General features: G+C 72.7%; 105 protein-coding genes and 1 pseudogene (1 of these 106 cut by a window edge). 70 read left to right on the top strand and 36 right to left on the bottom strand.

Annotation, left to right across the window (positions count from 1 at the left end; genetic code table 11):
- Positions 1-23: 23 nt before the first annotated feature.
- Positions 24-200 (bottom strand): hypothetical protein, encoded by a 177-nt coding sequence (locus ABZS42_RS15660; RefSeq protein ID WP_355145694.1) that lies wholly within the window; start codon positions 198-200, stop codon positions 24-26.
- Between the two features lie 83 nt (positions 201-283).
- Here ABZS42_RS15660 and ABZS42_RS15665 point away from each other — a divergent pair, with 83 nt between their 5' ends.
- Genes ABZS42_RS15665 through ABZS42_RS15675 form a run of 3 tightly spaced genes read left to right on the top strand, consistent with a single transcriptional unit; the run spans position 284 to position 1697 of the window.
- Positions 284-874, top strand: coding sequence for a helix-turn-helix domain-containing protein (locus tag ABZS42_RS15665; RefSeq protein ID WP_355145696.1), 591 nt, complete (start codon positions 284-286; stop codon positions 872-874).
- Positions 871-1506 (top strand): DUF2637 domain-containing protein, encoded by a 636-nt coding sequence (locus ABZS42_RS15670; RefSeq protein ID WP_355145698.1) that lies wholly within the window; start codon positions 871-873, stop codon positions 1504-1506. The genes ABZS42_RS15665 and ABZS42_RS15670 overlap by 4 nt, the downstream gene beginning before the upstream one ends.
- 8 nt (positions 1507-1514) lie before the next feature.
- Positions 1515-1697: a hypothetical protein gene (locus ABZS42_RS15675; protein ID WP_355145700.1), complete on the top strand. Its 183-nt coding sequence runs from the start codon at positions 1515-1517 to the stop codon at positions 1695-1697.
- 37 nt (positions 1698-1734) lie between these two features.
- Here the strand turns inward: ABZS42_RS15675 and ABZS42_RS15680 are convergent, their stop codons facing one another.
- A complete protein-coding gene (locus ABZS42_RS15680) occupies positions 1735-1920 on the bottom strand; it encodes a hypothetical protein (protein ID WP_355145702.1) in 186 nt (61 codons plus the stop codon).
- Positions 1921-2036: 116 nt separating this feature from the next.
- On the opposite strand from ABZS42_RS15680, the gene ABZS42_RS15685 reads away from it, so the two are divergent.
- Complete coding sequence (locus ABZS42_RS15685) at positions 2037-2354, top strand: hypothetical protein (protein WP_355145878.1); 318 nt, start codon at positions 2037-2039, stop codon at positions 2352-2354.
- Positions 2355-2407: 53 nt separating this feature from the next.
- Here the strand turns inward: ABZS42_RS15685 and ABZS42_RS15690 are convergent, their stop codons facing one another.
- The 6 genes from ABZS42_RS15690 to ABZS42_RS15715 form a co-directional block, all read right to left on the bottom strand.
- Positions 2408-2563, bottom strand: a complete 156-nt coding sequence (locus ABZS42_RS15690; RefSeq protein ID WP_355145704.1) for a hypothetical protein — start codon at positions 2561-2563, stop codon at positions 2408-2410.
- A 391-nt stretch (positions 2564-2954) separates the two neighbouring features.
- A complete protein-coding gene (locus ABZS42_RS15695; protein WP_355145706.1) occupies positions 2955-4010 on the bottom strand; it encodes a phage portal protein in 1056 nt (351 codons plus the stop codon).
- A 155-nt stretch (positions 4011-4165) separates the two neighbouring features.
- Positions 4166-5359 (bottom strand): phage major capsid protein, encoded by a 1194-nt coding sequence (locus ABZS42_RS15700; RefSeq protein ID WP_355145708.1) that lies wholly within the window; start codon positions 5357-5359, stop codon positions 4166-4168.
- 1965 nt (positions 5360-7324) lie between these two features.
- Entirely contained in the window at positions 7325-7798 is a 474-nt protein-coding gene (locus ABZS42_RS15705) for a hypothetical protein (RefSeq protein WP_355145710.1), read from the bottom strand.
- A 268-nt stretch (positions 7799-8066) separates the two neighbouring features.
- Positions 8067-9584 (bottom strand): recombinase family protein, encoded by a 1518-nt coding sequence (locus tag ABZS42_RS15710; protein ID WP_355145712.1) that lies wholly within the window; start codon positions 9582-9584, stop codon positions 8067-8069.
- Positions 9585-9620: 36 nt separating this feature from the next.
- Positions 9621-9770 carry a hypothetical protein gene (locus tag ABZS42_RS15715; RefSeq protein ID WP_355145714.1) on the bottom strand — a complete coding sequence of 50 codons (150 nt, stop codon included), beginning with the start codon at positions 9768-9770 and terminating at the stop codon, positions 9621-9623.
- A 368-nt stretch (positions 9771-10138) separates the two neighbouring features.
- Between ABZS42_RS15715 and metF the strand changes: the two genes are divergently transcribed.
- Together metF and ABZS42_RS15725 are read left to right on the top strand one after the other, a co-directional pair.
- Positions 10139-11056 (top strand): methylenetetrahydrofolate reductase [NAD(P)H], encoded by a 918-nt coding sequence (gene metF, locus ABZS42_RS15720; protein WP_355145716.1) that lies wholly within the window; start codon positions 10139-10141, stop codon positions 11054-11056.
- Positions 11057-11095: 39 nt separating this feature from the next.
- Positions 11096-11788, top strand: a complete 693-nt coding sequence (locus ABZS42_RS15725; RefSeq protein WP_355145718.1) for a CDP-alcohol phosphatidyltransferase family protein — start codon at positions 11096-11098, stop codon at positions 11786-11788.
- A gap of 10 nt (positions 11789-11798) precedes the next feature.
- Here the strand turns inward: ABZS42_RS15725 and crtI are convergent, their stop codons facing one another.
- From crtI to ABZS42_RS15755, 6 genes are all read right to left on the bottom strand, one after another.
- Positions 11799-13283 (bottom strand): phytoene desaturase family protein, encoded by a 1485-nt coding sequence (gene crtI, locus ABZS42_RS15730; RefSeq protein ID WP_355145880.1) that lies wholly within the window; start codon positions 13281-13283, stop codon positions 11799-11801.
- 10 nt (positions 13284-13293) lie between these two features.
- Positions 13294-14421: a glycosyltransferase family 2 protein gene (locus tag ABZS42_RS15735; protein WP_355145720.1), complete on the bottom strand. Its 1128-nt coding sequence runs from the start codon at positions 14419-14421 to the stop codon at positions 13294-13296.
- Positions 14418-15287: a carotenoid biosynthesis protein gene (locus ABZS42_RS15740; protein WP_355145722.1), complete on the bottom strand. Its 870-nt coding sequence runs from the start codon at positions 15285-15287 to the stop codon at positions 14418-14420. The genes ABZS42_RS15735 and ABZS42_RS15740 overlap by 4 nt, the downstream gene beginning before the upstream one ends.
- Positions 15284-15835 (bottom strand): GNAT family N-acetyltransferase, encoded by a 552-nt coding sequence (locus ABZS42_RS15745; RefSeq protein ID WP_355145724.1) that lies wholly within the window; start codon positions 15833-15835, stop codon positions 15284-15286. Before ABZS42_RS15745 ends, ABZS42_RS15740 begins: the two co-directional genes overlap by 4 nt.
- On the bottom strand, positions 15832-16569 hold the full coding sequence (locus ABZS42_RS15750) for a monooxygenase (RefSeq protein ID WP_355145726.1): 738 nt from the start codon (positions 16567-16569) through the stop codon (positions 15832-15834). The genes ABZS42_RS15745 and ABZS42_RS15750 overlap by 4 nt, the downstream gene beginning before the upstream one ends.
- Positions 16570-16642: 73 nt before the next feature.
- On the bottom strand, positions 16643-17131 hold the full coding sequence (locus ABZS42_RS15755; protein ID WP_355145728.1) for a YbaK/EbsC family protein: 489 nt from the start codon (positions 17129-17131) through the stop codon (positions 16643-16645).
- 491 nt (positions 17132-17622) lie between these two features.
- Here ABZS42_RS15755 and ABZS42_RS15760 point away from each other — a divergent pair, with 491 nt between their 5' ends.
- From ABZS42_RS15760 to ABZS42_RS15775, 4 genes are all read left to right on the top strand, one after another.
- Complete coding sequence (locus tag ABZS42_RS15760; protein ID WP_355145730.1) at positions 17623-18072, top strand: SAV_6107 family HEPN domain-containing protein; 450 nt, start codon at positions 17623-17625, stop codon at positions 18070-18072.
- A 326-nt stretch (positions 18073-18398) separates the two neighbouring features.
- Complete coding sequence (locus ABZS42_RS15765) at positions 18399-19184, top strand: hypothetical protein (protein ID WP_355145732.1); 786 nt, start codon at positions 18399-18401, stop codon at positions 19182-19184.
- Positions 19181-20779 carry a DNA polymerase Y family protein gene (locus ABZS42_RS15770; protein WP_355145734.1) on the top strand — a complete coding sequence of 533 codons (1599 nt, stop codon included), beginning with the start codon at positions 19181-19183 and terminating at the stop codon, positions 20777-20779. Before ABZS42_RS15765 ends, ABZS42_RS15770 begins: the two co-directional genes overlap by 4 nt.
- Before the next feature lie 119 nt (positions 20780-20898).
- Complete coding sequence (locus tag ABZS42_RS15775; RefSeq protein ID WP_355145736.1) at positions 20899-24285, top strand: error-prone DNA polymerase; 3387 nt, start codon at positions 20899-20901, stop codon at positions 24283-24285.
- A gap of 114 nt (positions 24286-24399) precedes the next feature.
- Here ABZS42_RS15775 and ABZS42_RS15780 read toward each other — a convergent pair whose 3' ends face one another.
- Entirely contained in the window at positions 24400-25119 is a 720-nt protein-coding gene (locus tag ABZS42_RS15780) for a sulfite exporter TauE/SafE family protein (RefSeq protein WP_355145738.1), read from the bottom strand.
- 277 nt (positions 25120-25396) lie between these two features.
- Here ABZS42_RS15780 and ABZS42_RS15785 point away from each other — a divergent pair, with 277 nt between their 5' ends.
- The 5 genes from ABZS42_RS15785 to ABZS42_RS15805 all read left to right on the top strand — a co-directional run bounded on the left by ABZS42_RS15785 (position 25397) and on the right by ABZS42_RS15805 (position 29603).
- Positions 25397-25573 carry a hypothetical protein gene (locus tag ABZS42_RS15785; RefSeq protein ID WP_355145740.1) on the top strand — a complete coding sequence of 59 codons (177 nt, stop codon included), beginning with the start codon at positions 25397-25399 and terminating at the stop codon, positions 25571-25573.
- Positions 25574-25815: 242 nt separating this feature from the next.
- On the top strand, positions 25816-26583 hold the full coding sequence (locus tag ABZS42_RS15790; RefSeq protein ID WP_355145882.1) for a methyltransferase domain-containing protein: 768 nt from the start codon (positions 25816-25818) through the stop codon (positions 26581-26583).
- Positions 26580-27797, top strand: coding sequence for a nucleotide pyrophosphatase/phosphodiesterase family protein (locus ABZS42_RS15795; RefSeq protein WP_355145742.1), 1218 nt, complete (start codon positions 26580-26582; stop codon positions 27795-27797). Before ABZS42_RS15790 ends, ABZS42_RS15795 begins: the two co-directional genes overlap by 4 nt.
- Before the next feature lie 35 nt (positions 27798-27832).
- On the top strand, positions 27833-29092 hold the full coding sequence (locus ABZS42_RS15800) for a DNA polymerase IV (RefSeq protein WP_355145744.1): 1260 nt from the start codon (positions 27833-27835) through the stop codon (positions 29090-29092).
- Positions 29093-29207: 115 nt separating this feature from the next.
- A complete protein-coding gene (locus ABZS42_RS15805; protein WP_355145746.1) occupies positions 29208-29603 on the top strand; it encodes a DUF3040 domain-containing protein in 396 nt (131 codons plus the stop codon).
- A gap of 175 nt (positions 29604-29778) precedes the next feature.
- Here the strand turns inward: ABZS42_RS15805 and ABZS42_RS15810 are convergent, their stop codons facing one another.
- From ABZS42_RS15810 to ABZS42_RS15820, 3 genes are all read right to left on the bottom strand, one after another.
- The gene (locus tag ABZS42_RS15810) at positions 29779-32259 is read right to left on the bottom strand and encodes a DUF3488 and transglutaminase-like domain-containing protein (protein ID WP_355145748.1); all 2481 of its coding nucleotides are present in this window, start codon (positions 32257-32259) and stop codon (positions 29779-29781) included.
- Positions 32260-32346: 87 nt separating this feature from the next.
- Positions 32347-33645, bottom strand: coding sequence for a DUF58 domain-containing protein (locus ABZS42_RS15815; protein WP_355145750.1), 1299 nt, complete (start codon positions 33643-33645; stop codon positions 32347-32349).
- A 1-nt stretch (position 33646) separates the two neighbouring features.
- Positions 33647-34699, bottom strand: a complete 1053-nt coding sequence (locus ABZS42_RS15820; RefSeq protein WP_076467892.1) for a MoxR family ATPase — start codon at positions 34697-34699, stop codon at positions 33647-33649.
- A gap of 468 nt (positions 34700-35167) precedes the next feature.
- On the opposite strand from ABZS42_RS15820, the gene leuS reads away from it, so the two are divergent.
- Positions 35168-38032, top strand: coding sequence for a leucine--tRNA ligase (gene leuS, locus ABZS42_RS15825; protein WP_355145752.1), 2865 nt, complete (start codon positions 35168-35170; stop codon positions 38030-38032).
- A 284-nt stretch (positions 38033-38316) separates the two neighbouring features.
- Here the strand turns inward: leuS and ABZS42_RS15830 are convergent, their stop codons facing one another.
- The 3 genes from ABZS42_RS15830 to ABZS42_RS15840 are packed head-to-tail and all read right to left on the bottom strand — an operon-like array spanning position 38317 to position 40968.
- On the bottom strand, positions 38317-39015 hold the full coding sequence (locus ABZS42_RS15830) for a VTT domain-containing protein (RefSeq protein WP_355145754.1): 699 nt from the start codon (positions 39013-39015) through the stop codon (positions 38317-38319).
- Entirely contained in the window at positions 39012-39731 is a 720-nt protein-coding gene (locus ABZS42_RS15835; protein WP_355145756.1) for a glutamine amidotransferase, read from the bottom strand. Before ABZS42_RS15835 ends, ABZS42_RS15830 begins: the two co-directional genes overlap by 4 nt.
- Positions 39721-40968: a MurT ligase domain-containing protein gene (locus ABZS42_RS15840; protein ID WP_355145884.1), complete on the bottom strand. Its 1248-nt coding sequence runs from the start codon at positions 40966-40968 to the stop codon at positions 39721-39723. The genes ABZS42_RS15835 and ABZS42_RS15840 overlap by 11 nt, the downstream gene beginning before the upstream one ends.
- Before the next feature lie 354 nt (positions 40969-41322).
- On the opposite strand from ABZS42_RS15840, the gene mraZ reads away from it, so the two are divergent.
- From mraZ to ABZS42_RS15965, 25 genes are all read left to right on the top strand, one after another.
- Positions 41323-41754, top strand: a complete 432-nt coding sequence (gene mraZ, locus ABZS42_RS15845) for a division/cell wall cluster transcriptional repressor MraZ (protein ID WP_132349281.1) — start codon at positions 41323-41325, stop codon at positions 41752-41754.
- A gap of 204 nt (positions 41755-41958) precedes the next feature.
- Entirely contained in the window at positions 41959-43068 is a 1110-nt protein-coding gene (gene rsmH / locus ABZS42_RS15850; RefSeq protein ID WP_355145886.1) for a 16S rRNA (cytosine(1402)-N(4))-methyltransferase RsmH, read from the top strand.
- Positions 43065-43670: a septum formation initiator family protein gene (locus ABZS42_RS15855; protein ID WP_355145758.1), complete on the top strand. Its 606-nt coding sequence runs from the start codon at positions 43065-43067 to the stop codon at positions 43668-43670. Before rsmH ends, ABZS42_RS15855 begins: the two co-directional genes overlap by 4 nt.
- A 3-nt stretch (positions 43671-43673) precedes the next feature.
- A complete protein-coding gene (locus ABZS42_RS15860) occupies positions 43674-45848 on the top strand; it encodes a penicillin-binding protein 2 (RefSeq protein WP_355145760.1) in 2175 nt (724 codons plus the stop codon).
- A 91-nt stretch (positions 45849-45939) separates the two neighbouring features.
- A complete protein-coding gene (locus ABZS42_RS15865) occupies positions 45940-47466 on the top strand; it encodes a UDP-N-acetylmuramoyl-L-alanyl-D-glutamate--2,6-diaminopimelate ligase (RefSeq protein ID WP_355145762.1) in 1527 nt (508 codons plus the stop codon).
- Positions 47463-48860 carry a UDP-N-acetylmuramoyl-tripeptide--D-alanyl-D-alanine ligase gene (gene murF / locus ABZS42_RS15870; protein WP_355145764.1) on the top strand — a complete coding sequence of 466 codons (1398 nt, stop codon included), beginning with the start codon at positions 47463-47465 and terminating at the stop codon, positions 48858-48860. Before ABZS42_RS15865 ends, murF begins: the two co-directional genes overlap by 4 nt.
- On the top strand, positions 48857-49981 hold the full coding sequence (mraY, locus tag ABZS42_RS15875) for a phospho-N-acetylmuramoyl-pentapeptide-transferase (RefSeq protein ID WP_076467874.1): 1125 nt from the start codon (positions 48857-48859) through the stop codon (positions 49979-49981). The genes murF and mraY overlap by 4 nt, the downstream gene beginning before the upstream one ends.
- Before the next feature lie 337 nt (positions 49982-50318).
- A complete protein-coding gene (locus ABZS42_RS15880) occupies positions 50319-51698 on the top strand; it encodes a putative peptidoglycan glycosyltransferase FtsW (RefSeq protein ID WP_355145888.1) in 1380 nt (459 codons plus the stop codon).
- Positions 51698-52804 (top strand): undecaprenyldiphospho-muramoylpentapeptide beta-N-acetylglucosaminyltransferase, encoded by a 1107-nt coding sequence (murG, locus tag ABZS42_RS15885; RefSeq protein ID WP_355145766.1) that lies wholly within the window; start codon positions 51698-51700, stop codon positions 52802-52804. Before ABZS42_RS15880 ends, murG begins: the two co-directional genes overlap by 1 nt.
- A complete protein-coding gene (gene murC / locus ABZS42_RS15890) occupies positions 52801-54372 on the top strand; it encodes a UDP-N-acetylmuramate--L-alanine ligase (RefSeq protein WP_355145768.1) in 1572 nt (523 codons plus the stop codon). Before murG ends, murC begins: the two co-directional genes overlap by 4 nt.
- Positions 54369-55184, top strand: coding sequence for an FtsQ-type POTRA domain-containing protein (locus ABZS42_RS15895; RefSeq protein ID WP_355145770.1), 816 nt, complete (start codon positions 54369-54371; stop codon positions 55182-55184). Before murC ends, ABZS42_RS15895 begins: the two co-directional genes overlap by 4 nt.
- 245 nt (positions 55185-55429) lie before the next feature.
- Positions 55430-56545 (top strand): cell division protein FtsZ, encoded by a 1116-nt coding sequence (gene ftsZ, locus ABZS42_RS15900; RefSeq protein ID WP_355145772.1) that lies wholly within the window; start codon positions 55430-55432, stop codon positions 56543-56545.
- Between the two features lie 9 nt (positions 56546-56554).
- On the top strand, positions 56555-57298 hold the full coding sequence (locus tag ABZS42_RS15905) for a YggS family pyridoxal phosphate-dependent enzyme (protein WP_355145774.1): 744 nt from the start codon (positions 56555-56557) through the stop codon (positions 57296-57298).
- A 193-nt stretch (positions 57299-57491) separates the two neighbouring features.
- Positions 57492-58181 (top strand): cell division protein SepF, encoded by a 690-nt coding sequence (sepF, locus tag ABZS42_RS15910; protein WP_355145776.1) that lies wholly within the window; start codon positions 57492-57494, stop codon positions 58179-58181.
- Between the two features lie 32 nt (positions 58182-58213).
- Positions 58214-58519, top strand: coding sequence for a YggT family protein (locus ABZS42_RS15915; protein WP_076467860.1), 306 nt, complete (start codon positions 58214-58216; stop codon positions 58517-58519).
- A gap of 44 nt (positions 58520-58563) precedes the next feature.
- Entirely contained in the window at positions 58564-59376 is an 813-nt protein-coding gene (locus ABZS42_RS15920) for a DivIVA domain-containing protein (protein WP_355145778.1), read from the top strand.
- Positions 59377-59446: 70 nt separating this feature from the next.
- A complete protein-coding gene (locus ABZS42_RS15925) occupies positions 59447-60061 on the top strand; it encodes a hypothetical protein (RefSeq protein ID WP_355145780.1) in 615 nt (204 codons plus the stop codon).
- Between the two features lie 6 nt (positions 60062-60067).
- Positions 60068-60379 (top strand): DUF167 domain-containing protein, encoded by a 312-nt coding sequence (locus tag ABZS42_RS15930; protein ID WP_355145782.1) that lies wholly within the window; start codon positions 60068-60070, stop codon positions 60377-60379.
- Between the two features lie 22 nt (positions 60380-60401).
- Positions 60402-61901, top strand: coding sequence for a potassium/proton antiporter (locus ABZS42_RS15935; protein WP_355145784.1), 1500 nt, complete (start codon positions 60402-60404; stop codon positions 61899-61901).
- Positions 61902-62125: 224 nt separating this feature from the next.
- Positions 62126-62545 (top strand): TraR/DksA C4-type zinc finger protein, encoded by a 420-nt coding sequence (locus tag ABZS42_RS15940; protein ID WP_355145786.1) that lies wholly within the window; start codon positions 62126-62128, stop codon positions 62543-62545.
- 61 nt (positions 62546-62606) lie between these two features.
- Entirely contained in the window at positions 62607-63218 is a 612-nt protein-coding gene (gene lspA, locus ABZS42_RS15945) for a signal peptidase II (RefSeq protein WP_355145788.1), read from the top strand.
- The gene (locus ABZS42_RS15950) at positions 63215-64159 is read left to right on the top strand and encodes an RluA family pseudouridine synthase (protein ID WP_355145790.1); all 945 of its coding nucleotides are present in this window, start codon (positions 63215-63217) and stop codon (positions 64157-64159) included. Before lspA ends, ABZS42_RS15950 begins: the two co-directional genes overlap by 4 nt.
- A gap of 42 nt (positions 64160-64201) precedes the next feature.
- A complete protein-coding gene (locus tag ABZS42_RS15955) occupies positions 64202-65251 on the top strand; it encodes a hypothetical protein (protein ID WP_355145792.1) in 1050 nt (349 codons plus the stop codon).
- Positions 65252-65325: 74 nt separating this feature from the next.
- Entirely contained in the window at positions 65326-66927 is a 1602-nt protein-coding gene (locus ABZS42_RS15960) for an AAA family ATPase (protein WP_355145889.1), read from the top strand.
- A gap of 56 nt (positions 66928-66983) precedes the next feature.
- Positions 66984-67946 carry a DUF2567 domain-containing protein gene (locus ABZS42_RS15965; RefSeq protein WP_355145794.1) on the top strand — a complete coding sequence of 321 codons (963 nt, stop codon included), beginning with the start codon at positions 66984-66986 and terminating at the stop codon, positions 67944-67946.
- Here ABZS42_RS15965 and ABZS42_RS15970 read toward each other — a convergent pair.
- Positions 67861-68565 (bottom strand): LON peptidase substrate-binding domain-containing protein, encoded by a 705-nt coding sequence (locus ABZS42_RS15970; protein WP_355145796.1) that lies wholly within the window; start codon positions 68563-68565, stop codon positions 67861-67863. The genes ABZS42_RS15965 and ABZS42_RS15970 overlap by 86 nt on opposite strands.
- A 107-nt stretch (positions 68566-68672) precedes the next feature.
- Here ABZS42_RS15970 and hisD point away from each other — a divergent pair, with 107 nt between their 5' ends.
- From hisD to hisF, 14 genes are all read left to right on the top strand, one after another.
- Positions 68673-69995: a histidinol dehydrogenase gene (hisD, locus tag ABZS42_RS15975; protein ID WP_355145798.1), complete on the top strand. Its 1323-nt coding sequence runs from the start codon at positions 68673-68675 to the stop codon at positions 69993-69995.
- A gap of 52 nt (positions 69996-70047) precedes the next feature.
- The gene (locus ABZS42_RS15980; protein WP_355145800.1) at positions 70048-71118 is read left to right on the top strand and encodes a histidinol-phosphate transaminase; all 1071 of its coding nucleotides are present in this window, start codon (positions 70048-70050) and stop codon (positions 71116-71118) included.
- 34 nt (positions 71119-71152) lie between these two features.
- Positions 71153-71764 carry an imidazoleglycerol-phosphate dehydratase HisB gene (gene hisB / locus ABZS42_RS15985; RefSeq protein ID WP_355145802.1) on the top strand — a complete coding sequence of 204 codons (612 nt, stop codon included), beginning with the start codon at positions 71153-71155 and terminating at the stop codon, positions 71762-71764.
- Between the two features lie 46 nt (positions 71765-71810).
- Positions 71811-71984 (top strand): hypothetical protein, encoded by a 174-nt coding sequence (locus ABZS42_RS15990; RefSeq protein WP_355145804.1) that lies wholly within the window; start codon positions 71811-71813, stop codon positions 71982-71984.
- Positions 71981-72607, top strand: a complete 627-nt coding sequence (gene hisH, locus ABZS42_RS15995) for an imidazole glycerol phosphate synthase subunit HisH (protein ID WP_355145806.1) — start codon at positions 71981-71983, stop codon at positions 72605-72607. Before ABZS42_RS15990 ends, hisH begins: the two co-directional genes overlap by 4 nt.
- A gap of 43 nt (positions 72608-72650) precedes the next feature.
- Positions 72651-72974 (top strand): hypothetical protein, encoded by a 324-nt coding sequence (locus tag ABZS42_RS16000; protein ID WP_355145808.1) that lies wholly within the window; start codon positions 72651-72653, stop codon positions 72972-72974.
- A gap of 15 nt (positions 72975-72989) precedes the next feature.
- Complete coding sequence (gene priA, locus ABZS42_RS16005) at positions 72990-73715, top strand: bifunctional 1-(5-phosphoribosyl)-5-((5-phosphoribosylamino)methylideneamino)imidazole-4-carboxamide isomerase/phosphoribosylanthranilate isomerase PriA (protein WP_355145810.1); 726 nt, start codon at positions 72990-72992, stop codon at positions 73713-73715.
- A gap of 140 nt (positions 73716-73855) precedes the next feature.
- Positions 73856-76609, top strand: coding sequence for a LuxR C-terminal-related transcriptional regulator (locus ABZS42_RS16010; protein ID WP_355145812.1), 2754 nt, complete (start codon positions 73856-73858; stop codon positions 76607-76609).
- Positions 76610-76748: 139 nt separating this feature from the next.
- Positions 76749-77021: a hypothetical protein gene (locus ABZS42_RS16015; protein ID WP_355145814.1), complete on the top strand. Its 273-nt coding sequence runs from the start codon at positions 76749-76751 to the stop codon at positions 77019-77021.
- A gap of 52 nt (positions 77022-77073) precedes the next feature.
- A complete protein-coding gene (locus ABZS42_RS16020; RefSeq protein WP_355145816.1) occupies positions 77074-77619 on the top strand; it encodes a hypothetical protein in 546 nt (181 codons plus the stop codon).
- A gap of 120 nt (positions 77620-77739) precedes the next feature.
- The gene (locus tag ABZS42_RS16025) at positions 77740-78186 is read left to right on the top strand and encodes a MarR family transcriptional regulator (protein WP_355145818.1); all 447 of its coding nucleotides are present in this window, start codon (positions 77740-77742) and stop codon (positions 78184-78186) included.
- Between the two features lie 6 nt (positions 78187-78192).
- The gene (locus ABZS42_RS16030; protein ID WP_355145820.1) at positions 78193-78618 is read left to right on the top strand and encodes an organic hydroperoxide resistance protein; all 426 of its coding nucleotides are present in this window, start codon (positions 78193-78195) and stop codon (positions 78616-78618) included.
- Positions 78615-79619, top strand: a complete 1005-nt coding sequence (locus ABZS42_RS16035; RefSeq protein ID WP_355145822.1) for an NADP-dependent oxidoreductase — start codon at positions 78615-78617, stop codon at positions 79617-79619. Before ABZS42_RS16030 ends, ABZS42_RS16035 begins: the two co-directional genes overlap by 4 nt.
- 138 nt (positions 79620-79757) lie before the next feature.
- Positions 79758-80525, top strand: coding sequence for an imidazole glycerol phosphate synthase subunit HisF (gene hisF / locus ABZS42_RS16040; protein WP_355145824.1), 768 nt, complete (start codon positions 79758-79760; stop codon positions 80523-80525).
- 30 nt (positions 80526-80555) lie between these two features.
- Here hisF and ABZS42_RS16045 read toward each other — a convergent pair whose 3' ends face one another.
- The gene (locus tag ABZS42_RS16045; protein WP_355145826.1) at positions 80556-81017 is read right to left on the bottom strand and encodes a hypothetical protein; all 462 of its coding nucleotides are present in this window, start codon (positions 81015-81017) and stop codon (positions 80556-80558) included.
- Between the two features lie 107 nt (positions 81018-81124).
- Positions 81125-81778 carry a hypothetical protein gene (locus ABZS42_RS16050; protein ID WP_355145828.1) on the bottom strand — a complete coding sequence of 218 codons (654 nt, stop codon included), beginning with the start codon at positions 81776-81778 and terminating at the stop codon, positions 81125-81127.
- 58 nt (positions 81779-81836) lie between these two features.
- On the opposite strand from ABZS42_RS16050, the gene ABZS42_RS16055 reads away from it, so the two are divergent.
- On the top strand, positions 81837-83294 hold the full coding sequence (locus ABZS42_RS16055) for a PLP-dependent aminotransferase family protein (RefSeq protein ID WP_355145830.1): 1458 nt from the start codon (positions 81837-81839) through the stop codon (positions 83292-83294).
- Between the two features lie 53 nt (positions 83295-83347).
- Here ABZS42_RS16055 and ABZS42_RS16060 read toward each other — a convergent pair whose 3' ends face one another.
- From ABZS42_RS16060 to ABZS42_RS16070, 3 genes are all read right to left on the bottom strand, one after another.
- Positions 83348-85174 (bottom strand): long-chain fatty acid--CoA ligase, encoded by a 1827-nt coding sequence (locus ABZS42_RS16060; RefSeq protein ID WP_355145832.1) that lies wholly within the window; start codon positions 85172-85174, stop codon positions 83348-83350.
- Positions 85175-85300: 126 nt separating this feature from the next.
- Positions 85301-86242, bottom strand: a complete 942-nt coding sequence (locus ABZS42_RS16065; RefSeq protein WP_355145834.1) for a terpene synthase — start codon at positions 86240-86242, stop codon at positions 85301-85303.
- Between the two features lie 126 nt (positions 86243-86368).
- Positions 86369-86998 carry a TIGR03085 family metal-binding protein gene (locus ABZS42_RS16070; RefSeq protein ID WP_355145836.1) on the bottom strand — a complete coding sequence of 210 codons (630 nt, stop codon included), beginning with the start codon at positions 86996-86998 and terminating at the stop codon, positions 86369-86371.
- Between the two features lie 218 nt (positions 86999-87216).
- On the opposite strand from ABZS42_RS16070, the gene ABZS42_RS16075 reads away from it, so the two are divergent.
- Both ABZS42_RS16075 and ABZS42_RS16080 read left to right on the top strand, forming a co-directional pair.
- Positions 87217-89097: an ABC transporter ATP-binding protein gene (locus tag ABZS42_RS16075; RefSeq protein ID WP_355145838.1), complete on the top strand. Its 1881-nt coding sequence runs from the start codon at positions 87217-87219 to the stop codon at positions 89095-89097.
- 114 nt (positions 89098-89211) lie between these two features.
- Complete coding sequence (locus ABZS42_RS16080) at positions 89212-91008, top strand: ABC transporter ATP-binding protein (RefSeq protein ID WP_355145840.1); 1797 nt, start codon at positions 89212-89214, stop codon at positions 91006-91008.
- A 37-nt stretch (positions 91009-91045) separates the two neighbouring features.
- Here ABZS42_RS16080 and rpsD read toward each other — a convergent pair whose 3' ends face one another.
- Positions 91046-91657, bottom strand: a complete 612-nt coding sequence (gene rpsD / locus ABZS42_RS16085; protein ID WP_355145842.1) for a 30S ribosomal protein S4 — start codon at positions 91655-91657, stop codon at positions 91046-91048.
- Between the two features lie 69 nt (positions 91658-91726).
- Between rpsD and ABZS42_RS16090 the strand changes: the two genes are divergently transcribed.
- Positions 91727-92470 (top strand): DUF2470 domain-containing protein, encoded by a 744-nt coding sequence (locus tag ABZS42_RS16090; protein WP_355145844.1) that lies wholly within the window; start codon positions 91727-91729, stop codon positions 92468-92470.
- 75 nt (positions 92471-92545) lie between these two features.
- On the opposite strand, the gene ABZS42_RS16095 is transcribed toward ABZS42_RS16090, so the two are convergent.
- From ABZS42_RS16095 to ABZS42_RS16110, 4 genes are all read right to left on the bottom strand, one after another.
- On the bottom strand, positions 92546-93520 hold the full coding sequence (locus ABZS42_RS16095; RefSeq protein WP_355145891.1) for a LacI family DNA-binding transcriptional regulator: 975 nt from the start codon (positions 93518-93520) through the stop codon (positions 92546-92548).
- A 262-nt stretch (positions 93521-93782) separates the two neighbouring features.
- A complete protein-coding gene (locus ABZS42_RS16100) occupies positions 93783-94382 on the bottom strand; it encodes a TetR family transcriptional regulator (protein WP_355145846.1) in 600 nt (199 codons plus the stop codon).
- Positions 94383-94462: 80 nt separating this feature from the next.
- Positions 94463-95218: an ABC transporter permease gene (locus ABZS42_RS16105; protein ID WP_355145848.1), complete on the bottom strand. Its 756-nt coding sequence runs from the start codon at positions 95216-95218 to the stop codon at positions 94463-94465.
- Positions 95215-95976, bottom strand: coding sequence for an ABC transporter ATP-binding protein (locus ABZS42_RS16110; RefSeq protein WP_355145850.1), 762 nt, complete (start codon positions 95974-95976; stop codon positions 95215-95217). Before ABZS42_RS16110 ends, ABZS42_RS16105 begins: the two co-directional genes overlap by 4 nt.
- Before the next feature lie 292 nt (positions 95977-96268).
- Here ABZS42_RS16110 and ABZS42_RS16115 point away from each other — a divergent pair.
- From ABZS42_RS16115 to ABZS42_RS16130, 4 genes and pseudogenes are all read left to right on the top strand, one after another.
- A pseudogene (locus ABZS42_RS16115) lies at positions 96269-96865 on the top strand (phosphoribosyl-AMP cyclohydrolase); the annotation flags it as partial.
- A gap of 180 nt (positions 96866-97045) precedes the next feature.
- The gene (hisI, locus tag ABZS42_RS16120; protein ID WP_355145893.1) at positions 97046-97477 is read left to right on the top strand and encodes a phosphoribosyl-AMP cyclohydrolase; all 432 of its coding nucleotides are present in this window, start codon (positions 97046-97048) and stop codon (positions 97475-97477) included.
- 43 nt (positions 97478-97520) lie between these two features.
- On the top strand, positions 97521-99074 hold the full coding sequence (locus ABZS42_RS16125) for an anthranilate synthase component I (RefSeq protein WP_355145852.1): 1554 nt from the start codon (positions 97521-97523) through the stop codon (positions 99072-99074).
- A 115-nt stretch (positions 99075-99189) separates the two neighbouring features.
- Positions 99190-99771 (top strand): Trp biosynthesis-associated membrane protein, encoded by a 582-nt coding sequence (locus ABZS42_RS16130; protein ID WP_355145854.1) that lies wholly within the window; start codon positions 99190-99192, stop codon positions 99769-99771.
- Here ABZS42_RS16130 and ABZS42_RS16135 read toward each other — a convergent pair.
- Entirely contained in the window at positions 99764-100030 is a 267-nt protein-coding gene (locus tag ABZS42_RS16135; protein WP_355145895.1) for a hypothetical protein, read from the bottom strand. The two genes, ABZS42_RS16130 and ABZS42_RS16135, sit on opposite strands and share 8 nt — an antisense overlap.
- A 474-nt stretch (positions 100031-100504) precedes the next feature.
- Here ABZS42_RS16135 and trpC point away from each other — a divergent pair, with 474 nt between their 5' ends.
- The 3 genes from trpC to trpA are packed head-to-tail and all read left to right on the top strand — an operon-like array spanning position 100505 to position 103384.
- Complete coding sequence (trpC, locus tag ABZS42_RS16140) at positions 100505-101308, top strand: indole-3-glycerol phosphate synthase TrpC (protein WP_355145897.1); 804 nt, start codon at positions 100505-100507, stop codon at positions 101306-101308.
- Between the two features lie 37 nt (positions 101309-101345).
- The gene (gene trpB / locus ABZS42_RS16145) at positions 101346-102581 is read left to right on the top strand and encodes a tryptophan synthase subunit beta (protein WP_355145856.1); all 1236 of its coding nucleotides are present in this window, start codon (positions 101346-101348) and stop codon (positions 102579-102581) included.
- Positions 102581-103384: a tryptophan synthase subunit alpha gene (gene trpA / locus ABZS42_RS16150; RefSeq protein WP_355145858.1), complete on the top strand. Its 804-nt coding sequence runs from the start codon at positions 102581-102583 to the stop codon at positions 103382-103384. Before trpB ends, trpA begins: the two co-directional genes overlap by 1 nt.
- A gap of 99 nt (positions 103385-103483) precedes the next feature.
- Here the strand turns inward: trpA and ABZS42_RS16155 are convergent, their stop codons facing one another.
- Positions 103484-104827: an NAD(P)/FAD-dependent oxidoreductase gene (locus ABZS42_RS16155; protein WP_355145860.1), complete on the bottom strand. Its 1344-nt coding sequence runs from the start codon at positions 104825-104827 to the stop codon at positions 103484-103486.
- 109 nt (positions 104828-104936) lie between these two features.
- On the opposite strand from ABZS42_RS16155, the gene ABZS42_RS16160 reads away from it, so the two are divergent.
- Positions 104937-105419, top strand: coding sequence for an Rrf2 family transcriptional regulator (locus ABZS42_RS16160; RefSeq protein ID WP_355145862.1), 483 nt, complete (start codon positions 104937-104939; stop codon positions 105417-105419).
- A 142-nt stretch (positions 105420-105561) separates the two neighbouring features.
- On the opposite strand, the gene ABZS42_RS16165 is transcribed toward ABZS42_RS16160, so the two are convergent.
- Positions 105562-106062, bottom strand: coding sequence for an NUDIX domain-containing protein (locus ABZS42_RS16165; RefSeq protein WP_355145864.1), 501 nt, complete (start codon positions 106060-106062; stop codon positions 105562-105564).
- Positions 106063-106164: 102 nt separating this feature from the next.
- On the opposite strand from ABZS42_RS16165, the gene lgt reads away from it, so the two are divergent.
- Together lgt and ABZS42_RS16175 are read left to right on the top strand one after the other, a co-directional pair.
- Positions 106165-107322: a prolipoprotein diacylglyceryl transferase gene (gene lgt, locus ABZS42_RS16170; protein ID WP_355145866.1), complete on the top strand. Its 1158-nt coding sequence runs from the start codon at positions 106165-106167 to the stop codon at positions 107320-107322.
- A 16-nt stretch (positions 107323-107338) separates the two neighbouring features.
- Complete coding sequence (locus ABZS42_RS16175; RefSeq protein WP_355145868.1) at positions 107339-108526, top strand: NAD(P)/FAD-dependent oxidoreductase; 1188 nt, start codon at positions 107339-107341, stop codon at positions 108524-108526.
- Positions 108527-108569: 43 nt separating this feature from the next.
- Here the strand turns inward: ABZS42_RS16175 and ABZS42_RS16180 are convergent, their stop codons facing one another.
- Positions 108570-109415, bottom strand: coding sequence for a GNAT family N-acetyltransferase (locus ABZS42_RS16180; RefSeq protein WP_355145870.1), 846 nt, complete (start codon positions 109413-109415; stop codon positions 108570-108572).
- A 146-nt stretch (positions 109416-109561) separates the two neighbouring features.
- Between ABZS42_RS16180 and gltB the strand changes: the two genes are divergently transcribed.
- Positions 109562-114007, top strand: partial view of a glutamate synthase large subunit gene (gene gltB, locus ABZS42_RS16185; RefSeq protein ID WP_355145872.1) — the 5' portion only. Its footprint extends 261 nt past the window's final position; 4446 of the gene's 4707 nt are visible here — the first part of the coding sequence; its start codon is at positions 109562-109564; the stop codon falls past the right edge of the window.

The following is a 114007-nucleotide window of genomic DNA, read 5'->3' on the forward strand; positions in this document are numbered from 1 at the left end:
GTTGGCGTGTTAACCAACCGGGTCTAACGTCTCGATCCGTTCCATCGGCCGGCGCCGCTCGGCCCGGTCGCCGACGGGGCGAGCCGGCGGGCGCGGGTCGCCGCGTCGGCCAGCAGTTCGACCGGCACGGCCAGGACGACGGCGAGCCAGCGCAGCCAGAAGTCGCCGGGCACCCGCACCTGCCGCTCCCACCTGGACACCTCGTGTCGGGCAGGTTTACAGCCTGCATAGATCGCCCCGGCGGCGCTGGAACGCCCCGGGGCTGGCCCGGAGGTACCCGGACATGCACGACTTTACCCATACCCCTGCTGGCGGCGCTGCCGCCGTGAAAGTGGCCCTACTGGCGTCCCGCGACCTCCGCGCCAATGAGCGGCTGATCCTGGTTGCGATCGCTGCCCACACCAACCGCGACGGGGACGCCTGGCCGTCCGTCGCCACCATCGCTGAGTACGCCGGGGTGAGCACTCGCACTGTGCAACGGTGCCTCGTCAAGCTGGTGCAGCTCGGCCGCCTGGTCGTGCGCCAGGTCGCCAACGTCACCACCCGGGTTTACCGGCTGGTGACCGGACAGCCTGCCGGGGGTGACAGTGAGCGCCAGGGGGTGACGAACGGCGGCCCTGGGGGTGACAGCCCCAAGGTGTCGCCCGAAGTTGGGGAAGATCAAACGAAGTTGAAGGGCCGCGCTGCCGCGCGGGACTGGCGTCGATTCCTCCCCAAGAACAAAACCCCGCAGCAGCAGCCGTGCGGATACCCGGAGCGGCGTGGTGCCGCTCTGCCGCCGGACCGTCGGACGGACCGTTGCCCCCGGCACATCGGGGAGCGTGCCGACAACTGCCGTTGCTGCCGCTCGGAAGCTCTGGCGGTTGGCCGATGAACGGCCGCCGCCTGGCGTCGATCGCCGGAACCGTTGCCGTCACTGTGATTGCCGCTGTCGGCTCTTACGATCACATGCGGGAACTTGCCCTAGATGCCGGTCAACCGGCGTTCCTGGCGGCCCTGCTGCCGCTGTCCGTTGACGGAATGATCCTGGTTGCCACCCTGGCTCTCGGGGACGGCCGACGGTCCCGGTGGTCCGCCTGGTTGGCGTTCCTGGTAGGCGTGGCCGCTTCCCTGGCGGCCAACGTCCTAGTAGCGGAACCTGACGCGGTGTCCCGGGTTGTGTCCGCCTGGCCCGCCGTGGCCCTGCTGCTCACCGTGGAAGTGCTCGCCCGTTCCGGGAAGGGTGCCGCTGTTGTTCCGGCGGAAGTAGCAGGAGCTGTTGTGGCGCAGCGGGAAACGGACCCGGAGGAATCGACGCCTGACGACTCCGCGGTGACCCCCACGGACGGCCCCGGCGGGCCCGTGGCCCCGGAACCTGAGCCGCCCCGGCGGAAGCGTCGCCCGACCGCTGAAACTCGTCGCCTGGCAGTCGCCATGCTGGCGGAACCTGGCACCACGCGGGAGGCTGTAGCCGTCGCCCTCGGCATCTCTGACCGCCGTCTCCGCACCGTCCTCAACGCCGCTTAGGAGCAGTGATGATCACCGAAATGACCCCGGGCCAGTGGATCGCCGTTGTTGACGGCCCGGTGACCCTGGCGGAACTGATCCACCTTGCGGCGGAACTTCCCGAGGGAGCCGTCATGACGGACAGCGAGGTTGACGGGGACGGCCGCCTGTACGCGACGTTCGAGGTTCACCGGGTGGTCTCGCTCGACTGAAGGAGCAACAGGAAGGGCCCCGGGACGCCGGGGCCCTTCACTGTGCCAAGTCTGGCCGGTGCTCCCTGATCCACGCCTCAACGTCGGACTTCCGCCACACCTTGCCCTGCACCAGGTCCGCCACCGGCTCAGGGAAATTCCGGTGCGACGTGATCACGTACACCCGCTGCTTGCTGATGCCACCGAGCATTACGCGAATCTCCGCCGCACCAACCAGCTCCATACATTGGACGGTAAAGAGTTGTCCCGGGTACTTGACCCGGGTCAACGCTCCCGGTCACCGTATTAGGTATGGAACAGGCCGCCAACGAAAGCCCCGTGTACGCCCGCCCCCACGTGATGCCGCCCCGGCCCGATGCGCAACGCCACCCGGGACAGCTCGACCCCCACCGGCCCCATCTGCCACGGCGGCCCCTATGGAAATGCAGGGTGTGCCCGGACATGGATTGGCCGTGCCCTCCGGCCCGGCTGCTGCTGGGTGTCGAGTACCGGCGCAATCTTGCCGGGCTCGCCGTGTACATGGGGCAACAGTTGGCGGCAGCGATGGAGGATTTCGGGCGGCTCGACACGGGCACCCCGCCGAACCCGAACGTCTTGTACGAACGGTTCATCACGTGGATTGAACGCAAGCGGGAGGTACCGCTCACGCGGCCGTGAACGATCACCGGCGGCGGAGCGGGCCGGGCGCCATAACACCCGGCCCCGACGAGCTACCGCAGGAATGCCGTCAGCAACCCAGTGGCGGCTACCAGCAGGGCAGCCGCGCTACTCAGTACGCCCGGCAACGTCTTGAGGTAGTCCAGGATCACGGAGTGCGGATTCCGTGTCCCGTTGTCGTCCTGCTCGTTTGTTGGTACGGTCGCCACGCTGACTCCTTGTCGAAACCGAGGCACGGTGGAGTAACAACGAGTCGCCAGCGACGCCCGGTCTAGGCCCCGGGCGTTCGCTCTTTCCATCCCCCCGTGTGTGGGGGACTTGTTGCGACTACGTCGTTACCGCGATCAATTGCAGCCGCCGGGCGGACCCGGGTCAAGTCGGGCCTGCGCGTCGGCGCGTCGGTGCTTGCGTCCGGCCCATCGTAAGGCCAAACCGGGCACCCGCTAACCCAACGTGCGAACGCACCTCGGGTTATTGCGTGCCTTCCGCGTTCGAGCCTAAGGCTTCGAAGTTCCCGGTTCCAAGCAGCCGCACGCGAACGACTCGGGAGGAAAGCCACTTTCACCACAGAAGGTAGCGGGAGTTCGCCGCGAATGTGTCCTAAGCGGACTTGTCCTCAGGAGTGACCGGTGTTCCAAAGTTGCCGGCCCCGCCGGCCAGCGGCTCGCGGTCCTCAAGGGCCCGCACCTCGTCAACCGACATGAAACCCGACTCAATGGCGGTCCGGTAAGCGGCGTAACGCTCAGACGTCTTAACACGCATCCTCGCGTTCACGTTGAACCGCAGCGACTGACCCTCGGGCAGAATGGCGGAGAACGCCTGCTCGATACGGATAAGCCACGGCATCAACGTCTGCTGCACAAACCAATTGTGCTGTTCCTCAACACCCGTACCCCACGAGCTACTAACCGTTGGGTCGAGCATGTAAGCGGGCACCCGGAAGATCCCGGCGATATTCAGCCGGTTGAACCGCTGAGTATCCAAAAACTGTGCCTGCTCAGGGGTTACCGAAATGCTCGTCCACTTGGCACCACCCGTGAGGACGCCTACCGCGTGAGAGTTCTTAAGCCCGGCGTGACTCTTCTTGAGCAGCCGGCCCATGAGGGCAATCTCTTCAGGGTTAGCCTTTCCCGGATGCTCAATCACACCGGAAAGGGTGGTGCCCTGGCTAAAGAAGCGCGAGCCGAATTCCTCCGTAGCCAACCCGGCCCCAATGGTCTGCCGGGCGTTCTCAAGAGGCGACAGACCACGCAGGCTGTTCGCCTGTGCGAACCCCTTAACGTGGATTACATCCCGGGCGGTAAAGGTCTTATCCGCAATCTTGTAAACCACCGAGGAACGGTCCTCGGTCAGCTCAACGCGCACAGTGCGAGGGTCAATCGGCATCAGCGCAACGACCCTGCCATTGCCGCCACGAACTACCTGCACAAAGGCGTTGCCGTCTGACAGAAGGGAAGTCATCACCTTCTGCCAAAAGTCGAACGGCGTATCAAACGGGTTGGGCTTACTCAGCCACACCGGACCCGGGGCAGGCTTGCGGGAGTCACCAACAGACCGCACAACATCAACGGGAAGACTCGCCACGGCGTCAGCAACAAGAGAAACGCACGTGTAGACAGCCGACAGGTTAAGCGCCGAATCCTGGTTTACGTTCACCCCGGACCATGTGGGACCGTGAGCCGTGAAAGCCTCGGCCAAACCGCTAGCAGGGCTGATAGCCCGCTGTTCCCTCTTCCGATTCCAAAAAGCCATTAGGTCACCTCCTACAGAAAAAAGCCCCGGGCCCAATGAGGGCCCGGGGCAATCGGGGATCAGAGAACGCCAGCGATCCGCACAACAGCGGCCGGGTTCGGAACCAGAATGTCCGCGCGCATCTTCGCGGCAACAAACGTCTCATCCGTGGTGCCAAAGATGTACGGGTTAACGTCAAACACCGCGTCCTCACGGACGACCGCGTACACCTCGGAAGGCACGTAAACGTAAATCGAGCTAGCGCCCGTGCCGGTGCCCTGAGTTTCGCTGGTGCTCAGATTGCCGGACAGAAACACCGGCCGACCAAACAGCCGCTTACTCACACCGTCCGACGCGCTACCGGCGCTGTTCTGAATCAGCGACTTGTTAGAACCCGTCGCCTCCTTCAACTTGAGGATCGAGCGCCAGACCTTAGGCGGCATCACGATCACGGCCGACTCATCATCGGCGTTCGCCTCGGCCAGCATTCCCAGCGCGTCCGCAATCGGGTCAAGCGACGCGAGAGCGGCGCCGTTCGTGCCCATCGAAACCGAGCCGATACCGGCAACGTTCTTGAGGCCACGGACATTCGGCGCAGTGCCGTTGCCCTCAAACGCGGAAAGGTCGAAAGCCAAACCAACCGAACGGATCAGCGACTTACCGAGAGCGTCCAAGGCGGACGGCTTAGCGTCCGCCAGAACCTCATTCGCAACCCGGGAACCCTGAGCAAACTTGCGCGGAACAGCGGTAAGGCTCTCAGCATTCGGGTCCGACAGCGGAATAGCGGCAGCCTCAGCGATCGCACCGGCCGAACCATCCGCCGTCAGGTGCGGAATGACGATGCTGTCACCCGTGGTGCGAATGACGTTCACGCCGGAACGGAAAATCACCGACTGCTTAGCCAGGAAATCGACCACAAACGTGGCGTTCTCAGCCGGGGTGAAAGCCGCACCCATACCGGCAGCGCCAGAAATGGCGCGAACCTCAGACGCCAGCAGATCACCGGCACGCACCTCGGTACGGGTACCGGGGACACCAACCGGGTTAGCGGCAATAGCGGAACGCTGCTCAGCCTCAACGGCCGCGCGAGTCTCCACCGGGGCAACCTCGGTTCGCTGCTCAACCTCGGCCGGGGCAGAAACCTCCGGGGCCATGGTGTCGATAGCAGCGTTACGCGACTCAACCGGAAGGGCCGGGTTGTCGGCGATCTCAATCAGGTTGTTAACCAGGGCGGCACGCCGGGCGTGCAGGGAAACATTGTCAAGTGCAGACAAGACAGTCTCTCCAATTCAACAAAAAAAGCCGCCCCGACCGGGACGGCTTAAAGGTCTTTTGCGTTTTCAATTGTTGTGGAGTTGTCTATTCAGTTGTCCCGCTAGTCAGCGGTCCGCGTTCACTTTGCCGCTCGGGCGTCAATAGCGGCGCACGCAATCAGGCGATCAATGTTCGCCCACCTGTCCTTGCCCTCTACCATGTGCCGGTTCATTCGGCGGTAAAACTCAACCGCCATGACGTCAAGGTCGGAAGCGTCAAGCTCCCGGAATGCCGAAACAAGGCTTTCCATCCGTTCCACTCCCTCCATACAAAGAAGGGGCCCGGCTGGTTTCCCAGCCGAGCCCCTAACCCCTATCCCGAATTGGGTTCACCCACCACCCTTACCGCTTTAAGCGGCGGGCCGGCCCTCATATGACCAGGCGTCCGGGAAAGCCGCCAGAAAGTCGAGCAGTTCGGGGGTGGCCCGCAATACCCCTCGCGTCCGCAAACCGTGCTTAGGCTTACTCAGCCGGGTATTGATACCGGCATGCCGCAGCTTCCGAAGCTCGTTATCCCGGGTCTCCTGACAGGCAGCGGAACACAACTCCTTAGGCCGTCCCCGCCTAGGCTGCCCGGCATCAAACCGCCGATTACACACAAGGCAATTGCGGTAGCGTCCGGCCCGATTCTGGGCCCGCTGCCAATCCTGCCGACGCTGAATAATCAGAGCCTCACGGGCGCGCAACGCATCCAGCCATTCCGGACACACGTCGCCGTCGAGCGGGTGGCCGTCATTGTGCGTGCTGCACCAACGGTAATCCTTCACTAGCACTTCTCCCCCCACTCCGCGAAAAAGTCCTCAAGCGTGTAAACGTCCTCCTGGGCCTGCTCGACCACGGCAGGCTCAGCCGCCTTCCGTATCTTCCCGGCACGGCTACGTGCCTTCCGGTCCGCAGCGGCCCGCCGCTGACATTCCGTACGGTCGCAGAAAAACCGATTGCCCCTAACCGGGTTGCCGCAGACGCGGCACTTCTTGAAATTGTGAATGACTAGCCTCCTTCCGAAAACGTGACAGCAGATGTCACGAAGTGTCACGGGGGAATGTCACGGCGTTTCGCGCGTTTCCGCAGGTCAAGCCGCGGATTCGACTGTTTGTGACCAAGGAATGTCACGAAGTCACGCACAAAAAAATCCCCCTAGGAACCGGGGTCCAGAGGATGGAGCCGGGAAGTTCTGACCGCCCCCTGCACCTGATTGCGCGCGTCCGTCATGCTCAGGTGGTGACTACGCGCATTCAGCACCGCATGAGGGAGGCTCGCCGCCGTCCGCAGACGCCCCCGCCTGCCAGGCCACGTCGCGAACTCGCCCGTGACGTCCTGGTTAACGTGCTAGCGAACCTCATTGCGGCTGGCGTGCTCTATCTGCTGGCAGTAGCCGCCGGTTACCTCACGGCCAATCGTGTGTTGGTGGCGGTTGCTAGTGCTTCGACTCTAGTGGCATGTGCCACGCTCGCACGTTCTATTAGGCTCGTCTGGGTGAATCGGCACGCACGACGGCTGTACACAGTAACCAACCTGGTGTTGTTTGTCTCGCAAATTGGTTTCTACGTAATTGCCCTTGTCGCCCTCATGTTTGCATTGCGGTAGCGCACCCCCGGGCAGTTGAGCATGACCACGGGACGGTGGTGCTGTCAGTCTTTCCCCACCCCTGCGACATCAACCAGAACACTCTTGCTGTTTGCCTTTGCTGGTTGAAGAAGGGTCTATCTACCCAGACAGCCCCACGGGACTGTCCTTACCTTGGCGGGTTGAACCTTGCGTAGCCCTAGGCGAAGCAAGGTTGTTAGCCGGTGTGTCGTTTCGCTCCACCCCGGCACACGACAGTGACAGTGACAGTTCATAGGGACAGTCATAGGAAAAGGGACAGAGACAGAATAGGTAGTCAGCAAGTCAGTCACGGACCGGAGTCGCCGGCCGTACGCTCTGTCAGTAGGGCGGGGCTTCCACGGCGCTCCACGGATCGCTGACAGCGGGGCTCACAGGTGCCCCGGCGATCACGTCGAAGTCGTCGTCTTCCTCGACGTAAGGGATGCTCACACGAAGGGTCGCAGCGGTTCCGCCACCGTTCGGACCACCACGGGAACCAGCGTTTTTGACCTTCTGCAACCAGCCGAGCTGACGCGCGGCCGTCACCAAATCCTGAGCCTTCCGGGAACTACCCGCGCCCATCACGTCGGCAACCTTGCCGTAGCCGACGCGGATATTCTCTCCCCACGTGCCGTAAAGCGACATGCGTAGGATGAAAAGCTTGAACCCCTGCCACGTTTCCTCCGTGGCAATGTGGTGTTTGCGGGCAACCTCAGCGGCTACACCCTCAGAGGGCAACGGTTCTTCCATCAGCGCCCGCTGCCAGTCGAGATACGCGCTAGCCTGCGCGCTCCGATCCTTTGAATACGCCATGTGTGGGCAGACTCCTCCCCGGACGATGATTGGTGAATGCGTGTAAACGGCGTGCTGCCGTGTCGCAGACAGAGAACGGGCCCAATCGTGGGGCCCGTCTACGTGGCTGATTCCCCGTATCGCCGGGGTTGCTGGGTAACTTTATCAGCGACCAACACCCCGGGCCGGGTTGTCAGTGTCCCACGGCTTGTAACGCACCTTAGGCGCAGCAGAAAAGCCCCGGCGGGCAACACGCTTAGCCGGGGCTTTTAGGGGCTTACAGGGGCTCTCACGCCGTTCTAGCGACACGATCCAACACTCGCCGCTGTAGGTCGTGGGGAATCTCCACCGACACCCGGCCGCCAGACTCACCGGACGGCAGGCCAGGCAGCAGGGACCGCGTACGTACCGGATCAGCGTGCAGCGTCACCCGCAACCCCGACGACAGCAGAAACGCCCGCTGATCCTCCGCCGACGCCAGGCCGTCCCACACCTCGCGGAACGTTCGCCCGGTAGGTACTTCCTCCCAGCGGTCAGGAATAGAAGGAGTAGCCTCCAGTTCCCGCTTGCGCTGGCGTAGCGCCAGATAACGAGACTGAAATTCGGCGTCCTCGCCCTCAAACAACCCGGCGTCCCGGTCCGTCCTGAGTTCCTGCAACCGGCGCTCAATCTGTTCTAGCTTTGCCGCGCTGTCCTCACCCGGAATGAGCCGCTTCTCCGTCATCTCCAGACCGCCTGCCAGCAATAGCAGGGACTCGACGGCATGCCGCTCTAGTTCGTCAGCACGCATCGTCTTCGCAGAACAAGTCTGAGGCGAAAGGTTCCTGCCCTTGCAGCGGTAATACTGATGCTGCCGGGGGCCCTTGTTGCCACTTGCGTAAACCCGATAGAGCGGCAACCCGCACTCGCAAAAGGCAATGTGCAGCAGCGGTGCGGTCGAAGCGGTGCGAGTTTTTCTTTTCGACAGCTTCTCTAGCGCATCCTGTATTTGCTTCCACTCCGCGTACGTCAACAAGGGGTCCGCACGCCTAACCGGCAGGTCATCGCTAGACGTGACAGGCTTGCCCGCAATCTCCATCTCGCCCAACAGGGCGCGAGACCTGAGCATTGGAATGAGTGCCGTCGTTTTCCACTTGTAGCCCTTCATGGGCTTACCGACGGACTGCCGGTAGTGGTCCGATGGAGTGGGTATGCCGCGAGAGTTGAAGTCAGAACAGATGGCATTCATGGAGCTGCCGCCCAGGATACGCCGCACAATCTCGCGGACGTTTTCGGAAGACACAGGATCGTGAATGAGCGTCCAACCGGCATCCGGAAGCCGTTCCGGCTTGTATCCGTACGGGGGCGTACCGCCGTGCCAGCGACCGACCTCGCGCGCCTTCCGCTGAGAATCCCCGGCCCGCTCCTTGATCGCGTCACGCTCAAACTCGGCGAACATGGCGAGCATTTGCGAGATCATCCGCCCGAAGCGGTCTGACGTGTTGATCGGCTCCGTGGCCGACGCAACTACCTTCCCCCGCGTCTCCGCCCACTCGATCAACTGCACGAAGTGCAACAGCCGGCGTGACAGACGGTCAACTTTTGCGCCAACGATCCCGTCGAACTCATCCGCCTGGCCCCGCAGCCACGGGCCCAGATCGGGCCGGTCCCACGGGTTCTTATCTCCCGACACGTCTAGGTCTTCCGCCCAGCCAACGATGGTGTGCCCGTGTAGCTCAGCCCACTTGGTCACCGCGTCACGCTGCCGCTCAGGCGAAGTGGATTCGTCCGTCTCCCGGCTGAGCCGGATCACCCCGAGTATGCGCACGTCAGGCAGTGTAGAGGGTTGCTGTAAATCTGTTTGCTACGCTACCTCGTGGCGGCTCAGCGTCGGGATGCCGGCCGCGGCGCAGAGTTCGGCGGCGATGCGCCGCTGACTCCAGCCACGGGCCAGCCGCAGCTGAGTGAGCAGCGGCCCGAACAGCAGCGGGTCGTCGGGCGGGGACGAGGCCATCGGTCCTCCGGATCGGTCGCGGGTACGGCGTCACGGCCCGCCCTTCGGTCGACCGCACCGCCGCTGACAACGGCGACCCCCGCACGGCCCCCCCGTGGCGTCCGGCCGCGGCCGGCTCCACCCGCGCTGCCTACTGGATACCCCCGGGGTACGACGCTTTCTGCGCCGTCGCCGGGTTCCACCACGCCCCGGTCGCCGTGCGCCGGGCCCGCCGGGACGGCAGCCGTCATGTGCCGGGCCGCCGCCGGCGCGGGCGGCCGTCGTGTCGCCGGCCGCCGACGGGCCGGTACGTCCGCCGGGGTTCCGCTCAGGTGCCCGCGGGTGGGAAGGTCACGGATCCGGCGGGTACCGCCCGCTAGAGTCGGGGCGTGGCGCTCGGTCTCCCCTCTGTCCTCCCCAACCCGCAGCCGGCGATCGGGGAGCTGATCCGTGAGCGGCAGCCGACCTTCTCGTTCGAGTTCTTCCCGCCGAAGACAGTCGAGGGCGAGCGGCTGCTCTGGCAGGCGATCCGTGAGCTGGAGTCGCTGCGGCCCTCCTTCGTCTCCATCACCTACGGAGCCGGTGGGTCGACCCGGGACACCACGGTCGCGGTGACCGAGCGGATCGCCACCGAGACCACCCTGCTGCCGATGGCCCACCTCACCGCGGTCGACCACTCCATCGCCGAGCTACGGCACGTGATCGGCCGGCTGGCCGGCGTCGGGGTGCGCAACATGCTCGCGGTGCGCGGTGACCCGCCGGGCAACCCCGGTGGCGAATGGGTCCCCCACCCTGAGGGCGTGCTCTACGCCGAGGAACTGGTCCAGCTGATCCGTGCGGCCGGTGACTTCAGCGTCGGCGTCGCCGCCTTCCCGTACAAGCACCCGCGCTCGCCCGACGTGGCCAGTGACACCGAGCACTTCGTCCGCAAGTGCCGGGCCGGCGCCGAGTTCGCGATCACGCAGATGTTCTTCGACGCCGACGACTATCTGCGGCTGCGGGACCGGGTGGCCGCCGCCGGTTGCGACACACCGATCCTCGCCGGCGTGATGCCGGTGACCCGGATGGCCACCATCGAGCGGTCCGTCCAGCTCTCCGGGGCGCCCTTCCCGCTCGCGTTGGCCGCGCGGTTCGAGAAGGTCGCCGACGACCCCGAAGCGGTGCGCCGGCTCGGCATCGAGCAGGCCAGCGAGATGTGCGGCCGGCTGCTCGACCAGGGTGTGCCGGGCATCCACTTCATCACTCTCAACCGGTCCACCGCCACCCGGGAGGTCTGGCAGAACCTCCGGGTGGGGGCGCGGCCCTGACACCTCCCGACACCTGATCCCGGCTGGGACGGTTGGTCAGTGGTGGGCACACAGCTGATGAACTGGGACCAGTACGCCACGGTGTGGGCGCGGCTGCACGGAGGCTTCGACCCCCGCCGGGCCGCCCCCGTGGTGCGCGGCTGGCTGCGCTTCGCCTACCACGTCGGGTACGTGCTGGGCCGGCTCCGGGTCGGTCCCACCGCGGTGACCGTGGCCGGTGTGCTGCTCTGCGTCTGTGTGCCGGTGTTCGCCGTACGACCGGTGGACGGGCCCTTCCTCGGGGCGCTGTTCGTGCTGCTTGCCGGGGTGGCGGACAGCGTCGACGGTGCGGTGGCGGTGGTGACCGGCCGCACCACCCGGCTCGGCTACGTCTACGACTCGGTGGCCGACCGGATCGGTGAGGCCACCTGGTTGGTGGCGTTCTGGCTGGTCGGCGCGCCGGGCGCGCTGGCGGCGGCGGGTGGTGCGCTCTCCTGGCTGCACGAGTACGTGCGGGCCCGCGCGGTCTCCGCCGGGATGCGGGAGATCGGCGCGGTGACGGTGGGGGAGCGGCCCACCCGGGTCCTGGTCGCACTGGGTGGGTTGCTGGTGGCCGGGCTGGCCGGGCTGATCGAGCCGGATCTCGCGGCCGGCACCATCACCATGGCGTCCGCGGTCTGGGTGCTGCTCGCCGGCTTCGGTCTGGGTCAGCTTCTCGCCGCCGTCCGCCGCGCCCTGATCGAGGCCGGCTGAACTACGCCGGCTACGCGGCGGCGCCGATGTCGGTGGCGACGATCTGGGCGGAGAGGGTGACCATCGGCAGACCGCCTCCCGGATGGCTGGAGCCGCCGACGAGCCACAGCCCGTGCACCGGGCCACGGTTGGCCGGCCGGAGCAGGCCCCCGGCGGTGCCGTAGATCGCCCCACCCGGCGCGCCGGTCGACGCGTCCAGGTCGGCCGGGGTACGGATCTCCCGGAACAGCAACCGGTCCCGCACGTCGACGCCGCGCGCCGCGAGCACCTCCAGGACCCGGTCGGCGTACGCCTCGGCGAGGCCGGGCCGGCGCCAGTCCACCGCGCCCGTCGAGGTGCCCTGGCGGGCCGCGTTGACCAGCACGAACCACGCCTCGTGGCCGTCCGGCCGTACCAGCGGGTCGTCGGAGACGGTGACGAAGACCGTCGGGTCCGGCGCCGGGCGGGCCCGCACCCCCCGTCCCGGGTCGCCGAAGACCGCGTCGAATTCGGCGTCGTGGTCGCCGGGGAAGAACACGTTGTGGTGGGCCAGCCCGCTGGAGCCGGTCACCCCGAGCAGCAGCACGAATCCGGCCAGGCTGCGGTCGGTGAGCCCGGCCAGCCGGCGTGGGCTGGGTAGCAGGTCCCGGTAGAGGGTGAGCGCGTCGCAGTTGGCCACGACCACGTCGGCGGGGACCGGCTTGGCGACGCCGTCCAGGCGTACGCCGTGCACCCGGCCACCCGCCGCGTCGATCCGCGTCACCGCGGTGCCGGTCTGCACGACCACGCCGAGGTCCAGGCAGCGCGACAGCAGCGCGTCGGCGAGCGTGCCCAGCCCACCCCGCAGGTACCAGCCGCCGTACGTCAGCTCGGCGTACGGGACGGCGACCAGCGCGGCCGGCGCACGACGCGGGTCGGCGCCGGTGTACGTGGCGTAGCGGTCGAGCAGCATCCGCAGCCGCGGGTCGGTGAGGTGGCGGCGGCTCAGACCGCGCAGCGTCCGGCCCGGCGCGATGGCGGCCAGGTCGCCGAGCCGCCAGGCCAGCGCGGCCAGGTCCCGGGGCGAGTCGATCGGGCGGCGCAGCACGTCCCGGGAGGAGGCGGCCCACACCCGGGCGGCCCGCCGCCAGAGCTGCTGCCAGTCGGCCGCCGCCCGGTCGCCGAAGGCGGCGCCGATCCGGGCGGCGAACTCGGTCGGGTCGGCGCAGGAGTCCAACGTCGACCCGTCCGGGAAGACATGGCGGACGATCGGCTCCAGCGGCACCAGGTCGAGGTATTCGTCGAGCTTCGCCCCGGTCGCCTCGAACAGGTCGGCGAAGACCTCGGGGAGGGTGAGCAGGCTCGGCCCGGTGTCGAAGTGGAACGGGCCGGCCGAGGTGTCGTGCACGTGGCGGCCCAGTTTGCCGCCGACCGTGTCGGCCCGCTCGAAGACGGTCACCTCGTGCCCGGTGGCGGCCAGCCGGGCGGCGGTGGCCAGCCCGCCGACCCCGGCGCCGACGACCACGATTCGCGCCATCATGCGCCTCCTAGCTGACCGGGCGGCCCCGCCAGGACAGCCGCCGCCGCTTCCGCAGATGGTACGACCGCAGGGTCAGCCAACCGAGGAACACGACCGACACGGGGTGTGCCAGCGCGTCGGGCCACCACCGGCCGCCGGTCGCCCGAGCGGTCACCACCCGACCGGCCACCCCGAGCAGGTACGCCGCCGCGGCCACCAGCGCCGCCGGCACCGACCCGGTGATGAGCGCGGCCACCACCAGCAGCGGTGGCGCGGTGTAGAGCAGGAGCAGCAGGGCCAGCACGGCGGCCGCCGCGCCCGGATGCCCGAACGTGGCCCAGAGCGACTTCGAGTAGCCGTCGCGCAGCTGCCGCCAGTCCGAGTACATCCGGCAGGCGGCCAACCGCGAGGCGTCGGCGAGCGCGATCCGGCCACCCGCGCGTTTGACCGTCCGGGCCAGCTCGATGTCCTCCAGGACCCGGCCGGCGACCGCGGCGTGCCCGCCCGCCCGCAGGTAACCGGCCCGGTCGACGGCCAGGAACTGCCCGCCCGCCGCGGCCAGCGACGGCCGTGGCGAACGCTCCATGGCCCGCAGCGGCAGGAAGGTCAGCCACAGCCACTGCAGCAGCGGCTGGACCAGCCGGTCGGTCGCCGTCGCCACCACGATCCTGGGGTACGCCGACAGCAGCGTCACGTCGGCCGAGCGTAGTTCGGTGACCGCCGCCGCCACGGCGTACGGGGTGAGCACCACGTCGGCGTCGACGAAGACCAGCACGGTGGCCGCCGGGTCGGCCCGGGTGGCCAACTGCCAGCAGGCGTACGGCTTGCCCAGCCAGCCCGGCGGCGGAGCCGCCCCGGTGAGCAGTGTGACCCGCGGATCGTCGCCGACGATCGCGCGGACCACGTCGGGCGTGCCGTCGGTGGAACCGTCGTCGAGCACCACGATCCGCAGGCCCGGCACCGCCCGCTGGCCGAGCAGCGCCCGCAGGCACGGGCCCACCCGCTCGGCCTCGTCACGTAGCGGCAGGAGCACCGCCACCGGCTCGGTCACCTCGCCCGGGGGCGCTGCCGGGCGGCGTAGCCAGCGGGCGGCGTTGACCAGGGTGTGGCCGGTCAGCACGGCCACGCCGAGAGCGAGCGCGATCAGAGCGGTCATGCCGGCGCGTCGACCCCGGAGGGCTGCGGCCGCCAGGGCCGGGGCCGGCCGCCGGGTCGTCGGGTCAGCAGCAGCGACACCGCCAGCGGCACGGCGGTCACCCCCATGCCGGCCGCGCCCCAGAGCGCCGAGGCGGGCAGGTCCAGGAAGACCGCGTGGGCCAGCACGCTGGAGGCGTACGTCCAGAGGTAGAGCGCGAACATCGGCGCGTCCCGGCCGTCGGTGGTCGTCATCCCCGGCCCGGCCAGCGGACGCAGCGCGCTCATCAGCAGCACCGCGAACAGCAGCCAGCCGAGGTAGTTGCTGAGCGGGACGCCGGGCAGGCCGGGCAGCGCCGGAACGGCATCCCGCCACCGCCAGTAGCCCTCGGCCACCATCTGCGGGTCGAGGAAGAGGTCCCAGGTGGCCAGCCCCAGCGCGGCCAGCGCGACCCGCCGCAGCGCGAGCCGGCCGGCAGCCGGGCCGCGGGTCGTGTGCCCGGCCGGTGGGCCGCCGGGCACAGCGCTGAGCCGGACCGCCGCCAGCCAGGCCGGCCAGGCCATCCAGGTCCAGGCCAGCGGGATGATCAGCGGTACGCCGGCCACCTTCGGCCCCAGCTCGCCCGAGTAGTCGTAACTGCCGAACGGCACCCCCGTGGCGACCCCGACCGCCTCGACGGCGAACCCGCCGCCGGTGGCCGCCGCGACCAGCGCCGCCGCGGTGCGTGGACCCCGGCTGAGCAGGGCGTGGCCGACCGAGAGCAGGTAGCCGAGGCCGACGGTGGCCACGGTCAGCCGCGCCCGGGTCGTCCCGGCGGTCAGCGGGTAGCAGATCTGGGCGAGCACCAGCAGGGCCAGCAGCGCCCAGGGCAGCCGCCGCCGGATCATGTCGCGGGAGGTTCGAGCGGCAGGTCCCGCCCCAGCACGCCGAACGGCCGCTCGTCGCCGGGGAAGTGGAAATCGCGCAGGATGTCCACGAAACCGAACCGGCGGTACAGTCGCCAGGCCCGCGACTTCTGCTCGTCGGCCTCCGGAGTGGAGAGCAGGGTGGTGGTCCCCTCGGCCATGGTGAGCAGCGCGCGCAGCTGGCCGGCGCCCAGGCCGTGCCCCTGCGCCGGCGGACGGACGTGCAGCTCGACCACCTCGAAGCAGTTGGTCAGCCAGCGTTGCCGGGCCGGCGGCTCCAACGCCCGCTGCACCTGGTCGTGCCACCACTGTCCGGACGAGCCGAGGTAGCCGTACCCGAAGCCGGCGAGGTGGCCCTCGCTGGTCAGGCTGGCCACGGCGCGGAATCCGGGCCGGCGGACATGGGTGGCGATGTAGCCGCGCCGGGCCTCCAACAGGTCGATCCGGTAGCCCATCGCCTCGCCGTAGACGGCCACCACGTCGTCCAGCCGTCGGACGAGATCGTCCGGGGTCCACCGCACCAACCTCATGCCCACCCACCTCTCGTGTCCTGGTCGTTCGCGACCCAGCCCAGCACCGTGCGGTCACCGACCACGTCGCGTATCTCGAACCGCGCGAAGAGTTCCTCGGCGTACCACCCCTCGACGGGGGTACGCGTGATCGCCGCGCGGTGCTCCGGGTGACGGTACGCGAATGCCACCAGGTCCGCCGGGTCGCGCCACACGCTGACCGTGCCCTGCCAGCCCAGCGGGGCCTCGCCGACGCCGAACCGGGCCAGCAGCCCGGGCGCGGTGCGCAGGGCCGCGGCCACCGGCGGGACCGCCCGCCAGAAGGTGACCGCCCGTCGGGCCCGCAGCCGGGCCCGGGTCAGGGCGAGCACCGGGCCGCCGACCGGGCCGCCGGCCGGTTCGCCGAACGGACGGCGGCGCGACCACTCGCCCCGGCTGGCCAGCGGCCGCAGGTCGAGCCGGACGGCGGCGCGGGCGATCCGTGCCCAGGCCCGGCCCACGGGTGTGTCGTCGAAGCCGGCCGCCGCGGCGGGGGAGTCCCAGACGGTCAGCGCCGCCCACCGGGTCGGGTCGGCGTCGCCCGGCCCGAAGCCGGTGCCGGTCCCGGTGCCGAGCAGCTTGCCGAACCGCACGCCGGCGGTGGCGCGCAGCCGGCGCGGGTCGAGCGCCATCCGGGTCAGCGCCCGGGGCAGCTTCGCCGGGGCGGTCCGCCACACGTGCAGCGTGACCAGCTCCGGGACGTGCAGCTCGTTCACGCCACCGCTTTCCGCTGCGCGGTGGCGCGAGGCGCCACGCTGCTGCGCCCGGCGGTTCGCTCGCTCGGCTCGTTCACGCCACCTCGGCGGGGGTGCCGGCGGTGATCCGGAGCAGTTCGTCGTAGGTGCTCGGGAAGACCGCCTGGGGCACGCCGCCGGCGGCCCAGATCTCGCCGTACGCGGCCAGCGCGGTGTCCACGAGGGTGCGTAGTGGCCGCGGGTGTCCGAGCGGGGCGACACCGCCGATCGGCTGACCGGTGTGCGTGCGGACGAATTCCGGGGTGGCCCGTCGCAGCCGGGTGACTCCGATCGACGCGGCCAGGCCGGCGGCGTCCACGCGGTGCGCGCCGGAGGTCAGTACGAGCAGCGGCTCGCCGTCGGCCTCGAAGAGGAGCGAGTTGGCGATCTGGCCGACATCGACGCCGAGCGCCTCGGCGGCCGCCGAGGCGGTGGGCACCGCCGCGGGCAGTAGGCGTACGGCGCTGGGTGTGCCGGAGGCGTCGCGGGCGTTCGCGTCGGTCAGTGCGTCCTGCACCGCCCGTACGTTGGGGTGTGGCTGCATGGGGTCATTCTTCCCGGTGTTCTCCGCGCCGGCCCGACCGGCCACGCCGTGTCCCGGCCCGGGTCGCCCGCCCTGCTGGCACCCCCGGCGGTCCGGCGCGTCACACGTTGCATTTTCGTCGGCGCAGGGGTGTACTGTCAGCAGCAGTTAGAACGAGTGTTCGATTGCCTCGAACATTCGTTCCAACCCTCCGGGGCGCGGTGTTTCGCGGCGCCGCCTCCGGACGGTGCGGCTCCGCGGGCCGCACCTGGGTTCCGGGCAGTCGCGAGCCCGGTCCCGTCAGGCAGGAGCGTCGTCCGCCGCCCACGACCCCCGGGCGGCGGACGACGAACCCGCCGGTACGCCGGCCGGGTGTGGTGTGGGGAAGCATCCACACCCGGCCGGCCACCACACCGGTGCGTCTTCCTCCGCACCACTCGACCCGGCGTCCGCCGGCCGGAACGAACGTTCGTCGCCGGCCGGCTGCCTCGGCCCTGTGGAGGAGACAGTCCATGCCGTCCAACTCGGCTCAGCCACCGACGGTGCCGGCGCACGTGCTGCCGCACCGCACCCCCGCCCAGCTCCTCGCGGTGGCCCGGCACGGGCTGACCGAGGCCGGCCAGACCCGTCCCGACGGCCTCCGTTACGCGGCCGCCCACCTGGCCGCGCTGCGCGCGGCAGCGGCTCTGCTCGCCGCCCGCGCCCGGCCCGCCCCCATCCGCCGCAACCAGATCACCAGTGTCTGGGTCCTGCTCTCCGCCGTCGCCCCCGAGCTCGACGAATGGGCCGGTTACTTCGCGGCCGGGGCCGGAAAACGGGCCGCCGCCGAGGCCGGCATTCCCCGGGTGGTCAGCGCCCGGGAGGCCGACGACCTGCTCCGCGCGGCCGGGCAGTTCGTCTCGGTGGTGGAGACCGCGCTCGGTGCGGCCCACCAACCAGCACTCGACGGGCTCGCCGCCTGATCCGATGGCGAGGTGACCGCCGGCCCCGGCCGGACCGGCGGGCGTGCCGGCGCTCCCACCCGGTCCGGGCATGGCGCCGCCGTGCCGTACGTGGCCGGCGACGGGCCGTCCAGGCCCGCGCCGGGCACGGTGCCGGCCGCCCGGCGGGGGGAGCCGGGCGGCCGGCATCGAGCCCGGCACCCTCGGCCGACGAGGGGTTCGTGCGCCACGTCCTCGTGCCCGGAGCCGGGTGACCGGCCGCGTGCCCGGAGAAGCGCCGGCACGGCCCGGCCGGGGCACTGACCGCAACACCTGATCCAACAGCAACACGACGGGGGGTTGGTCCGATGACGGGCCACATGGTGGTCGGTTCCGCCGCGCTGGCCGGACTGGTCCGTCCGGCGAGCGCGCCGGACCCGGCGGGCGGCCACCGGGTGCTGCCGGTGGCCCCCGAGCTGACCGGGCTGCTGCCCAGCCGGGGGCTGCGGCGTGGCAGCACGATCGCGGTCGCCGCCGGTCAACCGCGGCACAGCGGCGGCGCCTCGCTGGTGCTCGCACTGCTCGCCGAGGCGTCCCGGGGCGGCTCGTGGTGCGCCGTGGTGGGGGTGCCGACGTTCGGGGCGGGCGCGGCCGCCGAGCTGGGGATCGCCCTGGACCGGCTCGCCCTGGTGCCGAACCCGGGCCCCGAATGGGCCACCGTCATCGCCGCGCTGCTCGACGGGGTGGACGTCGTGGTCACCGCGGTGCCCGCCTCGGTCTCCGCCTCGGTCGCCAACCGGCTGGCCGCCCGGGCCCGGCAGCGGGGCAGCGTGCTCGTGCCGTACGGCCGGTGGGAGGGCGCGGACGTGACGTTGCAGGTGGTCCGGGGCGCCTGGGAGGGGCTCGGGCCGGGCCGGGGCCGGCTGCGCCGCCGGGAGGTCACCGTTTCGGCGCGCGGTCGCGGGGCGGCAGCCCGGCCCAAGGAGATCAAGGTCTGGCTGCCGGGTGACGAGCTGACCCGGGTGATCCCTCGTACCGCGGCGTCCGCCGTCGACCGGCCGGCCGCCGCGCCGCTCCGCCCGGTGGCCTCGCCCGGCCGTACCGTCGTCGGGGTCTCCCGGCGCGGCGCGCTCACCCTGGTCGGGCCGGCATGAGCGACGCGCCGGTACGCACCCTGCTGCTCTGGTGTCCGGACTGGCCGGTGCTTGCCGCCGAGATCGTCGACGGGGTGCCCGCCACCGGCCCGGTCGCCGTCCTGCACGCCAACCGGGTGGTCGCCTGCTCCGAGCAGGCCCGGGCCGAGGGGGTGCGGCGGGGCCTGCGCAAACGGGAGGCGCAGGGGCGCTGCCCCCAGCTGACCGTCGTCGAGTACGACCCGGGACGCGACGCCCGGGCGTTCGAGCCGGTGGTCGCCGCGGTGGAGGAGCTGGTCGCCGGCGTGGAGGTGGTCCGTCCCGGCGCCTGCGCGGTGGCCGCCCGGGGGCCGAGCCGCTACCTCGGCGGCGAGGAGGCGGCCGCCGAACGGATCATCGAGCACGTCGCCCAGAGCTGCGCGGTGGAGAGCCAGGTCGGGATCGCCGACGGGGTCTTCGCCGCCGGGCTGGCCGCCCGCACCGGGCGGGTCGTACCGCCGGGCGGCACCCCGGCTTTCCTCGCCGGTCTGCCGGTCGAGGCGTTGGGCCGGCCGGCCCTGGCCGACCTGCTGCGCCGGCTCGGGGTACGCGCCCTCGGCGACTTCGCCGCGCTACCCGCCGGCGACGTGCTGGCCCGGTTCGGGTTCGACGGCGCGCTCGCCCACCGGTTGGCCGCCGGACGGGACCACCGCCCGCTCGCCGTTCGCCAGCCTCCGGCCGACCTGACGGTGACCGCCGAGTACGACGAGCCGGTGGACCGGGTGGACGCGGCCGCGTTCGCCGCCCGGGCGCTGGCCGAACAGCTGCACGACCGGCTCGCCGGGTACGCGCTTGCCTGCACCCGGCTCGGCATCGAGGCGGTCACCGCGCACGGCCAGGAACTGCACCGGGTCTGGCGGCATGACGGCCTGCTCACCGCCGCGGCCATCGCCGACCGGGTCCGCTGGCAGCTCGACGGTTGGCTCACCGGCAGCAGCGGCCGTGGTGGGGCCGGTCGGACCCGCCCGACGGCCGGGATCATCCGGCTGCGGCTCATCCCCGACGGGGTGATCGCCCAGGCCGGCCTGCAACCCGGCCTGTGGGGGGAGACCGGTGAGGAGCGGGAACGGGCGCATCGGGCGTTGAGCCGGGTGCAGGGCATCCTCGGCCCGGAGGCGGTGCTCACCGCGGTGCTCGGCGGCGGACGTTCCCCGGCCGACCAGGTGCGCCTGGTGCCGTGGGGGGACGAGCGGCTGCCGGGCCGCCCCGGTGAACCGCCGAGCCCCGGCGAGGCGGCGCGACCGGGGGAGCCGCCGTGGCCTGGCCGGCTGCCGCCGCCCGCGCCGGCCGTGGTGCCGCCCACGCCGCTCGCCGCGGTCGTGCACGACGTCGATGGCGAGCCGGTGGTGGTCAGCGCGCGGCTGCAGCTGAGCGCCCCTCCAGCCCGGTTGACCGTCGGCACCGCCCGCCCGATGGAGATCACCGGGTGGGCCGGTCCGTGGCCGGTCGACGAGCGCTGGTGGGCGCCGGCCGAGGCCCGGCGTCGGGCCCGGTTCCAGGTCGTTCTCGCCGACGGCACCGCCCTGCTGTTGGTGGTCGAGGCCGGGCAGTGGCTGGTGGAGGCGATCTATGACTGAGCGCTGCGCCGACGCGCGCCGGTCGGGGTTGCCCGCCCGGGTCGGGCGTGGGATTCCGGTGGCGTGGGTGTGCGGGTCGGATGCCGGCCGGGCGTCGCGTCCGGGGTGGAGGTGACCGGATGAGCTTCCATAACCCGGAGATGCCCTGGTCGGAGCTGGAACGGGTGCTTTCCGGCCGACCCGGTGGCGGCGCCGGCTCGGCCGGGCGTGGGCGTTCCCGGGACGAGCGGCACCTGCACGTGGTCGACCCGCTCGCGGTGGACGCCGACGGTGGGGACAGCCCCGCCTGGAGCCGGAAGCGGGAGCAGTACCAGCCGCCGGCGATGACCCGTACCGAGGGCGCGGTCCCGTACGCGGAGCTGCACGCCCACACCAACTTCAGCTTCCTCGACGGGGCCAGCCATCCGGAGGAGCTGGCCGAGGAGGCGGCCCGGCTGGGGCTCACCGCGCTCGCCGTCACCGACCACGACGGCTTCTACGGCGTGGTGCGCTTCGCCGAGGCGGCCCGGACGCTGGGCCTGCCCACCATCTTCGGCGCCGAACTCTCGCTCGGGCTGCCCGGCCCGCAGAACGGCGAACCGGATCCACTCGGGCGGCATCTGCTGGTGCTGGCCCACGGTCACGAGGGGTACGCCCGACTCGCCTCGACCATCTCGCGAGCCCAGCTGCGCGGCGGTGAGAAGGGCCGCCCGGTCTACGGCGAGTTGGAGGAGGTCGCCGAGGAGCTGCGTGACCACGTGCTGGTGCTCACCGGCTGCCGCAAGGGGCACGTTCCGGCGGCGCTGCTCACCGAGGGCGTCGAAGCGGCGGCCCGCGAGCTGGACCGGTTGACCGCGCTCTTCGGCGCGGAGACGGTCGCGGTGGAGCTCACCGACCACGGGAACCCCGTCGACGTCGACCGCAACGACGCGCTCGCGGAGCTGGCCGCCACGGCCGGCCTGCCCACGGTGGCCGCCAACAACGTGCACTACGCGACCCCGGGGCGGCGCCGGCTGGCCACCACGGTCGCCGCCGTACGCGCCCGGCGCAGCCTGGACGAGATCGACGGCTGGCTGCCCGCCGCCGCCACCGCCCACCTGCGCAGCGGCGCAGAGATGGCGGCCCGGTTCGCCGCGTACCCGGGTGCGGTGGCCCGGGCCGCCGAGTTCGGCGCCGAACTGGCCTTCGACCTCCAGCTCGTCGCGCCGCAGCTGCCGGCGTACCCGGTCCCGTCGGGGCACACCGAGATGAGCTGGCTGCGGCAGCTGACCTACGAGGGGGCCCGGGAGCGCTACGGCCCCCGGGCGGCGCACCCGACGGCGTACGCGCAGCTCGACCACGAGCTGAACATGATCGAGACGTTGGGTTTCCCCGGCTACTTCCTGGTGGTCTACGACATCGTCACGTTCTGCCGCGAGCAGGACATCTACTGCCAGGGGCGGGGCTCGGCCGCGAACTCGGCGGTCTGCTACGCGCTGCGGATCACCAACGTCGACGCGGTGCGGCACCGGCTGCTCTTCGAACGGTTCCTCGCGCCGGAGCGGGACGGCCCGCCCGACATCGACGTGGACATCGAGTCCGACCGCCGGGAGGAGGTGATCCAGCACGTCTACGCCCGCTACGGCCGGGAGCACACCGCCCAGGTGGCCAACGTCATCTCCTACCGGCCGCGTTCGGCGGTGCGGGACGTGGCCAAGGCGTTCGGCTTCTCCCCCGGGCAGCAGGACGCCTGGAGCAAGCAGATCGACCGGTGGGGCGAGATCGCCTCCGTCGACGTGGCGGACATTCCCGAGCAGGTGGTCGAGTACGCCAACGAGTTGCAGACGTTCCCCCGGCACCTGGGCATCCACTCCGGCGGGATGGTGATCTGCGACCGGCCGGTCATCGAGGTCTGCCCGGTGGAGTGGGGGCGGATGCCCGGCCGCAGCGTGCTCCAGTGGGACAAGGACGACTGCGCCTCCGTCGGTCTGGTCAAGTTCGACCTGCTCGGCCTCGGCATGCTCTCCGCCCTGCACTACGGCTACGACATGATCGGGATGAGTCTGGATCTCGGCGACATGACGCTGGACGACCCGGAGGTCTACGACATGCTCTGCCGGGCCGACTCGGTGGGGGTGTTCCAGGTGGAGAGCCGGGCGCAGATGGCCACCCTGCCCCGGCTCAAGCCCCGTGAGTTCTACGACCTGGTGGTCGAGGTGGCGCTGATCCGGCCCGGCCCGATCCAGGGCGGTTCGGTGCACCCGTACATCCGGCGCAAGAACGGCCACGAGCCGGTGGAGTTCGCCCACCCGCTGATGCGCAACGCGCTGGAGAAGACCCTCGGCGTGCCGTTGTTCCAGGAGCAGCTGATGCAGCTCGCCATCGACCTGGCCGGTTTCGACGCGGCCGGGGCGGACCAGCTGCGCCGGGCAATGGGGGCGAAACGTTCGGTCGAGCGGATGGCGCAGATCGCCGACCGGCTCTACGCCGGCATGGCGGAGCGGGGCATCACCGGCGAGCTGGCCGAAGACGTCTACCGGAAGCTCACCGCGTTCGCCAGTTACGGCTTCCCGGAGAGCCACGCGATGAGCTTCGCCTACCTGGTCTACGCCAGCTCCTGGCTCAAGCGCTACCACCCGGGGCCGTTCCTGGCGGCGCTGCTCAACGCCCAGCCGATGGGCTTCTACTCACCGCAGAGCCTGGTGGACGACGCCCGCCGGCACGGTGTGGAGGTGCGCCGGCCGGACATCAACGCCAGCGGTGCCCTGGCGGTGCTGGAGTCCACACCCGAGAGCCGGTGGGGCAGCGAGCCGGGGGAGCCGCCGCACGCCTGGGGGCTGGGCGGCCCGGCCGTCCGGCTCGGCCTGTCCAGCGTGCGTACCCTCGGCGACGGGGTGGCGGAGCGGATCGAGGCCGAGCGGGTCGCGAACGGGCCGTACCGTGACATGCCGGACGTGGCCCGGCGGGTCGGTCTCACCGCCGCGCAGCTGGAGGCGCTGGCCACCGCGGACGCGTTCGCCTGTTTCGGGCTCAGCCGGCGGCAGGCGCTCTGGGCCGCCGGCGCGGCGGCGCAGGACCGGCCGGGTCGGCTGCCCGGCACGGTGACCGGCACTGCCGCGCCGACCCTGCCCGGCATGGAGGCGGTCGACCGGCTGGTCGCGGACGTCTGGGCCACCGGGCTGTCGCCGGAGAACCATCCGGCCACGTTCATCCGCCCCCGCCTCGACGAACTGGGCGCGGTGCCGATCGCCCGGCTCGGCCGGGTGGAGCCCGGCCAGCGGATTCGGGTCGGCGGCATCGTCACCCACCGGCAGCGGCCGGCGACCGCCGGCGGGGTGACCTTCCTCAACCTGGAGGACGAGACCGGCATGCTCAACGTGACCTGCTCGCCGGGATTGTGGCAGCGCTACCGGCGGGTGGCCCGGACCAGCGCGGGGCTGGTGGTGCGGGGCCGGCTGCAACGGTACGAGGGGGTGGTCAACCTGGTCGCCGACCGGCTGGACCCGATCCAGCCGCCGGTCAGCCCGGCCTCCCGCGACTTCCGCTGACCCGCCCGTGCCCGGCGCCGACGTCGGCGAGGCGATGCCGGAGCCCGGCCGGCTGAGCCGTCGGCACCCGGCGCGCCGATCCGGCGACGGACGCCGGCACGCAGGCCGGGTGCGTCAGCCGGCCAGGCCGATGAGTGCCGTGCCGGCGCTGCCGAGCAGCCCGATCAGCACGATGCGGCGGAACAGCCGCGGGTCGATCCGGTGGAAGAGCCGGTTGCCCAGCCACCAGCCCAGGGGGACGGCCGGGAGCGCCGCGAGGGCGATCCGCGCCACGTGGGTGTCCACCTGACCGGTCAGCAGGAACCCGGCCAGCCCGATCAGGCCGGTCCCGGCGAACGTCGCCGCCACCGTCGCCCGGAAGGTACGTGGGTCGTAGCCGAGGGAGTGGAACGCGGCGACCAGCGGTGGCCCGTTGGTGCCGGTGGCGGCGGTGAGCACGCCGACGAGCACCCCGATCGCGCCGAGCCCCAGGCGGCCGGTGCGCATCCGGGCGCCGCTGGCCACCAGCACGACGCAGCCGAGCACCACCACCGCGATCAGCGCGCTGAGCAGCCGCGGCGGGGCGTACATGAGCACCAGCAGGCCGACCGGCACCCCGAGCAGGGCGGTGGCGGTGAGCGTCACCGCCACCCGCCACCGGGCGTACGCGCGCTCCCGGACGGCCGCGGTGAGGGTCAGCCCGATGCTGGTCAGCGCCGCCACCACTACCGCGCTGCGCGGGTCGATCGCGGCGGCGAGCAGTGGGACGGTCAGCAGGGCGTACCCGAAGCCGCTGACCGCCTGGGCGAACGCCCCGAGCAGCACGATGCCGAACGCACTGAGCAGGACGACCATCCGACGAGCGTGACCCCGGTCGGTGGCGGCCCGGAGACCGGCCCGGCCCCGCGAGACGCGGGACACAGCCGCTCCCGTTGAGCTGCGCCGGCGACCGGGGAGACGCGGGACACGTTGGGCAGCGACGCGGGAACGTTTAACCTTATCCATTTGTTCCAGAAACGTGGCAGTTCCCGCACATGGGTTACGCCTCAGCGTTGATCCCGATCATCGTGGTGATAACCCTGATGCAGGTGAAGCTCAGCAACAGGCTCGTGTAGTACGAAGGAGAAGAGCAGTGACGGGGAACAACGGTCACAACGGAGTGGCCAACGCGCGTCGTACTCGCCTCGCCGCCGGATGGGTGCCGGAGCACCACATGGAGCCGCGCGAGTACGAGGTGAACGAAGGCCCCGTGGCGAATGCCCGGCGCTCTCGCGTCGAGCGGGACCCGGCGGCGGGAGGGGAGTCGTAGCAACCACCGCCGAGCGGAGCGCCGTCGCACCGGTCTGCGTCGTCGAGCCGGCCCGGACGTCGCTCCGCCGTCCGGCGGCCGGGCGGACGCGGCGACCGCTGTGGCAGGCGGTGCGCCTGGTCCGCCCTCGCCGGGACAGCGCTGCTCTCGTTGCCGCCGTCCGCCTGATCACCTGCTGCTCACCCGGGGAATCCCATTGATGGGTCCGGTAGCGGAGGGGCCCCCTGTCGGCACGTCCGAACCTGACTAGGCTCGACCGGGTGGAGCAGACCCGAGGCCGGTTCACCGGGCCGCCGCTGACCCCCCGTACCGCCGTGATCTGGTCGGTGCTCCGTGCCGAACTCGACCGGCGGGGCGATGCCGAACTGACCGTGCTCGACGTGGGCGGCGGCACCGGCGGGTTCGCCGTCCCGCTCGCCCAGGCCGGGCACCACGTCACGGTGGTGGACGCGAGCCCCGACGCGCTCGCCGCGCTGACCCGGCGGGCCGCCGAGGCGGGCGCGGCCGACCGGGTACGCGCCGTGCAGGGCGACGGCGACGCGTTGGCCGGCCTCGTCGAACCGGCCGGAGTCGACCTGGTTCTCTGTCACGCCGTGCTCGAGGTGGTCGACGACCCCGCGTCGGTGGTGGCCGCGCTGGCCACCGCGCTGCGTCCCGGCGGTGCGGCGAGCGTGCTGCTCGCCGGTCGCGCCGCCGCGGTGCTCGGCCGTGCCATGAACGGCCACCTGGACGTCGCGGCCACGCTGGCGACGGACCCGGCCGGCACCGCCGGAGCTCGGGACACCCTGCGGCGGCGGTACGACGCCGCCACCGCCACCGCCCTGCTGCGCGGCGCCGGGCTCGTGGTCGAGGAGATCCACGGCGTACGCGTCCTCGCCGACCTGCTGCCGGCCGCGGTCGCCGACGGTCAGCCCGGGGCCCTGGTCGAGCTGGAGCGGGCGCTCGCCGGCCGGCCACCGTACCGGGATCTCGCCGCCCAGCTGCACCTGTTCGCTCGCCGGCCGGCATGACCGGGCCTGCCCTGTCGCGGCCGTCCGGTCCGCCGGACCCGAACAGTCCCGGGTCCGCGGCGGCATCCGATCCGCTGTCCCCGGTCGCGCCCCGCTACGGCGACGGCAGCCTCGCCGATGTGCTTCCCAGCGCGCTCGCGGTGCTCGGGGTGCCGGGTTCCGTCGACCGGCTGGGTCTGACGGACCGGCTGGCCGGGGTACGCCGCATCGCCGTGCTGCTCGTCGACGGGCTCGGCTGGTACCAGATCCCCACCGCCACCCCGTACGCCCCGACACTGGCCGGGCTCGCCGCGACAGCCGGCCGGCCGCTCACCTCCGGCTTCCCGTCGACCACCCCCACCAGCCTGGTGACCATGGGCACCGGCGCAGCCCCCGGCGCGCACGGAGTGCTCGGCTTCACCGTCCGGGTGCCCGGTACGGAGCGTGTGCTCAGTCACATCGAGTGGGCCGGGGATCCGGATCCGCTGCGCTGGCAACCGGTCCCGACCCAACTGGAGCGGGCCCGTGCGGCCGGCGTCGCCGTCACCGTGGTGAGCCGTCCCGAGTTCGGTGGCAGCGGGCTGACCATGGCCGCCAACCGGGGCGGGGACTTCCGCGGCGCCACCGGCGTCGACGAGCTCGCCGCGACGATGCTGGCCGCGTTGAGCGCGGGGACCGGACCGACCCTGGTCTCCGGCTACCACCCCGACCTGGACCGGCACGGCCACCTCACCGGGGTCGACTCACCGCCGTGGCGGGTCGCCGCGGCGGAGGTGGACACTCTGGTCGCCCGCCTGGTGGACGGCCTGCCGGCCGACGCCGCGCTGCTGGTGACCGCCGACCACGGCCAGCTCGACGTGCCCGCCGCGCACCGGTTCGACCTGGACACCGACCCCCGGCTGCGCGCCGGGATCGAGGTCGTCGCCGGGGAGGCCCGGGTGCGCTACCTGCACGTCACGCCCGGCGCGGTGGACGACGTGGTGGCCGCCTGGTCGGCGGTGCTCGGCGACGCGGCCCGGGTGCGTACCCGCGACGAGGCGGTCGCGGCCGGCTGGTTCGGGCCGGTGCCGGCCGAACACCTGGCCCGGATCGGCGACGTCGTGGTGATCTGCAACGACACGTACGCCGTACTGGCCACCCGCTCGGAGAGCCCGCTCGCGTCGCGGCTGGTGGCTTACCACGGGTCGGACACGGCGGCCGAGATGACCATCCCACTGCTGGTGGTCCGGGGCTGACCGGTTCCGTCGTACCCGGGGGCTAACCTGCGGACATGGGTCGCAGCCAGTCGTTGCCACGGGGCGGTGATCCGCGTTTCGGTCCCGACGCCGACGACTCGGGCAGCCCGATCCTGCACGTGGACATGGACGCCTTCTTCGCCTCGGTGGAGGTGCGCAGCCGCCCCGAGCTGCGGGGCCGGCCGGTGGTGGTCGGTGGCCTCGGTCCGCGTGGTGTCGTCAGCTCGGCCAGCTACGAGGCCCGCCGCTACGGCGTACGCAGCGCCATGCCGATGATGCGGGCGCGTGCGCTCTGCCCGCACGCGGTCTACCTGCCGCCGGACTTCACCGCCTACACCGACGCCTCGCGGGCGGTGATGCAGGTCTTCCGGGACGTCACCCCGTTGGTCGAGCCGCTCTCCCTCGACGAGGCGTTCCTCGACGTGACCGGTGCGCGACGGCTCTTCGGCTCACCGGCTGAGATCGCCCGCAAGATCCGCGCCCGGGTCGCGCGCGAGCAGGGGTTGACCTGCTCGGTCGGGGTGGCGCCGAGCAAGTTCGTGGCGAAGCTCGGCTCGACCCGGGCCAAGCCCGACGGCATGCTGGTCGTGCCCGCGTCCCGGGTGCTCGAGTTCCTCCACCCGCTGCCGGTCGACGCGCTCTGGGGGGTGGGTGAGCGCTCCGCGCAGGCGTTGCGCCGGCTCGGGCTGGCCACGATCGGCGACCTCGCCGAGGCGCCGTACGGCATGTTGCGCAAGGCCGTCGGTGAGGCGTCCGCCGGCCACCTGCACGCTCTCGCCCGGGGGCGTGATCCGCGCGCGGTGAGCCCGGAGCACGTGGAGAAGTCGATCGGGGCGGAGGTCACCTTCGACGTCGACGTGACCGACCCGCTGGAGATCCGGCGTGCCCTGCTCGCGCTCGCCGACAAGGTCGGTGGCCGGCTGCGCCGGGCCGGTCAGGTCGGTCGGACGATCTCGCTCAAGGTGCGACTCGCCGACTTCCGCACGGTCACCCGCTCGCGCACCCTGCCGGTCGCCACCGACACGGCCAGGGAGATGTTCGACACTGTCTGGGCGCTCTGGACCGTGCTGGCCCCGGGTGAGCCGGTCCGGCTCGTCGGCGTACGGGCCGAGGGGCTCGCCGCGGCGCAGGAAACGCCTCGCCAGCTCACCCTCGGCGCGCCCGAGCGTGGGTGGCGCGAGGCGGAAGCCGCCGCGGACGCCGCCGCTGCCCGATTCGGGCGGTCCGTCATAGGTCCGGCCAGTCTGCTCGGCAACCGTGATCCTCGTCGGAACGAAAATCAGCCCGGGCCATAGGTCGTCCCGCTTTCCGACGCGCGACCCCCCTCGTAGACTTGCGGGTAAGCAGCCGGTTGGCTGCCACGGTCTGTCGGTCCGAACGGGCCGACCAACGTGACCGGGGAGGAGTGCCGTGCCGCTCTCGGAGCACGAGCAGCGGCTGTTCGAGCAGATCGAGCGGTCGCTTGCCGAGGACCCCAAATTCGCCTCGGCCGTGCGCGCCAGCGATCCGCGTTTCCACACGCGGCGTCGCCTGCTCGTCGCTGCCGGCGTCATCATCGCTGGGCTGGCCCTACTGGTCTATGGCGCGGTGATCAAGACCCCGCCCCTGGCTGTGGCGGGTTTCGTCGTCATGTTGGCCTCGGCCGCGTTCGCGGTGCAGTCGCATCGTCGGGCGCAGTCACCCGATCTCCACGTGGTGGGCGGGACGACCAGTCGACGCCGCACCCGCGTTCGGTCCGGTCGACGTCCCTCGTTCATCGACCGGATGGAGGACAGGTGGCGTCAGCGCCCGGAGGGGCACCGCTGAGTCCGACCGGCCGCTGACCTTCGTCGGGCGCGGCCGCGCCGTGACGATCGTCGGGCGTGCCGAGCGTCGATCGGCTCGCTGTTTAGGAAGTCGGGGTGTTCCCGTGACCGGGACACCCCGACTTCACTGAGCAGGAGTGGATCAAGCAGCCGTGGTCTGACGCGCTGCCGGCCGGTCAGCGGGCCGTGCGGCCGGCGAGCAGCCGGCGCGGGTTCCACCGCAGCAGCCGGTGACGGGCCTGGCCGGTCACCGCGACCATCCGGCCCGAGATGTCCGCCACGGCGAGCCGCCAACGCAGCAACACTGACGGCGGCAGCACCGCCGCGAGCAACCGGGTACGCCGATCGGCATCCGTGGCGAGCCTGCCCCGGACCACGCGCAGCGCGGGTGCCAGCGGGTCACCGGTGAGCGGATCACGCGCGTAGCGGGCCCGCTCCTCAGCCCGGCCGAGCAACCGGATCGCGGTGACGGCGTCGGCGTCCGCGTTGAGCGCGTCCCGGACGAGCCGGTCGGCGGTCGCCCGTGGGGTTTCGGTCCGGTCGACCGGCACTCGGTAGTCGATCAGCGTGTCGAGCAGCTCGTCCCACGCGGCGTGCGCATCGGCCCGTGCCTGGTCGGCGTCGGCGCCGACCACCACCATCCGGTCGCCGGTCGTGGCCTGGACACCCACGTCCGGCACGGCCGCGGTGACCGGCGTCGGTGCCCGGCCACCCCGGCTGCGGCGCAACGTGAGCCGGCGGAGCGCCGGCATGGCCAGCAGCAACAGGAGCACCAGCGAAACGGCCGCCCACCAGGGCCAGACGGGCGCCTGCTCGGTGGAGGTCTCCGCACCGAGGGAGAGTCCGGCGTCGGTGTCGCGGTCCTCCCGCTCCGAACCCACCGCCCCGGCGGACTCTTCCGGGTTCGGAGCGGCGTTCGGCGCGCCCGGCTGATTGGGCAGCGGATCCGGAGCGTCGGTGTCCGGGGCCCAGGCCGACCGGGTGGAGCCGGCGACGCCGTACGCCGGGGTGGCGTCGAACGGCACCCAGCCGATCCCGTCGAAGTAGACCTCCGTCCAGGCGTGCAGGTTGCGATTGGTGAGCGTGTACGTGTTGCCGCTGCGGTTGCTTCCACTGGTGAAACCGAACGCGACCCGGGCCGGGATACCGGCCGCCCGGACCAACCAACCCATCGCGGCCGCGTACTGCTGGCAGTAGCCCACCTTGTTGGTGAGGAAGTCGACGATGTCCTCGCCGCTGGTCCCGCCCTCGGTGCGCAGCTGGTAACTGAAGCCGTTGTCCGAGGAGAAGTAGTCGTAGATCGACCGGACCTTGTCGTACTCGGTCTGCTTGCCCCGGACGAGCCGCGTCACCAGCTCCGTCACCTCGGGCACCGGCGGCGTCCTGGTCTGCTGTCGCCGTACCAACGGGTGGTCGGCCGGCAGCTTCCGCGCGCTGCGCAACGCGGCCACGGTGTACGTGGACCGCACGTACTCGAACGAGTAGCGCTTGCCGCGGGAGTTCTCCCGGTTGGAGAAGACGATCTGACGATCGTCGTCGTAGAGCCAGGTCGAGTTCAGGTCCTTGGTGCGGACCGGCTCGGAGTAGACCGGCAGCAGTGGCATGTCGAGATCCCGGGCGATCTCGACGCTGGCCTCGTACTGGCGCTGTTCGACGCCGCTGACCTCTCGGATCGGGTCGGGCAGCTCCCGGTTGACCGGCCGCCCGCTCGGGTTGGTCACCTCGAAGCCACTCGACTTCAGCTCGTCGGCGACGCCGAAGCGTAGATAGAACGGGTTCGGTTCGTTGGTGGTCACCTTGATCAGGTCGGCCACCTCGGACTGGTTCAACTGGCCGCTGAGCGCGGCGAACAGGTTGATCTTTCCGGGGGCGCCGCCATGGCCGGGCCGGCCGTTGCCGCTGCCGCTGCCGTTGCTGGAGCTCAGGGAGTCGAGCAGGCTGCCGTTCATGCCCGGCACGGGGACGAGCGGCAGGAGTACCGCCACCGCCACGCCGAGCACCGCGAGCCGGCGGCCGGCGGCCGCCAGCGGGGAGCTCTCCCAGACGTCGACGTCCCGCCCGTCGCCGGTGAACCGGCGGCCGAACCGGCGGACCCGGTCGACGTTGTCGGCGCCCAGCAACCAGAGATAGCCGGCGGCGCCGATCACGAACGGAACCGGCGAGACGTCGTCCACGTAGACGGCGACGGGGACCGAGTAGATGGCGAGCATCGGCAGGCCCGCCAGAGCCGGTCGGCGCAGCCCGACGGTGAGCAGGTCGACCACGACGGCCACGGCGCCGACGCCCAGCACCGTGATGAACAGCAGCGCGGGGGTGTCGGGCACCTCCACGCCGTACGAGCGCATGTCCTGCGCCGAGCCGCGCAGCAGCTCGCCGAAGTGGGCGAAGGTGGCCGGCGTGGGCAGGACCGCGAGAAGCTCGCTGCCGCCCGGGAAGAGCCAGGTGAGCGACAGCGTGAGCCCCGCCAGCATGCCGAGCACCTGACCCCAGAGGGGCGCGCGCAGCGCCCGGGCCAGCGCGGCCGCTCCGGCCACCACGGCGACCGCGACGGCCGACTCGATCAGCCAGGTCCAGCGTTCGAAGATGGCCGACAGCGGCGCCGCGGCGAGCAGCGTCGCGCCCGCGGCCACCAGGCCGAGATTTCGATGGCCGGTCATGACCGCTTCCCTCCGCTCATGCCGCTGCTGCGCCGTGCTGCCCGGCGGAGCGGGGCTCCAGTGCGCCAAGCTGGCTGTTTCGCTCGCTCATCGCACGCCGCCGGCCACCGTCTCGGCCAGCGCGGCGCGCACCGCGAACCCCTGCGAGCCGCGGCCGGCCTGCGGCCAGATCGCCGGCAGCCGGGTGCCGTGGTCGACGCCGATCACCCGCCAACCGCTGCGCACCAGCGACAGTGCGGCAGCGGCGTGCGTCTGCTCGGCCTCGGCGCGCGCCTTCTCGGGCAGGTTCAGCCAGGTGGAGCTGTTGACCAGGAACGCGACGCAGGTCGCGCCGTTGCCGCGCAACCCGGACAGCAGCTCCGCCTCGGCGGTGCTCAGGGAGCCGAAGACGCCGATGATCAAACCGCCGTCGGACCGCTGCCGGACCCGCTGCACCAGTTCGGTCACCTCGGTGCGCTGGTCGAGGCGTACCTCGGCGAGCTGGTCGAGCAGGAGCCCGTCGCCGCCGCCCTCGGAGGCGTCGACGTCCGCGCCGGCCCCGGTGACCAGGCGGAGCTTGTAGCCGGCCTGGCGCAGGTGCATGGCGATGCTCGCGGTCGCGGAGACCGCCCACTCGAAGCTCGCCGTCGGACCGTCGCCCCGGTGGCCGTACGCGCGGGTGTCGAGCACCACCGTCGCCCGGCTCTCCCAGGGTTGCTCCTCCCGGCGAACCATCAGCTCGCCGGTGCGGGCGGTCGACTTCCAGTGCACCCGGCGCAGGTCGTCGCCCACCCGGTACTCCCGGGTCGCCGCGTCGTCCTCGCCGTGCACCGCCACCGACCGGGCCCGGCTGTCGCCGCTGCCGGCGTACTCACCGGGCAGCCGGACCGAGGGCAGCGGCGTGACCTGCGGGATCACCGTCAGGTGGTCGACGCTGGGGAAGGCGCGGCTGAGTTCGCAGAGCCCGAACGGGTCGGTCAACCGCACCACCAGCGGGCCCACCTCGTAGCGGCCGCGCACGTCGGCCCGGACGGTGTACGCCACCGAACTCGCCTGGTGCGCGCCGAGCCGCTCCAGCACCACCCGGGGCCGGCTGCCCAACGCGTACGGCAGCCGGTCCTCCAGGAGCAGAGTGCCGGTGGGCAGGCGGGACATGTTCTGCAGTCGCAGCACCACCCGTGAACTCGCCCCGACCGGCACCCGGTGCGGGTCCAGCGACCGGTTGCAGGCCAGCTTGTAGCGGCTGCGGCCGACGTAGGCCGCGGCGAGCAGGGGCAGTACGGCGAGCAGCACGGCCACCCGGAGCAGGTCCTTCTCACCGAGGATGCCCGCCGAGACGGCCGCGGCCACCGCGGCTGCCAGGAACGAGCGGCCCCGGGTGGTCAGCCCGCGCAGCCCTTCACGCACGTCACGGCCTCCGCGGCTCGTACGGCCCGCGGCCGTTGCCGCTCGCCGGTCTGGTGTCGTAGGGGGAGCGCTTGCGGTCGTTCGGCAGGGGCAGCCGGTGCACCAGGTCGGAGACGATCGCGTCCGTGGTGCGCCGGGCCAGCTGCGCGTCGGCGGTGGGGATGATCCGGTGCGCCAGCACGGGCACGGCCAGCGCCTGGAGGTCGTCGGGGAGGACGTAGTCGCGGCCCTCCAGGGCGGCCACCGCGCGGGCGGTGCGCAGCAGTTGGAGGGTGGCCCGGGGGGAAGCTCCCAGCCGCAGGTCAGGAGCCTCACGCGTGGCGGTGACCAGGTCGATCGCGTACTGCTTGACCGCGTCGGCGACGTGCACCTGGCGGACCGTGGCGATCAGCTGCCGGACGGTGACCGCGTCGGAGACCGGGCGCAGCTCGTCGAGCGGGTCGGTGGCGCCGTGGCCGTCGAGCATCGCCAGCTCCGCGCCGACGTCCGGGTAGCCCATCGCGATCCGGGCGGTGAACCGGTCGCGCTGCGCCTCGGGCAGCGGGTAGGTGCCCTCCATCTCGATCGGGTTCTGGGTGGCGATCACCATGAAGGGTGTCTGGAGCTGGTAGGTCACGCCGTCGACGGTGACCTGCCGTTCCTCCATGCACTCCAGCAACGCCGACTGGGTCTTCGGCGACGCCCGGTTGATCTCGTCGCCGACCACCAGGTTGGCGAAGACCGCGCCGGGCCGGAACTCGAAGTCGTGCGTTTCCTGGTTGTAGACGCTGACCCCGGTGACGTCGCTGGGCAGCAGGTCCGGGGTGAACTGGATCCGGCGTACCGAGCAGTCGATGGAGCGCGCGAGAGCCTTGGCGAGCTTGGTCTTGCCGACCCCGGGCACGTCCTCGATGAGGAGGTGCCCCTCGGCGAGCAGGACCGCCAGAGCGAGGCGCACGGTCGCCGTCTTACCCTCGATGACCTGCTCGATGTTGGCCACGATGGCCTCGCTCGCGGCGCGGAACTCGTCGTGCGGCAGCAGGCCGCCGACCTCGTCCCAGGTCTGTTGTGTCACGGGCCTCCTCCTCGTCGCCGGAACGGCAGCTCTGTTAAGAGCAGCTGGACCCGCCGTTGGGTTCGCGACGCCGAGCCTCGTCTGCCGCAGAAAACTCACTGGCCTCTCAGGCTAACCATGTTTGTCGTTATCGCCGACCCCTGCGGCCAGACCGTCGGTTACGCCCCGAATATTCGTCAGGTTGGGGGAACCGTACGGCAGCCGGTTCGGGGTATCCCAGTAGGCTGGCCGTCCGGCGTCCCGAGGCGTGGTAGCGGGCCACCAGGCGGCGCGGACCTGGGGGTACACTGCGGGCATGGCCGGAGTCTTCCTGCTTCTTACCGAGCCGTGCTGATGCGCTGAGCGCGCGACAGCACGGCGGCCCCTCCTGCGTGAGGGGCTTTTTTGTGCCCGTCGTCCGCCTCGGGCGGGCGGGCAGCATCAGCAGACCGCACGAGACGACCGCGCCGAGCGACGCGAGGAGACGCGATGAGTGAGGCAGCCGCACCGGCGGGCGACATCCCCCCGTTCCGGTACACCGCGGCCCTGGCCAACGATATCGAGCACCGTTGGCAGGACCACTGGGAGCGGAAGGGAACCTTCCACGCCCCCAACCCGACCGGGCCGCTGGCCGACCCCGGCCACCCGCGGGCGGGCGCGGAGAAGCTCTACGTGCTGGACATGTTCCCCTACCCGTCCGGGGCGGGCCTGCACGTCGGCCACCCGCTGGGCTACATCGGCACCGACAGCTTCGCCCGCTACCAGCGGATGGCCGGCCGGAACGTGCTGCACGCGATGGGCTTCGACGCGTTCGGCCTGCCCGCCGAGCAGTACGCGGTGCAGACCGGCACCCACCCACGTACCACCACGGTGGCGAACATCGAGCGGTACAAGGCGCAGCTGCGCCGGCTGGGGCTGGCCCACGACGAGCGCCGCTCGGTCGCCACCATCGACGTCGACTTCTACCGCTGGACCCAGTGGATCTTCCTGCAGATCTTCAACGCCTGGTACGACCAGGACGCGAAGAAGGCCCGGCCGATCGCCGAACTGGTCGCGGAGTTCGAGGGCGGCAACCGGCCGACGCCGGACGGCCGCCCCTGGGCGGAGCTGTCCGTGGCCGATCGCCGGAGCATCGTCGACGACCACCGGCTGGCGTACGTCTCGGAGGCGCCGGTGAACTGGTGCCCGGGTCTGGGCACCGTGCTGGCCAACGAGGAGGTCACCGCCGACGGCCGTTCGGAGCGGGGCAACTTCCCGGTCTTCAAGCGGAACCTGAAGCAGTGGATGATGCGGATCACCGTGTACGGTGACCGGCTGCTGGAGGACCTGGACAAGCTGGACTGGCCCGAGGCGATCAAGCTGATGCAGCGCAACTGGATCGGACGGTCCCAGGGCGCGCACATCTTCTTCCCCACCGCGACCGGTGATTCCGATGCCGCGGGCGAAGCCCGCATCACCGTCTTCACCACCCGGCCGGACACCCTCTTCGGGGCCACCTACATGGTGCTGGCGCCGGAGCACGAACTGGTCGACCCGCTGGTGCCCGCGGCCTGGCCGGAGGGCACCCGGGAGGTCTGGACGGGCGGGCACGCCAGCCCGCGGGCCGCCGTCGAGGCGTACCGCAAGGCGGCCGCGGCCAAGACCGACGTCGAGCGGCAGGCCGAGACGAAGGAGAAGACCGGCGTCTTCACCGGGGCGTACGCCACCAACCCGGTCACCGGTGCGCAGATCCCGATCTTCATCGCGGACTACGTGCTGGCGGGCTACGGCACCGGCGCGATCATGGCGGTGCCGGCCCAGGACGAGCGGGACTACGCCTTCGCCGAGGTCTTCGACCTGCCCATCGTCCGCACGGTGCAGCCGTCCGAGGGCTTCGACGGCAAGGCGTACACCGGGGACGGGCCGGCGATCAACAGCGCCGCGCCCGAGCGTGGCCTGGACCTGAACGGCCTGGGGGTCGCCGACGCCAAGGCCCGGATGATCGAGTGGCTGGAGGCGAACGGCCACGGCCGTGGCGCGGTCACCTACCGGCTGCGGGACTGGCTGTTCAGCCGGCAGCGCTACTGGGGTGAGCCGTTCCCGATCGTGTACGACGAGACCGGCGCGGCGATCGCGCTGCCGGAGGAGATGCTGCCGGTCGAGCTGCCCGAGGTGGACGACTTCTCGCCGAAGACGTTCGACCCGGACGACGCGAACTCGAACCCGGAGACCCCGCTGTCCCGGCGCCGGGACTGGGTCGAGGTCGAGCTGGACCTGGGTGACGGCCCGAAGCGGTACACCCGGGAGACCAACGTGATGCCGCAGTGGGCCGGCTCGTGCTGGTACGAGCTGCGCTACCTGGACCCGACCAACGCCGGCCGGTTCGTCGACGCGGAGAACGAGCGGTACTGGATGGGCCCGCGCGGCGAGGGCGACACCGGCGGCACCGACCTGTACGTGGGCGGCGCCGAGCACGCCGTGCTGCACCTGCTGTACGCCCGGTTCTGGCACAAGGTGCTGTTCGACCTGGGCCACGTCTCCAGCGTCGAGCCGTTCCGCCGGCTGTTCAACCAGGGCATGATCCAGGCGTACGCCTACACCGACTCGCGGGGCAGCTACGTGCAGGCCGCCGAGGTCATCGAGCGCGACGGCGGCTACTTCCTGGGTGACGCCCAGGTCAACCGCGAGTACGGCAAGATGGGCAAGTCGCTGCGGAACGTCGTCACGCCGGACGAGATGTGCGCGACGTACGGCGCGGACACGTTCCGGGTCTACGAGATGTCGATGGGCCCGCTGGAGGTGTCCCGCCCGTGGGAGACCCGGGCGGTGATCGGCTCGTTCCGCTTCCTGCAGCGGGTGTGGCGGGCGGTGGTCGACGAGCAGACCGGTGCGCTGCGGGTCACCGATGACCCGGCTGACGAGGGCACCCGGCGGCTGCTGCACAAGGTGATCGACGGCGTACGCGGCGACATGGAGGGGATCCGGTTCAACACCGCGATCGCCAAACTGATCGAGCTGACCAACGCGTTGACCCGGCTGCCGGCCACTCCTCGTGAGGTGGCCGAGCCGCTGGTGCTGATGCTGGCGCCGTTCGCGCCGCACGTCGCCGAGGAACTGTGGCAGCGGATGGGGCACGACGGCTCGCTCGCGTACGTGGACTTCCCGGTGGCCGACCCGGCGCTGCTGGTCGCCGAGACGGCGACCTACCCGGTGCAGGTCAACGGCAAGGTGCGCGGCCGGGTCGAGGTGCCCGCCGACGCGTCGGAGGAGACGGTCCGCGCGGCCGCCCTGGAGGCGGTGGCCGGCAGCCTGGCCGGCAAGGAGCCGCGCAAGGTCATCGTGGTGAAGGGCCGGATGGTCTCGGTCGTGCTCTGAACCTGCTCGTGGGCGCGTCCTCGTCGGGCGCGCCCACGGCAGGTTCGTGGTGGTCGGCCGGCGCCCTTACGCGGAGCGCAGCGGTCTGCGGCACCGCCGTCGAGGCCGGTGGCTCTGCCCGGTCGCCGCGCCTATGGAACTGACGTCACCAACGACTCAATCCGCCCGCGAGTCGGCGTCGGCCTCTTGAGTCGGCGTCGGCGTGCGAGTCGTTTCCGACATCAGCTCCAAAGGCTCTGCGAGGCGAAGGGCCGAGCCGGGGTTCCGGGCTACCGGTCGCCGGGCTAACGCTCACCGGCGCCGCCCGGCATGCTCCGCCGGCGCCGCTCCGCCCGCCACAGCCGGCGGACCAGTACCGCGCCGGCGATCAGGCCGAGGCCCGCGGGGGCCACGGCGAACCACTGGACGTCACCCGGCGAGGTGACCGCGGCACCGACGGCGGCGTAGCCGAACGCGCTGGGCACGGCGGCGATCACGCTGCCGGCGAGGAACGGCAGCAGACGTGCCCCGGTGGTGCCGTAGCCGTAACTGACCAGCCCGAACCCGGCGATCGGCAGCAGCCGTACGGTGATCACCCCGAGCACGTTCTGCCGGGCGAACCAGCCGTCGAGGCGGGCCAGTCGACCGCGCACCCGGGCGGCGACGAACTCCCGCCCCAGCAGCCGGCCGACCGTGAACCCGATGGCGGCCGCCACCAACGCCGCGGTCAGCGCGTACCCGGCGCCCTCGAACGGGCCGAAGATCGCCCCCGAGGCGAGGGTGATGAACGTGCGCGGAACGAGCGCGACCAGTAGCAGCGCGCCACCGAGGACCGCCGCGACCGGCGTGAAGTCACCGAGCCGGTCGGCCAGCCCGGGCAGCTCGGACGGGTCCGGCCGGGGCACCACGAGCAGCAGCACACCGCAGGTCGCGACGACGAGCACCAGCAGCGCGAACCGGACGGCCGACGGTTGCCGCAGCAGCCGCCGGACGGCGGGGATCATGCTCGGGCGGCGGCCACCGCGGCGCGGCGCTCGGACCGGAGCCGGTCGGGCCAGGAGTCGTCCAGCGGCGGCAGCTGGTGGATGCCGGTGGCCCAGCGCAGCAGCAGATCGGCGAGGGCCGGGTTACGGGCCAGCGCGGGTCCGTGCGAGTACGTCCCGAGCAGCTTGCCGCGCCACGCGCCCTCGCTGGCGCCGTCGTTGCCGACGCCGGCGGTGACCCGGGCCAACGGGGAGACGCTCGGCCCGAGGAGGGTACGACCGCCGTGGTTCTCGAAGCCGCTCAGCGGCGGCAAGCCCAACCGGGCGTCGATGTCACCGGTCAGCTCGCCGACGGCCCGCGCCTCGCCTCGGTCGGAGGTGATGTCGAGCAGCTCCAGCCCGGCGCACTTGGTGCCCTTGGCGAAGAACGAGTTGCCGAGCAGCTGGTAGCCGGCGCAGACCCCGAACACGACCGAGCCCTGTGCGACGGCGCGGTGCAGCGAGCCGTCGGCGATCAGCCGTTGCGCGCCCAACGCCTGCGGGCCGTCCTCGCCGCCGCCGACGAGGTAGATGTCGGCGGTCGCGGGCAGCCGCTGGTCGGAGCGGACCTCCAGCACCTCGACCGGCAGGCCGCGCTGGCGCGCCCGCCGGGCGAGGATCAGGGCGTTGCCCCGGTCGCCGTAGGTGGAGAGCAGGTCGGGGTAGACCCAGACGATGCGCAGGCTTTCAGTTGACACGATCCAACTCCGCTCGGATGTCCTGGAACGCGGTGTAGTTGGCGATCACCTCGAGGCGCCCTGGGGACACCGCGCGGATCGCCTCGTCGAAGCTGCGTACATGCTGGAACGGCACGTCGTTGACGTCGAGCCGGACGGCCAGGTCGTACGCCCGGTCGCCGGTGATCAGCACCTGCCGTCCGCGCAGCGGGGCGAAGTCGACGTCGAAGAGCCACGAGGTGTCCAGCCCGTCGGGGTCCCGTGCGTTGATCGACAGCAGGGTGGGCGCCAGGTCGGCCATGTCGAACGCCTCCAGCCAGCTGGCCGGGTTCTTGGCGAGCAGCAGCCGGATGAGGCGGCCGTCCTTCTCCACCTGGGCGTAGCGGCCGGCGACCGAGGTGACGCTGGACAGCCGGGACACCGCGTCGACCGGTCGTACGCCGAACTCCGCGGCCACCGCGAGGGCGGTCGCCGCGTTGCCGACGTTGACCTTGCCGGGCAGTTGGAGGGCGACCTTGTGCCATGCGCCCGTCGGGTCGAGCACGCCGTCGTCCTCCACCGTCCACTGCGGCTCGGGGCGGCGTAGCGGGCAGCCGGTGCACCACCACTGCTCGCCGGAGCGCTGGATGGTGGAGCCGCACTCGGGGCAGACCCACGAGTCCTCGTGCCAGCGTTGCCCGGCGCTGAACCAGGTCACCTGGGGCGGGTTGATCCGGTGGTCGTGGTTGGGCGGCGGGGTGGCCGCCCAGACGACCATCGGGTCGTCGGCGTTGGCCACCACCCGCACGTCCTGGTGCCGGACCAGCGCGGCACGCCAGAGCTGCGCCATCATGGCGACCTCCTTGGCGCGGTCGAGCTGGTCGCGGGAGAGGTTGAGCAGCGCCACCACGTGCGGTTCGGTGGCCTCCAGCACCTGGGCCAGGTAGTGCTCGTCGACCTCGAGCACCGCGTAGGGGGTGCTGCCCGCCTTGGCGAGCGCGGAGGTGTGGCCGGTGGGCATGTTGGCGCCGAAGGAGTTGGTGGCGACCTTGCCCAGTACGCCGACCGCGGCCGCGGCGAGCCGGGTGGTGGTCGTCTTGCCGTTGGTACCGGAGATGAGGGCGATCGTGCGACCGGCGGCGAGGTGCGCGAGCAGGTCTGGGTCGATCTTGAGTCCGATCCATCCGCCGATCACCGAGCCGTCACCCCGGCCCGCGGCCCGGGACAGCGCCGCGGCGGTCCGGGACACGGAGCTGGCCACCTTCGCCCGTAGGGGCATCTTCGCGTCCGTCACGCGAGCGAGGTTACCGGACCATCGGTCCCACCAGATTGGCACCGACGGCGAACCGTTCGGCCGGGGAGCTGTCGCGGCCGGATGATTCTGCCTCCACCGGACGGAGTCGATCAATGTCGGAAAGCGGACGCGGCCGGTGGGCCGCTCCGGCCCTCCACTCCGCCCCACCCGTTGTGACGTGCGGTTTTAGGCGCGGATCGGCCGCGCCACGCGGGCGATTCTGGTTGCAGGTGGAGGGAAGTGGAGTAGAGTGGGGCCCAATGGTGAGGCCGGGAGGGCCTACCGGCCCGGGGGGTCAGCGGCGCCGCGAACGCCGCTCAGGGGCGAGGGGGTTGGGCCGTGTTTCTCGGCACCCACACTCCGCGCCTGGACGACAAAGGCCGGTTGATCCTTCCGGCGAAGTTCCGGGATGAGCTGGCAGGGGGTGTCGTGATCACCAAAGGGCAGGAGCGCTGTCTCTATGTGTTCCCGATGCCTGAGTTCCAGCGGATCGCGGAGCAGTTGCGCGCGCAACCGATGACGAGCAAGGCGGCCCGGGCCTACAGCCGGGTCTTCTTCGCCAGCGCGCACGACGAGGTTCCGGACAAGCAGGGCCGGGTGACCATCCCGTCCCACCTACGGGGGTACGCGGCGCTCGACCGGGATCTGGTCGTGATTGGCGCGAGCACCAGGGTGGAGATCTGGGACAAGGCCGCCTGGGAGAGCTACCTCGCTGAGAGCGAAGACGAGTTCGCCGACATCGAGGAGGGGGTGCTGCCCGGCGGTCTGTAGGGCGGACGGCGCCCGGCGTACTGCGAGATCTCCAGCCGCTTTCGAGTTCCTGGCACCCCTTCCCCGGTGCCAGGCGCACGATCTCTCGGGGGCCTGCGGCCTCGCGACGGGCGGGGAGCGGATGGGGATCTGGCGGTACGACGGCAAGGCGCCGGCCGACGCGGGCGCGAGAAGAAAGCACGGTAACCAGCGGTGGGGGTCAACATGGGGGAGCTACGCGGCACGCACGTGCCGGTGCTGCTCGAGAGGTGTCTCGAGCTGCTGGCCCCCGCGCTGGGTCGGGGTGACCGGACGGTTCACGTCGACGCCACTCTGGGGCTGGGCGGGCACGCCGAGGCGGTACTCGAGGCGCATCCGCAGACGATTCTGATCGGACTGGACCGGGACACCGAGGCGCTGGCTCACGCACGCGTACGGCTGGCCCGCTTCGCCGACCGGATCCACCTCGAGCACGCGGTCTACGACGAGTTGCCCGATGTGCTCGACCGGCTGGGCTATCCGGGGGTCGACGGGGTCCTGTTCGACCTGGGGGTCTCGTCGCTGCAACTGGACGCGCCCGACCGCGGGTTCGCGTACGCGCAGGACGCGCCGTTGGACATGCGGATGGACCAGACCCGCGGGGTGACCGCCGAAGAGGTGGTCAACACGTACGGCCACCCCGAACTGGCGCGGGTGCTGCGGGTGTACGGCGAGGAGAAGTTCGCCGGGCGGATCGCGTCGGCGATCATCCGGGAACGGGAACGCGCCCGGATCACCTCGTCGGCCCGGCTCGCGGAACTGATCCGGGATGCCATTCCGGCACCAGCCCGACGAACCGGTGGACACCCGGCAAAGAGAACGTTTCAGGCTTTGAGGATCGAGGTAAACAGGGAACTGGCGGCGCTGGAGACGGCGCTGCCGGCCGCACTCGACGCGCTCAACGTGGGCGGTCGCATGGTGGTCCTGTCCTACCACTCGCTGGAGGACCGGCTCGCCAAGGCGGCGCTCGCCGATCGGGTCCGCAGCACCGGCCCGATCGACCTCCCGGTCGAGCTGCCGGGGACCGGCCCGACGTTCCGGCTGCTGAGCCGGGGCGCCGAGCTGCCCGGGGAGCTCGAGGTCGCCGCGAACCCGCGCGCCGCCTCGGTGCGGCTGCGGGCCGCGGAGCGCATCGACCCGGACGCGCAGGAGCGGGAGCGGACCGACCGCGAACGGTCCCGCCGGCGCGTGAAGGCGATGAACCAACCGGGAACTGGGTCCGTGCGATCCGTGGGGGATCGCCGGCGGACGCCGGGGGACGGGACAGGGACGGACGTAGAGGGGGAGGGGACATGAACGTTGACGGGCGCGAGCGCCGGGACTTCACCGGCGTCGGACAGCGCGCACCGCGGTCGGGGGGCCGGATCGCGGCGGAGCGGGTCGGCCGCGTCGGAAACGGTACGTCTCGCACGGACCGGGTGAACCGGCAGGGGGAGTCTCGGGCGCGGGGGGCGCGCGAGTTCCCGACCCAGGGCAGTGCCGCGCTGCGGCCGGCGGAGGGCAGTGACGCGACCGCCGCTCGCCCGCCGCGGCTACGGGTGGCGCCGCCACCGCCGATGTCGGTGCCGCGCGCGCCGTTCGCGGCGCTGATCGTGGTGCTGGTGGTCGGTGGGGTGCTCGGCATCCTGCTGGTCAACACCAAGATCAATGAGAATGCGTTCAGATTGGAGAAGCTGCAGCAGCAGCAGGCCCGGCTGGACCTGGAGCAGGAGCAGCTCAAGAAGCAGATCGCCGACGCCGAGGCGCCGGGCAGCCTGGTCGCACAGGCCCGCAAGCTCGGGCTGGTCGAGTCGGGGGAGCCGGCGTACATCCGCCTGCCGGACGGTCGGACCATCGGCGTGCCGCAGCCGGCCACCGGCTCGCCGTCGGTGACCAGCCAGCAGGGCGCGGAGCGCTGACCGGTGCCGCCGAGGTCGGACGACCCGCGCCGCGGCGACCGGCGCGGATCGTCCCGGGAGGGCGTGGGCCGCGGCGCCGGTGAGCCGGGCGGGGGGATCTCCGGGGCTCGGGCGTACACCCCTCGGGGGCGCACCATCCGGGAGGAGCACGACCGGGCACCGCGCGGTGGCGCGGCAGAACAGCGCCGCACCCCGCGCGGCACCCGGTCGGGCGACCCGTTCCGGCCGGCGCTGCAGGTGCTCGACGGCGGCCGTGCCGGAGCCGCCCGGGCGGCCCGGCGCGACGCGGCGGCCGCCGGTCGCTCCGGCGTGGTCCGCACCGTGCAGGCCCGCATTCCGGGCAACCCGCCCCACGAGCCGTCCGCGCCACGCCGCCGGACCGCGCGCCGGCCGGACCGGCCCGCCGGGCGCCGGCCGGCCCGCAAACCGCCCCGGCCGCCGAAGCTCGCCGACCCGCGGCTGCGGCTGCGCCTCGGCACCGTGCTCACCCTCGCCCTCTTCGTGGTCATCGGAATCCGGCTGGTCGTCCTGCAGGCGGTGGACGCGCCCGCGTACGCCGGCGGCGGCGTCGCGGACCGGACCCGGACGGTGGACCTGCCGGCGCCACGCGGGGCGATCTACGACCGCGACGGCGCCCTGCTCGCGCACAGCGTGGAGGCCCGGTACGTGTTCGCCGACCCGACGATGATCGAGGACCCGGCCGGTACCGCGAAGACCCTCTCGCCGCTGCTGGGCATCTCCGTGTCCAAGCTGACCAAGCTCATGCAGCCGCGCAATCTGGAGAACGGCAACCCGTCGCGCTTCGAGTACCTGGCCCGGGGAGTCGAGATCGGCGTCGCCAAGCAGGTGCAGGAGCTGGAACTGCCCGGTATCGGCGTGCACCGTGACGAGCGGCGTGAGGTGCCCGGCGACGACCTGGCCGCCAACCTGATCGGCTTCACCAGCCAGGACATGGTCGGCCTGGAGGGGCTGGAAGCCCGCTACGACGACCTGCTGCGGGGCGAGGACGGCAAGCGCGTCTACGAGGCCGGCCGTCGCGACCTGGCCGCCCCGATCCCCGGTGGTTACAGCGAGACGACGCCACCCAAGCCGGGCAGTTCCCTGCAGCTCACGCTGGACCGCGACCTGCAGTACATGACGCAGGTGATCCTCAGCCGGCACATGGCGCAGACGCGCAACGCCACCGGCGCGGCCGTGGTGATCGACGTGGCCACCGGCGACGTGCTGGCCCAGGCGAGCGACCCCACGTACAACGCGGCCAAGCCGGAGGCGAGCAGCCCGGTCGCCCGTGAGGACGTGGCGAGCAGCTTCGTGGTCGAACCCGGCTCGGTGCACAAGGCCATCACGTTCGGCGCGGCGCTCCAGGAGGGTGTGATCACCCCGGACACCACGCTGCCGATCGAGAACAGCATCGAGAAGGGCGACACCCCCTTCTCCGACACCCATCCGGCGAACGGCCGGCGGATGAGCATCGCCGGGATGCTCGCGTACTCGTCAAACGTCGGCACCATCAAGATCGCCGACAAGCTGGGCCAGGAGCGGCTCATCGACTACCAGCGCCGGTTCGGCCTGGGACAGCCGACCGGAGAGGGCATGCCGGGAGAGGCGAGCGGCCGGCTGCTGCCCGCGGACGAGTGGAGCGAGTCGTCGTACGGCTCGGTGCCGATCGGGCACAGCGTGGACGCCACCCCGTTGCAGATGGCCGCCGCGTACGCCGCCATCGCCAACGACGGGACGTACATCCAGCCGCACCTCATCAAGGAGGTCATCGGGCCCGACGGCGAGCGGACGCCGGCCGAGGCGCCGGTCACCCGCCCGGTGCTGAGCCCGAAGAACGCGCAGGCGCTGCGCACGCTGCTGGAGGCGGTCACCACTGTCGACAACGCCACCGGCCTGGCGGCCGCGGTGCCGGGATTCCGGGTGGCCGGCAAGACCGGCACCGGCTGGCGGCTGGTGGACGGGAAGAAGCAGCCCGGCGAGGTCTCCTCGTTCATCGGCATGGCGCCGGCCGAGAAGCCCCGCTACGTGATCGCGGTGTTCGCGTACGTCCCGGCCGGCGGGGGCGCCGCGATCGCCGGGCCGGCGTTCAAGGAGATGATGCAATTCACTCTCCGTCACTACAAGGTGCCACCCTCGACGACGAGCAAGTCGCCCGAGTTCGTGGTCTATCCGCGCTGAGCAGGCATGGCGGGACATCATCGGTGAGTGGGGACGAACCACCGGGGCGGCTGTGCGGCCGGCGCCGGACGACCGGGTAGGGTCTGACGCCGTGTCCGGCAATCCTCGCCCTCGTACGGTCACCGGCACCCGGCTCGGCGACCTCGCATCCCGGCTCACAGTCGAGCCGCCCGCCGAGGCCACCGACGTGGTGGTGACCGGTATCACACACGCCAGCCAGGAGGTCCGCCCCGGCGACCTGTACGCGGCCCTGCCCGGTGCCCGCCGGCACGGCGCCGAGTTCGCCGCCGGTGCGGCCGCCGCCGGCGCGGTGGCCGCGCTGACCGACCCGGCCGGCGCGGCCGCGGTCACGGCGGCCGGCCTGCCGGCGCTCGTGGTGCCCGACCCCCGCGCGGTACTCGGCGCGCTAGCCGCTGCCGTCTACGGCGACCCGACCGCCGGGCTGGTCGTGATCGGGGTGACCGGCACCGCCGGCAAGACCTCGACGGCCTACCTGATCGAGTCCGGGCTGCGCGCCGCGGGGCACACCACCGGATTGATCGGGACGGTGGAGACCCGCCTCGGCGACCTGGTCATCGACAGCGTGCGGACCACCCCGGAGGCGACCGACCTGCACGCCATGCTGGCCGCCGCGCGCGAGCGCGGGGTGACCGCAGTGGTGATGGAGGTGTCCAGCCACGCGCTGGCCATGGGCCGGGTCGGCGGGGTCAGCTTCGCCGTCGGCGGCTACACCAACTTCGGCTCCGACCACCTCGACTTCCACGCCGACTCGGCGGACTACTTCGCCGCCAAGGCGCAGCTGTTCGACGGGCGCTGCGGGATCGAGGTGCTCAACCACGACGACCCGGCGCTGCGATCGCTGTTCAAGCCCGCCACGGTCAGCTACTCGGCCGCCGGTGACCGGGACGCGACCTGGTGGGCCGACGGCATCGGTGGCGAGGGCTACGCCCAGCGCTTCACCGTGCACGGCCCCGACGGGCTCACCCTGCCCGGAAACGTGGCGCTGCCGGGCCGGCACAACGTGGCCAACGCCCTGCTCGCCATCGCCGCGCTGACGGCGGTCGGAGTGGAGGCGGGCACGGCGATCGCCGGGGTGGCCGCCTGCGGCGGCGTACCGGGCCGGCTGGAACTGGTCACCCCCGCTGACGCGCCCGTACGCGGGGTTGTCGACTACGCACACAAACCGGACGCGATCGTGGCCGCCCTGGCCGCGCTGCGTGAACTGAGCTCCGGCCGGCTGATCTGCGTGATCGGCGCCGGTGGGGACCGGGATCGGGGTAAGCGGCCGGTGATGGGCGCCGCCGCCGCGGAGGGGGCCGACGTGGTGCTGGTGACCGATGACAACCCGAGGACCGAGGATCCGGCGGCCATCCGCGCCGAGGTCCTCGCCGGTGCCCGGCAGGCCGGCACCACGGCCCGGATCGCCGAGGTGGCCGGCCGCCGGGCGGCGATCGACGAGGCGGTACGGCTGGCCGGCCCGGGCGACGTGATCGCGCTGCTCGGCAAGGGTCACGAGCGCGGCCAGGAGGTGGCCGGCGAGGTGCTGCCGTTCGTCGACCACACGGAGCTGGCCGACGCGCTGCGCGCCCGCTTCGGCGACCTGGCGGGTCACCGGTGATCCCGCTGACGCTGGCCGAGGTGGCCGCCGCGGTCGACGGCCGGCTCGTCGGCGCCGACCCGGACGTCCGGGTCACCGGCTCGGTCGAGTTCGACTCGCGCAAGGTGAACGCCGGAGGGATCTTCGTCGCCTTCCCCGGGGAGAAGGTCGACGGGCACGACTTCGCCGAGGGGGCCGTCGAGGCCGGTGTGGTGGCCGTTCTCGGCACCCGGGAGGTGCCCGGTGTGCCGATGGTGCTGGTCGACGACGCGCGGGACGCGATGGGCCGGCTGGCGCGCGCGGTGGTCGACCGGCTGCCGCAACTGACCGTGGTCGGGCTGACCGGTTCCTCCGGCAAGACCACCACCAAGGACCTCATCGCCCAGCTCACCGCCCGGCTCGGTGCGACGGTCGCGCCTCCCGGCTCGTTCAACAACGAGCTGGGGCACCCGTACACGGCGCTGAAGGCCGGGCCGGAGACCCGTTACCTGGTGATGGAGAAGGGCGCCCGCGGCATCGGGCACGTGCGTTACCTCTGCGAGCTGGTGCCGCCCCGGATCTCCGTGGTGCTCAACGTCGGGACGTCGCACATCGGCGGGTTCGGCTCGCAGGAGAACATCGCCCTGGCCAAGGGGGAACTGGTCGAGGCGCTGCCGGCCGACGGTCTCGCGGTGCTCAACGCCGACGATCCGCTGGTGGCCGCGATGGCGTCCCGCACCGACGCCCGGGTGGTCTTCTACGGTGAGGCGGCGGACGCCGACGTGCGGGCCGAGGACGTCGTGCTGGACGAGCGGGGACGCGGGTCGTACACCCTGGTCACCCCGGAGGGGCGCGCGCCGGTGCGGCTCGGCCTGACCGGCCGCCACCAGGTCTCCAACACGCTCGCCGCCGCGGCGGTGGCCCGGGAGCTGGGCATGCCGCTCACCGAGCTGGCGCAGGCGCTGGGTGAGCTGGGGTTGGTGTCGACCCGGCGGATGGACGTCTTCGACCGCCCCGACGGGGTGACCGTCATCGACGACTCGTACAACGCCAATCCGGCGTCGATGTCGGCGGCGCTCAAGGCGCTGGCCGCCCTGGGCGGCGGGCGGCGTACCGTCGCGGTGCTCGGATACATGGCCGAGCTCGGCCCCTACGAGTACGACGGCCACGCGGAGGTCGGCCGGCTCGCGGCCGAGCTGGGCGTCGACCGGCTGCTCGTGGTGGGCGAGTCGGCCGCGCCGATCCTCGAAGGCGCGACAGCGGTAGGCAACTGGGGAGGAGAGTCGGTGCTGCTCACCGATCAGGCGGCAGCCGTCGAGGTGCTGCGGCGGGAGCTACGGCCGGGCGACGTCGTCCTGGTCAAGGGCTCCCGGTACCGCACCTGGGAGGTGGCTGACGCGCTACGCGCGCAGGCCAGTGGGGAGACCACCGCATGAGGGCGGTAATCGTCGCCGTCGGCGTGGCGTTCCTGATCTCGCTCTTCTGCACCCCGATCGCGATCAAGGTCTTCACGCGGCTCAAGGCCGGTCAGCCGATCCGGGCCGAGGGCCCGGCCATGCACCAGGGCAAGAAGGGCACGCCGACGATGGGCGGCGTGGTCTTCATCCTGGCCACGGTCATCGCGTACGTCGCGGGGCACCTCGCCCTGACCACGCTGCCCGACCTGCAGATCGCCCAGGTCGAGCCGACCATCACGGCGCTGGTGCTGCTGGGGCTGATGGTGTTCTCCGGCGCGGTCGGCTTCATCGACGACTTCCTCAAGGTGCGCAAGCGGCACAGCGGCGGCCTCAACAAGCGCGGCAAGCTGCTGGGCCAGATCCTGGTCGGCGCGGTCTTCGGCGTCGTGGCGCTCTACTTCCCGAGCACCATGACCGACGCGAAGGGCACGGCGACCAACACCGAGACGGTCGGCAGTACGACGCTGAGCTTCATCCGGGACATCCCGGCGCTGGAGCTCACGAAGGTCGGCGCGGTCATCCTCTTCATCTTCGTGGTGATGGCGGCGACCAACGGGGTGAACCTCACCGACGGCCTGGACGGTCTCGCCACCGGCGCCTCGGTGATGGTCCTCGCCGCGTACGCGCTGATCGCGTTCTGGCAGTACCGGCACTGGTGTGCCGACCCGAGCTACACCCGGGACTACTGCTACACGGTCCGTGACCCGCTGGAGATCGCGCTGATCGCCGGGGCGGCGGCCGGGGCCTGCGTCGGCTTCCTGTGGTGGAACACCTCGCCGGCCCGGATCTTCATGGGCGACACGGGTGCGTTGGGCCTCGGCGGTCTGATCGCCGGCATGGCGATGTCCACCCGGACCATCATGCTGCTGCCGATCATCGGTGGCCTCTTCGTGATCATCACGATGTCCGTCGTGATCCAGATCATCTCGTTCAAGACCACGGGCAAGCGTGTTTTCCGGATGTCGCCCCTGCAACACCACTTCGAACTGGCGGGGTGGAGCGAGGTCAACATCGTGGTCCGGTTCTGGATCATCGCGGGCATCTGCGTGGCCATCGCGCTGGGGCTCTTCTACAGCGAGTACCTGGCCAACGTCACCTGAGCCGGGCCGTCCGGCGGTCCCGCGGTCCGACGCGTCGACGGGCCCCCTGCTGTGCGGAACACGCCGGCCGGGGGCCCGACGTCCATCCCGACACGCCGAGGGGACGGTTGCGGGGGCAGGCGGCCGCCGCAGCCGCCATGATGTCCGGGTGGGGGAGGGACGAGGTACCGACGGCACCAGCCAGGCCCGGCCCCGGCGGGAGCCGGGTGGCGGGCGTACACCGGAGGCGGGCGTGACGGCCCGGGGGTCGGACGCGGGCACGCCACCGGCGGCCCCCCTGCGCGGGCTGGACGCGGCCGGCGGGCTCGCCGCGCTGCGCGGCCTGCTGGACCGCCCGATGGCTTCCTACTACCTGCTGATCTCCAGCGCCGGCCTGCTGCTGCTGATCGGTCTGACCATGGTCTTCTCCGCGACCAGCGTGAAGGACTACGCCGAGGAGGGCAGCGCCACGACCTCGGTGGTCAAGCAGGCGATCTTCGCGGTGATCGGTGTGGTCGCGTTCTGGGCCTGCCAGCGGCTGCCCGCGACGACGTACCGGGCGCTCGGCCGGCCGCTGCTGTTCACCGCGATCGGGCTGCTGCTCGTGCTCAACCTGCTGGTCGCCTGGGCGCGCCTGAGCAATACGGATTCGGCCTCGATCGGCCCGATCGAGGCGTACCTGAACTGGCTGTTCATCGGCGGCGTGCAGGTGCAGCCCTCCGAGCTGGCCAAGTTCGCGCTGGTGCTCTGGGGCGCGCACGTGGTCGCCCGCAAGGGCGCCGCGCTCGGCTGGTGGCGCGAGCTGGCCACACCGCTCGTACCGATGGTCGGCCTGCTCTTCGTACTGGTCGGCTACAACGACCTGGGCACCATGATCTGCCTGCTGGCGCTGGTCGTCGGGCTGCTCTGGGCGGCCGGGGTCCGGCTGCGGGTGTTCGGCGCGCTCTCGCTCGCCGGTCTGGTCGGGGTCGGCCTGCTGATCGCGGTCGCCTCGCTCGGCGCCGGCTCCGGCGAGCGGGGCGCGGAGAACTACCGCTTCGCCCGGTTGATGTCCTTCTTCAACCCGCCGGACCCGGAGGAGTGCAAGCTGACCGACTGCTACCAGCTCTTCCAGGGACGACTGGCGATCGAGCACGGTGGCTGGTTCGGGGTCGGGCTCGGCAAGGGCAGCCTGAAGTGGGACTGGCTGCCCGAGGCGCACAACGACTTCATCTTCGCCGTCGTCGCCGAGGAGCTGGGGGTGGTCGGCTGCGCGGTGATCCTCAGCCTCTTCGCGGTGCTCGCCTACACCGGGCTGCGGATCGCCCGGCGCGTCGACGACCCGTTCCGCCGGCTCGCCGCGGCCGCGGTGACGACGTGGCTGGTCAGTCAGGCCGTGATCAATGTGGGTGGCGTGGTCGGCCTGATGCCGATCACGGGTCTGCCGCTGCCGTTCATCTCCGACGGTGGAAGCGCCCTGGTCGTCACGCTCGCGGCGATCGGCATGCTCGCCTCCTTCGCCCGGGCCGAACCCGATGCGGCCAGAGCCCTCCATGCCCGTCCGCCGGCCCGGTGGGTCCGACTACTCTGGGCCCCGTTGCCGCCGCTTCCCGGACGGCGTCGCCGGACGGCGTCGCCCCCGGCTGCCCGTGGGCCGGTGCCTCGGGCGCGGCAGCGGCGGTCCGACGAACAGGCCGTACCCCGCGGTGCCCGACAGACCCGGGCGCGGAGCGGGACGGCGAGCGAGAGGAGACGCTGATGGGTCCGCTGCGTTCGGTGGTGCTCGCGGGAGGTGGCACCGGGGGGCACGTCTACCCGTTGCTCGCCTTCGCCGACTGCCTGCGCCGACACGACCCCGGCGTCCGGATCACCTGCCTGGGCACACCCCGGGGGATGGAGAACGACCTGATCCCGCCGCAGGGCTACGACCTGCGGCCGATCCCCGCCTACCAGCTGCCCCGGTCGATCAACATGAACCTGGTCCGCACGCCGGGCCGGATGTGGACCGCGGCCCGCGCCGCGGGCAAGGTGATCGACGAGGTCCAGGCCGACGCGGTGGTCGGCTTCGGCGGGTACGTCTCGGTGCCGGCCTACCTCGCCGCGTGGCGCCGGGAGATGCCCATCGTCATCCACGAGGTGAACGTGCCGCCGGGCGTGGCGAACCGGCTGGGCATGAAGTTCACCAAGAACGTCGCGGTCGGCTTCCCGCACCAGCCCCAGCAGGCCGAGTCGTTGCGGGACGCCCGGGTGGTCGGTGTGCCGCTGCGCCGCAGCATCGCGGGGCTCGACCGGGCCGCCCTGCGCGACGCTGCCCGGGCCCGGCTCGGGCTCCGCCCGGACCTGCCGGTGCTCTTCGTCGCCGGCGGCTCGTCGGGCGCCCGCTCGATCAACCTCGCTGTCGCCGGCGCGGCCAAGGAGCTCGCCCGCAACGGCGTGCAGGTGCTGCACGTGATGGGCGCCCGCAACGAGCCGGTGCCGATCCCCACCGACCTGCCGGTGCCGTACGTGACCCTGCCCTACCTGTCCGAGATGGAGCTGGGCTACGCCGCCGCCGACCTCATGCTCGCCCGGGGCGGGGCGATGACCGTCGCAGAGGTCGCGGCCATCGGCCTGCCCACGATCTTCGTGCCGTACCCGCACAGCAACCAGGAGCAGAAGCGCAACGCGCTGCCCGTGGTGGAGGCCGGCGGCGGGCTGCTCGTCGACGACAGCGAGATGATCCCGGCCTGGCTGGAGCGGACGGTGATCCCGTTGATCCGCGACCCGCACCGGCTCGCCGCGATGGGTACGGCCGCGGCGGCGTACGGGCGGCGCGACGGCGACTTCGCCCTGCTGAACTTCGTCTACGAGGCGGTGGCCCGATGACTGCGCAGTTCACCCCGGCCGGCACGCTCACCGCCGAGGACCTCGGCGCCATCCACCTCATCGGGGTGGGCGGCGTCGGGATGAGCGGGTTGGCCCGGCTCTTCCTCACCCGGGGCCTGCCGGTCTCCGGCAGCGAGCTGCGGGAGTGGCCGTCGCTGGCCGGGATGCGCGCGCTGGGCGGCACGATCCACATGAGCCACGAGCCGACCAACCTCGACGGCGTGGACACCGTCATCTACTCGTCGGCGATCCCGCAGGACCACCTGGAGCTGGTGGAGGCACGCCGGCGTGGCCTGCGGGTGCTGCACCGCTCGGAGGCGCTCGCCGCGGCGATGACCGGCCGTCGCGCGGTCGCGGTCGCCGGCACGCACGGCAAGACCACCACGACCTCGATGGTCACCATGGTGCTCCAGCAGGCCGGCACGGATCCGTCCTTCGTGATCGGCGGGGAGATCTCCGAGGTCGGTTCGGGCGCGCACCACGGCACGGGCGAGTACTTCGTGGTGGAGGCCGACGAGAGCGACCGGTCCTTCCTCATCTACCGGCCGTACGTCTCGATCATCACCAACATCGAGGCCGACCACCTGAACACCTACGGCGACCTGGCGAACCTGGAGGCCGCCTTCGCCGAGTTCGCCCGGCTCACCGATCCGGAGGGGTTCGTCATCACCTGCGCGGACGATCCGGGCGGGCGGCGGCTGGCGGCGACGTTGCGGGCCGAGGGGCGCCGCGTGTACACGTACGGCGAGTCGCCGGACGCGGATCTGCGGCTGACCGCGATGGCCTCCTCGGCGCAGGGGGTGCGTTACCTCGCCGCGATCGACGGCCGGTCGCTCGGCGAGTTCCGGCTGCCGGTGCCGGGGCGGCACATGGGCCTCAACAGCGCCTCGGCGGTGCTCGCCGCGTACCTGCTCGAGCTGCCGCTGGAGGCGGCGGAGGCCGCGCTGGCGGCGTTTCCCGGTGTGCGCCGGCGCTTCGAGCGCAAGGGCGTCGCCGACGACGTGCTGGTCTACGACGAGTACGCCTACCACCCCACCTCGATGACCCTCGCGTTGCAGACGCTGCGCGAGGTGGCGGGGGACGGTCGCCTGATCGTCGTCTTCCAGCCCTACCGGCTCTACCGCACCCGGGACCTGCAGGCGGAGATCGCCCAGGCGCTGGCGATCGCCGACGAGCTGGTGCTGCTGGAGGTTTTCGGCCCCGGTGAGCTGCGCCAGCCCGGGGAGGGTTCGGCCGCGCTGATCGAGGCGGTGCAGCTGCCGGCCGAGCGGAAGGTCTTCGTCGACTCGTGGGAGGCGGCGCCGGTGGAGGTAGCCCGCCGGGCCCGCGTCGGCGACGTGGTGGTGACCATGGGCGCTCCGCCGATTTCGCTGATGGGCGACCAGCTGCTGGACGCCCTGCTGAACCGTACGGCGGGAGCCTCCGGCACCGGCGCGCAGACGCCGGGGGGTGCGTCCGGAGGCGGCGTGGCCATCGGGGGCACGGTTCCGGGGGTGCCGGCCGGCAGCGGCGGTCCGGCGGCCGGTGACGCCGTCACCCCGGACGGCGCGGCGCCCGCCGCCGGATGAGTCCCGGGCCCGCTCGCGGGCGGACCACCGGTGAGACGGCCGGCCGGCGTGGCCAGGTCGTGCGGCGTTGGCAGCTGGTCCGGGCGGGCAGCGACGCGGTCCCGCCCTCGGCCCGGCGTTTCATGCGCCGGGCCCGGCAGCGTCGGATGCGCGCCGCGCTGCCCTGGGCGGTGGCCGCGGCGGTGCTCGTGCTGGCGGGGCTGATCGCCTGGATCGTCCTGGGCACCGGCCTGTTCGGGGTGCGCGCGGTGCGGGTGGAGGGTGCCGAGCTCGTGACGCCGGTGCAGGTGCGCGAGGCCGCCGGCGTGCCGGACGGGGTCCCGCTGGCCAGGGTGGACCTGTCCGCCGCGGCCCGGCGGATCGGCGAGTTGGCGCCGGTGGAACGGGCGACGGTGACCCGGGACTGGCCGGGCGCGCTGGTGGTACGCGTGGTGGAGCGCACCCCGGTGGCGGCGGTGCCGCAGGGGGAGCGGTTCGTCCTGATCGACCGCAGCGGCACGGTCTTCCGCAACCTGGACGAGCGCCCCGGCGACGTGCCGCTGGTGCGGGTCTCCCGGCCGGGTGCGGACGATCCGGGTACCCGGGCCGCGGTGCAGGTGCTCGGCGCGCTCTCTCCGGAGCTACGGGACTCCCTGCTGGACGTGACCGTGGAGAGTCTCGCGCTGATCAAGCTCCGCCTGGAGGGCGGTCGGACGGTGGTCTGGGGCGACGCGTCCCGGAACGAGGACAAGGCGCGGGTGGCCACCGCGCTGCTGGACCAGCGGGCGAAGACGCTCGACGTGAGCGCGCCGGACGTGGTCACCTTCCGGTGACGGCACGTCACCGGACGTGAGCCGTCCCGCTCCGGGCGGCGACACGCCGGTCAGGTCCTTGGTTCACGGGGCGACGGCGCTTACGTTGCCCCGAAGAGGATCAGTGGTTGACATAACTGTAAGCCTCTAGTAGAGGGTGAGGGTTCGCCCCTGGTCCTCACGAGGAACTGCCGACGTCGACTGCTGGCCTGGCCAAGCCGTGTGGGGCCGGCCCATGCCAATCTCGAGGGGGAAAGGACCTTCAGATGACACCTCCGCACAACTACCTGGCGGTCATCAAGGTCGTCGGCATCGGTGGCGGCGGCGTGAACGCCGTCAACCGAATGATCGAGGTTGGGCTCAAGGGCGTCGAGTTCATCGCGATCAACACCGATGCGCAGGCGCTGCTGATGAGCGACGCCGACGTGAAGCTCGACGTCGGCCGGGAGCTGACCCGTGGGCTCGGCGCGGGTGCCAACCCGGACGTCGGCAAGAACGCCGCCGAGGACCACCGTGACGAGATCGAGGAGGTGCTCAAGGGCGCCGACATGGTCTTCGTGACCTGCGGCGAGGGTGGTGGCACCGGTACCGGCGGCGCGCCCGTGGTGGCGAACATCGCCCGCAAGCTCGGCGCCCTGACCATCGGCGTCGTGACCCGGCCGTTCTCGTTCGAGGGCAAGCGCCGCCAGGTGCAGGCCGAGGCCGGGATCGATGAGCTGCGCAACCAGTGCGACACGCTGATCGTCATCCCGAACGACCGACTGCTGGCGCTCGGGGACCGCAACATCAGCATGATGGACGCGTTCCGCACCGCCGACCAGGTGCTCCTGTCCGGTGTCCAGGGCATCACCGACTTGATCACCACGCCGGGTCTGATCAACCTGGACTTCGCCGACGTGAAGAGCGTTATGAGCGGCGCCGGTAGCGCGCTGATGGGCATCGGCAGCGCCCGTGGCGAGAACCGCGCGGTGGAGGCCGCCGAGGCGGCGATCTCCAGCCCGCTGCTGGAGCAGAGCATGGACGGCGCGCGCGGCGTGCTGCTCTCCATCGCCGGCGGCTCCGATCTCGGCCTGTTCGAGATCAACGACGCGGCGCAGCTGGTCACCGACGCGGCTCACCCGGACGCGAACATCATCTTCGGTGCGGTCATCGACGACGCGCTCGGCGACGAGGTGCGGGTGACCGTGATCGCGGCGGGCTTCGACGGTGGGGCGCCGGCGTACAAGGCGGCCGAGCCGGGGCGGAAGACCAACCAGAACCAGCCGGCGCCGCAGAACCCGCCGGTGGCGCCGCCACCGACCATGCCGGCGCCGCAGCAGTCGCCTCGCCGCGTGCTCTTCGACGACGTCGACGTGCCCGACTTCCTCAAGAACGGATCCTGAGCGCCACCCATGACCGACAGCTCGACCAGGGTACGGCCCGACCGCCGTGCCGAACTGGCGGCCGCGCTGGCCTCGGTGCGGTCCCGGATCGCGGACGCCTGCGCGGCCGCCGGACGGGACCGCGCCGAGGTCACGATGATCGCGGTGACCAAGACCTACCCGGCCGCCGACGTGCTGGCGCTCGCCGAACTCGGGGTGACCGACGTCGGTGAGAATCGCGACCAGGAGGCGGCCGGCAAGGCCGCCGAGGTGGCGGCGGCCGGGGCTGCGCCGCGTTGGCACTTCATCGGACGGTTGCAGCGCAACAAGGCCCGCTCGGTGGTCCGCTACGCCGACGCGGTGCACTCGGTGGACAGTGTCCGGCTGGCCCGGGCGCTGGACGTGGCGGCGACCGGCCGGGATCGGCCGCTGACGGCGCTGGTGCAGGTGAGTGTCGACGGTGACCTGTCGCGTGGCGGGGCGCTGCCGGACTCCGCCGATCCGGACGTCGGGCTGGGCGCGGTCGCCGAGGCCGTCGCGTCGGCGCCGGCGTTGCGGCTGGCGGGGCTGATGGCGGTGGCCCCGCTGGGCTGGGAGCCGGAGCGGGCCTTCGCCCGGCTGGCCGAGGTGGCCGAGTGGATGCGTTCGGTCCACCCGGAGGCGACGGCGCTCTCCGCCGGCATGAGTGGCGACCTGGAAATCGCGATCAGATACGGCGCGACACATGTCCGCGTCGGCAGTGCGTTGCTCGGAATGCGCCCCACGCTGCGGTAGCCTGACCGCGAAAGAAGCAAATTACATCGGTGTTGTTTCAGGGGCGGCATCCTGTCGTCGGGGGGTCGTGGCGCGCGACGCGAATCGCGCGCCAGTGGATTGCTGTTCCGGTCCGGTGGGCAGAGAGAAGTCCACTCGCGACAGGCGACACGGCACGGGGGCGCGTGCCGCACGGCGGATGGAAGGGCGCGGGATGGGTGCACTGCGCAAGGCGGGGGTCTGGCTCGGTCTGGTCGAAGAGGACGACGAGCGGGCCTACGAGGACGGTGGCTACGACAAGGGTGGCTACCGCGACTCGCGTTACCGGCAGAGCCGGTACGCCGAGGAGTTCGCCGACGACGAGGACGACGCCGAGGAACCGCCGGCGCCGCGTCCCCGCCTGGGGGAGCGTGGCCGGCTCAGCGAGCGGACGAGCAGCCGCTCGACGGAGACCGAGCGGGACGAGCCGGAGCGCCCGGAGCGCCCGGAGCGGTCCAGCGTCCGGTCGATCACCCGGTCGACGGGGGAGACCTCCAGCGCGTTGACCTACCACACCCGCGACAATCTCGCCCTCGCTCCGCAGGCCGCGCCGCGGGAGCGTACGGTCGCCGCCGAGGAGGAGCAGCGCTACCAGATCACCACCCTGCACCCGACGACCTACCGGGAGGCGCGGACCATCGGCGAGCACTTCCGGGACGGGGTGCCGGTGATCATCAACCTCACCGAGATGGACGAGGCGGACGCCCGCCGTCTGGTGGACTTCGCCGCCGGGCTGGCGTTCGGGCTGCGCGGTACGATCGAGCGCGTGACCAACCGGGTGTTCCTGCTCTCACCGGCCAACGTCCAGGTCACCGCGGAGGACAAGGCCAAGATCGCTGAGGGCGGCTTTTTCAGTCTGAGTTGACCCCCGCCCCGAGCCGAGGGACGTCGCCTGTCGTGTTGTCGATCGTGCTCCAGGTTCTGTACCTGGTCCTGTATGTCTTCCTGTTGCTTCTCCTGTCCCGGTTCGTCCTGAGCGCGGTCCTGCAGTACGGACGCCGCTGGCAACCTGGTCGCGGCGCATCGGCGGGACTGGAATCCGTGTGGAGCGTCACTGATCCCCCTCTCAGCGCGTTGAGGCGTGTGATCCCTCCGCTGCGAATTGGTACCGTGAGCATCGACCTGGCCTCCCTTGTGCTCCTGGTTATCCTGTTCGTGCTGATGGAGTTCGTGTTGAGGCCGTCGATCCTGGCAACCGCCTGATGACCGACGCGCTTTCGCGGCCGCAACTGACCCGAGGAGTTTCGATGCCGCTGACCCCGGCCGACGTTCACAACGTCGCCTTCAAAAAGCCGCCGATCGGCAAGCGGGGGTATGACGAGGAGGAGGTCGACGCCTTCCTTGACGAGGTCGAGCGCGAGCTCGCCCGTCTCATCGAGGAGAACAACGAGCTGCGCGCCCAGGTGGAGCGCGGCGGCCGCGGCGGTGCCCCCGCCGGCCCCGGCGGTGACGCCCGCCTCGCGGCGGAGCTCAACGACGTCAAGGCCCAGCTCGACCGGGTGCAGCGCGACAAGGCCGCGGCCGAGCAGGCCGCCCGCGCGATGCAGGCCGAGCTGGAGCAGGTGCGCTCCACCGGCGGCGCTGCCGCTGCTGCCGCCGCCGTGGGTGACGGCGAGCAGCAGGCGCTGCGAGTGCTGATGATGGCCCAGCGGACGGCCGACGACCACGTCTCGGACGCCCGGCGCGAGGCCGACCAGCTGCTCGCCGAGGCCCGGTCGAAGGCCGAGGAGGTGACCCGGGAGGCGCGCGCGAAGGCCGACGCCCTCGAGCGGGACGCCCGCCAGCGGCACCAGGAGGCCATGGGCGGCCTGGACGCCAAGCGCACCGCGCTGCAGAAGCACATCGAGGAGCTCAAGCAGTTCGAGCGTGAGTACCGCACCCGCCTCAAGGCGTACCTGGAGAGCCAGCTGCGTGACCTCGACGGTCGCGGGCAGGGCCTCGAGGCCGAGATGAGCCGCTCGGAGGGCGGCCGGGTCTCGGGCGGTAACGGTCTGGCCACCGCCGGCCTCGCCGGCTCCTACGGTGGCGGTCGCTCCGGCGCTCTCGAGGCCGGTCGCTGATTTACGGTCGGCGGCCGTCAGCGCGACGGTCGCCGACCACCTGGACGGTACGACGCGGCGGGGGTGACCCGTGATAGTCGCAAGCCTCGTGCTCATCCTCGTCGCTGTGGTGCTGCTGGTGCTGGGCCTGGCCGGCGGCTCCAGTCTTCTGTTGATCATCTCCATCGCGGCCAGTCTGCTGGCCGCGGTCGCGTTGGTGGTGGGTGCCCGCCAGGCTGCCGCCGCCCGCGCGACTGCGGATCCGGCTCGCACGGGTCAGCGGGAGCCGGGCGCGTCCCGGACGGCTGACCCGGGAGGACAGGGCGCCGCGTACGGCCCGATCGAGCCGGAGATTCCGGTTCAGCACGTTCCTCCGACAGTCGGCAGCGGTGGCGGGTGGCGGCAAACACCCGTCCCGCCGGCCGACGACGGGCCGCCCCCGCCGACCACCGGGCAGGCGGGGGCGTACGACGACGAGCCCGACGCCCAGCCCGTGACGCCCGCCGAGGTGTCGCAGATGGCGCGGCTCTCCGACCAGATCCAGGTGGTGGACGGTCGGCCCCGTTACCACCTGGCCGACTGCGCGTACCTGGTCGGACGGGTGCATGAGCCGCTCCCGGTGGCGGAGGCGGTGGAACTGGGCTTCACGCCGTGCGCCCGGTGCGAGCCGGCCACCACGCTGCTCGCCGACCTCCGGCCGAGCTGAGCGAGGATGCCGGTGCCTGCGCAAGACACGCTCACCGTGGCGGTCCGGGTCAAGCCCGGCTCCGCCCGAGCCCGGGTCGGCGGCCGGTTCGACGGTCCGCACGGGCCTGCGCTGGTCATCGCCGTGAACGCGCCGGCTGTCGACGGCCGGGCCACCGAGGCTGCCCGGCGGGCCCTCGCCAGCGCGCTCGACGTCCGGCCGGCGGCGGTCTCGCTGCGCGCGGGCGCGGCCAGCCGCGACAAGCTCTTCCTCATCGAACGGCCCGGTTCGGAGCTGCCCGAGGTGCTGCGCCGGCTGCGCGACGGATCCGGCGAGTGAGGAACGCCCGGGCTGTGCGACCGTGACGTCCGGGCTGGATCTCGCGCTGCTCGTCGGTGCTGCCGTGCTGCTGGTGGCGGTCGGCGCCGTCCGGCTCTCCACCCGGCTCGGGGTACCCAGTCTTCTGGTCTACCTGGCCCTGGGGGTCGCGATCGGTGAGGCCGGGCTGGGCATCCAGTTCGAGGACGCGACCCTGACCCGTACCCTCGGCTTCTGCGCGCTCATCGTGATCATCGCCGAGGGCGGGCTCACCGCCCGGTGGAGCACGCTGCGGCCGGTGCTCGCGCTGTCCGCGGTGCTCGCGACGGTCGGCGTGCTCGTCAGCATCGTGGTGGTCGGCGTCGCCGTCCACTTCCTGCTCGGGCTGGACTGGCGGTTGTCGCTGCTCTACGGGGCGGTGCTCTCCTCCACCGACGCGGCCGCGGTGTTCGCCACCCTGCGCCGGCTGCGCCTGCCGCCCCGGCTGGTGGCCTCGCTGGAGGCCGAGTCCGGCATGAACGACGCGCCGGTGGTGCTGCTCGTGGTGCTGCTCTCGGTGGAGAGCGCCGGGCACCCCTGGTGGTACGAGGTCGGCCTGGTGGGCTACGAGTTGATCGTGGGCGCCCTGGTCGGCGTCGCGGCGGGCCTGGCCGGGCGTTGGACGCTGCGCCGGGAGGCGCTGCCGTCGGCGGGGTTGTACCCGATCGCCGTGGTCGGATTCACCGTGCTGGCGTATGCCGCCGCTGCGGTGCTGCACGCCTCGGGCTTCCTCGCCGTCTACGTCGCCGGGGTGCTGCTCGGCAACGCCCGCCTGCCGCACCGGCAGGCGATCCTCGGTTTCGCCGACGGGCTGGCCTGGCTGGCCCAGATCGGTCTGTTCGTGCTGCTGGGGCTGTTGGCGTCACCGGGTCGGCTCGAGGGCGCGGTGCTCCCGGCGGTGGTGACCGGGCTGGCCCTGGTGCTGGTGGCGCGGCCGCTGTCGGTGGCGGTGTCCGCGCTGCCGTTCCGGGTGGGTCTGCGTGAGCAGGCGTTCCTGTCCTGGGCGGGGCTGCGCGGTGCGGTGCCGATCGTGCTGGCCACCATTCCGCTCTCCGAGCGGGTGCCCGGTGCGGAGGGGCTCTTCGACGCGGTCTTCGTGCTGGTGGTGATCTTTACCGTGTTGCAGACCACCACGTTGGCGCCGGTGGCCCGCCGCCTCGGGGTGACCGCGCCGGCCGAGGCGGCGGAGGTGCACGTCGAGACGGCGCCGCTGGAACGGATGCGGGCCGATCTGTTGCAGCTGGAGGTGCCGGAGGGGTCGCGGCTGGCCGGGGTGCACGTCGACGAGCTGCGGTTGCCGCAGGGCGCCTCGGTGACCCTGGTGCTGCGCGACGGGGTGGGTTTCGTGCCCGGTCCGGGCACCCGGCTGAAGTCCGGCGACAGCCTTTTGATCGTCGCTACCGCGGGCGCGCGGGACGAGGCGGAGCGGCGGTTGCGCGCGGTCGATCGGCGGGGTCGGCTGGCCCGGTGGTTTGGCGAGTACGGCGACGACCCCGACGATTGATCTGCTAGCGTTCCTTTTGCCCCAATTAGGTGGGGCTTGGGGCTGAATAGCGGTACGTCGGTGCGGCACGTTGTCGGACGCCTGTACGTTCCGTATTCTTGCCAACCTCTGGAGTGCGCGGCGGACGTGGCTGCGCGCCCCTTTTCGTACCTGGGGGTCGCCGGATCGGTGCCCCCTGTCCAGGTGCCGCGGATCGCCGCGGTTCCGCGGCCTAGGGAGCGACCATGGCGAAGCCAGCCGAGACCAGGACCGCCGGCCGCAAGGCGGTGGCGAAGCCCACCCGCAGCGCCGCGGAGACCGAGAAGATCCGGGCGGCTCTGGCGGCGCGGCGGGATGAGCTCCGTGCCGAGTACGATCAGACGCTGAGCGAGATCACCGAGCTGCAGCGCGACCGGCTGACCGACTCGGCCGGGGACGACCAGGCCGACACCGGCACCAAGACGTTCGAGCGGGAGCAGGAGATCTCTCTCGCCAACAGCATCCTGGAACGGATCACGCAGGTCGAACGGGCGCTGGAGCGGCTCGACAAGGGCAGCTACGGCTGGTGCGAGCGGTGCGGCAACCCGATCCCGGTGGAGCGGCTCGCCGCCTTCCCGTCGGCGACCCTCTGCGTGACCTGCAAGCAGCTGGAGGAGCGGCGCTGAGGTCCGCTCCCCGGCGGCGAAGAAGACGGTGAGCGATCACCGCCGAGTCGATGGGGAGCAGATGAGCGCAGCACCGTCCGCCGGGTCCGGCAGCGACGAACCGGCCCACCGCCGGGCCCGGCCAGGAGCAGTCGCCATCCTCGTCGGCACGGCGCTGGTCGCCCTACTGATCGACCTGCTCACCAAACACCTCGCGTTGGCACACCTCACCGGCCGGGAGCCGCTGCGGCTGCTCGGCGGGTTCATCTACCTCAACCTGATCCGCAACAGCGGAGCCGCCTGGAGCATCGGCTCCGACCACACCTGGGTCTTCCCGCTGATCACCATCGCGGTGGTCGGCTGGATCGTCTGGATGGCGCTGCGGCTGCGCTCGGTTCCCTGGGCGATCTCGCTCGGTCTCGTGCTGGGCGGGGCCCTCGGCAACCTGACGGACCGGATCTTCCGCGCCCCCGGTCACTTCGTCGGCCACGTGGTTGACATGATCAGCGTCTTCGGCCCGTTCGGCGAGTACTTTCCGGTGTTCAACCTGGCGGACAGCTCGCTGGTCTGCGGCGTCGTGCTCGCCGTGCTGTTGGAACTGACCGGCCGCCAGCGTGACGGCGGCCGGGCCGGCCGTGGCGACCGCCCGAGCGCCGACCCGGCGACCATCACCGAGCAGCGGGAGCGAGCATGACCTCGGCATTCGTGGGAGGCGGCGGCCAGCGTTCGCTGCCGGTGCCGGACGGCCTCGACGGCATGCGACTGGACCAGGCGGTGTCCCGGCTCTTCGGCCTGTCCCGTACCGCCGCCGCGGCCCTGGTGGACGCCGGGGACGCGCTCGTCGACGGCGTGACCCGCCCCAACTCACACAAGGTCAAGGCCGGCTCGTGGCTGGAGGTGACCCTGCCGGCCCCGCCCGCGCCGCCGACCGTGGTGCCACAGGCGGCGCCCGGCCTGCGGGTGATCTACGCCGACGACGACATCGTGGTGGTGGACAAGCCGGTGGGCGTCGCCGCTCACCCGAGCCCCGGCTGGACCGGTCCCACCGTGATCGGAGCGCTGGCCGCGATCGGCCACCGCATCTCCACCAGCGGCGCGGCCGAACGGCAGGGCGTGGTGCACCGCCTGGACGTGGGCACCACGGGAGTCATGGTGGTCGCCAAGAGCGAGCAGGCGTACACCGCGTTGAAGCGGGCGTTCAAGTACCGCGACGTGGAGAAGCGCTACCACGCCGTGGTGCAGGGGCATCTGGATCCGCTGCGCGGCACGATCGACGCCCCGATCGACCGGCACCCCACCCACGACTACCGGTGGGCAGTGGTCTCGGGCGGCAAGCCGAGCATCACCCACTACGACACCCTCGAGGCGTTCCCGGCCGCCAGCCTGGTCGACGTCCGGCTGGAGACCGGTCGTACCCACCAGATCCGGGTGCACTTCTCCACCCTGCGTCACCCCTGCGTCGGCGACCTCACCTACGGCGCGGACCCGACCCTGTCCGCCCGGCTCCGGCTCGACCGGCAGTGGCTGCACGCCCGCGAACTGAGCTTCATGCACCCCCGTACGGGGGAAGAGGTTCGCTTCGTCAGCGACTACCCTGACGACCTGGAACGCGCGCTCCGGATCCTGCGCGACTGAGCGGCGGCCCGCCCGACACCGACCGACGAGGGGAACCCGCCCGTGCGTGCCGGCGACCTGCTGCGCCAGATCGACCAGCGACTCCTGCCGCTGCTGAGCCGGATGGTGGCGCGGCTCGGCGAGGCCTCGTCCCGGTCGCGGGTGCTCACCGGCACGGCGCTGCTGTCGGTGACGGCGGTGCTGCTCGCCGCCGTCTGGGCCGCGGACGACGGCCCGGTCGGGGATTCGACCGTCGGCGAGGTGACCCGGGTCGGGGTGGTCGACGGCGACTCCGTGCCGGGCTACCTGCGCGCCGCGGCCGCCGACCTGGCCGCGCTGCCGGCGCCCTCCGCGACCCCCGCCGACGGCACGTACGCGTTGGTCTCCCTGGACAACTACCTGCCCCCACAGGGCCTGGACGCGGTGTTGCGCGACGTGTCGGTCTCGGCGGTGTTCGGGCGGGTGCCGCTGCCCGGCCGGCAGACCGAGATCGTCCGGATACCGGCGCAACGAGTCCCCGACGACGTTCTCGCCGCGATGACCGAGCTGGCTGACCGCAAGGAGCGGGAGGCCGCCGACTACCGGGCGCGGGCCGCCGCGACGACCGACGACGCCGAGTTGCGTCAGGTCTACGCCAGCGGCGCCGAGGTGGCCGCCGCGGAGGCGAACGCCTACCGCGCCGGGTGCGCCTGCGTGTACGCGGCGGTGGTGCGGGCAGAACCGGCGACGCTACGTGCCGTGGCGTCCCGGCGCGCCGTCCGGGCGGTCGATCCGGCGCCGGAGGTGCGCCGGCTGGACCGGACGGTGTTCACCCCGCCGCTGCCCGAACAGCGCGACGTGGTCCGTCCGCCGGCCGATGCCGCGCTGCCCGAGCAGACGACCTCGCCCTCGCAGAGTCCGTCGGCGGTGTCGCCCAGCCCGACGGCGCGCGAGTCGTCGGAGCCGGCGCCCACCGTCACCGATCCGTCACCCACGCCGGAGCAGAAGCGGTCCTCGGCTCCGCCGCCGACGGTCACCACCTCGCCAGAAGAGTCCGACGAGTCCGGCGAGTCTGTCGATTCCGGCGAGTCCGGCGAGTCCGGCGAGCGGACGGTGCAGCCGATCGAACCATGATCGTGCCGCTGGAACGTGCGCGGGGCGGTGTGTTCCGAATAGGGTTTGCTTCGTAGCCTGTCGGGCGGAGATCGATCGCGCTGGGAGGGCGAGCCGTGGAGGGCAGCGAGACCGGCTGGGGCCGGCCGGCCGAACCAGCGCCGCGGTGGCGGGCGCTGCTCGACCGTGCCCGCCTGGCCGGTAGAGGGGCTGAACAGCCCGAGCCCGACCGGCGGGTCGAGGACCCACTACCGCCGCCGAGGCCGCTCACGCCGCCGGAGCCGCATGCCGCGCCGGAGCCGTTGCCGCGACGGGCCGCGCACAACGGCTACGCCGGGCGGGCGCCCGCCGCGGGCCAGCCCGAGCGGACCTACGGCGGCCAGCCCGGTGAGCGGACGTACGGCGCGGATCCCGGCTACCGGGCGGAGGGGACCTACCGCGCCGATCCGTCGTACCGGGCGGAGCCGGCGTACCGCCCGGATCCCGGACATCCCGGCGAGCCGGCGTACCGCCCGGATCCCGGACATCCCGGCGAGCCGGCGTATCGCCCGGATCTCGGACATCCCGGCGAGGCGGCGTACCGCCCGGACCCCGGACATCCGGCCGAGCCGGCGTACCGGGTGCCGGAGCAGCGTCGGCCGGAACCGCCCGAGTCGCGTTACACGCTGCTCGACAACGGCTACCGGTCCGAGTCGCGGCCGGCGGAATCCCGCTACGCCCTGCTCGACAACGGCTACCGCTCGGAGGCGGGTTACCCGGCCCCGCCGGCGCCGCCCGCCACCCCGCCGGCCCCCGTCCCGCCCGCGCCCCCGGCGCTCGCGCCGCCACCGGCTGCCGCCGACCGGACCTACTCGGCGCGGGCCGAGTGGCGGCCACCGGCACCCGACCCGGAGGTGGAACGGGCCAGAGCGGTACTGCGCCGGGAGTTCGGCTCGCCGCGGGTCATCGCCTTCGCCAACCCCAAGGGCGGGGTGCACAAGACGACGGCCACCGTGCTCGCCGCCGCGACGGTCGGCAGCGTGCGCGGGCGGGGCGTACTGGCCTGGGACGACAACGAGCTGCGCGGCACGCTGGGGCTGCGCGCCGGCAGCGCCCGCCACGCCCGGACCATCCGGCACCTGATCACCGAACTCGCGCAGATCGAGATCCTCGAGGGGGACACGCTGCTCGACCGCCTCGACGACTTCCTGCGGCACGCCTCCGACGGCTCGTACGACGTGCTGGCGGGGGAGGAGAGCCCGCGGTTCGCCCAGCGGCTCGACCAGTTCACCGTGCGGCGGGTGCTGGAGCTGCTGCGGCGCACCCACGAGGTGGTCTGTGTGGACACCGGCAACAACGTGGAAAGTCCCAACTGGCGCACCGTGATGCAGGCGGCCGACCAGCTCGTGGTCACCACCGTGCCGCGGGAGGACGCGGCGTTCAGCGCGGACTGGATGCTCGACCTGCTGCACGAGGTCGGCATGGGCGAACTGGCCGAGAACGCGGTCACCCTCATCTCCTGCCCGACCCCGGGTCGTTCGCAGCTGCAGGACGACCTGGAGCGGCACTTCGCCAGCCGGACCCGTGCCGTCGCCGTGGTGCCGTACGACCCGGCGCTGGAGACCGGATCCTCGATCGAGTACGCCCAGCTCCAACCGGAGACCCGTCAGGCCTGGCTGCGCGCCGCCGCGGTCATGCTGGAGCCGTTCGCCCGGTGAGGGGGACTGCCGCCACCGGCGCCCCCGCCGGTTCGCCCGCCTGAGAGGATCATCGGGTGAGTCCGGACACCCCCGACCCCGACCGTCCCGTCGTCCGCCCCGACGAGCCCGAGCACGCCGACCCGGCCGTAACCGGAGCCGACCCGCGTCCCGGGAATCCCGCGGGCGCGGACCCGCACGCCGCGCGGACCTTGCGAGCCGCGCCGGGCGGCAACCCCGCCACCGGTGGCGGCCCGGCGTCGACCGCCGCTCGGCCGTCCCCCGAAGCCGACCCGATCGGCGCGCAGCCCGGTACCGGGCAGACGGTGCCGGCGACCGGAGGCCCATCGGCCCCCCGTCCGGCCGCCGCCGAGTCCGACAAGGCGACGGTGACCGACACGCCAGGGCGGGCCTGGGCCGGCGCCGTCGGCGCGGGGCTGGCGCTGGCGGTGCTCGGCGCGCCGCTCGGGCTGCTCTGGGCGGCCGTCACCCCGGGCACCCCGGTGATCAAGGCACCGCTGGGCGCCGTCTACGCCGAGCCGCAGCCGGAGCAGCCGATCGCCGCGGACGGCTGGTTCAGCCTGCTCGGGCTCGGCTTCGGGGTGCTGGCCGCAGTGGCGCTCTGGTTCGTACTGCGCCGGCGGCGCGGCCCGGTCGGGCTGGCCAGCGCCGTGCTCGGCGCCTTCGCCGCCGCGGTGGTGGCCTGGCAGGTGGGACGGCGGATCGGACTGGCCGAGTTCGACCGGCTGCTGGCCACCGCACCGGAGGGACAGGCCTTCAGCAAGCCGGCCGACCTGCGAGCCGGCGGGATCGACTGGCTCTTCGGCGTGCTGCCGGTGCCGCACGGCAACCTGCTGCTGCCGGCGTTCGGCGCGGCCGTCACGTACACCCTGCTCGCCGGCTGGTCCCGCTGGCCGTCGCTGCGCCCCGAGCCGCAGCCCGACCCGGCCGCGCTCAGTTGGGTGTCGGCGGCGACGCCAGCTCCCCCAACGGCACCGGAACCGCCCGCACCTGGCGCAGCAGAGCCGCCTCGCGGTTGAGCAGCCGCAGCTCGGCGCGGAGCCGGGCCGCGGTGTCGTCGACGGCGAGCAGCCGCTGCCGGTCCTCGACGGTGAGCGCGGCCGTGGCGGCGACCAGGTGGGACAGCACCGTCGGATCCTCCGGAAGCTGCTCGGAGAGATCCTGCTGGTCCGGCCGGATCAACCCGAGGTACTGCCGGAACACGGAGATCACCCGGGCGGCCAGCAGTTCGGCGGCCTCGTCGGCGCCGCCGGGCTCGGGGAGCCACTCCACCTCGGCGGTCAGGTAGGGGGCCGCGCTCCGGTCCACCTCCGCGATCCGGAAGCGGCGCCGGCCGACCGTGACGATGTCGAAGCCCCCGTCGGGCAGTTCGGTGACCTGCCGCAGATCCGCGGTGCAGCCCACCTCGTGCAGGGTCACCTCGCCGCCGCCGGGCAGCGGTCGGCCGTCGGGCGCGGTCGCCGCGACCTCCCAGCCGGCCTGGATCGCCACCACACCGAACTCGCGCGGAACGCCCTCGGGCAGCTCCACCAGATGCCGGACCAGAGCGCGGTAACGCTCCTCGAAGATGTGCAGCGGGAGGACCAGACCGGGGAAGAGCACCGTCCCCAACGGGAACACCGGCAACCGCGCAGTCACGCCGTCGAGCCTAGCCCGATCCGGCGTCGGCGGCGTGTCCCGGCTCACCGTCCCGCCGTACGGGCGCTGCCGGTCGACCCGCTGACCGGCCGCCTAGACTCGCAAGGGTGTTGAATCGGATCGACCTGCGCGGCGGCGTCCCTGATCCGCGCCGCCTCCTGCCCCGTGCCCAACTCGACGTGTCGGTCGCCGTCGAGCGGATCCGGCCGGTCGTGGAGGCGGTACGGGAGCATGGGTACGCGGCGATCCGGGAGGCGAGCGAGCGCTTCGACGGGGTCAGCCCCGAGGTGCTGCGGGTGCCCGCCGAGGTGATCGCCGCCGCGGAGGACACCCTCGATCCGGAGGTACGCGCCGCGCTGCTGGAGTCGATCCGCCGAGCCCGCCGGGTGCACGCCGACCAGCGGCGTACCGACCACACCACCCAGGTGGTGCCGGGCGGCACGGTGACCGAGCGCTGGGTGCCGGTCGAACGGGTCGGCCTCTACGTCCCCGGGGGCCTCGCGATGTACCCGTCGACAGTCGTCATGAACGTGGTGCCCGCCCAGGAGGCCGGGGTCCGTTCGCTGGTGGTGGTGAGCCCCCCGCAGAAGGACAACGACGGCCTGCCCGATCCGCGGGTGCTCGCCGCGTGCGCGCTGCTCGGCGTGGACGAGGTCTACGCCGTCGGCGGCGCCCAGGCGGTGGCGATGCTCGCGTACGGGGCGAGCGTGGACGCCGAGGGGAGCGCACGCTGCGAGCCGGTCGACATGATCACCGGTCCGGGCAACATCTGGGTCACCGCCGCCAAGCGGCTGCTGCGCGGCGTGGTCGGCATCGACGCCGAGGCAGGTCCCACCGAGATCGCCATCCTGGCCGACGACACCGCCGATCCGGCGCACGTGGCCGCCGACCTGATCAGCCAGGCCGAGCACGATCCCCTCGCGGCCAGCGTCCTGGTCACGCCGTCGGTCGGCCTGGTCGAGGCGGTCGAGCGGGAACTGGCGCGGCAGGTGCCGGCGACCAAGCACACGGAGCGGGTCACCACCGCGCTGACCGGCGAGCAGAGCGGGGCGGTGCTCGTCGACGACCTCGACGCCGGGCTGCGGGTGGTCGACGCGTACGCCGCCGAGCACCTGGAGATCCAGACGCGGGACGCCCGCGAGTGGGCGCTGCGGGTACGCAACGCCGGGGCGATCTTCGTGGGCTCGTGGTCGCCGGTGTCGCTCGGCGACTACTGCGCCGGCTCCAACCACGTGCTTCCCACGGGTGGCTGCGCCCGGCACTCCTCCGGCCTGTCGGTGCAGTCGTTCCTGCGCGGTATCCACCTGGTCGAGTACTCGCAGGACGCGTTGCGTGAGGTCGCCCCGCACGTGGTCACCCTGGCGACGGTGGAGGACCTGCCGGCGCACGGCCAGGCGGTCCGCACCCGCTTCCCCGGGGCGCTGTCGTGACCGGCCGGCCGACCCCGCGGGCGCAGACCGACGTGCGGCGCGAGGTGGTTGCGTGACCACCCTCGACGACCTGCCGATCCGCGACGACCTGCGCGGGCGCACTCCATACGGCGCGCCGCAGCTGGACGTGCCGGTGCGGCTGAACACCAACGAGAACTCCTACCCGGTGCCCGAGCCGGTGGTCGAGGCGATCGGCAAGGCGCTCGCCGCCGAGCTACGCGACCTCAACCGCTACCCGGACCGGGACGCGGTGGCCCTCCGCGCCGACCTGGCGGGCTACCTGGGGTACGGGCTCACGGTCGACAAGGTCTGGGCGGCCAACGGCTCCAACGAGATCCAGCAGCAGCTGCTCCAGGCGTTCGGCGGACCGGGGCGCAGCGCGCTCGGCTTCGTCCCGGCGTACTCGATGCATCCGCTGCTCGCGCTCGGCACCGGCACCCGCTGGGTGCCCGCGCGGCGCGGCGTCGATTTCGGGCTGACCGCCGAGGACGCGGTGACGCAGATCCGTGAGCACGCCCCGGACGTGATCTTCCTCTGCTCCCCGAACAACCCCACCGGCACGGCGCTCGACCCGGCAGTGATCGGCGCTGTGCTCGACGCCGCGCCGGGGATGGTGATCGTCGACGAGGCGTACGCCGAGTTCGCCCGCCCCGGCACGGTGAGCGCCCTCGCGGTGCTGCCCGACCACCCCCGGTTGGTGGTGACCCGGACGATGAGCAAGGCGTTCGGGTTCGCCGGCGGCCGGCTGGGTTACCTCGCCGCCGATCCGGCGGTGGTGCAGGCGGTGCAGCTGGTGCGGTTGCCGTACCACCTCTCGGCGCTCACCCAGGCGGCGGCTCGCGCGGCGCTGGCCCACCGCGACGCCCTGCTCGGCACGGTGACGGCCATCAAGGAGCAGCGGGACCGGATCGTCGCCGAGTTGCGCGCCCGCGGCCTGCGGGTCGCCGACAGCGACGCCAACTTCGTGCTCTTCGCCGTCGGCGGTGACCAGACGGTGGCCTGGCGGGCGCTGCTGGACCAGGGCGTGCTGGTCCGGGACGTCGGGCTGCCCGGGTGGCTGCGGGTCACCGCGGGCACGCCCGTCGAGACCGATGCCTTCCTCACCGCCATGGACAAGCTGTAGTGGGCGCGTCAGCCCCGCGACCGAGAGGCGAGCAATGAGCCGCACCGCACGGGTCGAGCGGATCACCAAGGAGACCAAGGTTCTCGTCGAGATCGAGCTCGACGGCACCGGCAAGGCCGACATCGAGACCGGCGTCGGCTTCTACGACCACATGCTCAACCAGATCGCCCGGCACGGCGGCTTCGACCTGACCGTGCACACGGTCGGTGATCTCGAGATCGACGCGCACCACACCATGGAGGACACCGCTCTCGCCCTCGGCACGGCCCTCGACCGGGCGCTGGGCGACAAGGCCGGCATCCGGCGGTACGGCTCGGCCACCGTGCCGATGGACGAGGTGCTGGTCCGGGCCGCGGTCGACCTCTCCGGCCGGCCGTACGTGCTGCACGACGAGCCGGCGCTCGCGCCGTACATCGGTCCGGTCTACCCGACCAGCATGACCCGGCACATCTGGGAGTCGTTCGGCCAGGCGGCCCGGATCACGCTGCACGTGGACGTGTTGCGGGCGGCCCGGCCCGGTGGACACCCGGACGCGCACCACGTGGTGGAGGCGCAGTTCAAGGCGGTGGCGCGGGCGTTGCGCGAGGCCACCGCCGTCGACCCCCGGTCGGCCGGGGCGGTACCGAGCACGAAGGGGGCGCTCTGATGAGCGTGCGGAACGTGGCGCGGCGGCGTACGGGCGGGTGGCTGCGGTGAACGCGGTCCTGCCGATCCTGTTGCTGGTGCTGGCCGGCGTGCTGGTGGGCGGCGTCTGGTCGCTGTACCGGCAGGGCGCGCCCCGGGGCGCGGTGGTGCTGACCGCCGTGCTCGCGGTGATCGCCACGGCGGGTGGAGTGTTGTGGTTGCTGCCGGGGGCCGGTCAGTGAGCAACCCGGACGTGGTGGTGCTCGACTACGGGTCGGGCAACCTGCGGTCGGCCGAACGCGCCCTGGCCGCCGCCGGGGCGACGGTACGGGTGACCGACGACCTGTCGGCAGCCGCGGGCGCGGCCGGGTTGGTGGTGCCCGGCGTCGGCGCGTTCGCGGCGTGCATGGCCGGTATCGAGGGGCTCGGAGCCGGCCCGGTCATCGCCGACCGGGTGGCCGCCGGCCGTCCGGTGCTCGGCATCTGCGTCGGGATGCAGGTGCTCTTCGAGCACGGCGAGGAGCACGGCGTGGTCACCAAGGGGCTCGGGCTGCTGCCCGGCGCGGTGACGAAGCTTCCCGCGACCCGGCTGCCGCACATGGGCTGGAACACCGTCCGCCCGCCCGCGTCGTCGGCGCTCTTGACCGGCCTGCCGCCGGAGAGCCGGTTCTACTTCGTCCACTCGTACGCGGTCACCGAGGCGGGTGCGCTGGCCTCGGCCGGCGCCACCGTCACCACCGCCCACCACGGCGCCGATTTCGTGGCGGCCGTCGAACGTGGTTCGCTCTCCGCTGCCCAGTTCCACCCGGAGAAGTCGGCCGACACCGGGGCCAGGCTGCTGCGCAACTGGCTGGCCACGCTGTGAGCGCGGTCGAGCCGACGCCCGCCGCGGCCGGGCGGGGTGCGGCGTGAGCAAGGAACGTGCCCGCCGGCGGGCGGTGCGCGAGGCCGAGCTGGCCCGGGAACGCGCCGTCCGCCGGCGTCGGGTGGCCCGCCGGGAGCGTCGGCGGATGCTGGTGCGCCGGCTCACGCCGCAGTTGCGTCGGCGCAGCGCCGGCCGCCTGGCGCGGCACAGCCGTACCGAGCGCGCCGGGATCGTGCTGCTCACCCTGGCGTCGCTGATCCTGATCTGGTCCCTCGTGGACGACCTGGCGTTGCGCATCGCGCTGGTCGTGCTGCTGCTGCTCGTATTGCCGGCGATCGTGGTGATCGCCCTGGACCGTCGTACCTGACGCTAGGAGAAGACGTTGAGCCTCACCCTCTTGCCCGCCGTGGACGTCGCCGACGGTCGGGCCGTCCGCCTCGTGCAGGGCGCCGCCGGCAGCGAGACCAGCTACGGCGACCCGCTGGAGGCGGCGCTGGCCTGGCAACGTGACGGTGCGGAGTGGATCCACCTGGTCGACCTCGACGCCGCGTTCGGCCGCGGGTCCAACGCCCACCTGCTCGCCGAGGTGGTCCGCCAGCTCGACGTCAAGGTCGAGCTCTCCGGCGGCATCCGCGACGACGAGTCTCTGCTCGCCGCGCTGGGCACCGGAGCGGCCCGGGTCAACATCGGCACCGCCGCGCTGGAGGATCCGGCCTGGTGCGACCGGATCGTCGGCGAGTACGGCGACCGGGTCGCGATCGGGCTGGACGTTCGTGGTCGTACGCTCTCCGCCCGCGGCTGGACCCGTGACGGCGGCGACCTCTTCGAGGTGCTGGAGCGGCTCGACAAGGCAGGTGCCGCGCGGTACGTGGTCACCGACATCACCAAGGACGGCACGATGCGCGGGCCGAACCTGGAGCTGCTGCGGGAGGTCTGCGGCCGGACCGACGCGCCGGTGATCGCCTCCGGGGGTGTCTCCACGCTGGACGATCTGCGCGCGCTGGCGGTGCTCGAGCCGATCGGGGTGGAAGGTGTGATCGCCGGCAAGGCGCTCTACGCGGGGGCGTTCACCGTGGCGCAGGCGCTCGAGACGCTGGCCACCGCCTGAGAGCCTGTCGGGTCGGGTGACCCTGTAGCGGTTGCGCCGGGCCCAGCCGACGACCGGTGCGGGCACGGCGTCCGGACGACAGCGTCCGACCCGCTGTACGGTGCTCGACCGGCCCGCCCACCGGCTGCGAGACTGACCGGGTGGGCGGGGTGGTCATCGGCCGGGACGGGGTGCTGGGCGAGGCCCGGCGGTCCCTGGACGGCGGCCGGCCGGTGCTCCTGGAGGGGCCGGCCGGCATCGGCAAGACGGCGGTGCACCGGTCGCTGCTCGACGCCGCCGCCGGGGACGGCTGGCTGCTGTTGTGCTGCGCGCCGACCGAGGCCGAGCGGGCGCTGCCCTTCGCCGCGCTGGCCGACGTGCTCGCGCCCCTGGCCGACCGCGCCGCGGAGTTGCCGCCACCGCAACGCACGGCCCTGGCCGGGGTGCTGCTCTCCGGCGAGGTGACTGAGCCGGTGGACGAGCGGGCGGTGGCCGCGGCGACCCGGGCGTTGCTCGAGGTGGCCGCCGCCGGGCCGGAACGGCCCCGCGTGCTGGTCGCGGTGGACGACGCGCCGTGGCTGGATCCGCCGAGCGAACGGGCGCTGCGCTTCGCGTTGCGCCGCGTGGTGCCGCGGATCGCCGTGCTGGTGACGGCACGATCAGATCGACCGCAGGCCACGCCGGCGCCGCTCGGCCTCGACCACGGCGCCACCGGCGCGTTGCTGGACCGGGTCACCGTCGGCCCGCTCGGCGTGGGCGCACTGCACCACGTGCTGCGCGCGGCGACCGGCACCGCCCTGCCCCGGCCGCTGCTGGTCCGCATCGCCGAGGAGTCCGGCGGCAATCCGCTGCTCGCCATCGAGCTGGCCCGCGCGGTGCTGCGGCTGCCACAGCAGCCGGCCCCGGGTGCGGACCTTCCGGCCGCGCCGTCGCTGCGGCACCTGATCGCCGACCGGCTGGCCGCCCTGCCGCCGCCGGCCCGGCACGCGATCCGCCTCGCCGCGCTCTCCGACGTACCGACTCTGGACGGGCTGGCCCGGGCCGGGGTGGCCGCCGCCGATCTCGATCCCGCGGAGGAGGCGGGGCTGGTGGTCGTGGCCGGGGAGGCGGTGGGTTTCGCGCACCCGGTCTACGCCGCGGCGGTCCGTGCCGACGTGCCCACTGGGGTGCGTCGGCGCCTGCACCGGCTGCTCGCCGACACCGCGCGGGACCCGGACGAGCGGGCCCGGCAACTGGCCCGGTGCACGAGCGCGCCGGCGCCGGAGGCGGCGGCGGAGATCGCGGCAGCCGCCGCCCGCCAGCAGGCCCGGGGCGCCCCGGAGATCGCCGCGGGGTTGTACGACACGGCAGCGCGTCTCGGCCCGCCGGAGACCGTCGCGGAGCACGCCCGGTGGCGACTGGCCGCTGCGCAGTGCAGGTACGACAGTGGCGACTACGCCGCCGCCCGCGTCGCGGCCGAACAGGCGGTCGAGGAGCTGACCGGGCCGGCGCGGGGTGAGGCGCTGCTGCTGCGGGCCGTGATCGGCTGGAGCGCGGACGAATCGTCCGAGAAGATCATGGCGATCGCCGAACGCGCGCTGGCCGCCGCCCCGCCCGACACGACGCTGGCCGGGCGTGTCCACGCACACCTCGGCATGTTCGAGGACGCGCCGGACCCGGCTCGGCGGCACGCGGAACACGCCGCCGTGCTGCTCGCGGGTAGCCCCGACGACCGCCCGGTGTACGCCGCGGCGTTGATGCTCCTGTTCTTCAACGAGGTACGGGCCGGTCTCACCGCGCGGACGGAGCTACTGGAGCAGGCGTTGGCGGCGGAGGGCGAGGAGCCGTCCTGGCTGGCCGGGACGGTGCCGGCGATCTGGTGGAAGGGGCTGGACGAGCACGACCGGGCCCGGGAACGGCTGCACCGGTTGCTGAACCGCGCGGTCGGGCGCGGCGACGAGCCGTCCCAGCACGAGCTGCTGTGTCACCTCGGCGAGACCGAGCTGCTCGCCGGCCGCTGGGGGGACGCCGCCGCCCACATCGCCGAGGCCCGGGAACTGGGCGAGCAGTACGGTGCCGACTCGGCGGGGGTGGAGTGGCTGGAGGGTCTGCTGCTGGCGTACCGGGGACGGCTGGCGGAGGCCACCCGGATCGCCGTGGAGGGGTTGGGTCGCGCCGACGAGTTGGACGACCGGTGGCGGCTCCGGATCCACTCCCAGCTGGCCGGCTACGCGGCGCTGACCGGGGGGCGGCTGCCGGAGGCCGCCCGGCACTTCGGAGTGCTGGCGGCCACCGTGGACGAGTTGGGGCTGGTCGAGCCGTTGGCCCAGCGTTTCGAACCGGACTGGCTGGAGGCCTGTGTCGGCGCCGGTGACCTGGCCACCGCCGAGGCGGTCCTCGAGCGGCTGGCGGTACGGCACCGGCGGCTGCCCCGGCCGTGGACCACCCTGGGGTTGGCCCGCAGCCGGGTGCTGCTCGACGGTGCGCTCGGGCGTGACCCGTCCGACGCGCTGGGGGAGCTGGCCGCCGCCCGCGCGGCCGTACCCGCCGACGTGCTCCCGCTGGACCGCGCTCGCTGCCTGCTGGTGGCCGGCGTCGCGTACCGGCGGCTGCGGCGGCGGCGGGAGGCACGCGGCGCGCTGACCGAAGCCGCGGCCGAGCTCGACGCGCTCGGCGCGGAGGCGTTGGCCGCCCGGGCGCGTGCCGAGGCGGAACGCACCGGCGGGCGGGTCGCGCCGCGGCAGCTCACCGGCACCGAGTTGGAGGTGGCCCGCCTCGCGGCCGCAGGCCGGACCAACCGGGTCATCGCCGAGACGCTCTTCATCAGCCCGAAGACGGTCGAGGCCAACCTGGCCCGGATCTACCGGAAGCTCGGCGTGACCAGCCGCGCCGAGCTGGGCGCCACGATGGCCCGCGGTACCGGCGCCGACGGGTGAACGGCGTGGCCGGGGCCGTCGGAGCGCGGCGACGCGGCGGGCGGCTCGCCCCGGTCGGCGGGCGTTGCCGCGGGGTGGCCGTCGAAGGATAGGGAAACGCCCGATTACCCGGCCCGTCCGCGGGCCTAGCGTCGAGGCCATGTCCAGTCGCCTCTTCGTCCTCGAGCGCTACGACCGCGTTCCGGGAGAGTCCGCCGACGAGCCGGTCGGTGCGCTGACCACCGGCACGACCAGACTTCGGGGCGCCGTGCGGATCCCGGCCGACGACGTGGTGCTCGCCTTGGTGGAGGGGCCCGACGCCGAGACGGTGGCCGAGGTGGCCGCCGCCGCCGGGTGGCGGGTGGACCGGCTGGGCGTGGCCGAGTGGATCGTCGCGCCGGAGGAAACGGCAGCGCCGGGTGACCCGTCGTGACCGGCCGGCCCGCTGATGTCCCGCCTTCGTCCGAACCGTCTTGGAGGTCCTGATGAGACAGCTCCACCCCCGGATGGCCGCCCTGCTGCTGGCCGCCCTGCTGCCTCTGCTGGTCGGCCCGGTGGCCGGCTGCGGTTCCGGCGGGGACGACGTGCCACCGGCGCCGGTCGAGGCGCCACTGCCCGAGGTGCCGCCCAGCAGTGACGAGCCCTCGCCCACCACGCAGGCGCCGGCCACCGTCGACGCGTGCACCCTGGTGACCAAGAAGGAGGCGGAGGAACTCGCCGGCACCAAGCTGGACGACGCCGTGCCGGTGCGCGAGTCGTGCACCTACACGGCCCCGGTCAGCGGGCCGACGGCCCAGGTGGAGGTCTTCGTCGGGGACGGCGCGAAGAAGTACCTCGACATCGAGCGGGAACTCGGCCACGAGCTGCGACCGCTGGCCGGCGTCGGCGACGAGACGTACGTGAGCCTCGAGGCGGCCTTCGTCAACCGTTCGGGGCTGTGGGTGGCGGTGCGGCTGGTCCGGCTCAACGACCCGGAGGAGAACCGCGAGCCGCTGGAGGGGATCGCGCGCACGGTGGCCGGCCGGATCTGAACCGGGGGGACAGGTCGAGCGGTGTGTTCCACCCCCGCCGCGTCTTGGCCGGAGCAGGTCGGTGGCGGCCGACCGAGCAGAAAGGTTGCGCACAATTTAGTTGCGCGCTACTTTTCTGGGGTGACCGATGACCCGGTGTTGCGCCGCCAGGTGTGCTTCGCGCTCTACGCGGCCTCGCGGGCCGTGACCGACGTCTACCGGCCCATCCTCGACGCCGTCGGGCTGACCTACCCGCAGTACCTGGTACTGCTGGTGCTGTGGGAGCACGACGGCGACCCCCGCACCGTCTCCGACCTCGGCGCCGAGCTGCGGCTGGACTCCGGCACCCTCTCCCCGCTGCTCAAGCGGCTGGAGGAGGCGGGCCTGGTGGTCCGGCGGCGGTCGACGCGCGACGAGCGGCGGGTCGAGGTGGAGCTGACCGACGCCGGCCGGGCGCTGCGACAGCGGGTGGAGGACGTGCCGCACCGGATCGCCCGGGCCACCGGGCTCACCGAGGCCGAACTGGTCGCCCTCCGCGACACCCTCAGCCGGGTCACCGAGACCGTCCACCGACAGAAGGAGCAGTGACCCCTCATGCAGGTGCTCTACACCGCGTCCGCCACCTCCACCGGTGACGGCCGCAGCGGACACGTCCGGACCGCCGACGGCATCCTCGACCTCGACCTCGTGCCCCCCAAGGAGATGGGCGGCGCCGGCGGCGGCGCCAATCCCGAGCAGCTCTTCGCCGCCGGCTACGCGGCCTGCTTCCACTCCGCGCTGCGGGCCGTGGCCCGTGGGACGAAGTTGGACGTGACCGACTCCGCCGTCGAGGCGGAGGTGGGCATCGGCCCGAACGGTGCCGGCGGCTACGGACTGACCGTCGCGCTCGTCGTCGACCTGCCCGCCGTCGAGCGGGCGGCTGCCGAGGAGCTGATGGCCCAGGCGCACCAGGTCTGCCCCTACTCCAACGCCACCCGCGGCAACGTCGAGGTCGCGCTCCGGCTCCGGGCCGCGGCGTGACCGCGACGGTGAACCGGGAGATCCATCTGGCGTCCCGCCCGCAGGGCTGGCCGACGGCGGAGAACTTCCGGCTGGTCGAGACCGAGGTGCCGAAGGCCGGGCCGGGGCAACTCCTGGTCCGCAACCGGTACATGTCCGTCGACCCGTACATGCGCGGCCGGATGAACGACGTGAAGTCGTACGTGCCGCCGTACGCGCTCGACGCGCCCCTGGACGGCGGCGCGGTCGGCGAGGTGGTGGCCGGCGAGGCCGACGGCTTCGCCCCCGGCGACACCGTGCTGCACGGGCTCGGCTGGCGCGAGTACGCGTTGGTCGACGCGCGCTCCGCCCGGAAGGTCGACCCGGACCTGGCGCCGGTGAGCGCCTACCTCGGCGTGCTCGGCATGGTGGGGCTGACGGCGTACGCCGGGCTGCTGGAGGTGGCCGGGATGCGGCCGGGGGAGACCGTCTTCGTCTCCGCCGCGGCCGGCGCGGTGGGCAGCCTGGTCGGGCAGATCGCCAAGCTCCGGGGCGCCGCCCGGGTCGTCGGCAGCGCCGGCTCGCCCGCCAAGGTCGAGCGGCTGGCCGCGCTCGGCTTCGACGCGGCGTTCGACTACCACGACCGCCCGGTCCGGGAATCGTTGCAGGCGGCCGCGCCGGAGGGGATCGACGTCTACTTCGACAACGTGGGCGGCGACCACCTGGAGGCCGCGATCTCGGCGCTGCGGCCACACGGGCGAGTGGCGCTCTGCGGCATGATCGCCCAGTACAACGACACGGTGCCGCCGGCCGCGCCACGCAACCTGGCGCAGGTGATCGGCAAGCGCCTCACGCTGCGCGGCTTCCTGGCCGGCGACCATCAGGGCCTGCGCGACCAGTTCATCCATGAGATGGCCGGCTGGCTGCGCGAGGGGCGCGTGTCGTACGACGAGACGGTCGTGGACGGCGTCGAGAACGCCCCGTCGGCGTTCCTCGGCCTGCTGCGCGGGGAGAACCTCGGCAAGATGCTGGTCCGCCTGTGAGGAGAGGGCCCCTTCGCGCCGTTTCCGGTGGCGAAGGGGCCCGTCCCGGCACGGCCGGTGGTGGGGTTCACAGCGCTGGGGCATCCGCGACACGGTCGGCGGGTGGCCGGCCCGGCGCGGAAGGATAGGCTCGGCGGCATGACGGTGGCGGTACGGGTCATCCCCTGCCTGGACGTGGACGCCGGGCGGGTGGTCAAGGGCGTCAACTTCGTCGACCTGCGCGACGCCGGCGACCCGGTCGAGCTGGCCTCGGCGTACGACCGGGCCGGCGCGGACGAGCTGACCTTCCTCGACGTCACCGCGTCGAGCAGCGACCGCGGCACCATGCTCGACGTGGTGCGGCGCACCGCCGAATCCGTCTTCATCCCGCTCACCGTCGGCGGCGGCGTACGAAGCGTCGCCGACGTGGACACCCTGTTGCGCGCCGGTGCGGACAAGGTCGGCGTGAACACCGCGGCGATCGCCCGGCCGGAGCTGATCGCCGAGATCGCCGACCGGTTCGGCCGGCAGGTGCTGGTTCTCTCACTGGACGTACGCCGCGCGCCGGGCGGTGCCACCGCCAGCGGGTTCGAGGTGACCACGCACGGCGGGCGCCGGGGCACCGGCATCGACGCGGTCGACTGGGCTCGCCGGGCCGCCGAGCTGGGCGCCGGGGAGCTGCTGGTCAACTCGATGGACGCCGACGGCACCAAGGCCGGGTTCGACCTGGAGCTGATCAGGGCGGTCCGGCACGTGGTGGACGTGCCGGTGGTGGCGAGCGGTGGCGCCGGGCAGCCGGCGCACTTCCCGCCGGCGATCGGCGCCGGCGCGGACGCGGTGCTCGCCGCGAGCGTCTTCCACTTCGGTGAGCTGACCGTCGCCGACGTGAAGGACGCGCTGCGCCGAGACGGCCTGCCAGTCCGCTGACCTTCCGCCCGGGACGGCCCGGCCGAGCACTCAGTCGCGGTCCGGGTGCCCCTCCGGCGAGCGGCGCGGGTTCGGGATCGAACGCACCAGGTACTCCTGCACGGCTGCCGCGTGCTCGGCCTCGTCCAGCGTCCAGTCGGCGCAGCCCGGGGTGTGCCGCCGGTCCAGCACCCCCTGCACGGTGTCCACAGTGGTCGCCACGCCGGCGCTGGGCCGGCTGCGCCAGAGCCGTTCACCGTCGGCGGTGATCCGGAACCAGCCGTCGCTGACGCTGACCAGACCGGCCCCCAGCAGCCGGCGCACCGCCGTCTCGACCTCGCCCCGTTGTGGGATCGCCCGGTTCAGATGGTCGGCGGTGGAGAGCACGTCGGCCAGGCGTACGCCCTCGGGGCGCCGGCTGGACGCGGACCGGCGGTGCCGCCCGGCGCCGCTCGCGATGACCAACGACACGAAGATCCAGGCGTCGCTCCAGCGCCATCCGTTCGCCCCCATGCTGAGATGATGCCGGTCCGGATCGCGGAAGGAAACACTTGATCGTCGTCGGCACATACCGCCGGTGAACGCGCCGCTGCCGGCAGGTGGTCGACCGGCGGCGGCGGTCACCCCGCCGGTTGTGCGACCACCCGCCCGGTGCCCGCGTCACCGGGCTGCGCAACGGCGAACATCGGTACGAAGAGCTGGGCGAGCGGCCCGATGGCGAGCGCGTACGCCACCGTGCCGAGGCCGACCGTGCCGCCGAGCAGGAACCCCAGGGCCAGGACCGTGATCTCGATCACCGTACGCACCAGCCGGATGGAGCGGTTCGGCCGGCGGGCCACGTAGCCGGTCATCAGACCGTCGCGCGGGCCAGGGCCGAGGCGGGCGCCGAGGTACAGGCCGGTGGCCGCGCCGTTGGCCACGATCCCGGTGCTCAGCAGTCCAATTCGGATCCAGAGTGGCCCGCCCGTCGGCAGCAGCGCGAGCGCCGCGTCCACGACCAGCCCGATGACCACCACGTTGCTGACGGTGCCGAGGCCGGGGCGTTGCCGCAGGGGGATCCAGAGCAGCAGGACGACCGCGCCGACGGCGATGGTCGTGGTGCCGAAGGAGAGCCCGGTGCGCTCGGACAGCCCCTGATGGAACACGTCCCAGGGGTTGAGGCCCAGCCCGGAGCGGATCATCAGCGCCATGCTGATCCCGTACAGGGCCAGGCCCAGGAAGAGCTGGGTCAGTCGGCGGACCGGCCGGTGCCGCAAATTGCCAATCGCTGCCATGCATGCCACCCTAGGGGCCAATTCGTCGAGCAATAGAGCCAATCTGGGGGAGGTGGCCATGACGAGTCAGGTTCGGGGAGTCCAATTGGCCCGGCTGCTCGGGCAGTGGCATTCGCTACCCGGCCGTCGCCGCAGCCCCGACTACGCCGCGCTCGCCGGGGCGGTCCGCGGACTGCTCGCCGACGGCCGGCTGCCGCTGGGCGTACGCCTGCCCGCCGAACGGGAGCTGGCCGAGGCGCTGAAGATCAGCCGGACCACCGTCACCGCCGCGTACCGGCAGTTGCGGGAGAGCGGGCACCTGGCCAGCCGGCGGGGAGCGGGCAGCTGGACCATGCTTCCCGGCAACCACCGGGTCACCAGCTCCGGGCTGTGGACGCCGCAGGACGACGTCGACATGATCGACCTCGGGGTCGCCGCGCTGGCCGCGCCGGCGGAGCTGGTGCCGGCCGCCCGGGCCGCCGCCGAGGACCTGCCCCGCTACCTGGGTGGGGCCGGGTACCACCCGACGGGAATCATCGAGCTGCGCGAGGCGGTCGCCCGCGGCTACACCGACCGGGGCCTGCCGACCTCACCCGACCAGATCATGGTCACCAGCGGCACCCAGCACGCCCTCGACCTGGTGCTGCGGCTCGCCGTCTCGCCCGGTGCCGGCGTGCTGGTCGAGTCGCCCACCTACCCGAACGCGCTGGCCACCCTCGCCGCCCGCCGGGCCCGGATCGCCACCCACGGGCTCGCCTCCGACGGCGCCGGCTGGGACGCGGACCTGCTGCTCGGCAGCATCCGCCAGGGCCGGCCGAAGCTGGCGTACCTCATCCCGGAGTTCCAGAACCCGACCGGCCACCTGATGGCGGCCGGCCTGCGGGAGCGGGTGGTGGCCGCCGCCCACGCCGCCGGCACCGACCTGGTGGTCGACGAGTCCTTCGTGAGCCTGCCGCTGGACGGCACGCCGCTGCCGCCTCCGGTGGCTACCTTCGACCGGCACTCCCGGGTGATCTCGATCGGCGGGATGAGCAAGCCGTACTGGGGTGGTCTGCGGATCGGCTGGGTACGCGCCTCCGCCCCGCAGGTGCAGCGGCTGGCCGCGGCACGCGTCGGCGTGGACATGGCCAGCCCGGTGCTGGACCAGCTGGTCGCGGTGCGCCTGCTGGCTGAGGCGCCGGCGATCGTCGCCGAACGCCGGGCGCAGCTCACCGTCCAGCGTGACGCCCTGCTCGGCGCGCTCGCCGAGCGGTTGCCGGACTGGCGGGTCACCGTGCCGCGCGGTGGGGTGACGCTCTGGGCGGAGCTCGACGGGCCGATCTCCAGCGCCCTGGCCCGGGCCGCGGAGGAGGTCGGCGTACGGCTGGCCCCGGGTCCCCGGTTCGGCCTGGACGGCACGCTGGAGCGCTTCCTCCGGCTGCCGTTCACCCTGCCGGCGGCCGAGCTCGTCGACGCGGTCGGCCGGATCGCCGCCGTCCGCTACGACCTTGATCGCGCCGCCCGTCCACAGTGGCGGGAGCCGACGGTCATCGCCTGAACCGCCGCCGGCCCCGGCCGCGGGTGCGGGAAGAAGGGCCGTCGGCGATCGGGTCAGAGCTCGGCGAGCGTACCCGCGTACATCTCGTCGATCTCGGAGGCGAAGTTCGTCTCCACACCGCGACGCTTGATCTTCAGCGACGGGGTGATCTCACCGTCCTGGATGGTCAGGTCACGCGGCAGGATGGTGACCTTCTTGATGGTCTCCCAGCGGTTGAGCTTGCTGTTGAGCTCGGCCACGTACTCCTCGACCATGGCCCGCGCCTGCGGTGCGGCCACGATCTCGGCGTAGTCGCGTCCCGCCAGCTCGGTGCCGGCCGCCCAACCCTTGATCGCGTCCGCGTCGAGGGTGACCAGCATGGTGCAGTAGTTGCGGGCCTGGCCGATCACGACCGCCTGCGAGGTGTACGGGCAGATCGCCTTGAACATGCCCTCGATGTGGGAGGGGGCGATGTACTTGCCGCCGGAGGTCTTGACCAGGTCCTTCTTCCGATCGGTGATCCGCAGGTAGCCCTGGGCGTCCAGCGTGCCGATGTCCCCGGTGCGGAAGAAGCCGTCCTCGGTGAACGCCGCGGCGGTCTCCTCGGGCAGGTTGTGGTATCCGCGCATCACCGGCCGGCCGCGTACCAGGATCTCCCCGTCGGCGTCGATCCGGCACTCCAGGTCGCCCATCGCCTGGCCGACGGTGCCGATGCGCAGCCCGTCCGGCGGGTTGACGAAGTTGCCGGCGCTGGTCTCGGTCAGACCGTAGCCCTCGGAGATCGGCAGGTTGGCGGCGGCGAAGAACGTGGCGATCTCCGGGCTGAGCGGCGCGGCGCCGGAGACCAGCACCCGGATCTGCCCGCCGAGCCGGGCCTGGAGCTTGCTGAACACCAGCTTCTCGGCCACCCGGTAGCGCAACTTCAGCCCGGCCGGAACGGGGCTGCCGGCCTGCTCCAGGGCGACCTTGCGCGTGCCGACCTCGACCGCCCAGGCGAAGATCTTCGCCTTCGCGCCCCCGCCGCTCTGCGCCGTGGTCACCGACTTGTTGTAGACCTTCTCGAAGACGCGCGGTGCGCCGCACATGAGCGACGGCCGGATCACGCCGAGCAGGTCGACCAGCTTGTCCACCCGACCGTCCACGTACGTCGGCAGGCCGACGTGGGTCGCGCCGCAGAGCAGGGTCTTGCCGAACGAGTGCGACAGCGGCAGCCAGAGGTACTGGAGGTCGTCCTCGCGCAGCAGCCCCAGATTGGCCTGCGCCACGCCCTCCCAGCACCAGCCGCCGTGCAGCAGCTCGACGCCCTTCGGGCGGCCGGTGGTGCCCGAGGTGTAGATGAGGGTGGCCAGGTGGTCCGGGCCGATACCGGCGACGATCATGTCGATCAGGTCCGGTTCCGCGGCGAGGGCTCGCTCGCCGCGCTCCTCCAGATCGGCGAGGGTGAGCTGCGGGACGGCGGCGGCCGGGTCCGGCGTGCCGTCGAAGAGCACCACGTGGGTCAGCGCGGGCAGGTCGGCGCCGGCGATCTTGGCGGCCTGCGCCGGATTTTCCGCGAAGAGCACCCGCGAGCCCGAGTCGGCGACGATGTAGATCGCGTCCGCCGGCTCGGTGGTGGGATAGACCGTCGTCGTCGCACCACCGGCGCACATGATCCCGAAGTCCGCCAGGACCCACTCGATCCGGGTGTTGGCCAGGATCGCGACCGGGTTCTCCAAGCCCACGCCGAGGCCGTGCAGCCCGGCGGCGATCGCCTTGGCGCGCCGCCCCGTCTGGGCCCAGGTCAGCCAGACGGGGCCGGAGTCGTCGGCCGCGGGATGGGCGAAGGCCTGGCGGTCGGGGGTCGCCGCCACGCGCTTGAGGAACATGTCGGGGATGGAACGGTACGGTACATCGAGAGCCATCGCTGTGCCGCCTTCGGGGGTGTGGCGTGACGGTCGTCACGTCATGGTGGTTACCGAAGGGTATGCGTGGCACCCCGGCCGGGGCTACCCCCGTTGATCGTCCGAGAGGGCAGCCGGAGTGGCCGTTCAGGCGTACCGGGCGGCGACGAGCGACCAGTCGTAGGTGGCGCGGATCCAGTTGCGCCGGGCGGCGAGCACCGGGTGGACCGCCGGGTCGCCCTCCGCGAGGAGCTTCGCCTCCGCGGTCAGGTATGCCGACAGCGTGTCGTTGAACCGTTCCGCCGCGGCCCGTAGCGCCCCGGCCTCGTCGTGGCCGAACTCTCGGGCGATCACCGTCACCAGGTTGTGCCCGTCCGGGTCGGTGCGTTCCTTGGAGTAGGAGAAGACGTCGTTGCACCAGCAGACCAGGTCCGCCGCGAGTGTGTCGACGGCGAGCACCGTCGGCTCGGTTCTCGTCGCGGCGCCCGGCAGGCCGGCCAGGGCGAGGTCGGTCAGCGCGAAGCTGGGGTGCACCCCGCCGGTGTGCCGGCGCATCTGCACGTACTCGGCCACCCCGGGGGCCCGCCCGTGTTCCCGGTTGCTCGCTTCCCACAGCAGTGCGAGCAGGTAGTCCCGTACCCGGCTCACGAAGCGCAGCAGCAGGGCCGAGCGTCCGTGGGCGCGTACCCGGCGGCAGAGGTCGTGCAGCGCGCTGCCGAGCGGGCCGTCGTCCGGCGTCGCCGGCCCGTCGCCGTGCCGGTCGAGCACGTCGAGCAGGTCCGCCACGACCGGCGCGAGCCGGGTGGGTGCGGCGCCGAGTCCGTCCTCGTCGCAGGCGTCGTCCATGACGAACAGCCAGGAGATCAGGTCCGTCAGCAGGCGGACCTCGTCGACCGGCCCGTCGGGGGCCGCCCGCCCGGCCAGCCCGGCCGCGTCGGCTCGGCGCAGCCGGCTCATCCGGTGTCCGGAATCGATCAGCCCGAAGCTCAGCGCCCAGGCTGTGCTCTCCCCCGCCAGCCGATCGGTGGTGTCATGGCGCCGTGCGGGGAAGGGGGGTTCCCGCAGCGCCGAGACCGCGAAGGTCCGCATGGTGTGCCCCCAGTCGCGCTGTTGCGGAGCGAACGACGCGGGAAAGCGTACGGGAGCAGAGATCGGTTCGGTTCGTTGGGTGCACATCGCGGGACGGGCGGTGAGTGACCGATTATGTGCAGCGAGTCATATCCCCAGGCTGGCGCCGCGAAGCCGCTGCACCAGCTCCCTCGGGCCGTCCAACTGCACCCGGGCCACCCGTTGCCGTCCGGAAAGGAACAGCGTGAGTTCGCCGGGCGCCGCGACCAGCCGCAGCTGCTCGCCGCCCCGGCCGACCGAGAGTTGCCCGTGACCGGGCGCCTGCACGTAGACGTCCGCCGGAAACCGGCGCAGCGCCAGCCGGGCCAGCGGGCCGGCCCGCCGCCACAGCGCGGACCGCAACCCGGCGGAGAGGTCCCGAGGCGACCAGTCCGCTCCGCCCCGCCGCACGTCCTCGTGGTGGATGAAGAACTCCATCGTGTTGGCCAGCTCGTCGGTGAGCGGATTGCTGACCGGGCTCCAGATCGGCGGCCTGCGCACCTGGGCAACCAGTTCGGCGAAGGGGCGCGCGGCGACACGTCGGCGGACCCGTTCACCGTGGTCGCGCAGCGGCGGGAGCATGATGCCGCCGGCGGCGTCCGGGCGACGTTCCCGCACGACCAGGTGCGCGGCCAGGTCGCGGGTCGACCAGCCCTCGTTCACGGTGGGCGCGTCGGGCCCCAGGGTCAGCATGAGATCGGCCAGCGCGTCGCGCTCGGCCCGGGCGTACCGGGGCATGAGCCGATGGTAGGCCGCCGCGCGGCCCTCGGCACGCTCGCCACCGGCGGATCGGCACGCCGGCGAAGGGCGGCCCGCGCGTCGCGCATCGTGCCGGACCCGCCACGGTCCGGCGCGAGGTCGTCTACGTGACCGTCGACATATCCGGGCGGACGGCGGGGCCACCCCCGGACCGGTAAGGATGGGGGAGATAATTGCGGCTCACGGCGGGGGAGAACGTGGCGAGCAGTACAAGTCGGGACGTGGTCGGTCGGGGATTGGCGGTTCTCGGGCGGGCGATCCGGGAGCAGCCACGGATCTTCACGGTCGCGGTCGCCGGCAGCGTGCTCTTCGGATCCATGGTGATCGCCAGCGCGTACGTGGTCGGCGCGGTGGTCGGGGACGTGGTCGTACCGTCGATCGAACGCGGTTCGGTCGCCGCGGGCACCCTGGCGCTGGCCGCGGTGGCACTGTTCGGGATCAGCGTGCTGCGGGTGGTGGGCATCTTCGGACGCCGGCTCGGCGCCGGCTACATGCAGTACCGGCTTCAGGCCGCGTACCGCCGCCGGGTCACCCGCCGCTACCTGGAGCTGCCGTTGGCCTGGCACCACCGCAACTCCACCGGAACGCTGCTCTCGAACGCGAACTCCGACGTCGAGGCCGCCTGGTACCCGATCGCGCCCCTGCCGTTCGCAGTGGGCACGCTGGTCATGCTGATCGGCGCGGTCGCCTCGCTCTTCGTCACCGACTGGGCGCTCGCCCTGGTCGGGCTCGCCGTGTTCCCGGCGCTGTTCGTGCTAAACGTGACCTACTCCCGCCGGATGGCGCCCCGGCAGGCGCGCGCCCAGCGGCTGCGGGCCGAGGTCAGCGGGATCGCGCACGAGAGCTTCGACGGCGCGCTCGTGGTGAAGACGATGGGGCGGGAGGCGCAGGAGACCAGCCGCTTCGCCGGCCGGGCCGGCGAGCTGCGGGACTCGCTCATCTCGGTGGGGCGGCTGCGCGGCGTCTTCGACCCGATGCTGGAGACCCTGCCCAGCCTCGGCACCCTCGCCGTCCTGGTGGTCGGCACGTTCCGGCTCCGGCAGGGCGCGATCGGCGTCGCCGACCTGGTCAGCGTGGCGTTCCTCTTCACCGTGCTGGCCTTTCCGGTACGGGCGATCGGGTGGGTGCTGGCCGAGCTGCCGCGCAGCGTCGCCGGCTGGGACCGGCTGCGCCGGGTGCTCGACGCGACCGGCGAGATGCCGTACGGCGACCGCGAACTCGATCCGGCCGACCCGGCGCCGGCCACGCTCACCTTCCGCGACGTGTCCTTCGCCTACGAGCCGGCTGAGGCGCATCTGCCCGGCGCCGAGGTGCTCGGCGAGGTCTCCTTCACCGTGCCGCCCGGAAAGACCGTGGCCCTGGTCGGGCCGACCGGTGCCGGCAAGTCGACGATCGCCTCGCTGGCCGTGCGGCTGGTGGATCCGCGCTCCGGCACGGTCGCCCTGGACGGGGTGGACGTACGCGACCTGACCGGCGCGTCGTTGGCCCGCACCGCGGCACTGGTCGCCCAGGTGCCGTTCATCTTCGACGACAGCGTCCGGGCCAACATCGCGTTGGACCGGGCGGGCGTCAGCGACGACGACGTGTGGGCCGCGCTGCGGCTGGCGGAGGCGGACGGCTTCGTGGCCGCGCTGCCCGACGGGCTGGACACCATGGTCGGGGAGCGGGGCACCTCGCTCTCCGGTGGGCAGCGGCAGCGGCTCACCCTGGCCCGTGCCCTCGCGGGCCGGCCGCGGCTGCTCGTGCTCGACGACGCCACCAGCGCGGTCGACCCGCGGGTGGAGGCCGCCATCCTGGCCGGGTTGCGGTCCGCCGACCGGGCCGGGGGCGCGCCCGCCTCGATCCTCGTGGTGGCGTACCGGCGGGCGACCATCGCGCTGGCCGATGAGGTGATCTACGTCGAGCAGGGCCGCGTGGTGGCGCGGGGCGGCCACAGCGAGCTGCTCGCCACCGTGCCCGGCTACGCGGACCTCGTCACCGCGTACGAGCAGGCCGAGGTGGAACGCGCCCAGGAGCAGCCGTACGACCCCGATGCGGATCCGCTGCACTCGGGCCTGGAGATCGAGGTGGACCGGTGAGCGCGAGGAGTGCAGCGCAGCGGAGCCCCGCAGTCGCGAACGAAAGGCGGATCCGGTGAGCGCGAGGAGTGCAGCGCAGCGGAGCCCCGCAGTCGCGAACGAAAGGCGGATTTGGTGAGCGCGAGCAGCACTGGGCAGCGGGAGGCGGAGGCGCCCGAGCCGATCGAGACGACCTGGCAGACCCTGCGGCGCGGCCTGGCGCTCTCCCCGGAGCTGCGTACCGGGCTGCTCGGCACGCTCGCCCTCGCCCTGGTCTACATGGTCGGCCGCGTCGCCGTGCCGGTCGCCGTGCAGCAGGGCATCGACAACGGGATCGTCGGCGGGCTCGACCTGGACGTGGTCTGGACGGTGGTGGCCGTCGCCGCCGCCATCCTGGTGGTGACCACGCTCTGCGGCTACCTGATGATGCGCCGGCTGTTCACGGTCAGTGAGACCGCGCTGGCGAACGTCCGGATCCGGGCGTTCCGGCACGTGCACGATCTGTCGATGCTGCACCAGCAGTCCGAGCGACGCGGCTCGCTGGTCTCCCGGGTCACCAGCGACGTCGACCAGATCACCCAGTTCCTCCAGTGGGGCGGGGTGATCCTGCTGGTCAACCTTGGTCAGCTGGTGGTGACCACGATCGTGATGCTGGTGTACTCCTGGCAGCTGACGTTGATGGTCTTCGCCGCCTTCCTGCCCGCGATCTTCGTGATCCGGTCGTTGCAGCGCCGGCTCGGCAGCGCGTACGGCATCGTCCGGCAGCGCACCGGGGCGTTGCTGGGCGCGATCGGGGAGAGTGTGGTCGGCGCGCCGGTGATCCGTGCGTACGGCATCGCGGGACGTACCGCGCGTCGTCTCGACGAGGCGATCGACGGCCAGCGGCAGGCGCAGCAGCGGGCCATCCGGATCAGCATCATGGGCAGCTCGGCAGGGGAGTTGGCCGCCGGGCTGGCGCTGGCCGGCGTGGTGGCGCTCGGGGTGGTCCTCGGCGTCGGGGGCACGCTCAGCATCGGCCAGTTGACCGCGTTCCTGTTCCTGGTCACCCTCTTCATCCAGCCGGTGCAGATTGCCACCGAGGTGCTCAACGAGGCGCAGAACGCCATCGCCGGCTGGCGGCGGGTGTTGAACGTCCTCGATGTTTCGCCGGACGTGGCCGACCCCGGTGAGCAGGGGCGGGAACTGCCGTCCGGTCCGCTGGACATTCGCTTCGCCGAGGTGGGCTTCGCGTACCCGGGCGGCGCGCGGGTGTTGCACGACATCGACGTGGAGATCCCGGCGAAGAGCCGGGTGGCGGTGGTCGGTGAGACCGGCAGCGGCAAGACGACGTTCGCCAAGCTGCTCACCCGGCTGATGGACCCTACCGACGGCGCGGTGCTGCTCTCCGGTGTGCCGCTGAACGAGGTGCGGTTCGCCTCGCTGCGGGCCCGGGTGGTGATGGTGCCGCAGGACGGGTTCCTCTTCGACGCGACGGTGGGGGAGAACGTCCGGTTCGCCCGTCCGGAGCTCTCCGACGAGCAGCTCGCGGCGGCCTTCACCGAACTGGGTCTGGGCGACTGGCTGGACGGGCTGCCCGCCGGGCTGGACACGCCGGTCGGCGAGCGCGGCGAGGCGCTGAGTGTGGGGGAGCGGCAGCTGGTGGCGCTGGCCCGCGCCTACGTGGCCGATCCGGACCTGCTGGTGCTCGACGAGGCGACCAGCGCCGTCGACCCGGCCACCGAGGTACGCCTGCAACGCACCCTGGACGCGGTGACCCGGGGTCGGACCACGCTCGCCATCGCGCACCGGCTCTCGACCGCGCAGGCCGCGGACGAGGTGATCGTGGTCGACCGGGGCCGGATCGTGCAGCGTGGCCCGCACGACGAGCTGGTCCGTGACCCCGAGTCGACCTACGGACTGCTCTACGCCTCGTGGTTGGAGCAGACGCGCTGATCCCGGCACGGTTGTCGACCGTGCCGGGGCTGCGGGGTCAGCGGGAGTAGTACTCCACGACGAGTTGCTCGTCGCAGATCACCGGCACCTCGTCGCGGGTCGGCTCGCGCAGCAGGGTCGCCCGGAGGCCGGCCAGGTCCACGTCCAGGTACGGTTGGCCCGGGCCGTCGCCGCGGTTCGCGCCGGTGGTGGCGGCCTGGAACGGCAGCCGTTCGCGGCTGCGCGTGCGGACCCCCACCATCTGGCCGGGGCGCAGGCGGTAGGAGGGGCGGTCGACCTTCTGCCCGTCGACGGTGATGTGGCCGTGGGCGACCAGTTGACGTGCCTGGTAGATGGTGCGGGCCAGGCCGGCGCGGTGGACCACCGCGTCGAGGCGGCGCTCCAGGAGCGCGACCAGGCGTTCGCCGGTCTTGCCCGTGCCCCGGGCGGCCTCGTCGAAGGTGCGGCGCAGCTGGGTCTCGCTGACGTTGTACTGGTGGCGCAGGCGCTGCTTCTCCAGCAGCCGTACCTGGTAGTCCGACGTCTTGCGGCGCTGCCGCCCGTGTACGCCGGGTGGGTAGGGGCGGCGTTCGACGTAGCGGACGCACTTGGCGGTGAGGGGGATGCCGAGGGCGCGGGAGAGCCGGGCCTTGGGCCGGGCTTGGTTCACGTGGACGTCTCCGATCAGGTGCTCTATGGTGCTAATAAGGTAAGGCTAACCTACGTAGGAGGTCGCGCCATGGGACCCAGCCCCGCGGAGATCGTCCGCACCCTCGTCGCGGGCCGGCTCCCCGGCCTAGTCCACCTGGCGCACCGGCCCGAGCCGCACCACGTGCGGCACGTGACGGACCCGGAGGGACGCGTGCTGCTGTTGGTGCCGGTGGTCAGCGACCTCGCCGCGGCGCTGCGGCCGGTCGACGGCGACCAGGACGTGGCGATCGTCCTCGACGTGCTCGACCTGCCGCCCGCCGCGGGCGCACCCTCGCTCGGTCGGGCCTGGGTCTCCGGCTGGGCGGTCGAACTGGACGGCGAGCAGGCCCGCGCGGCGGCGCAGGACTTCGCCGGCGTGGAGCCGACCGGTGACCTGCTCGACCTCGGCCGACGGTTCCGGCTGTTCCGCTTCGAGGTGGCCGAGGTCCGCTGGGAACGCGACGACGCCGTCCGGCGTATCGACCCGGAGGTGTACGCCGAGGCCGAGCCCGACCCGCTGCACCCGGTCGAGGCCGAGTTGCTGGCCGACCTGACCGACCATCACGGCGCCGAGATGACCGCGTACCTGCGCCGGCGGTTCGGGCTGACCGCGGACGACCCGGCCGACGCGCCGCGCGTGGTGCGGATCGACCGGTACGGCCTCGTCGTGCTCCTCGGCGGGCCGGGGGCCCGGCGGCGGGTGCGGCTGGCCTTCCCGGCTCCGGTGGCCGACCACGCCGAGCTGGTCCGGTTGCTGCACCCGATGATCTGCCCGCGCGCCGCCGCCGGCTGAGCGCCGACCGGCGCCGGAGCCACAGCCGCCGAGGGGAACCGTCGCCGTCCGCCGGTGCGCAGACCCGCCGCGGGCTCAGTGCCGGGGCAGGCCGCGGTTGACGAGTTCGGTGGGGATCAGCAGGTCGCGGGGTGCGGTGCGGTCGCCCTTGATCCGGCGGAACAGCAACTCGGCAGCCGTCCGCGCGAGCGTGCGGGTGTCGTAGGCGACCACGGTGAACGGATAGGGCAGCAGCCGGGACAGGTCGAAGTCGTCGAACCCGAGCAGCGCGGCGTCGCTGCCCCGGCGGTGGAGTTCCTCGACCGCGCCGAGCGAGATGCGGTTGTTGAGGGCGAAGAACGCGGTCGGTGGGTCGGGCTCGTCGAGCAGGTCACCGACGACGCGGGCGGCCGTCTCCGGGTCCCGGATGCCGTAGCGGATCAGGCGGTCGTCGGCCAACCCGGCCGCGGTGAGCGCGTCCTGCGCGCCGGCCAGCCGTTCCCGCATCGTGTAGATGGCGGTCGAGTCGAGCAGGATGCCGACCCGGCGGTGCCCGAGCTCGACCAGTTGCCGGACCCCGGTGTGGGCCCCGCCCCGGTTGTCGATCAGCACCGTGTCGGCCGGCAGCCCGCCGGCCGGCCGGTCGAGGAACACCGCCGGGGTGCCGCGCTCCACCTCGCTGCGCAGGAACGCGTGGTCCTCGCCGGCGGGGACTACGAGCAGGCCGTCCACCTGGCGGGCGCAGAGGTCGCGCAGCAACTGCTGCTCCCGGGCCGGGTTCTCCTCCGAGCTGGCGATGAGCAGCATCGTTTCGTGCTCCGAGGCGACCTCGGCCACGGCGCCGGCGATGGTGGCGTAGAACGGGTTGGCGATCTCCTCGATGAGCAGCCCGATCGTCGCCGTGGCCTGGCCGGAGCGGAGCGAGCTGGCCAGATGGTTGCGGCGGAAGCCGAGCTCGGCGACCGCGGCGAGGACCCGCTGCGCCACCTCCGGCTGCACGTAGGGCGCGTTGTTCACGACCCGGGAGACCGTCTTCACGCTCACGCCGGCGAGGGCGGCCACGTCCACCATGGTGGGTCGCTTCGTACGGCCGGGGGCGCTGGTCACCTGCGAGACCTTACCGCCCGTGGACGACGGGTGGATCAAGCCCGAGGCAACACCTCGACATCTTCGATCGCGCACCGCGAGGACCTGGCAGCGTTGTCAGCCCGGGAGGTGTCATGTCCGCGTCCGCCCGGCACCGGCCCTGCGGCGTGTGGCGGCCGGACCGACGGTGGGGCAGCCCCGGGCCGCCGCCGGGTGGACGACCCGTGCCGCGCGGTGGCGGCGGGGCCTACCCGGTGGGCAGCTCGCCGGTCAGGTAGCGCTGGACGGTCGGGCCGACGGTGGCGACCAGGGTCGCCGGGTCGGCGGAGGCGACCGGCTCCAGCCGGATCACGTACCGCATCATGGCCAGCCCGGCCAGCTGGGTGGCGACCAGCGACCCGCGCAGCGGCAGTTCGGCCGGGTCGACGTCGAGCTGCTCCAGCACCCGGCGCAGCACCTGGGTGACCACGAAGTCGCGCAGCAGGCGGGCCGTCCACTCGTTGCTCACCGCCGAGCGCAGCAGCCCCACCCCGGCGGTGCCGGCCGGGGAGTCCCAGACCCCGAGGAAGGTGCGGACCAGGCGCTCGCCGATGCCGGCGCGGTCACCGGCGAGCACCCCCGGAAGCAGCTCGCGGGGGTCGACCGGCGCTTGCATCGCGGCCAGGAAGAGCTGGTCCTTGCTGCCGAAGTAGTGGTGCACCAGCGCCGGGTCCACGCCGGCGGCGGCGGCGATGGCCCGGATGGAGGCCGCGTCGAAGCCCCGCTCGGCGAACGCGGACCGCGCTGCGGAGAGGATCGCCTCCCGGGTGTCCGGGTTGCCGGGCCGCCGGCCGGTCCGTCGCGCCATCGCCGCCATTCACTCCGTTCCTCGCTTGCGCCCCGCCCGCCGGCCCGCCGCGGTTGCGGCCCCGCGGGCGGGACCGTCGGTCAGCCGCTGCGCCGCCGCAGCGTGGCCGCGGCGAGCACCAGCGCGAGCACCGTCGCGCCGATGACCACCGCCAGGTCCCGCCACATCGTGCCGGTCGGATCGGCGTGCGCGCCGACCTCCTGCAACGCCTCGACGGCGTACGACAGTGGCAGTACGTCGCTGACCGCCTGGAGCCAGCCGGCCATCTCGTCGCGGGGCACGAAGAGCCCGCAGAGCAGCAGCTGGGGGGCGACCACGACCGGCATGAACTGTACGGCCTGGAACTCGGTGCGGGCGAAGGCGCTGCAGAACAGGCCGAGCGCGACCGCGAGCACCGCGTTCAGCGCGGCGATCATGATCACGAGTTCGCTGCCGCCCGCGGTGTCCAGGTCGAAGACCCAGTACGCCAGCGCCGAGGCGACGGCCGCCTGCACCGCCCCGGCCAGCCCGAACGCGATGCCGTAGCCGAAGAGCAGGTCGGCCCTGGCCAGCGGCGTGGTGAGCAGGCGTTCCAAGGTGCCGTTCGTGCGCTCGCGCAGCATGGCGATGCTGGTCACCAAAAACATGATGACGAACGGGAAGAAGCCGAGCATGACCAGCGCGATCCGGTCGAAGGTGGACATCCCACCGGGCGGAGCGGGCTGGTCGGCGTACATGTAGTAGACGAGGGTGAGCAGCAACGCCGGCACCACCAGCAGCAGCGCCACCGTACGCCGGTCATGGCGCAGCTGGCGCAGGATGCGGCCGGTGGTGACCGCCAGGATCCGTGGGTTCACGACGCCTCCGTTCCCATGCCGGCCGCGCCCGCCGCCACCCCGGCGCCGGCCTCACTCGCCCTGATCAGGCGCAGGAACGCCTCGTCCAGGTCGGACACACCGGCGGCGGCGCGGATCGCGTCCGGTGTGTCGTCGGCGATCAGGCGTCCCTCTCGGATGAGCAGCAACCGGTCGCACCGGGCCGCCTCGTCCATCACGTGGCTCGACACCAGCAGCGTCACCCCGCTCGCCGCCAGCTCGTGGAAGCGGCTCCACAGGTCGGCGCGGAGCACCGGATCCTGGCCGACGGTCGGCTCGTCGAGGACGATCAGCTCCGGCTCGCCGACCAGGGCGCAGGCGAGCGAGGCCCGGCTGCGCTGCCCGCCGGAGAGCGTGCCGACCAGTTGTCTCGCCGCCGCGCCCAGCCCCACGTCGGTCACTGCCCGGTCGGCGTCGGCCCGGCTGCGTCCGTGCAGCGCGGCGAAGTAGCGGGCGTTCTCCCGCACCGTGAGGTCGGCGTACACGCTCGGCGCCTGGGTCAGGTAGCCGACCCGTCGGCGCAGATCGGTCGCGCCGGCGGGGCGGCCCAGCACCGTCACCGTGCCGCCGTGGACCACCTGCACCCCGACCACGGCGCGCATGAGGGTGGTCTTGCCGCTGCCGCTCGGGCCCAGCAGCCCGGCGACCACGCCGCGCGGCACCGCGCAGCTGATGCCGTGCAGCACGCGCCGCCGCCCCCGGTCGACGACCAGGTCGCGGAGCACCATCGCATCCTCCATCGCCCCTCCCCAAAAACTCACCATGTGTTGAACTCAACGCTAGGTGAATTGTTCGCCCGCGCGCAACAGGGACTTCGGGTGCGGTCGCGCCGCGGCCCTGGAGCCGTGGACTTCCGCCGGCGAGGGAACTCCCCGCGATTGAACCGTTGATTCGGACACCACGTGCGGCATCGGACACCGCCGGTACGGCACGATGGCGGACGTGGATCACGCTCCGTTGCCCTACGCCGGGTTCCTCGACGACTGGGCGGCCCGGCTGCGGGAGTTCGGCGAGCGGCCGGTCGTCGGGATCATGCTGCGCGGCAGCCACGCCCGGCAGGCCGCCACCGAGCACAGCGACGTCGACCTCGACGTGCTGGTCGGTGGCGCGCCGTACGCGGCGCGGCGGGCGTACCTGTCCCGGACTCCTGGCCGGCTCACGCACGTCTCGGTGGCCGCCCGGGACGTCCGCTCCTGGGTGGCCCGGCTCGGGGAACCGGCCGACTGGGCGTTCGGCCTGCCGGTCCTCGCGCCGGCCCGGCTGCTCTGGGCGGACGCCTACTGGCGACGCCGGATCGACCTGCCGGTGCTCTGCCAGCCGGCCGGTGAGCCGCAGCTAGAGGAGCTGATCGCCACGCTCGGCAAGGTCGCCGGGGCCCGGGTCGCCGGGGACCACCTCGGAGTGCGCCTCGCCGCCGCCGACCTGGCCCGGCTCTGCCCGTCGGTGCTCCGGCTGGCCAACCCGTCGGTACGCGTCGCCTCGCGCCGGGCCGCCGTCGAGGCCGCCCTGAACCTCCCGGTCGCCCCGCCCGGTTACCGGGAGGACATGCTGCTCTGCCTCGGCCTGCGCCCGGGTGCTCCCGGGCAGCTCTGGGCCGCGGCCGTCCGGCTGGTCACCGGGTCGCTGCCGCTGATCCGACCGTACGCCGAACGGATCGCCGAGGCCGCCGGGACGGACCTCGCCGAGGCGCTGCTCGACGGCCGGCTGGACCGTTACGTCGCCCAGCTCACCCGGGCGTCCGACGGTCCGCCCCGACCTCGGCGGGAGGCGTCGTTGGTCCCCGCGCCGCGTGCGGGAGAATGGGTAACTGTGCCCGTACCTGACGCGCCCGTGACCGGCGCCCCTGTCCCAGCGAGCGAGCCGCCGGTGCCCGGCCCGTCCCGTCCGTCGCAGCTCGACCCGGCCGTCGCGGCGCGTCTGCGGCGCACCGCCGACGGGCTGGTGGCGGCCGTGGTGCGCGACCACGACAGCGGCGAGGTGCTGATGGTCGCCTGGATGGACGACGAGGCGCTGCACCGTACGCTCACCACCGGGCGCGCCACCTACTGGTCGCGCAGCCGCCAGGAGTACTGGGTCAAGGGGGCCACCTCCGGTCACCACCAGTACGTCCGCTCTGTGGCGATCGACTGCGACGGCGACGCGCTGCTGGTGACCGTGGAACAGGTCGGCGCGGCCTGCCACACCGGGCACCGCACCTGCTTCTTCGACGAGCTGCCGGTCACCGGCGCGGACGCGCCGTGAGCGCGCCGGGGTGCCGGCGCGCGAACGGGAGGCGGCAGCGGTCATGACCGATGGCGCGGTGAGCCCCGACCAGGCGACCTTCACCGAGCTGGCGGCGCGCTGGCGGGTGGTGCCGGTGACCCGGCGGCTGCTGGCCGACGCGGAGACCCCCGTCGGGGTCTACCGCAAGCTGGCCGGTGGCCCGGGCACGTTCCTGCTGGAGTCCGCCGAGCAGGGCGCCGGCTCGGCCGGCATGACCTGGTCGCGGTACTCGTTCATCGGCGTACGCAGCAGCGCCACGCTCGTCGAGCGGGACGGCACGGCCGCCTGGCTCGGCCGGCCCCCGGCCGGGCTGCCCACCGGCGGTGACCCGGTCCACGTGCTGCGGGAGACCGTCGCGGCTCTCGCCGGGCCGGCCTTTGATCCGGCCAGCGGAATGCCGCCGCTCACCGGAGGCATGGTCGGCTATCTCGGCTACGACCTCGTACGCCGCTTCGAGCGGCTGCCCGAGCTGACCGAGGACGACCTGGGCGTGCCGGAGCTGGGCATGATGCTCGCCACCGACCTGGTGGTGCTCGACCACTACGACGGCTCCGCGATCCTGGTCGCCAACGCGCTCCTGCCCCCGCCGGACGAGCCGGCGCGGGACGAGTTGGTCGCCGCGGCGTACCACCACGCGGTGGGTCGGCTCGACGCGATGACCACCGCACTGTCCCGGCCGATCCCGCCGATGATCTCGTCGGTGGACCGGCCGCCCGCGGGCGACGTGGTGAGCCGGACGCCCGACGGTGGCTACCCGAAGGCCGTGGAGGTGGCCAAGGAGGCGATCCGGGCCGGCGAGTGCTTCCAGATCGTGCTGTCGCAGCGCTTCGAGCGGCCCACCCACGCCGATCCGCTGGACGTCTACCGGGTACTGCGCACCACCAACCCGAGCCCGTACATGTACCTGCTGCGGTTCGACGGGTTCGACATCGTCGGCTCCTCCCCGGAGGCGCACCTGAAGGTGACCACCGAGGCCGGCGGCCGGCGGCGTGCGCTGCTGCACCCGATCGCCGGCACCCGTCCGCGCGGCGGAAGCCCGGTCGAGGACGCCCGCCTCGCCGCCGAACTGATCACCGATCCGAAGGAACGGGCCGAGCACGTCATGTTGGTCGACCTGGGCCGCAACGACCTGGGCCGGGTCTGCCGGCCCGGCACTGTCGAGGTGCCGGAGTTCGCCACCATCGAGCGGTACAGCCACGTCATGCACATCGTCTCCACGGTGATCGGCACGCTGCGGGAGGACCGGACGGCGTTCGACGCCCTGGCCGCGACGTTTCCCGCCGGCACCCTCTCCGGTGCCCCGAAGGTGCGCGCCATGGAGATCATCGAGGAGCTGGAACCGGTCCGGCGTGGCGTCTACGGCGGCACGGTCGGCTACTTCGGTTTCGGCGGGGACCTGGACATGGCCATCGCCATCCGGACGGCGCTGATCCGGGCCGGCCGCGCGTACGTGCAGGCCGGTGCGGGCGTCGTCGCCGACTCCGACCCGGCCGCCGAGGACCGGGAGACTCGGAACAAGGCGGCCGCCGTGCTCGCCGCCATCGCCGCCGCGGAGACGCTGAGGCCGGCCCGGTGAGCGCGAGGAGTGCAGCGCAGCGGAGCCCCGCAGTCGCGAACGAAAGGTTAGCGTCCGTGAGCGCGAGGAGTGCAGCGCAGCGGAGCCCCGCAGTCGCGAACGAGAGGTGGGTCCGGTGAGCGTGGAGGTGGAGCGGGACGCCCGAGCCGGCGCCGGTCGACGCGAGTTGACGTACGCCGTGCTGCTCAGCCTGGCCGGCGCGGGCCTGGCGCTCTGGGCGGCGACCCGGAGCTGGTCGGTCGAGCTGACGGTACGGCCGTCGCCGCTGCCGCCGGAGCGGGTGACCCGCACCGGTACCGCGCTGCTGCCGTGGCTACCCGCGTTGGCGGTGGTCGGGCTGGCCGGTGGGGGAGCGGTGCTCGCCACCCGGGGCCGCGTGCGTCAGTTCCTCGGTGGTCTGCTCGCCCTGCTCGGGCTGGCGGTCGCGATCGTTGGCGGCTACGGCCTCGCGGCCGGGTTCGAGGGGGCGGTGAGCCGGCAGTGGCCGGCGCTCTGCCTGGTCGGTGGTCTGCTGGCGGCTGCGGGCGGACTGCTGACGGCGCTGCGTGGACGGGCTTGGCCGGCGATGGGGGCCCGCTACGAGCGGCCGCCGCGTGGCGGCGCCGCACCGTCTGGTCCGGCCGGCCCGGTCACCGGCCGGCGCACCACGGAGGCGTGGGACGCGCTGGACCGGGGCGAGGACCCGACGGTCAACTGATCGGTTGCCGCTCCCGCTGCTGGCGGGCGGCGGCGCCGGTGGCGGCCAGTTCGGCGACGAGACGGTTCAGTTCGGCACGTCGGTCGGCTCGGGCCCGGTCGGCGCAGACCGCCTCCCACGCGTTGCCACGGGCCGTGCGCGTCCGCGCCTCGCCGACGACCGCGCGTTCCAGCGTGTGCACCACGCCGACGGCGAGGGACGCGACGGTCCGCGAGATGGTGGTCAGGCCGATGTTCGGGTTCGGGCCGGTAGTGCTCATGGTCACCCCGTACGAGGATGTTGGCGAGGGCTGGGGCAGCGCGCTATCGAGTCTGCCCGACATCGATGCTCACCGGCTCAGGTTTCGCCGTGGTGTCCGTCGCATCAACGGCCTGTTCGGCGTCGGGACCAGGGCAGAGCCGGTCGCCTTTGAGCTTCCTCACAGAATCGATGAACATGACTCGATTCCCCTGGTCGTTCCGGGGTGTATTCGATGGGTTCACATCGATGTGATTCGGGTGGCCTGGGCGCGGATGTGGCGGGCGATGGATGTGGCGCTGCGTGACATCCCCTTCACGGCAGGTCGGCCATTATGCCCCAGGCCGTTTCGTGAGCAGCGCCATACCCCCGCCGTCCGGTGCCAGGTGGAGCCGCCTAGCATCGGCCCATGACACCCGGAGAGGGGAGTCCGTTGGTGACTGCTGAGCATGCGCACGCGGAGGGGGACGGGGCCGATTCGGCAGCGTCCGTAAGCGTGCTCGACGAGATCCTGGCAGGGGTGCGCGAGGACGTCGCCCGCCGACAGGAGCGGGTTCCGTTGGAGCGGATCCGGGAGTCGGCCGCCGCCGCGCCACCGCCGCTGGACGCGTACGCGGCCCTGCGCCGGCCCGGCGTCGCGGTGATCGCCGAGGTGAAGCGTTCCTCGCCGTCGAAGGGACAGCTCGCGGAGATCGCCGACCCGGCGGACCTGGCCGGCGACTACGCGGCCGGTGGCGCACGGGCGATCAGCGTGCTGACCGAGGGGCGTTGGTTCGGCGGATCGCTGGACGATCTCGCCGCGGTCCGTGCGGCGGTGCAGGTCCCGGTGCTGCGCAAGGACTTCGTGGTCTCCAGCTACCAGGTGCACGAGGCGCGGGCGTACGGCGCCGACATGGTGCTGCTGATCGTCGCCGCGTTGGAGCAGAACGCCCTGGTCGGGCTGCTGGAGCGGATCGAGTCGCTCGGCATGACCGCGCTGGTCGAGGTGCACGACGAGGAGGAGGCCGACCGGGCGATGGAGGCGGGCGCCCAGGTCATCGGGGTCAATGCCCGCAACCTGCGTACCCTTGAGGTTGACCGTTCGGTGTTCGAGCGGATCGCGCCCGGCCTGCCCAGCAGCGTCGTGAAGATCGCCGAGTCCGGCGTGCGTGGCCCGCACGATCTCATCCGGTACGCCTCCGCCGGTGCCGACGCGGTCCTGGTCGGCGAGGGTCTGGTCACCCAGAAGAGCCCTCGGGAGGCGGTCGCCGAACTGGTCAACGCCGGCAACCACCCGGCCACGCCCCGTCCGGTGCGCTGATCCCGCACCGGCCCGCCAGCACCGAGAGGATCTTGCCATGAGCGCCGACACGCTGGCCGGCACCGGCTCCCACCCCGATGCGGCCGGCCACTTCGGCCGTTTCGGCGGTCGATTCGTTCCCGAGGCTCTGGTGGCCGCGCTCGACGAGTTGAGCGAGGCGCACCGCACGGCCATGGCCGACGAGTCGTTCCGGGCCGAGTTCGCCGCCCTGCTGCGCGACTACGCCGGCACCCCGTCGCTGCTCTACCCGGCGGAGCGCCTCTCCGCCAAGCTGGGCGCGCGGGTGCTGCTCAAGCGGGAGGACCTGAACCACACCGGCGCGCACAAGGTCCGCAACGTGCTCGGCCAGGCGCTGCTGACCCACCGGATGGGCAAGACCCGGGTGATCGCGGAGACCGGCGCCGGGCAGCACGGGGTGGCCACCGCGACCGCGGCCGCGCTCTTCGATCTGGAGTGCGTGGTCTACATGGGCGAGGTCGACACCGAGCGGCAGGCGCTGAACGTGGCCCGGATGCGGATGCTCGGGGCCACCGTCATCCCGGTCACCACCGGTTCCCGGACGCTCAAGGACGCCATGAACGAGGCGATGCGGGACTGGGTCGCCAACGTCGACGGCACCCACTACCTGATCGGCACGGCTGCCGGGCCGCACCCGTTCCCGGCCCTTGTGCGCGACTTCGTGCGCGGCATCGGTGACGAGGCCCGCCAGCAGTGCCTCGACCAGACCGGCGGGCTGCCCGACGCGGTGGCCGCCTGCGTCGGTGGCGGCTCCAATGCCCTCGGCATCTTCCACGCCTTCGTCGGGGACCCCGACGTGCGGTTGTACGGCTTCGAGGCCGGCGGCGACGGGTTGGCGACCGGCCGGCACGCGGCCAGCATCACCGGCGGCTCGCTCGGCGTCCTGCACGGCACCCGCACGTACGTGCTCCAGGACGCCGACGGGCAGACGGTCGAGTCACACTCGATCTCCGCCGGCCTGGACTACCCCGGGGTCGGGCCGGAGCACGCGTGGCTGCACGACACCGGCCGGGCCAGCTACCTGCCGGTCACCGACGTCGAGGCGATGGCCGCGTTCGAACTCCTCTGCCGCACCGAGGGGATCATCCCGGCGATCGAGAGCTCCCACGCTCTCGCCGGCGCCGCCGTGATCGCCCCGAAGCTCGCGGCCGAGCTGGGCCGGGAGCCCACCATCGTGGTCAACCTCTCCGGCCGGGGCGACAAGGACGTGCACACTGCCGGCGAGTACTTCGGCATTCTCGGCAAGGAGCAGTGATGAGCCGGATCGGTGTCGCCTTCGAGAAGGCGCAGGCGGAGGGACGGGCACTGCTGGTCGGCTGCATGCCGGCCGGTTTCCCCACCGTCGAGGGCAGCATCGCGGCGATGACCGCGATGGTCGAGGCCGGGGTCGACGTGATCGAGATCGAGATCCCGTACTCCGACCCGGTGATGGACGGCCCGGTCATCCAGAAGGCCAGCGACATCGCGCTGGCCGGCGGCGTGCGCACCGCCGACACGTTGCGCATCATCGAGGCGGTCGCGGCCACCGGCGCGCCGGTGGTCACCATGACCTACTGGAACCCGGTCGAGCGGTACGGGGTCGACGCGTTCGCCCGTGACCTGGACGCCGCCGGCGGCACCGGCCTGATCACTCCGGACCTCATCCCGGAGGAGGCCGACGAGTGGCTGGCCGCCTCGGACGCGTACGGGCTGGACCGGACCTTCCTGGTCGCCCCGTCCTCCACCGACGCGCGGCTGGCGATGACCGTCGAGCACTGCCGGGGTTTCGTCTACGCGACGGCCCTCATGGGGGTCACCGGAGCGCGGGCGCAGATCTCCGACGCGGCTCCGGTCCTGGTCTCCCGGGTCCGGCAGGTCACCGAGATCCCGGTCGGCGTCGGCCTGGGCGTGGGCACCGGGGCGCAGGCCGGCACGGTGGGCGGGTACGCCGACGGCGTGATCGTGGGCAGCGCCCTGATCCGCTGCCTGCTCGACACGCCCGACCTCGACGCCGGGCTGGCCGCGCTGCGTACGCTCAGCGGCGAACTCGCCGAGGGTGTCCGTAACCCCGTTCGCTGAGCCGCCGCGACGCCACGACCCCGCGCGGACCCTGCGCGCCCGCCGGGCGCGCAGGGTCTTCCGGTCCGGTGCGGACGGCGCCCGCCCGACCGGTCCCGGTCATTCCCGGCCCGCGTGGGCGGCCGGATCGCCACCGGAGACGAACGCGTCCCGGGGGCGTTGCACCGAGGCGAGCGACAGGATGTCGCGGCCGAACAGCGCCGCGGTCAGCCAGATCGCGAGGACCCGGGACTTGCGCTCCCAGCTGGGCACGGCCAGCACGTGGTAGCCCCGGTGCATGAGCCACGCCGGCAGGCCGGTGATGACGATGCCCCGGTACTGGAAGATGCCGCGGCCGAGACCGAGGGTCGCGATCGAGCCCAGGCTGTGGTGCAGGTACCTCTTCGGCTTCTTACCGTGCAGGCTGGCCGCGATGTTGCGGGCGAGGAGCTTGCCCTGGCGGTAGGCGTGCTGCGCGTTGGGCACGGTGCGCGCACCCGGTACCGGCGAGGCGAGGTCGGGTACCGCCGCGTCGTCGCCGGCGGCCCAGGCGTCGGGCACGGGTTCGTCGTCCGTGCCGATCCGCAGGTCGGGCCGGACGACGATCAGGCCGCGCCCGTCGATCGGGAGGTCGGTGTGCCGGCTGATGACCGGGTTGGCGCCGTTGCCGGCGGTCCAGACGATGAGGTCGGAGTCGAACTCCTCGCCGGTGGAGAGCACCACGTGCCCGCCGACCGCGGAGGTCACCTGGGTGTTCAGGTGGACGTTCGCGCCTCGCTTCTCCAGCGAGCGCACCACCCAGCGTCCCGGCTTGTCGGTGACCTCGGGGAGGATGCGGCCGGACGCCTCGACGAGGTGGAAGCGGAGTTCCTCGCGATCCAGCTCGGGGTACCGCTTCAGCAACGCGGTCGCCAGGGACAGCAGCTCGCCGAAGCCCTCGACCCCGGAGAAGCCGCCGCCGACGAAGGTGACGGTGAGCAGCCGCTGGCGCTGCGGCCCGGGTGGGAGGGCGGCGGCCTGGTCGAACGCCGTGAGCAGCCGGTCCCGGATAGCGACCGCCTCTTCGACGTGCTTGAGGCCGATCGCCTGCTCGGCGATGCCGGGCACGGGGAACTTCCGGGTGACGGCGCCAGCGGTCACGACGATCAGGTCGTAGCTCCGCTCGAAGCTGTCTCCGATGGCGGGCTGGACGGTGACCACCCGGTGTTCGTGGTCGATCGCGGTCACCGCTCCGGCGATGACGTGGGTGCGGCGCAGGTGCCGTCGCAGCGACACGGCGGCGTGCCGCGCCTCGATCGAGCCGGCCACGACCTCCGGCAGGAACGGCTGGTACGTCATGTACGGGCGGGGGTCGACGAGGGTGATGTCGGCCTCGCCCGGGCGGAGTTTCCGCTCGAGCTTCCAAGCGGTGTAGAAGCCGGCGTAGCCACCGCCGACGACCAGTATCTTCCGCGTGATGTTCACGGGGTGTTCCCCTCCGCCGGACGTACCGCCGGCAAACTCGGATTACTCCTATCCGAATAATACTCTGATAGATATTGTCCGAATCAACCGCCGTCGTTACGCTCAGAGCGTGAGACTGTCCGGCGGAGTCGAATCGGCGCTGCACTGCTGCGTGGCGCTCACCGCGGCGGACGGCCCGGTGCCCGCGGCCCGGCTGGCGGAGCTGCACGGCGTCTCGGCGACGTACCTCGCCAAGCAGCTTCAGGCCCTTTCCCGTGCGGGGCTGATGCATTCCGTGCAGGGCAAGTCCGGCGGGTACGTGTTGACCCGTCCGCCGGCGGAGATCACGGTCCTGGACGTGGTCGAGGCGATCGAGGGAACCCGGTCGACGTTCGTGTGCACGGAGATCCGGCAGCGGGGGCCGCTGGCCGCGTCGCCCGAGGCCTGTGCCGTGCCCTGCGTGATCGCCCGCACGATGAGCGCGGCCGACCGCGCCTGGCGCGCCGCGCTCCGCGAGGTGTCGATCGGCGATCTGTGCAGCGCGGTCGGCGAGGTCCACGACGTCGACACGCTGGCCCGGATCGGCGACTGGCTACGCTCGCCGCTCCCCTGACCCCGTCGCCCCGCACCTGGCCGGGCCAGCGGCCGTGTCGGGTCTTTGATCGACGCGGGTTCCCTGATGCCGGGTTGTCCTGGGCGCGTGGATGCGCCGACTCCACGGAGGTCGGACGTCCGGGCGGAGCGGTGACGGGCGGTCAGGGGTGCGGGGCGGGTTCTGTCGGCGGTCGCTGGGCGCGTTGGTTGGGAGCGCGGAGCGGGACAGTGGTGGCGCGCAGCACCCCGGAGCGGCCGGCGAGCGCGTCGGTGAGCGCCGCGCGGGTGGTCGGTGTGAGTGTCTCCGGCAACGCCGCCGGCTCGTGCCAGGAGATCAGGCAACCTCCCGCCGGCTGGGCCGACGGCCCGGAACCCTGAGCCCGGGCCCGGAACACGTGCACCAGGACGTCCGGCGGCGGCCCGGCTCGCCCGGGCGCCGCCGGGTCGCTCAGCTGGTAGAGGCCGACCAGATCGACCACTTCGATCTCCCAGCCGGTCTCGACGCGGACGTCCCGCAGAGTCGCGGGCAGCGGGCTCTCCGCCCGGTGCAGTCGTCCCCCGGGCAGCGCGTGCGGGCGCTCGCCCCGACCCTGCCGGCAGAGCAGCACCCGGCCGGTGTCGTCGGTGACGACCGCGGCCACCGCCCAGGTGAGCCCGCTCATGGACAAAGAGCCTACGGCGACGCAAACCAGAAGTCATCGCGACGGCCCGACGCTCCGCCCGGGGTGCCACTTGAGGGCCTCACAGCGGTACCGTGTGCAACCGTGACCCTCGCCTCGTTGTCCCCCCAGGCTGCCCTGCCCAGCCCGACGACCGCCGTCTGGCAGCTCGGGCCGTTGCCGGTGCGGGCGTACGCGCTCTGCATCATCGTCGGCATCCTGGTGGCCTGCCTGGTGACCGAGTACCGGTTGCGCCGGCGTGGGGTGGCGCCGGGTGCGGTGCTGGACATCGCGGTCTGGGCCGTCCCGGCCGGCATCATCGGCGCCCGGGTCTACCACGTGATCACCTCGCCTGAGAAATACTTCGGCGCCGGTGGCGACCCGATGAAGGCGTTCGCCATCTGGGAGGGCGGCCTGGGCATCTGGGGCGCCGTGGCCGGTGGCGCGATCGGCGCGTGGATCGCCGCTCGGCAGTTGGGCATCCCGCTGACGGTGGTGGCCGACGCCCTCGCCCCGGGTCTGCCCCTCGCGCAGGCGATCGGCCGATTCGGCAACTGGTTCAACAACGAACTGTTCGGCGGCCGCACCACCCTGCCCTGGGGCTTGGAGGTCCACCGGATGGACCCGGACAATCCCGGGCACGCGCTGCGTGACGACACCGGCCAGCCGATTCTCGAACCGGGCCTCTACCACCCGACGTTCGCCTACGAGGCGCTCTGGAACATCGGGGTGGCGGCGCTGGTGTTCCTGCTCGACCGTAAGCTCCGCCTCGGCCGGGGCCGGGCGTTCGCGCTCTACGTGATGGGCTACACCGCCGGCCGGTTCTGGATCGAGATGATGCGCACCGACGAGGCGAACACCATCTTCGGCGTCCGGCTCAACGTCTGGACCGCGGGGCTGGTCTTCCTCGGGGCGCTGATCTACTTCGTGCGGGTCCGGGGTCCCCGCGAGTACATGATCCCGCTGACCGCCACCGCCGTCCCCGCCGCGCCGACCGGGTCCGACGTCTCCCAGGTCGACCTCTCGGCCCGCGAGGCCGCGCCACGGCCCGCTGCGCCCGACGGCTACCGCGTGGTCACCGAGGAACAGTTCCGGGCCTACCAGGAGACCGGTGCGGTCCCCGCCGAACCGGCGGTCGGCGACCAGGCCGACGCGGACCGGGCCACCGTCGACGAAGAACCGCGCCGCGACGACGCCGAGCCGCCCCGCGAGGACGACCGGGCCGGCGCGAACGGCCCCGGCCCGGCCGACCGCGAGAGCTGACGGAGGAGAGCGACCCATGCGTAGCGCGGTGGTGGTCGGCGCCGGCATCGGCGGCCTGTCGGTCGCCGGCGCGCTGGCCCGATCCGGCTGGCAGGTCACCCTGCTGGAGCGGTCCGACCGGGTACGCCCCGAGCCGACCGCGGTGGTGCTCTGGCCCAACGGGGTGCGCGCGCTGCTGGCGCTCGGCCTCGGCGCGGGGCTCGACGCGATCGCCACCCCGCTGCCCGACGGCGGTATCCGTCGCCCCGACGGGCACTGGCTGGTGCAGCCGCAGGCTCTGCCGGCCGATCGGATGCCGGTCGTGGTGCACCGGGAGGACCTGCACGACGCCTTGATCGCCGGGCTCGGCGACCGGGTCGAGCTGCGTACCGGCGTGACGGTGCGGACCGTACGCGCCGAATCGGGGGAGCGGCCGGCGGTGGGGGACGGCCGGCAGAGCTTCGAGGCCGACCTGGTGGTCGCCGCCGACGGCGCCGACAGCCCGATCCGCCAGCGGCTCGCACCCGCCGCGAAGGTGGTCAGCTCCGGCTCGGCGGCGTGGCGCGCGGTCATCCCCTGGTACCGGGCGCCCCAACTACCCACCGGCCAGCGCGTCGGCGGCGAGGTGCTCGGCGCGGGCTACCGCTTCGTCTCCGCCTCGCTCGGCGACCGGGGGTCGTCGGGCGGCTCCACCCGGGGCGGCATCTACTGGGTGGCCACCGCGGCCGGCGCGGCCCGCCCCGAGCCGCCGGAGACCCAGCTCGCGCTGCTGCGCCGCTGGTACGCCGGCTGGCCCTCCCCGATCGGGGAACTGCTCGAGGCCACCGACCCGGCCGACCTCGTCCAGCACGAGATCCGCGAGCTGCGCCCGCTGCCGCGCGCGTACGGCTTCCCGGCCGGCCCGGGGGGCGTGGTGCTCCTCGGTGACGCCGCGCACGCCATGCCGCCGCACCTCGGCCGGGGCGCCTGCCTCGCGTTCGAGGACGCGGCCACCCTCGCCGGGTTGCTGCGGGAGTCGACGTTGCCGGACGCCGTCGCCGCGTACGACCGGGTGCGCCGGCCCCGTGCGGCCGCTATGGTCCGGCAGACCCGTCGGATGTCGGCGGTGCTCCAGGCCCGGGGGCGGCTGGCGCTGCGCGCCCGGGACGCGGCACTGGGCACGCTGACGCCACGGCTGATCAACACTGCTGCCGCCACCGCGGCGCAGTGGCGTCCCCCGGCCTGACCGACCCGTCCCGGCCCACCGGGTCCGACCGGCGTCGTCCGGGTCAGGAGATCAGCGCGGCGGGTTCGGCTATGCAGGCGGTGCCGACGCGGCGGAAACCGACACGTAGGTAGACCCGGGCGATCTCCTCGCTGCCCGCGGAGAGGAACACCACGTCGGTGCCGGCCGCGAGCAGTTCGCGAGCGAGCGCCGCGGTGACCGCCGCGCCCAGCCCGCGACGGCGGGCGGCGGGCAGGACACCCACCCCGGCGATCTCGGCGACGTCGTCCACCCGCATGGCCATCCCGCTGGCCACCGTCCCCTCGGCAGAGGCGCCGGCCAGCACGGTGAGCCGCCGGCCGTCCGCGATGCGGGCGCGCTCCTCGTCGAGCGCGGCGTTCTCCAGTTGGCTGACGGCCGCGTCCCGCTGCGCCGGTCCGGCCTCTCCCCGGGCCGTGCCGCCGTACGCGAACGCCACCGCGGCGACGGCCCGCCGGGCGGCCACGGCGGCGGCGAAATCGGGCGCGTCCGGTTCGAGCACCCGCACCGGTACGTCGCCGAGCGTCGCCGGGTCGGGCAGCGCCTGCGGGTCGAGCACCATCAGGGGCGCCTCCAGCACGGACAACCCTGCCGAGCGGGCCACCGGCAGGAACTCCGGCGTGGTCTCGTGCACCCACTCGAACGCCTCGGGCAGGCCCAGTTCCCGCTGCCGTTCCCGGACCGTATTGACGTCGGCCAGTGACGGCGGGGCGGACGCGCCGAGCCGGGGGCGGGCGTAGAACGGGAATCCGACCCCGTCGCGGACGAAGAGCACCAGAGCGCCGTGCTCCTCGACACGAGCCGCGTCACGGGGCACCGAGTCGTAGAAGTGTTCGAGCCGGTCGAAGAGGCCCTTGTGCGCAGGATCCACCGCGCGAGACTACCTGTCCCAGACTCTGGAAGGTGTGATCAATCTGGACTGGCCTTGCGCCTCGCGCCCTAACGTAGACTCAATAGACCCACGCGGGCCGACGTCGTCCCCACCATGATCCACCCTGAGTGACGACAGGAGGCCCGGTGGCCCTTCCGTACCCGCAGCAGCCGGTCCCGACGCGAGGCCCCGGGGGGCCCACGGCCGGGCTGTACGACCCCGCGTTCGAGCACGACGCCTGCGGCGTGGCCTTCGTGGCCGACCTGCACGGCCGGCGCTCGCACACGGTCGTCGCGAACGGTCTCGCCGCGTTGTGCCGGCTCGATCACCGGGGCGCGCGCGGCGCCGAGCCGAACACCGGCGACGGCGCGGGCATCATGATCCAGGTGCCGGACGCGTTCCTGCGTGCCGTGGTGGACTTCCCGCTGCCACCGACCGGCGACTACGCCACGGGCCTGGTCTTCCTGCCCGACAACGACGCGGCCGAAGCCCTCGCCCGTCGTGTCGTCGAGAAGTACGCCCTGGTCGAAGGGGCCGAGGTGCTCGGCTGGCGGGATGTGCCGGTGGACCCGACCGGGCTCGGCGAGACGGCCCTCGCCGCGATGCCCCGGATCCGGCAGCTCTTCCTGGCCGCCCGCCGGCTCACCGACACACCGGCCGGGCCGGCCGGCTCGCGCCTGCACGGCGTCGAGCTGGACCGGGTGGCGTTCTGTCTGCGCAAGCAGGCCGAGCGGGAGACCGCCGAGCGGGGCGTGCCGGCGTACTTCCCGTCGCTGTCGGCGCGCACGATGGTCTGGAAGGGCATGCTCACTCCCGACCAGCTGCCGGCGTTCTATCCCGAGCTGACCGACGAGCGGCTGGCGAGCGCGATCGCGCTCGTGCACTCCCGGTTCTCCACCAACACGTTCCCGTCCTGGCCGCTGGCGCACCCGTACAGGTTCATCGCCCACAACGGCGAGATCAACACCATCCGCGGCAACCGGAACTGGATGCAGGCGCGTGAGGCTCTGCTGCGCAGCCCGGACCTGCCCGGAAACATTCGGCGGATCTTCCCGGTCTGCACTCCGGGCGCCTCCGACTCGGCGAACTTCGACGAGGTCCTCGAGCTGCTGCACCTCGCGGGCCGGAGCCTGCCGCACGCGGTGCTCATGATGATCCCCGAGGCGTGGGAGAACGACCCGGGCATGCGCTCGGACAAGCGCGAGTTCTACCGCTTCCACGCCAGCCTGATGGAACCGTGGGACGGGCCCGCCTCGGTCGCCTTCACCGACGGCGAGATCGTCGGCGCGGTGCTGGACCGCAACGGGCTGCGTCCGGGGCGCTGGTGGCGTACCGACGACGGGCTCGTGGTGCTCGGCAGCGAGGCGGGCGTGCTCGACCTCGATCCGGCCCGGGTGGTCGCGAAGGGACGGCTCCAGCCCGGGAAGATGTTCCTCGTCGACACCGCCGCCGGGCGGATCGTGCACGACGACGAGATCAAGGCCGAGTTGGCCGCCGCGCGGCCGTACGGCGAGTGGCTGCACGCCGGGCTCATCGAGCTGACCGACCTGCCGGCCCGCGAGCACATCGTCTACACCCACGACTCGGTACGCCGCCGCCAGCAGACCTTCGGCTACACCGAGGAGGAGCTGAAGATCCTGCTCGCCCCGATGGCGCGTACCGGGGCGGAGCCGATCGGCTCGATGGGCACGGACACTCCGATCGCGCCGCTGTCCACCCGGCCGCGGCTGCTCTACGACTACTTCCACCAGCTCTTCGCGCAGGTCACCAACCCGCCGCTGGACGCCATCCGGGAGGAACTGGTCACCAGCCTCAGCTCCCGGATCGGGCCGGAGGGGAACCTGCTCGACCCGGGTCCGGCCAGCTGCCGGCAGATCGTGCTGCCGTACCCGGTGATCGACAACGACGAGCTGGCCAAGATCCTCTCCATCGACGAGGACGGCGACCTGCCCGGCTTCAAAGCCGTCCGGGTCTCCGGGCTCTATCGCATCCGGGAGGGCGCGGCCGGGATCAAGGCACGGCTGACCGAGATCTGCCGGCACGTCTCCGAGGCGATCGAGGACGGCGTACGGATCCTCGTCCTGTCCGACCGCGACTCCAACGCCGACCTGGCCCCGATCCCGTCGCTGCTGCTGACCGCGGCGGTGCACCAGCACCTCGTCCGGGAGCAGACCCGTACCCAGGTGGCGCTGGTCGTGGAGTCCGGCGACTGCCGCGAGGTGCACCACGCGGCGGTGCTCATCGGCTACGGCGCGGCGGCGGTCAACCCGTACCTGGCGTTCGAGTCGGTGGAGGACATGATCTCCACGCGGGCGCTGGTCGGGGTGGATCCGGCCACCGCGGTCCGCAACTACGTCAAGGCGCTCGGCAAGGGCGTCCTCAAGATCATGTCGAAGATGGGCATCTCGACGGTCTCGTCGTACTGCGGCGCGCAGGTCTTCGAGGCGCTCGGGCTGGACACCCGCCTGGTCGAGCGCTACTTCCGGGGTACGCCCAGCAAGATCGGCGGCATCGGGCTGGCCGGTATCCACGCCGAGGTCGCCGCCCGCCACGCCCTCGCCTGGCCGGCGGCCGGCGCCCCCGCCTCCGAGCGGCTGGAGGTCGGCGGCGAGTACCAGTGGCGCCGCGAGGGCGAGCTGCACCTGTTCAACCCCGAGACGGTCTTCCTGCTGCAGCACGCCACCCGCAGCCGCCAGTACGACATCTTCAAGCGGTACACCGCGAAGGTGGACGCGCTGGCGGCCGAGTCGGGCTCACTGCGTGGCCTGTTCGCGCTGCGCGCCGACGTGCGCCCGCCGGTGTCCCTGGACGAGGTGGAACCGGCCACCGAGATCGTGAAGCGTTTCGCCACGGGCGCGATGTCGTACGGCTCGATCTCGGCGGAGGCGCACGAGACGCTGGCCGTCGCCATGAACCGGCTCGGCGGCAGGTCCAACACCGGCGAGGGCGGCGAGGACGCCGAACGGCTGCACGACCCGGCCCGCCGTTCGGCGGTGAAGCAGATCGCCAGCGGCCGGTTCGGGGTGACCACCGAGTACCTGGTGAACGCCGACGACCTCCAGATCAAGATGGCCCAGGGGGCGAAGCCCGGCGAGGGTGGGCAGCTGCCGGGCAACAAGGTCTGGCCGTGGATCGCCCGCACCCGGCACGCCACCCCCGGCGTCGGCCTGATCTCCCCGCCGCCGCACCACGACATCTACTCCATCGAGGACCTCGCCCAGCTGGTGCACGACCTGAAGTCCGTCAACCCGGCGGCCCGGGTGCACGTCAAGCTGGTCAGTGAGGTGGGCGTCGGCACCGTGGCGGCGGGGGTGGCGAAGCTCAAGGCGGACGTCATCCTGATCTCCGGCCACGACGGCGGCACCGGCGCGTCACCGCTGAACTCGCTGAAGCACGCCGGTACGCCGTGGGAGCTGGGGCTCGCCGAGGCGCAGCAGACGCTGCTGCTGAACAACCTCCGCGACCGGGTCACCGTCCAGGTCGACGGGCAGCTCAAGACCGGCCGGGACGTGCTGATCGCGGCGCTGCTCGGCGCCGAGGAGTTCGGTTTCGCCACCGCCCCGCTGATCGTCGCGGGTTGCGTGATGATGCGGGTCTGCCACCTGGACACCTGCCCGGTGGGCATCGCCACCCAGAACCCGGTGCTGCGGGAGCGGTTCACCGGCACACCCGAGTTCGTGGAGAACTTCTTCCTCTTCCTCGCCGAGGAGGTCCGCGGCTACCTCGCCGAGCTGGGCTTCCGTTCGATCGACGAGGCGATCGGGCACAGCGAGCTGCTCGACGTGGTTCCGGCGATCGAGCACTGGAAGGCGCAGGGGCTCGACCTCGCGCCGGTGCTGCACCTGCCCGAGCTGCCGGCGGACGCGGCCCGCCGCGGCGTACGCGCGCAGGATCACGGCCTGGACCGGGCGCTGGACAACGAGCTGATCAGGCTCGCCGAGCCGGCGTTGCGGGACGGCACACCGGTCCGCGTCGAACTCGCCATCCGCAACGACCACCGCAGCGTGGGCGCGATGCTGGGTGGGGAGGTGGTGCGTCGTCGTGGTGGCGCCGGGCTGCCCGACGACACCGTGGAGGTCGCGCTGCGCGGCACCGCCGGGCAGTCCTTCGGCGCGTTCCTGCCGCGTGGGGTGACCCTGCGTTTGAACGGCGACGCCAACGACTACGTCGGCAAGGGGCTCTCCGGCGGCCGGATCATCGTCCGTCCCGATCCGGCCGCTCCGTTCGTGGACCCGGACGCCGCGGCCGGGCAGCGGGCCGAGGACCAGATCGTCGCGGGCAACACCATCCTGTACGGCGCCACCGGCGGTGAGCTGTTCCTGCGTGGCCGGGTGGGGGAGCGTTTCGCGGTGCGCAACTCCGGTGCGGTGGCCGTCGTCGAGGGTGTCGGCGACCACGGCTGCGAGTACATGACCGGCGGGACGGTGGTCGTGCTCGGCCCGACCGGACGCAACTTCGCCGCTGGCATGTCCGGTGGCACCGCGTTCGTCCACCGGCTCGACCGAGCCCAGGTCAACACCGAGATGGTCGACCTCACGCCGTTGCGCGAGGAGGAGCAGGCCGTGCTGCACGAGCTGGTGCAGCGGCACTTC

The organism is Micromonospora sp. NPDC005367 (assembly GCF_040606825.1).
Lineage (GTDB): Bacteria > Actinomycetota > Actinomycetes > Mycobacteriales > Micromonosporaceae > Micromonospora.

Excerpts from the sequence above, each read along its gene's own strand:
- crtI (WP_355145880.1), bottom strand. The coding sequence starts at position 13,283 with ATGGCGCGAATCGTGGTCGTCGGCGCCGGGGTCGGCGGGCTGGCCACC.
- lspA (WP_355145788.1), top strand. The coding sequence starts at position 62,607 with ATGAGCGCAGCACCGTCCGCCGGGTCCGGCAGCGACGAACCGGCCCAC.
- ABZS42_RS16095 (WP_355145891.1), bottom strand. The coding sequence starts at position 93,520 with ATGGTGGACGTGGCCGCCCTCGCCGGCGTGAGCGTGAAGACGGTCTCC.
- murC (WP_355145768.1), top strand. The coding sequence starts at position 52,801 with ATGACTGCGCAGTTCACCCCGGCCGGCACGCTCACCGCCGAGGACCTC.
- leuS (WP_355145752.1), top strand. The coding sequence starts at position 35,168 with ATGAGTGAGGCAGCCGCACCGGCGGGCGACATCCCCCCGTTCCGGTAC.
- ABZS42_RS15675 (WP_355145700.1), top strand. The coding sequence starts at position 1,515 with ATGATCACCGAAATGACCCCGGGCCAGTGGATCGCCGTTGTTGACGGC.
- ABZS42_RS16090 (WP_355145844.1), top strand. The coding sequence starts at position 91,727 with ATGGGACCCAGCCCCGCGGAGATCGTCCGCACCCTCGTCGCGGGCCGG.
- ABZS42_RS15755 (WP_355145728.1), bottom strand. The coding sequence starts at position 17,131 with ATGCAGCCACACCCCAACGTACGGGCGGTGCAGGACGCACTGACCGAC.
- ABZS42_RS16065 (WP_355145834.1), bottom strand. The coding sequence starts at position 86,242 with ATGCGGACCTTCGCGGTCTCGGCGCTGCGGGAACCCCCCTTCCCCGCA.
- hisB (WP_355145802.1), top strand. The coding sequence starts at position 71,153 with ATGAGCCGCACCGCACGGGTCGAGCGGATCACCAAGGAGACCAAGGTT.
- ABZS42_RS16135 (WP_355145895.1), bottom strand. The coding sequence starts at position 100,030 with ATGAGCACTACCGGCCCGAACCCGAACATCGGCCTGACCACCATCTCG.
- ABZS42_RS15770 (WP_355145734.1), top strand. The coding sequence starts at position 19,181 with ATGAGCGACGCGCCGGTACGCACCCTGCTGCTCTGGTGTCCGGACTGG.
- ABZS42_RS15855 (WP_355145758.1), top strand. The coding sequence starts at position 43,065 with ATGAACGTTGACGGGCGCGAGCGCCGGGACTTCACCGGCGTCGGACAG.
- ABZS42_RS15740 (WP_355145722.1), bottom strand. The coding sequence starts at position 15,287 with ATGATCCGGCGGCGGCTGCCCTGGGCGCTGCTGGCCCTGCTGGTGCTC.
- ABZS42_RS16110 (WP_355145850.1), bottom strand. The coding sequence starts at position 95,976 with ATGGAGGATGCGATGGTGCTCCGCGACCTGGTCGTCGACCGGGGGCGG.
- ABZS42_RS15950 (WP_355145790.1), top strand. The coding sequence starts at position 63,215 with ATGACCTCGGCATTCGTGGGAGGCGGCGGCCAGCGTTCGCTGCCGGTG.
- ABZS42_RS15780 (WP_355145738.1), bottom strand. The coding sequence starts at position 25,119 with ATGGTCGTCCTGCTCAGTGCGTTCGGCATCGTGCTGCTCGGGGCGTTC.
- ABZS42_RS16045 (WP_355145826.1), bottom strand. The coding sequence starts at position 81,017 with ATGGGGGCGAACGGATGGCGCTGGAGCGACGCCTGGATCTTCGTGTCG.
- ABZS42_RS15705 (WP_355145710.1), bottom strand. The coding sequence starts at position 7,798 with ATGGCGTATTCAAAGGATCGGAGCGCGCAGGCTAGCGCGTATCTCGAC.
- ABZS42_RS15670 (WP_355145698.1), top strand. The coding sequence starts at position 871 with ATGAACGGCCGCCGCCTGGCGTCGATCGCCGGAACCGTTGCCGTCACT.
- ABZS42_RS16030 (WP_355145820.1), top strand. The coding sequence starts at position 78,193 with ATGCAGGTGCTCTACACCGCGTCCGCCACCTCCACCGGTGACGGCCGC.
- ftsZ (WP_355145772.1), top strand. The coding sequence starts at position 55,430 with ATGACACCTCCGCACAACTACCTGGCGGTCATCAAGGTCGTCGGCATC.
- ABZS42_RS15940 (WP_355145786.1), top strand. The coding sequence starts at position 62,126 with ATGGCGAAGCCAGCCGAGACCAGGACCGCCGGCCGCAAGGCGGTGGCG.
- ABZS42_RS16050 (WP_355145828.1), bottom strand. The coding sequence starts at position 81,778 with ATGGCAGCGATTGGCAATTTGCGGCACCGGCCGGTCCGCCGACTGACC.
- ABZS42_RS16100 (WP_355145846.1), bottom strand. The coding sequence starts at position 94,382 with ATGGCGCGACGGACCGGCCGGCGGCCCGGCAACCCGGACACCCGGGAG.
- ABZS42_RS15810 (WP_355145748.1), bottom strand. The coding sequence starts at position 32,259 with ATGACCGGCCATCGAAATCTCGGCCTGGTGGCCGCGGGCGCGACGCTG.
- ABZS42_RS16070 (WP_355145836.1), bottom strand. The coding sequence starts at position 86,998 with ATGCCCCGGTACGCCCGGGCCGAGCGCGACGCGCTGGCCGATCTCATG.
- ABZS42_RS15735 (WP_355145720.1), bottom strand. The coding sequence starts at position 14,421 with ATGACCGCTCTGATCGCGCTCGCTCTCGGCGTGGCCGTGCTGACCGGC.
- mraY (WP_076467874.1), top strand. The coding sequence starts at position 48,857 with ATGAGGGCGGTAATCGTCGCCGTCGGCGTGGCGTTCCTGATCTCGCTC.
- ABZS42_RS15795 (WP_355145742.1), top strand. The coding sequence starts at position 26,580 with ATGACCGGGCCTGCCCTGTCGCGGCCGTCCGGTCCGCCGGACCCGAAC.
- sepF (WP_355145776.1), top strand. The coding sequence starts at position 57,492 with ATGGGTGCACTGCGCAAGGCGGGGGTCTGGCTCGGTCTGGTCGAAGAG.
- ABZS42_RS15920 (WP_355145778.1), top strand. The coding sequence starts at position 58,564 with ATGCCGCTGACCCCGGCCGACGTTCACAACGTCGCCTTCAAAAAGCCG.
- ABZS42_RS15830 (WP_355145754.1), bottom strand. The coding sequence starts at position 39,015 with ATGATCCCCGCCGTCCGGCGGCTGCTGCGGCAACCGTCGGCCGTCCGG.
- ABZS42_RS16055 (WP_355145830.1), top strand. The coding sequence starts at position 81,837 with ATGACGAGTCAGGTTCGGGGAGTCCAATTGGCCCGGCTGCTCGGGCAG.
- ABZS42_RS15715 (WP_355145714.1), bottom strand. The coding sequence starts at position 9,770 with ATGGCCTCGTCCCCGCCCGACGACCCGCTGCTGTTCGGGCCGCTGCTC.
- ABZS42_RS16060 (WP_355145832.1), bottom strand. The coding sequence starts at position 85,174 with ATGGCTCTCGATGTACCGTACCGTTCCATCCCCGACATGTTCCTCAAG.
- ABZS42_RS16175 (WP_355145868.1), top strand. The coding sequence starts at position 107,339 with ATGCGTAGCGCGGTGGTGGTCGGCGCCGGCATCGGCGGCCTGTCGGTC.
- trpB (WP_355145856.1), top strand. The coding sequence starts at position 101,346 with ATGAGCGCCGACACGCTGGCCGGCACCGGCTCCCACCCCGATGCGGCC.
- ABZS42_RS15840 (WP_355145884.1), bottom strand. The coding sequence starts at position 40,968 with ATGCCCCTACGGGCGAAGGTGGCCAGCTCCGTGTCCCGGACCGCCGCG.
- ABZS42_RS15760 (WP_355145730.1), top strand. The coding sequence starts at position 17,623 with ATGCCGTCCAACTCGGCTCAGCCACCGACGGTGCCGGCGCACGTGCTG.
- ABZS42_RS15685 (WP_355145878.1), top strand. The coding sequence starts at position 2,037 with ATGCCGCCCCGGCCCGATGCGCAACGCCACCCGGGACAGCTCGACCCC.
- ABZS42_RS16165 (WP_355145864.1), bottom strand. The coding sequence starts at position 106,062 with ATGAGCGGGCTCACCTGGGCGGTGGCCGCGGTCGTCACCGACGACACC.
- trpA (WP_355145858.1), top strand. The coding sequence starts at position 102,581 with ATGAGCCGGATCGGTGTCGCCTTCGAGAAGGCGCAGGCGGAGGGACGG.
- ABZS42_RS15930 (WP_355145782.1), top strand. The coding sequence starts at position 60,068 with ATGCCGGTGCCTGCGCAAGACACGCTCACCGTGGCGGTCCGGGTCAAG.
- ABZS42_RS15680 (WP_355145702.1), bottom strand. The coding sequence starts at position 1,920 with ATGGAGCTGGTTGGTGCGGCGGAGATTCGCGTAATGCTCGGTGGCATC.
- ABZS42_RS15880 (WP_355145888.1), top strand. The coding sequence starts at position 50,319 with ATGGCTTCCTACTACCTGCTGATCTCCAGCGCCGGCCTGCTGCTGCTG.
- ABZS42_RS15665 (WP_355145696.1), top strand. The coding sequence starts at position 284 with ATGCACGACTTTACCCATACCCCTGCTGGCGGCGCTGCCGCCGTGAAA.
- ABZS42_RS15745 (WP_355145724.1), bottom strand. The coding sequence starts at position 15,835 with ATGAGGTTGGTGCGGTGGACCCCGGACGATCTCGTCCGACGGCTGGAC.
- ABZS42_RS15765 (WP_355145732.1), top strand. The coding sequence starts at position 18,399 with ATGACGGGCCACATGGTGGTCGGTTCCGCCGCGCTGGCCGGACTGGTC.
- ABZS42_RS16125 (WP_355145852.1), top strand. The coding sequence starts at position 97,521 with ATGACCGATGGCGCGGTGAGCCCCGACCAGGCGACCTTCACCGAGCTG.
- murG (WP_355145766.1), top strand. The coding sequence starts at position 51,698 with ATGGGTCCGCTGCGTTCGGTGGTGCTCGCGGGAGGTGGCACCGGGGGG.
- hisF (WP_355145824.1), top strand. The coding sequence starts at position 79,758 with ATGACGGTGGCGGTACGGGTCATCCCCTGCCTGGACGTGGACGCCGGG.
- ABZS42_RS15800 (WP_355145744.1), top strand. The coding sequence starts at position 27,833 with ATGGGTCGCAGCCAGTCGTTGCCACGGGGCGGTGATCCGCGTTTCGGT.
- ABZS42_RS16015 (WP_355145814.1), top strand. The coding sequence starts at position 76,749 with ATGTCCAGTCGCCTCTTCGTCCTCGAGCGCTACGACCGCGTTCCGGGA.
- ABZS42_RS15905 (WP_355145774.1), top strand. The coding sequence starts at position 56,555 with ATGACCGACAGCTCGACCAGGGTACGGCCCGACCGCCGTGCCGAACTG.
- ABZS42_RS15775 (WP_355145736.1), top strand. The coding sequence starts at position 20,899 with ATGAGCTTCCATAACCCGGAGATGCCCTGGTCGGAGCTGGAACGGGTG.
- ABZS42_RS16020 (WP_355145816.1), top strand. The coding sequence starts at position 77,074 with ATGAGACAGCTCCACCCCCGGATGGCCGCCCTGCTGCTGGCCGCCCTG.
- rsmH (WP_355145886.1), top strand. The coding sequence starts at position 41,959 with ATGGGGGAGCTACGCGGCACGCACGTGCCGGTGCTGCTCGAGAGGTGT.
- ABZS42_RS15895 (WP_355145770.1), top strand. The coding sequence starts at position 54,369 with ATGAGTCCCGGGCCCGCTCGCGGGCGGACCACCGGTGAGACGGCCGGC.